Here is a 115,007-nt window from a genome sequence, read left to right as displayed (position 1 = left end):
ATTTCTGAAAAGCTGAAAGTATTTCGCTTGAAGGGGTGCCGGGATATGCGTATGCGCTTTTGACTCCCGAATTAACAGCGGCGAGAGCGATAAGCTCGTTGCCGAGAAAAAAACCGTTTACCATCTGAATCACCGTAAAATTAATGACAGATTGAGATACTACACCAATGATATGAGAATTTAAAGAAAAAATGGAGCTTTTATTGAGATCGCCGCGTCGCTCATGCTCCTCACGAAGACGTATGGAACTCTCTGCGAGGAAGCCGTTAACGGCTGACGCGGCAGTCTCAGTTAATTACATATCTTCCAGAACAAACTGACCGTTCTTTATTCTGACCATGACCAGCGACGACATATCCAGTCCGCAGTGGTCTGTTTTTGTGATGTTGTAAACGCCTGTTGCTCCGGCAAAATTCTTTGTGGTCTCAAGCGCCTGAATAACGCTTATTTTTTCGTTTTTCGCGCGTTTCAGGGCGTTCAGCATAAGGTTAACGCCGTCGTAGGCATAGATTGCGTGGACGGATGTTTCGTTGATGAGTTTGCCGTAGCGTTTGTTGAAAAGATCAATCGCCTTTTTCTGGGGGTCTGTCGCGGGGAGCTGCTTTGCGACAACTATTTTAAGTGCCGGCATTATAGATCCTTCCGCAGCGGTACCTGCCAGATTCGTATAGGCGAAGTCTGCAATTCCGTGGGACTGGATGAGCGGAATATTTTTGTCCAGAGAACGGAGGCTCTTGGCGGCTACTGCACCCGCCTTGCCGACTGTCCACACAACCACAGCCTGCGGCTTGGTATTCAGGATCTTTTTCATTTGTGTTGTCATATCGGTGTCGGTCATGTTGAATTTCTCAACACCTGTGATGGTGAATCCCGATGCGTATTTGTTTATCTGATCCAGACCGTCCTGACCGAATCCGGTGGCGTCAACAACAACGCCTATCCTTGTCCATCCCTTTTTTTTCAGGTAGCCGAAAGTTTTTTCAACTGCGGTGGATGTTTTCTGGGGTGATTTGAACATGTACTGACGGACAGGCTCAACAGGGGGGGTGCCGCCTACAAAGCCCATGGTGGGGGTCTGCGCCTCCATTATGGATCCGATGACAGACATTGCCTCGCCTGTGGATGTGGGACCCACTATGACGTCAACTTTGTCCTTGTTAATGAGCTTTTTGGCGTACATCATTGTTTTGTCGGGCATACCCTGTGTGTCGTATGTGACAAGGGTGATGGGTTCGCCCATGAAATTTGCCTTGTTTGCATCGGCTATCACTCCTTCAAGAATTTCCTGAGAGGGCTTGCCGATGTTGGAAATGGGACCTGTAAGCGCAAGCAGCGCACCTATCTTCACCTCTGCATATGCAGATATGCTGAGAAGAAGCACAGATGCGGCTATTAAAACTTTCTTCATACCTTCCTCCGAAATAAAGGTTACGGCGGGAAGCCGTAACCTTTTATAATATGTTAAGTAATGTTATTCCAGTTAAATTACATCTCTTCCAGAACGAATTTGCCGTCCTTAACTCTTACAATCACCATTGAAGAGAGGTCAAGACCGCAGTGGTCGGTTTTGCTCATGTTGTAAACGCCTGTAACGCCGACAAATCTGGTTATCTTTTCCATTGCCTGCTGAAGGGGTATCTTTTCAGCTTTGGATTTTTTCAGCGCGGCGAGAACTATGTTTATGCCGTCATAGGCATAGCTTGCGTGGACTGAAGTTTCGTCAATAAGTTTACCGTATTTTTTAACGAACAGGTCTATTGCTTTTTTCTGCGGATCTTTCGCGGGGATGCTTGATGCCACTGTCAGCTTTACTGATGGCATGATAGTGTTTTCTGCGGCGGGACCTGCCAGTTTAAGGTATGAATTGTCGGCTATACCGTGCGACTGTACCATAAGTATGTTGGGGTCGAGTGCGCGGAGGCTTTTTGCCGCGATTGCTCCGGCTCTGCCCACTGTCCATATTACAACTGCCTGAGGCTTCGCTGTGAGCAGTTTGGACATCTGTGTGGTGACGTCGTTGTCTGTCGCGTTGAATTTCTCTATACCTGTAATAGTAAAACCTTTGGAGAATTTGTTAATCTGGTCGAGACCGTCCTGACCGAAACCTGTTGCGTCAGCAGCTACGGCAATTTTGGTTATTCCTTTTTTCCTGAGATAATTGAATGCTTTTTCTATAGCTGTTGTTGTTGTCTGGGGTGATTTGAAAACGAAGGGGCGGACGGGTGTAACGACTGAGGTTCCTCCGGCGAATGCCATCATCGGCGTTTTGGAGGACATCGCCTCGCCTATGACAGACAGTGCTTCGCCGGTTCCGTTTGGACCGACTATGACGTCAACCCTGTCCTTGGCGATGAGCTTTTTCGCATAGGTCTGCGCTCTGTCGGGCATGGACTGGGTGTCGTATGATACGACAGTTATCTTGTCGCCCAGCATGTTTGCTTTGTTTGCCTCGGCTACAACACTGTCGATGATCTCCTGACCCGGCTTGCCAAGGTTCGATATGGGACCTGAAAGCGCCAGCAGTGCACCGATCTTTATCTCGGCGTAGGCGCATACCGAGACAAGAAGCATGAGAACCGTAATTACCGTTTTCTTCATCGTAAAATACCTCCGATATATGTTTCCGAACTGATTTAGAGCCAAAAAAAAGGGCCGTGAGTTCGTCCTCACAGCCCTTTATAAGCCTGTCGTGCAGAACTCCACGGTTTACTCAGAGGCTGAGCACCAAAAGAAACCAAAAAAGAAAAAAGAGGTTTCTGCGGAAGTTCTGTTTGTTTTCATGGATAGATTATTTCGTAAATTAATTTTGGTGTCAATATAAATAATGTTTCATGAACTAACTATTGTGTGTTTAAGTTTAGAAATAGTTGGAATGAATGAATATTTTTATTTCAGAAAAATATCATTAAATTTAAAATGATTGTTGGAAGCGCATAATAAGCTGGTAATACAGTCTATTTAATCAATATAGTATTTTGTTGCATAAAGGTTAATAGTATCATTAACCGGTTTTTTGTCTGTTTATTACCTCCATACGTTCATGTGTGAGTAATAAATGGTGAACAATAATGCCTCTTTTCATCGTGAAAAGTCAGCCGGCTTATGTTATTTGGTTTTTAAGTAATCATAAATAGTAATCTGTTATAAACAATAAATGTGTTGTATAACCGCTTAAAATATAGCATTTATAGTGAAGAACTGAGCATGCCTGTCATTATAAAATTAATATAAAAGAAACAAAGTTTGGTATTTTTTTATTAATAGCTTTATACGGTATGATGTGCCGCTCATTTCATATGAATTAATGCTGAAACAGCTTTCTGTCAGTGTCGCGTTCGTGTCTATTAACCATTAGTGTTTACAGATTTATTATATGCGTAAAATACCTTTAATATAGGGTGTAGATAACAAATTTTGTCAGCAGTAGGCTAAAATTGTTCATCAAGCATAAAAAAATTAAAATAGAACACAATGTAATTTTAATAGGATATTTCCGGTTCATAAAAGATGAATGTATGCTGAACAATATATTAAATGACCTATATAAATTATATTAGAGCATATGATAATATAATATAACTATGTTCTTAAATGATGTGGAATTAATTAACCTTGTTTACATAGGATAAATTCTTATTGCATTGTTATAAAAGCATTTGTATATAGAAATCAGCAAAGGTTGATAAACTGGAAGATATACGAGTTTATTGATGATTCGGTCATTATAACTTTGGAGGTAGAATATGAGCAACAAAGTTGAAGCTGTGAATACTGACGCAGCTCTCGGACAGATTGCGGAAACAGTTCTCGCAGATACAACCGCAAATCCTGCTCCTCTCGGACTTATGGGATTCGGTCTTACAACCATTCTTCTTAACCTGCACAACATCGGTCTTTTTGCGCTGGACAGCGGTATCCTTGCAATGGGCATCTTCTACGGCGGTCTCGGGCAGATCATAGTGGGCATGATGGAGTGGAAAAAGAAAAACACATTCGGCACAGTTGCCTTTACATCATACGGACTTTTCTGGCTTACTCTCGTGGGCATAATCGTCCTGCCCAAGATGGGATTTGAAAAACCCGACACAGTGGCTATGTCTGCATACCTTTTCCTGTGGGGATTTTTCTCTCTTATTCTCTTCATCGGTACATTCAAGCTGAACAAAGGTCTTCAGGTTGTTTTCTTCCTGCTTGTAATCCTTTTCATGCTGCTTGCCATCGGCGATATGTTTGAAAGTGCATCCATTAAGAAATTTGCCGGATTTGAAGGCGTTCTCTGCGGTCTGTCTGCAATGTATGTGGGCGCTGCACAGGTTCTCAACGAAGTATACAAAAAAACAGTTCTGCCCATCGGGTAAGAATTTTGCAAAGGTGTTAAAGCAAAGCGGTAATGGCGGTCTTTGTGACCGCCGTTTCTGTTTATTGCACGGAGCTGACGGATGGATTTTTCAAATTTGGAAACTGGCGACATTGAATTTGCGGGCTGGAAAGTGCGCATCACAGGCGGAAGAGGCATCGTTAAGGATGCGGAAGGCTCCGTTGTTGCCGAATTCACCGTGAACAGCATGGAGCAGATAACGCTGACCAGCGGCGACGGAAAATTTGCCGACCTTGCCCTCATCGCTCTCAGAAGCTACGTCCGCTACGGACTTTCCTGTCAGGCTTAATCTTTTACACTTATCTGACATTTATACGCACCCATGTCCTTGTGAAACGCGTTCCCCTCTGGTATCCTTGTATTATTAAGATAATGCGGGGCTTCATATGATAGTTTATCTGATACGCCACGGACACGCGGAGGAGAGAGAGGCTTTCAAAGGCAGAGACCTCGACCGTCCGCTCACGGAAAAAGGAAAGGTAAGGGCAAAACGCGCTTTTACCCGTTTCTTTAATATATACGATAAGCCTGCGGCTGTGATAACCTCTGCCGCTGTGCGCTCAGTGGAGACGGCATCCATAGTTTCCGAGATATGCGGGGTGAAATATGACATCCGGGAACGGCTTAACCCCGGTGCTAAGATTAAGGACTATCTGGAAACCATATCCGACTGGCGACACGCCTCGCCCCTTGCCGTTGTCGGGCACGAGCCGGATCTTTCCGAGGTAATTTCATTCATAACAGGCGGAAAGGCTCTCCGGCTTGAGCTTAAAAAAGGTTCCATAGCTCACATAGACGACAGCGTTCTAGTTAACCTCATACAGCAGAAGGCTCTGCTTTAATCATGCCTTATTATACCTCTGATGTTAAACCTGCCTCTGACAGAAAATACAGACTCAGATACAGAAAAAATAAAGAGCTGACAGTCAATGTGTACGATACTTTCGAATGGCTTCTGGTGCGCGGCGGACGGGTGCTTTATGACTGCGGCGGCGGAACAGTATTCTTCGACGGAAGCTCTGATGTGTCCGGAGACAGCGGGGAATATCGGGAAAAGCGCAGACTGTTCGAAAAAATGTCGCTGTCTGTTCCTGTTCACTCGTTCGATGCCGACGGCATAAAGGGACACATATACGCGCTGCCTGATTCATATATTATACACACAGACGAACCGCAGGACGATTTCGTGTTTCATTTCTGTATGGATGAACTGAAAAGTTTCGGCGAGGGGCTGATGTCTTATGCCAAACGCCTTGGCGACCCGATGATAAACTACACCACGCGGGTACAGTGTCCGGCTGACGGCAGTGCGGTGCTTTTTGATTCCATGGGCACTGTTTACGGCGAGCTGATAAAAATCATGCGGCTGAACACCGACGGCATAATAAACGGATATGATGCTGAGTTCCTTCACGATTTCCGCGTTTCCGTGCGCAGAACCCGTTCGGCGATGTCCATGCTGAAAGGCGTGTATGAGGATACGGAAGAGGCGAAGTGCAAAAACTTTTTCCGCACACTCGGCGGCTACACCGGAAGGGCGAGGGATATGGACGTGTATCTTGAAGAGCTTGAGGGTTACGGTGAGATACTGCCCGAAGAAATGAAGAGCTCGCTTAATCCTGTTATGGAGCATTTCAGACGGGAGCGGGACGAAAGCTATGAAAAACTTAGGAACTTTCTGACATCTGAGGAGTATGCTGAAGGGCTTTCCGTCTGGGAAAGGCTGATAAACTCCCGCGCACACATCGGGCGCAGGGGTTTTGTGAATACAAAACGGGCTGGCAAAAGGGCGCTTACGAAGATATTCTGTCTTGCGGACGGAATAACGGAAGGAGTGGACGCGGAAACTTCCGATGAAAAGATACATGCGGTGAGGATAGCTTTTAAAAAGCTGCGCTACTGTATAGAGTTCTTTTCGTTGTTTATAAAAGAGGATAATACGGCGGACGTTCTGACACGTTTGCGTGCGCTTCAGGACAGTCTTGGCAGATACAACGACCTTTCCGTGCAGTGCGCTCACATGCAGGAGCGGCTGAACACCGAAGAGGATGCAAAGGTGCTCACCGCCTGCGGATATATCCTTGCCGTGCTGACGCTTAAAAAGGCGCAGGAACGGGAGACCGCAGCGGAACTTATCAGAATATTCCGCAAAGACAGGAAACGGGTTAAAAAATCCCTCGGAATTTGATATACTTGTAATAAAATGCGGGATCGCTTCGGGCATATGCTCGCGAAGACGAAACCCATATCGGTCTCTGCGCGGGCATATGCCCGAAGCAGTCTTACCTAGGAGCACTGATGGCATCAAATGACAGCGTAAGGGTGGCTGTTGCCGATATAGGCAGCAACTCGCTCCGCCTCCAGATTTCTGAGGTAAAGGACAAAAGCTACCGAGTCCTTGAAGATTACAAAGAGATGATACGCCTCGGCGACGCCATCTATACACTTGGCTATTTCCCGAAAGAAACCATAGAAACCCTTGTGGATACACTGAATAATGTGAGGCGTCTTGCCGAGAGCAAAGGGTGCAGAACCATCCGCGCCATCGCCACGGCGGCATTCCGCGAGGCGGATAATCTGGGGGAGACACTTAACATTATAGAGCAGGAGTGCGGCATCAAAATAGAGGTTATCAGCGGGCAGGAGGAAGCGCGGCTGACATATCTCGCAGCGAGTGCCAACTTTGAGCTGAAGGACCGCCATGCCCTCATAACGGACATCGGCGGCGGAAGCGCTGAATATACAGTGGTGAAGAACGGTAGCGTTGAAAAAGCGAAAAGTCTTCCTTTGGGGTGCAACAGGCTTACCCGCGAGTTTCTTGAGGGCGACCCGCCGACTTCGGCGCAGATACTCGCCATGAAGGCGCACATTGCGGACTATATTGATAAAATGAAGCTGGGCAAAGGACTTGAGATGGTCATATGCACCGGCGGTTCAATGAACAACGTAGGTTACATCTGTCATTATAAGGATAAAACCCTGCGCGACAGCTTTGTAAAATACGTAGAGCGGAAATATCTGAAAAAATTTATCAGCGACATACGTGTTAAGACCACGGAGGAGCGCATAAAGATTGAGGGCATGGAGGAGAAAAGGGCGGATATTATCCTTGCCGCAGCGGTTCAGACGGACATGATACTTGAGGAGACGGGGATAGACGGATTTTACACCCTGACGGGCGGATTGCGCGCGGGGCTTACGATAGATACCATAAACAAAATGGGCATAGAACTTCCTTTCCAGAACAGCATGGACGGGGTGCGGTATTCGCGGCTCATTGAGATAGGCAACAAGTTCGATTTTGACGAGGCGGGCGCCTTTCAGGTTGAAAAGCTGGCGAAAATGCTTTTTGAGGGACTGAAAGACCGTATGGGTCTTGCCGAGCGTGACTGGGCGCTCCTTGAGGCGGCGGCTCTGCTGCGGGATATAGGCAAGCATATAGCCTATTCGAAACATCATAAGCACTCTTACTATATGATAAAGCATTCGGAACTTGTGGGGTACACCCACGACGAGATAGAAGCTATCGCCAGTATAGCCAGATACCACAGAAAGAGTATGCCGAAAACAGCCCATGACGAGTTCATCTTCCTTTCGCCTGAGATGCAGCTCAGGGTTGAAAAACTTGCGGCACTGCTCAGACTTGCCATCGCACTGGACAGAACCCATAAAGGTCTTATAGACAGGATAGAAGTGACAGTTACGGCTGCATCTATAGACATAAAACCGATATCCGACAAGGATATAACGCTTGAGATAAAAGACTTTGAACGAAACCGGGATATGCTTGTTAAGCTGCTTAAACTCCCCGTAAGGCTGGTATGAAGAACGGAATCTTTGCTGCCATCAACATAGGCGCCAGCGCCTTTCGAATGCACATTAGCGAATATCTGAACGGCGAGGAACGGACTCTGGAATACCTGATAAAACCGTTCAGGCTGGGACGCGACACCTTTACAAAAGGCTATATATCGCTGGAAAGCGTGTATGCAGCCACGGACATACTGAAAAAGTTCAAAACCAAGATGGACGAATACGGCGTTAAGAAGAACTACGTTGCCGTGTGCACCAGCGGCGTGCGGGAGGCGGGCAATCAGGCGTTCTTCATAAACCACATACGGCAGGAGACCGGGCTTGAGCTTGAGGTTATACAGCCTTCTGACGAAATATATATAAAATTTGTAAGCGTTAAAAATGACATAGAAGATTTTGACGACTATGAGAAGGCGGGTGTTCTGCTGGCAAACATATCCAGCGGAAACATTGCCATGGCTATTCTGAAAGACGAGCAGAACGTTTATTCAGGTGCTCTGCCCTACGGTTCGCTGAGACTGCGCCGAATCTTCGGCGACATTCCCGCCCGTATAAGGTACAAGGCGTATGAGCAGTACGTTGAAAAAATGTGCTATTCAATGAAGAGCGCCCTGCCTGCCGGCTGCAAACTGAAATATTTTGTCAGTGCCGGTTCGTCGCTCAACGTTCTTCTGAACATATTTCATCCGAAAAGAAACATGCTTTCCAGAAAACAGCTTGAGGAGCTTTACGACCGTGTCAAACAGCTTCCGCGTGACAACATACAGTCCGTGATGAACATCCGAAAAGACGAAGCGAGTGTGCTTGTGCCAACCCTCGTGACCTATCTGAAACTGATGGACTTCATCGGGACAGACCATGTGCGGTTTTCAAGGCTGTCGTTCCCTCACATGCTAAGTCTTTTCTATACCAAGACAGTGCGCGACAGGGGATTTTTCAACCGTGTTCGCAACACCGTGTATGCTCTGGGCGAGCGGTTCAATATGGACAGGGATCATGCAGACACCACTGTCCGGTTCTCAATGAAACTGTTTGATGCGCTGAAACCTCTGCACTCGCTGGGCAGGACGGAGAAATTTATCCTTGAGGCGGCTGCGGTGCTTTCCGACGTGGGGTATTACATCGATTCGGTGAAGCATAATCAGCACTCATACTATCTGGTGCAGTCGCTGCAGATACCGGGGCTTCCACGGGACAGGGTAAAGCTGGTTTCCTACCTTGTGCTGATGCACAACGGCGACGTGGATAAATGGTTCGAGCAGAAATATCACTATTTTCCCATAGAAAAACAGCTCCTCATAAAGAAACTGGTGAGCATCCTCAGAATAGCCGATTCAATGGACGCGTCCCACATGAACATTGTTCAGGATTTCGATGTGGACATCCAGACAGGGAAGGTTGTTATAAAGGCGAAATGCAGAAGCATGGCATTCCTTGAGAAACATGCGTTCAGCGAAAAGAGCAAAATATTCACCGACACGTTCGGTATACCCATAGAACTTGAAACAAGAATACTTTACGAATAGATAAGGTGTAAAATGAGTGTCAGTCCGTATATAAACAGAGAACTTAGCTGGCTTGAATTTAACAGGCGGGTGATGATGGAGGCGGTGGACTCGTCCGTTCCGCTTCTGGAAAGGCTTAAATTTCTTGCCATTTTCTCATCCAACCTCGACGAATTTTTCATGATACGCGTGGGAGGTCTGCGCGACCAGATAGAGGCGGGCTATACAAAGCTGGATGCGTCCGGCAGCACACCGGAAGAACAGCTTGAACACATCAGCGCGAAGGCGCACGAACTGACCAGTCTGCGGCAGGAGATATTCGGCGGGCTGAAAAAAGACCTCGAAAAAGAGGGCATTATGATTGCCCCCACCCTTACGGCAAACCTGGACGATATCACTGAGGCGATATTCAACGAGGAGATTTATCCCGTTATCTCCCCAGTTACCCTTTCTTCGAATAATCCCATGCCGTTCATACATAACCTGCGCCTGTGTCTTTATGTGCTTATCAAAAAGGAAGGCGTTGTGCACCACTCCATAATAATTCTGCCGGAAAACCTGCGCAGGATATTCCGCGTCAAGCTGGATAAGACCTATTTTCTTTTTACGGAAGATATACTTACGAAATATCTAAATATCGTTTACCCCGACTATGAGGTGCTGGACAGCTACCTTCTGCGGGTGACAAGGAATGCCGACCTCACTCTGGACGAAGAGGAATCGGACGACCTGCTCATCTCAATTCAGAACTTTCTGAAATCGAGAAAAAAAGGCGGTATCTGCCGCGTGGAGACGGACAGCCGTCTGCCGCAGGAGATACTTGACCACATGGCGGCGCATCTGCACTTTTCACATAACGACGTATATATCATTGACGAAATAATAGATATGACCTCCCTGTTTTCTGTAACAGGGGAGCGCCCGGATCTGTGCTATCCGCCGTTCAAGCCTGTTCTGCCGGAGCACATCGACGGCACGGCAAACATTTTCGAGCAGATAAAGAAGCAGGATATCATAATGTACCGCCCGTTTCATGATTTTGGTCTGGTGTCCCGTATGGTTGCCGCCGCCGCTGCCGATCCGGATGTAATGGCTATAAAAATGACCCTCTACAGGGCGAACAAAAACTCGACTATCCTTGAAAGCCTGATAAAAGCTGTCAAGAACGGAAAACACGTCAGTGTGGTTATAGAGCTGAAGGCGCGCTTTGATGAGGAGCGGAACGTTGACTGGGCGAATATGCTGGAAGAGGCTGGCTGCATCGTCACATACGGCATAGCCGGGCTGAAAATACATGCGAAAAACCTTATGATAGTGCGCAGGGAGAGCGGGCACGTTGTGCGCTATTCCCACATGTCAACCGGCAACTTCAACGAGTTCACTGCGGGCATCTATACCGATATCGACTATATCACCGCGGATGACGACGTGGGCAAAGACAGCGCGGCAATGTTTAATTTCCTTATGGGTTACACTGACATAGGCACATGGAACAGATTTTATCTCGCGCCGAAATACATAAAACCCAAGGTTATGGAACTTATCGACGAAGAGATTGCTTTTGCCAAAGCGGGCAAAGAGGCAAGGATGATAGTAAAGGTCAATGCCATCATCGACAGAACTCTCATGGATAAGCTGATAGAGGCCTCGTGCGCAGGTGTTAAGATAGAACTTATCGTACGGGGTATCTGCGGCATAATGGCGGGCATAAAGGGCGTTACGGAGAATATCAGGGTTCGCAGCATTGTAGGCAGGTTTCTTGAACACCCCAGAATAATTTATTTCCATGCCGGCGGAAAAAAGAGGGTGTTTTTCAGCACTGCGGACTGGATGGAACGCAACATGGACAGACGGGTTGAGCTGTTTTTCGAGGTTACAAAGAAAGAGGGCAGGAATTTTCTGTTCAATATCCTTGACCTTAACATGCGTGACAACCAGAAGGTCTGGATGCAGAAAGGTTCTGAGTATGTAAAAGTGAAAGGAACTAAAGACAAACTGAACTATCAGGACTATCTTATAGAAAATAACGACAAACTTTATTCCCTGAAGGCGAAGCTATGAGCAAAAAATGCGGCGAGAAGCCGAAAAAAGATAAAGACAAAGACTTTGAATGTTCAAAATGCGGTGCGCAGTCCAATAAAAAAGAGAAGCTCTGCAAACCGAAAAAAACTGATAAGTAACGAGACTGCTTCACCCTTAAAGGGTTCGCAGAGACGTAATCTTTCTCCGTCTTCGCGAGGGCTAACTAGCCGAAGGCTGTATGAGTCCATATTCAATTTAGTTGTCGAATAATGCCCGAAGCGATCTCATACTCTTTAAACTACGTCATTAATTTCGTTAAGTGCTCTAAAATATTACGGCGTATTTTCCCTCCACCTGACGGATGCTTATATCTGTTCTGTATGCCTCGGTGAGAGCCTCGTCTGTAAGCCCGTCCCTGCACCCGTGGTAGATTATCTTTCCGTCGTTCATCAGCATCACAGTGTCGGCATACCGCATGGCAAGATTCAGGTCGTGCATCACAACCAGCGTCGCGAGCCTTCCGCGTTTTGTTATCTCTGAAACCGTATCCATGATATCCAACTGATTTTTGACATCAAGATGGTTGATAGGTTCGTCCAGCATAAGTATCTCCGCCTGCTGAACCAGAGCGCGGGCAATGAGCGTTTTCTGAAACTCGCCGCCCGAAAGTTCCGTAACACATTTTTCACGCATACAGGCGATACCCATATCCTCCATGACGCTGTCGGTTATATCCCTGTCGTGCTGTGCGGGGTGCCAGCTTATGTGGGGCTTGCGACCAAGAAGCACTGAATCATACACACTGCAAGGCACCGCGTGGGTGAACTGCGGGAGGTAGGCTATGTGTCTCGCTATTTCAGGACGTTTCATGCCGGATATCTTTTTGTTTCTGACCGTTACCTCTCCCGCTGTGGGTTTGTGTATGCCGCAGGTTATCTTCATCAGTGTGGATTTACCTGCGCCGTTGGGACCTATTACAGCGCAGAGTTCCCCTGCGCCAAGGGTGAATGACACCTCTTCAAGTATCTTTCTGCCGTTTTTAAGTTGAAACGTAAGATTTTCAGCGGTTAGCATGTTTCATAGACCTCCTGAGAAGCAGAAAAAGGAACATCGGCACACCTGCAAAGGCGGTTATGACGCCGACGGGGAGCGATACGGGATAGAACATGAGCTGACCCATGAGGTCTGCGCCCAAAAGGAATACTCCGCCCAGAACTGCGGAAGCCGGAATCAGAAACCCGTGCCCTGAATGGCGGAAGATGAGCCGCACCATGTGGGGTGCGATGAGTCCGACGAAACCTATCACCCCGTAATATGCAGTTGCGAACGCCGCCATTACGGATGTTGCCGCAAGGGAGGCTATGCGTATCTTTTTCACCTCTACACCCAGCCCCGATGCGGAGAGTTCGCCCCATTGTATAGCGTTATAGCTCCAGCTAAGCCTAAGAGAGAACAGCAATCCGGCGACGGTGACACATATCACGGTTATCGCTTCGCTCCAGCCGCCCTTTCCTAGGTCGCCGAACGTCCAGAATACTGCCGCCGCAAGCTGTGTGTCGGTGGAAAAGAACTGCATCAGCATCGTGCAGGCACTGAAAAACGCGGACATAGCCACGCCCGCAAGGATAAGCCCCTGCGGCGTCATACCGCGCACGAAAGAGAAGAGCAGGATAATAAGTGCGGAAATAACAGAGCCTGCGAACGCGCCGAGGGCAACGCTGCCCAGCCCTGTAAATATGGTGGAACCAGCACCCAGCATTATGATTGAAAAGGTTGCACCGAACGCAGCACCCTGCGAAAGTCCAAGGGTGAAGGAGGACGCGAGGGGGTTATTCAGTATGTTCTGCAAAATCACGCCGCTGACGGACAGAGCGCCGCCCACAGCCAGCGCGGCGGCTATGCGGGGCAGGCGCAGATGCCATATGAAATATTTAAGGTCTTCGTCGTTCCCGCCGCCGAAAAGAGCAGAGGCGGTCTCAGCCCATGTGTGCTCGACCGCTCCGTGTTTGAGTCCCGAAAGTGTAAAAATAACGAGCAGAGCACAGAGCACCGTCCAGAAAATAAGCCGGCTTACCATTTTATATCCTCAGTTCGGAATCCGTCAGGCGCAAGTGAGATGCGCTTGTATCCGCCGGAATCCTTTTTTATCACATCGAAAACGTTCTGCCCTGTGAACGCCTTAACTATCTCGCCCGCCTTTTTTTCCGGGTCGAGGGTTTTATAGCGTTCAGGATATGCGGTTTTCGCCATGAAGAAGGCATTGGACAGCATCAGATCTATGTTTATATAATAGAATGTATTTGCAGGAATAAGGTACGCGTTTCCGGTTTTAAACGCGGAGAGGCGCTTATAAAGCTCAGGATTTTTTGCCGCCTGCTGTGAAGCCGTTGCAAATCCCGCGCTGTCTATGAACACCAGCGGCGGATTGAGCATCACGACGAATTCCTTTTCAAGAAACAGGTGTCCCTTGCGTCCTGCGGCATCCGCGGAGTTTGCTATGCCAGCCAGACGGAACGGAAGAAAGTTAGCCTCCGTACTGTCTATGCCGCGTATGCCTTTATAGGAAACTGCACCTATGTATGCCTTGGCGGGCTTTTCCGGTCTGTAGGACAGCTCTTTTTTCAGTCCTTCAACATAAGAAATGAGCTGCTGTGCGCGATCGGTCTTTCCGAGTATCTGTCCTGTGAGGCGCAGAGATTTGTAAACGGTCTCAAGCTCAACTCCGGTGTAGCCGTAGCTGAGAACCACCACCGGCACGCGCAGTTTGCGCTGGAGCAGGTCGGCTTCGGAGGCGTCCGCTGTGATGGTGAAGACGATGTCCGGTTTCAGGGCTATCATCGCTTCCATGTTAGGTCTGCGCGCCGCGCCGCCTTCGCCTATGACGGGGAGCTTATCGGTCACAGGCTTATTGACATAGACGTAGGTGCGTTTGACGTGGTTCATCCTGTCGGTTTTTTCAACGCCGACGACAAGGTTCTGCGCATTGAGAAACGAAACGAAGCTCATACTGCTGGCGAGGGGTATGATGCGTTCAATTTTTTTGGCAGGAAGTTTTACCTTCCTGCCTATCATGTCGGTTATGGTCACGTCCGCGTGCGCAGTTGCGAAACACACGGACAGGGCAAGTATAGTCAGCAGCCTTACCATATTATTATCTCCATTCTGACGTGCATCCTGTCGGTTATTCTGCCGTCTTCGTCCGCTATGCTGTCAAGCAGTTTCGAGACGGCGTTTATGCAGGTCTGAGAGGGTTCACCGTGGAATATCTCCATGCAGAGCGCTTCCGCGCGCCCTCTTGGATAGGTACGGATCCACGTCTCCTCAACGGGGATAACCTTATATGCGATGCCCTCTCCTTCAAGCCACTCTTTCAGCACGGGAACGTCGTTGAACTCTTTCGGGGTGGAACCACATTCCCTGTGCAGGGCATAAAGCATTTCCGATTCCTTTCTGCCCGCCCAGCCTATGTACACCACTCTGTCCGCAATATCCGTAACTTTTCTGAAATGTTCTTCAGTGCGAACTGCGGGCGTCACGGATGCGAAAGCGATATCAAACCTTTCACCCGTATCGGGGAACTCGTCGAAGGTGCATTTGAGAGAGCGGAGATTATCCGCCCCCTCTTTTTCGGCGTCTTCATGGAGAATACGGAGCATTTGGGAGGAAATGTCTGTTCCTAAAACCGACGCCGCTTTTTTAGCGGTTACGAGTGTGAATTTGCCGCTTCCGCATCCGATATCGAGCACTCTTTTTCCTGTGAAATCCACACCCTCCTTTTCGAGGGTGCGGATTGTTCTTGCTTCGAAAGTATCTTCCGAAGGGTTATATCTGGGGTATGTGAGAGCCTTTTTGTCCCACTGCTGTTCGGAATTTTGCATATTTTTCATCAGAACACCAGCTTTACGCTTGCGCCGAGTATAAGTCCGGCGGTGGGGTAGCCGTACTGTTCTTCAATGGTTCTGTTCAGCAGGTTTTCCGCGTAAACTTCAAGTGTTGCGTGTTCGTTCATTGCGTATGAAAGTCCCGCGTCAACTGTTGTGTAGGGGTCAAGCTCGCGGGATTTCCCGTAATAGAAATACGAGCGCTCTCCGACATAGTTCAGAGAAGCATCCAGCGTGAATTTATCGGAAAATTTCCAGCTTGCACCTGCAACGCCTTTCCAGTCGGGGATATAGTCAACTTTGTCGTCGGAATAGTCTGCGTATTCGCCCGAAACAGGGTCGCCCTCTTTTTCAGTCTTCTGCCATGCGAGTCCTGCGTTGAGGCTGAGTTTTGAGGTGATATCGTATCTTCCGTCGGTGCTGACGCCTGTGAATTTGGCGTTGTCGATGTTGTAGGCTATGCGTCCGCTTGTGCCGTCCGGTTTGCTGCCGAAGAGGATGTAGTCGTCTATGTCATAGTAGAATGCGGACACTCTGGCAAAACCCTTTGAACCGATGGCGTGTTTGTACACAAGGTCTATTGCGTTGGCTGTTTCAGCCTTGAGGTCTTTGTCCGCGAGTACGGAATAGCTGAGCCCGTCGATATAGTGGTTCATCTCGTTTGCAACAGGTGTTCTGTAGCTTTGGTAAACGTACATCGCAACCTTGTCGGACTGAGTGACCGCATAGGTTGCGCCCAGCTTTGGCGTGAGTTTGCTGTCGTCGTATTTGACTCTGCTTCCGCTTTTCATCTGGCTTGCTTCATAGTCGTCGAAGCGCATACCTATGTCGAATGTCAGCCTGTCGCTGAATTTCCACGAATCTGACAGGAAAACGCCCGTGTTGTCTATTTTATGGTCGGAATCGGAGCTTGCTATGCTGCCTTTCCAGCTTGCGGCAACGTATTTAACGTCTATCTCGCCGCCGCGCAGGTTCTTCTGTTCCGCGCCGAATATGAGGGTGTGGTCGCCGAACTCAGCGTCCATTTTCGCTTTATAGCCGTAGCTTCTGTCAACCTCGACCTCTCTGTCCAGAACAACTTCCCCCTTTGCCACGCCGCCTGTGCCGTCGGAGTAGTTGGTGTCCAATCTGTCCTCGTGGTTTTTATAAGCGGACAGTTCAAACATCATACTGTTGCCTATCGGCTGGGTATACGAAGCGCTGTAGAGTTTTTTCTCAACGTTATAGTGCGCGCCTTCGCCTATGTTTGACATGGCTTTGCCGCCCGCGCCGCCTGAGAATACCTCGCCGAGTGAGAGGGGTGCGTCGGGATTAATTGTCTGGTTCCATCCGTCTGAATCGGGATCCTGCGAAACGCGGTTGTTTTTTATAAGACCTCTGCGCGTCTTGGTGTAGTCGTATCCGGCGATAAGTTCACCCTTCCACGGAGTTGTAAGGTAAATTTTCGGCGCGACGTGGGTTGAGCGATAGTCACTGTTCCAGAGGTATTCGTCAGCTTCCTGACGGCTCACTCCGAGGCTGATACCAAGATTGCCGAATTTCTGGGAATAGCTGCCTCTGATGTTCATGAAATCGTCATTGGCGTTCCATCCGCCCATTGTGCCGTAAAAGGAGAGTGAGGGGTCGGCTGAGGGGCGTTTTGTGTAGGCGTTTATGACGCCGCCGATGGCATTGTTACCGTATTCGGCGCTGCTCCCGCCTTTGATTATCTCAATCTTTTCGATGTTGTCCAGCGGGATGGTGTTAAAATCGATAAAGTTTCCGCCGTTAACCCCGGTGGAGTTGAGGTTACGACCGTCAAGGTTAAGCATTATACGCTGACCGCTCTGCCCCCTGATGGTGAGGATATCACCGCTGTCGCCGAACGCGGTTCTCCTTTTAAGGCTTATCTCAGGATCCTTTGCGATGAAATCCGCAACGTTGTTGCTTTTCCGCTTCTCCTGAACCGTTGCGCTTGAGGTTTTCATATTCTGTCCCTCTGAAACGGCGCTGTCCGTCACCTTAACAGTGTCGAAATAGATAGTGTCCTGCATCATGCTGTCCTTGTCAGCGGATGCCGTTGATGCCATTAGCAGCACCATTGCCGCCGGCAGCAGTCTCTTCATCATGACCTCCATAATCATACTTATTAGTATGTTTTATATTGACAAAAAATCGGGTTTAGTTGATATTGATTTTTAGTATCATTTAATGAGGTGGGATTCATTGACAGGTGTTAAGATTTCCGGAAAAAAAGATGCGGTTGACGATTTTGTGAAGCTCCGGTTCAGGAAATATTCAAAATCACTTGCAGACGCTGTCATGGGCGGCAGCAGTCTTGTGCGCTGCGGCAGGCAGGAGGTGCTTTTTGCTCAGGGGGAACCTTCGGCGCACTGCTGTTATCTCGTGAGCGGGCTTGTTCGTCTGAACAGGGTGCGCGAGGACGGCAAGGAGATAACCATTAAATATATATTCCCCGGCGAACTTACCGATTCTGCCGTGGTGGTGACAAAAAGCCTGTTCGGTGCTATGACGCTGGAACGCTCGGAGCTTCTTGTTGTGGAACGCGAGTGCATAAAGCGGCTGATTATGGCTGACAGCGAGCTTCTGGAAACACAGTTGCAGAGGTGCGCAACGGATATGATTCACCTCGTGGGGCTGATAGAATCCCATGCCCTCAACGGCACGCGGGAGAGGCTTTGCGCGTACCTGGAGCAGTATGCGGGAAGAGAGCACAGAAAAAATTTCAGACTGCCTGTGCCAAGGTGTGAGCTGGCGGTGCTTCTCGGCAGTACGCCGGAGAACCTTTCACGGGTCATAAAGCAGATGACGAAGGAGGGGTGTCTCACTATAAAGGGGCGCGAGGTTCAGCTTTTTTATTAAAGTGAGCCGCCGGAAAGTTGCTGCCGTCCGGCGGCGCTGTGGGTATTATTTGGGTGCGGAAAGATTCAGAAATGGCATTGCCCCGCCTGTGTATGTGGGGAGCTGACCGTTCCACTTTTCAATAGCCTTGGTTTGCATCTCAATCTCTCTCAGCTTGATAAGCTCCTGAGTGACGTTTGTCTTCTGAAGTCTCAGTGATTCAGCTTCAGCCTGCGCCTGAGCTATCTTCTGCTCAGCTTCAATCTTAATTCTTTCAAGATCTCTTTGAGCTTTTATGGCGAGCTGTTCTGCTGTCTGTTTCGCTTCGATGGCATCTGTGAAGCCTTTTGAGAAGCTGAAATTTACTATCGAGAAATCATCCAGAATCACGTTAAAAGCAATCAGACGTTCCCTAAGCTGGGCTTTGATGTTGTTTTTGACATCCTCTCGCTGGGTAATGAGTTCGCCTGCTGTGTAACGTGCGATGACGGCTTTCATGACCTCGCGGACAGAAGGGTCAATAACTCTCGATGCGTAGTCAAGCCCGATAGTCTGGTAGAGCGTATTAACGCGTTCCGGATCTGCATGAAAGTTGACCGCGATGGTTGCCGTGACATCCTGAAGGTCTTTTGATGCCGCTCCGGTGTCTATTTCGCCTTTTTTGATTTTGGTGTCGATTTTCACGATTGTCTGTACCATGGGTATCTTAAAGTGAATACCTTCTCCTAAAACTTTATCGGAAGGCTTGCCGAATGTGAGCAGTACACCCCTTGAGCCCGCGCTTATGGTTGTGAAAGATGTGAAAGCCAGGAAAACTATCACCACAACCGCCACCACAGTCACCGCTCCGAATGCACCCGAATCGATTTTTTTCTGGAAATCTGCCATTCATATTCTCCTTGAAACATAATAATGATGCAACTATATCATATAACGGGATCAATCAATATGGATATTGTCGTTAAGTGAAAATTCATTGCATGTAATACATAGAAAGACTAAACCCCTTGACCGTTCACTTTAATTAGTACATTATTTTTTCATCTACTAATCAGTAAAGGTACATCATGCTCGCAAAACGCATAATCCCCTGTCTGGACGTTAAGGACGGACGGGTTGTTAAGGGTACGAATTTCGTTAATTTAAGAGACGCCGGCGACCCTGTTGAGGTTGCTGAAATATATGACGCACAGGGTGCAGATGAACTGACATTTCTTGATATTACAGCCAGTTCTGACAACAGAGGCATAATTCTTGACGTTGTCGCGCGCACAGCGGAGCGGGTATTTATGCCTGTAACGGTGGGCGGCGGCGTGCGCGAGATAAAGGATATCAGAAATCTGCTGAACTCAGGTGCGGACAAGGTTTCTATAAATACTGCGGCAGTGCACCGTCCAGAATTTGTTCAGGAGGCAGCGCTCCGGTTCGGTTCCCAGTGCATCGTAGTGGCGATAGATGCGAAGCGCAGGAAGGATGGCGCAGGTTGGGAGGTTTACACCCACGGCGGACGCAACGCAACGGGGATAGACGTTCTGGAGTGGGCGGCGAAGATGGAGAGTTTCGGTTCCGGCGAGATACTGCTCACCAGCATGGACTGCGACGGGACAAAGGACGGATACGACAACGGGCTTAACCGTGCGGTGGCAGAGGCGGTGGGTATCCCCGTCATAGCCAGCGGCGGCGTGGGAAACCCGCAGCATATATACGACGGACTGACGGAAGGGAAAGCTGATGCGGCTCTTGCGGCGAGCATCTTTCACTTTCGGGAATATTCCGTCGGTGAAGTGAAGAAGTTTTTGGCGGAACGCAACGTTCCCGTAAGGATAACTGAATAAATTAAGAATGAGATTGCCGCGCTGGCGCTCGCAATGACAGAAAACGGTCACTGCGAGGAACAGCGTGACGACGCAGTCTTTTTCCAGAGGAATAAATGGACGTATCAATAATCGGAAAACTGGTTGATGTTGTAAGGGAGCGCAAAGCGAACCCTTCGGATGCATCGTACACCTGCAAACTTTTACAGGGCGGTACGAACAAGATAATAAAAAAACTGGGCGAAGAGAACGCGGAACTCATAAAAGCTATCCTTGTCGAAACCGACAGAGACGTTGCCGGAGAAGCTGCGGACTATTTATATCATATGATAGTAGCTCTTGAAATGCGAGGAGTGGCTTTCGAGGAAGTAACTGCGGTGCTTACTGAACGTTTCGGACATTCCGGCATCCGTAAATAAAGGTTGTCATAAAAAAACTTGACTTTCGGGATTTGTATGACTAGTATTGTTGCTCTTTGACCCTTAAACGGTCAGAGTGTCAGGAGTTGATATCGTGAAGCTGTCTTTTGAAGAACTTCTTGCGGAAGGCGGACATTTCGAAGGAGACTTCGCCTTCACAGAAGAAGATATGAAGGTTAACGTGGAGAGCTTCTCCGCGGATTTCATCCCCACCGACTCAGGACTGTTTCTGGACGTTGAGTTCAGCTACAGCTTTGAGGCTCCCTGCGCCAGATGTCTTGAACCCACAAAAGGGTTCGGAAGGCAGACGGCGGGTATACAGCTTATGAGCCAGAGTCTTGAGGATGTCAAAGAGGAAGCCGAGCTGACTGACGACGATATGGGCGTCTGCTGGGTTGAGGACGACGAGATTGATCTGCACGAGATAGTGCGGCAGGAGGTCGTTTTCCATCTCCCCGTTCGGATGCTTTGCGGCGACGACTGCAAAGGACTCTGCCCCATGTGCGGAGAGAACCTTAATCTCGGCAAGTGTAAATGCAAAGAGACTGGCGACCCCAGGTGGTCGGGACTGGATAAATTAAAAAATAACTGAGGCTGCGCACAGGATGCAGCTACTCTGATACAGGAGTATTGAAATGGGTGTACCTAAGGGTAAAACTTCCAGAATGAAAAAGGGCAACAGAAGAAGCCACCATCATGCAGCAACACTGGCTTACAGCAAGTGCTCAAACTGCGGTGAGCTGAAACTTAACCACAGAGTGTGCCCTTCTTGCGGGTATTACAACAAGAAACAGGTAGTGGCGAAAGAAGAGATATAACATGAAAGTCGTCGTTGATGCCATGGGGGGAGACTACGCCCCGCATGAGATTGTCAAGGGTGCCGTTATAGCTGTTCAGGAGTTCGGGACTGAGCTTATCCTCGTAGGGGATGAAAAACAGGTGAAAGCAGAGCTTGATGCCTGCGGTCCGAAAGCCTCGAAAAATATCGAAATTGTTCACGCCGAACAGGTTGTCACAATGGACGACCTCCCTTCACAGATTATCAGGGCAAAGAGGAACTCCTCTATCCATGAAGGTCTGCGTCTTGTCAAAGACGGGAGCGGAGCCGCATTTTACAGTGCCGGAAACACGGGCGCTGTAATGGCTGTCGCCAAGATGATACTGAAAACCCTGCCGGGAATAGACCGTCCCGCCATAGCTGCCGTTATGCCCACTGTCAAGGGGCACACGGTTATGTGCGACGTGGGTGCGAACGTTGACTGTAAGGTTGAGAATTACATTCAGTTCGCTATCATGGCGAGCGCTTACGCGTCTATCGTCATGAGCAAAGAGAAACCCTCTGTGGGTCTTATGTCTGTCGGCGAAGAGGACGTTAAAGGTAACGAAACCACAAAGACCGTGTTCAAGCAGCTTTCCGAACTGGGGAACAGAGGCGTTATCAACTTCTACGGCAACGTTGAGGGAAAGGATCTTTTCAGGGGCACGTCCGACGTTATCGTTGTTGACGGCTTTGCAGGAAATGTTGCGCTCAAGGTTTCCGAATCAGCGGGCTGGTATATTTCCAAAATGCTAAAGGATGAGATACGCTCTTCCACACTTTCAAAAATAGGCGCGCTTTTCATGATACCTGCGCTGAAAAGAATCAAAAAGAAAGCCGACCATTCGTCATACGGCGGCGCACCTCTTCTGGGTGTCAACGGCGTATGCATCATCGGTCATGGCAGTTCAAATTCCACCGCTGTGAAATACAGTATCAAAATGGCGCATGAACTTGCGAAGCAAAAACTCAATGACCAGATAGAGAAAGCCGTTCCCAGAGCTGATGCGGGTATTACAAGTTGACAAAAATGTTCGTTTCTGGAACAATGTTCCCGAAAAGTTCGACTTGGTAACTAATTAATTTTTGCTGAACTTTCAGGTGGCGCATGAGTATATATTCAAGATTCACAGGAACAGGTTCCTATTTCCCTCCTAAAATAATGACCAATGACGATATCGCAAAATTTCTTGACACTTCAGATGAATGGATAGTGACCCGCACGGGAATCAAACAGAGACACGTTGCGGAGGACGAATCGTGCAGCGATATGGCGGCTGAGGCAGGCAAAAAGGCACTTGAGATGGCAGGGCTTCAGTCAAACCAGCTGGACGCTATTATAGTTGCTACGCTTTCGCCGGATACTATAATGCCATCAACGGCTTGCCGTGTTCAATATAAGCTGGGCGCAAAGACTTGCATGGCTTTTGACATTGCCGCGGCATGTTCAGGCTTCCTTTACGGTGTGCGTGTTGCCGACGGAATGATACGTTCCGGCAGCGCGAAGAATATACTTGTTATCGGTGCGGAACACCTTACCGCATGTGTTGACTGGCGTGACAGATCAACCTGCATCCTCTTCGGCGACGGAGCGGGTGCGGCTGTTGTTTCAGCGGATACAGCGCCCGGCATCAAAAGCATATTCAATTATGCCGACGGGGAATACGGTGAGTTGCTGAAGCAGGATAATCTGGGCTCTCAATACCTTAAAAAGATGATAAACGAACCCGCAGTTGACCACATGATACAGATGAAGGGCAACGACGTGTTTAAAATAGCTGTGCGCGCCATGGCGGACGCAGCACAGGAAGCGGCAGACGCTGCCGGATTTTCATCCGACCAGATAGACTGGATGATTCCCCATCAGGCGAACCTGCGCATTATAGACGCAGCTGCAAAAAGACTGGGACTTGACAAAGAGAAGGTAATAATTAACCTTACAAACTACGGTAATACTTCGGCTGCCACGATTCCCACCGCCCTTGATCAGGCTGTGCGCGACGGACGCATACAGCGCGGGCACAACGTTGTTTCCGCGGCTTTCGGCGGCGGACTTACATGGGGAAGCATGGCGTTTACGTTCTGATTTTTCCCTCCCTTCTTTGACAAAGGAGGGTCGGGGTGGATTTTCTTAATTTAAATCCCCCTTAGTCCCCCTTTTATAAAGGGGGAGACAAAAGGAGACATATACGATGGGCAAGACAGCGGTTGTTTTCCCCGGACAGGGGTCACAATTTGTCGGCATGGGAAAAGATTTTTACGACACCATGCCGGAAGTTAAAGCGATTTTCGACAAGGCTGATTCGGCTCTGGGCTACAGCCTGACAAAAATAATGTTCGAAGGCTCCGAAGAGGAGCTTAAAACCACATACAACACCCAGCCCGCGCTGCTCACCATGAGCGTCGGTATCTGGGAAGTGCTTAAAAACAGAGTGAAGGCGGACTGTTTCGCAGGACACTCCCTCGGTGAATATTCAGCAGTGGTTGCCGCAGGCGGTTTCACATTTGAAGAGGGCGTTCTTGCCGTGCATAACCGCGGAAAGTTTATGCAGGATGCGGTTCCTGTCGGTGTTGGCGCCATGGCGGCTGTCATGGGCATCGACGACGAGGCTGTTGTTGAAACATGCAGAGAGGTTTCCGGCGTGAAGGTCGTTGAACCCGCAAATTTCAACTGCCCCGGACAGATAGTTGTCGCCGGACACAAAGAGGCTGTTGAGGAATTTTCCGAGAAGATTAAGGCGAAAGGGGCAAAAAGAGCACTTCTGCTCCCCGTTTCCGCACCCTTCCACTGTTCGCTTATGAAACCTGCCAGAGAGAAAATGGCGGATTACCTCAAAAATAACATAGTCATTAAAGACCTCAGCACTCCTGTATTCAATAACGTTGATGCAAAAGAGGAAACCTCTGCCGCCGACGTTTACGATGCGCTGTGCAGACAGGTTGACGGTGCAGTTTTATGGACAACCCTGATAAAAAATATGGTAAACTCAGGGGTGGACAGATTCATAGAGGTGGGCGCAGGACAGGTTCTTGCCGGACTCATCAAAAAAATAGACAAAAACGTGACCGTTGAAAACGTTTCAAAGGTTGCGGATTTACCGGAGTAAACATGACACTTGAAGGAAAAGTGGCGCTGGTTACAGGCGCTTCCAGCGGCATTGGCCGTATCATCGCTCTTAAAATGGCAGCAGAGGGCGCCAAAGTTGCGGTGAACTATATAGATATCGCGAACATCAAAGCTGATGCCGAAGCTGTCGTTAAAGAGATAACAGACAAGGGCGGCGTTGCCGCGGCTGTTGCTGCCGACGTGTCCAGAGAGGACAGCGTTGAGGCTATGATGAAAGAGATCGAGGAGAAGCTCGGCACTGTTGATATCCTTGTGAACAATGCAGGGATAACACAGGACGGACTCATCATGCGTATGAAGGTTGAGCAGTGGGAAAAGGTTCTGGACGTTAACCTTAAAGGTGCGTTCATCTGCACCAAAGCTGCTCTTAAAGGCATGATGAAGAAGAGATACGGAAAAATTGTCAACATCGCTTCCGTTGTCGGTTTTTCAGGAAACGCAGGACAGGCGAACTATTCCGCAAGCAAGGCGGGTCTGGTTGGTCTCACAAAGACTTCCGCACAGGAACTTGCAAGCCGCGGCATCAGAGTTAACGCAGTTGCCCCCGGTTTCATCCGCACCGCTATGACGGATGTTCTGCCCAAAGAGGTTGTGGACGCGATGCTCGCCAAGATATCACTCGGCGAACTGGGCGAGGCTGAGGACGTTGCAAACGCAGTAATGTTTCTTGCTTCATCCGCATCCGACTATATCACAGGTCAGACAATCCACGTCAACGGCGGAATGTATATGTGATAAAGCCTCGTAAGAGGTTTATGTATAAAGATTTTATTAAAAACAGTGGATTTCTGCCGCAATTTTTAGTAAATAACACATGCAATGTGACGAGAAGAAGATAATTCTTTAAAGAGATTATAGGAGGACAGAAAATGTCAGATATCGCAGCAAAAGTAAAAGAGATCATAGTTGAGCAGCTTAATGTTGATGCAGACGCAGTTACTGAGGACGCATCTTTCATAGACGACCTTGACGCAGACTCTCTTGACACAGTTGAGCTTATCATGGCTTTCGAGGAAGAGTTTGACCTTGAGATTCCGGACGAGGAAGCTGAAAAGATCAAAACTGTCGGCGATGCCATTTCTCACATCGAAAAAGCAAAAGCTTAATTTTTATCATAATTCGAAACGAGGGGGGATTTCCGTTCAGGTTGTCCCCCCGACCTTTTCTAAATGGAGGATCTTGTGAAGAGAAGAGTAGTTGTAACAGGCTACGGGCTTATAACTCCCCTCGGCTGCGGAAACGAAAAGAACTGGGAAGCTCTTATGAACGGCAAGAGCGGAATCAAATATATTCCTGCGGAAAGACTGAACACAGAGGAACTGCCTGTTAAGTTTGCCGGTATAGTTGACGATTTCGATGCCGCTGAATATGTAAGAGACCCGAAAGCTGTCAAAAGACACGAACAGTTCGTTATTTTTTCCATAGCCGCTTCCGCCATAGCTGTAAAAATGGCGAACTTCGATTTGGAAAAGGCCGACCTCAGCAGATGCGGAACACACATCGGTTCGGGTATCGGCGGTTTCAAAGCCATTGAAGACACCACAAGGGATTTCGACGCAAAGGGCGTTAAAAAGATTTCACCCTTCTTCATCCCCACCTCAATTATAAATATGGCGAGCGGTGCGGTTTCAATTGAGTTCGGTTTCAAAGGACCAAACTACAGTCTCGTCACTGCATGTACAACCGGAACGCACTCTGTAGGTGAAGCTGCAAGGCTCATTCAGCACGGGTATGCCGATGTTATGCTTGCGGGAGGCACAGAGAGTGCCGTCACATCACTTTCCATCGGCGGTTTTGCGAATATGAAGGCTCTTTCACGCAGAAATGACGATCCTGAAAAGGCTTCACGTCCCTTCGATGCCGACCGCGACGGGTTTGTTATGGGCGAGGGATGCGGGATCATGCTCCTTGAATCATACGAGCACGCAGTTGCCAGAGGTGCGAAAATTTACGCTGAATTTGCGGGCTACGGAGCTTCAGCGGACGCATATCACATGACGGCACCGGACGAAACAGGCGACGGCGCTATGAGATGTATGCAGGCGGCGCTTGCGGATGCAGGTCTTAAACCTGAAGACATCGGCTATGTCAATGCACACGGAACATCAACGCCTTTCAACGATAAGATTGAAACACTTGCCATTAAAAAAGTTTTCGGCGACTATGCAAAGCAGCTTAAAATCAGCTCAACAAAATCCATGACCGGTCACCTTCTCGGTGCGGCAGGTTCCGTTGAGGCTATTTACTGTGCGATGGCGCTTGAAAAGGGCATACTGCCCCCCACAATAAACTATACCACCCCCGACCCCGACTGCGACCTTTACTACGTTCCCAACAAGCCTGAGAAATGCGATTTCAAATACGCGCTCAGCAACTCTTTCGGTTTCGGCGGAACAAACGGGACACTGATATTTAAGAAGTATGAATAAAAAGCTGAGTTCGGATATCGAGACTCTCGAACATAAGCTAGGTTACAGCTTTGGCGACAGATCTGTGGTGTTGGAAGCTCTGACCCACAGATCCTACGCCCATGAGAAGAAGAACAACAAAAACTATGAACGGCTCGAATTTTTGGGCGATGCAGTTCTTCAGCTTATAGTCACGGAGTATCTGCTGGACAGATACAAAGACTATGACGAGGGACTTCTTTCAAAACTTCGGGGCTTTTTCGTCAGCGAAGGCTTCCTCAGCAAAGTTGCCACAGAGATGGAACTTGGGGAACATATCCTCCTTGGCAAAGGTGAAAAAGCGTCCGGCGGCAAATATAAGGAATCACTCCTCTGCGACATATTTGAATCCGTTGTGGCAGCTATCTATCTGGACGGCGGCTATGACGAGGCGCGGAAGATAATTATTGACCATTTCGGTTCAAAGATCGACGAAGATATCTCCAACAGCACCTTCATTGATTCGAAAAGCGAACTCCAGAAAATAACACAGCGGCAGTTCGGCACTTTGCCGGAATATATAGTTCTTGAGGAATCAGGACCCGAACACGACAAGATATTCCGGGTGCGGGTGCACGTTGAGGGACTTGTTACGGAAGAAGGCTCCGGCAAGACGAAAAAAAGCGCTGAAAAGGCGGCCGCAGCGAAGGCGCTAAAGAAACTGGGTAATGAAAAATAGGATACTGCCCGTATTCATTCCATTCGCAGGATGCAGACAAAGATGCGTCTATTGCAGTCAGAACTCAATCACAGGTCATACCTCCACGGAAATAGTTTCATCGGCTGAACGACAGATAAAAGATTATTTGGGCATATCGTCTAACTGGGACGAGCTTGCCTATTACGGCGGCAGTTTTACATGTCTGCCGGGAGCTCTGCGCCTGAAACTTTATTCTCTGGCGCACAGGTATGGTTTCAGAAAACTGCGGTTTTCCACCAGCCCCGACTGCGTTACCCATGAGAACATGGCAGAGGCGGCGGAAAACGGCGTTGATACTGTCGAGATAGGCGTGCAGAGCCTCGACGGCGAGGTGCTTCGGCTGAATAAGCGTCCGTGCGGTGCAGAGGAAACCATTGAAGCCATGAAAACCGTGAAAAAACATGTGGGGAAGCTGTCGGCACAGATTATGACCGGCATGTACGGCGAAAATTTTCACAGCTTCGATGCCACAGTTAATGCTTTGCTTGATGTGAAACCAGACTATGTACGCATTTATCCGTGTGTGGTGCTTAAAGATACGGAGCTTTATTCCCTGTGGCTTTCAGGCGACCATATTCCTTTGCCGCTGACGGAGACTCTGGCAAGATGCGCCTATGCGTTCATCCTTTTTGAGGCGGCAGGCATAGAGGTCATACGCATCGGTCTTCAGGACGCGGAAAGTATGAAAGAGCAGATAGCAGCAGGAGAATATCACCCCGCCACAGGGGATATTGTGAAAACAATAGCCGTTGCCATCTATCTGGGTTTGGGGCATAATCCTGTTCTGGATAAAAAATATATAAACACTGCATACGGTTATAATGGATATAACAGAAGTGCCTGCGAAGGCAGGTTAGAGATGAAGGACGGTGTAAAGCCGGATCTAAGAACGGTATGCAAGAGGATAACGGAAGTTGAGAGTTATAAGCGGTATATACAAAGGCAGGCAGCTTTTCACGCCCAAAGACTTGTCGGTGCGTCCGACAACGGATAAGGTGCGCAATGCGGTTTTTTCCGTGCTTTTCGACGCTGTTGACGGCGCAAATGTGCTGGATCTTTTTTGCGGCACAGGTTCATACGGTATAGAGGCGATAAGCCGTGGTGCGGGCAAAGCCGTGTTTGTTGATACTGATGTGACATTTGTAAAAAAGAATCTGAAAGATATGGAAGATTTTACAGAGACCATAAAGGGCGACGTTACGAAGATACTGCCAGTGCTGACAGGTAAGTTCGATATAATTTTTATTGATCCGCCATATGGGGAATATCCGCCTGAAAAACTGCTTAATATCATTTCGTCCGGCGAACTGCTGGCTGTTGACGGAACCATAGTTTTCGAAGAGAGCTTTCGCTCACCATTTGATATTGCAAATACAGACTTTTTTATAGAAAATGAAAAAAAATACGGCGACACGAAGATATTCTTCATAAAAGCCGGCGGCGGTGACAAATGATTGCAGTCTATCCCGGAACATTCGACCCTATGACAAACGGACATATGGATATTGTGGAGCGGGCGGTTAAGCTGTTCGGAAACGTTATCCTCGCAGTGTCCGAAAACAGCAAGAAGGGAACCGCGTTCACTCTTGACGAAAGGGTTGAGATGGCGAAAGAGGCGACAGCAAAGATGCAGGGCGTTAATGTTGTACCTTTCACCTGTCTGCTGGTGAATTTCCTGAAAAAGAACAAGGCTAACGTCGTTGTGCGGGGACTGCGGGCGGTGAGCGATTTCGAGTTCGAATTCCAGCTTGCGCTGATGAACAGAAACATGGATCCCGATTGTGAAAGCGTCTTTCTTATGCCCACCGAAAAACACATCTTTTTAAGCTCCAGTACAATACGCGAAGTTGCTATGCACGCGGGCGACGTTGCCCAGTTTGTTCCCGAATGTGTGAACAGAAGGATTGTGGAGCGCTTCGGCAAGCCGGAGATGGAGTGCAGATAAGCCTTAATCCGTTGATTAATCAGCATTATGATGGTAATATGATTTGTCAGGTTTTCTGAAGCGGTGAATTGTGAATCAACAGGTCAGGGGTGTTTTATGAAAAAACGGATAATGCTTATAGACGACAGCGTCACCATCCACAGGGTAATAGACCTGTGCATTGACAAAGAAAAATACGACGTCGTCAAAGTATTCACTAAAGAAGAGGCGCTTAGCCACATAAAAACAGAAAAACCCGACCTTATACTTCTGGACAATAAACTCGGAGACGTTCAGTCTCAGGAAATGATACAGACCATAAGAAACGCTGCCGGAAAAGTTGTCATAATCCTTCTGGCAGGCGCTTTTGACCAGTTCGACAGCAATCTCTGCATGATTCTGGGTGCAGACGATTTCATCTACAAACCTTTCGATGCCAAGACACTTGATGAAAAAATAGTGAACGGTCTCAGCGGCGCTGTGCATAAAGAAACCATCGATCCTTCGGAGACTCCTACTGACGAAGAACTTGCTGCGGCAATGACCGATGTTCCGCAGGAGATGGAGATGATGCTCACGGAGGAGAAACCGGAGCCGGATGAACTTCCCGCCGCTGTTGAGGATGTCAGCCTGCCCGAAGATTTTTCCGAAGAGGAATCCGTTCAGGAGGAACCCTCGGTACAGGAGATTATCGTCGCAGATGAACCCGCTGCCGTGTATGAGCCTGTGACAGAAGAGGATCCTGCCGTTGCTCCGGAGAACTTTTTGAAAGCAGAACCTGTACAGGCACATCCTGTCACAGAGATAAATATCCCCTCCGTTGCGGAGGACGCTTTTGCGGACTTTACAGACGCTGCGTCACCTTCCGTCGGAGCTTTCGACGGTTTGATAGAGATTGACGAAGAACAGCTTATGGCTGAAGAGGAGCGCAGGAAAGACGAAGCGCGCCTTGCCGCGGAGCTTGCCGCTGCAATTCCCGAACATGAACCAGTGACCGAACCTGAGCCGGAACAGCCTGTCGCTGCTGCGGATGATTCATTTGACGGGCTGGTAGAGGTTGACGAGGAACAGCTTCAAAACAGAGAGGCGGAAGCCGAAAAACCTGTGAAAGTTACACTTGAGCAGGAAGATGAACTTAGTGAGGATGAACAGAATAACCTGTTCAGTGAGCTTGGGGAAGCGGAAGGGGACGAGCTTGACAATATACTTGATGATATAAACGGGGAGCATGTTGCAGAGGACGTGACCCATGCCGACGAAACCCTTAACAACGCGGAAGAGGCGCTGGATGAAACCGTTGAAACGGTGCTGACCGATATTCAGGCTGATCTTTCGCTCAGCGACGTTATGGAAGAGCAGATGGCGGAATCTTTAACGGATGAACCGGAGGAGGACGTTCTGCCGGAACCGGAAGATTATGTCCCGCATGAGCCGGAGGAAAGAAAGACGCCTGACGTTAAGGATATAGACCCTGAACCACTTGTGCGCATCAGCGAGGAGAAACTTGTTGAGGCGGTATACGAAGCCATCGACGAAGATACGCTGAAGTTTGCCATTAAAGAGGTTCTGACGGATAAGATAACCCGTATTCTGGAGGAGGAGCTTCCCGTTCTTGTGGAACGCGCCATCAGAAAAGAGATAGAAAGACTTGTAAAAGGAAAATAGGGGGAGATTGTGTCTCTGGATTACAAATCAAGCGGAGTGGACATCGACGAAGGGAACCGTTTTGTATCGGTTATAAAAAAGACCGTGGAATCCACATACAATAAAAACGTGCTGGGAAGCATCGGCGGGTTCGCCGGATTTTTTGACGTGTCTGCCATGAAGGGGATGGAGCATCCCGTTCTGGTTTCAGGCACGGACGGTGTCGGCACGAAACTGAAAGTTGCGATAGATACGAATATTCTGGACACTGTGGGCGTTGACCTTGTGGCGATGTGTGTTAACGATATCATTGTAACAGGTGCTAAACCTCTGTTCTTTCTGGACTATATGGCGACAGGAAAACTCTCTGCGGAGAAGATGGCGGAAGTGGTTAAAGGCATAGCCGAGGGCTGCCGCATCTCCGACTGTCCTCTGGTCGGCGGTGAAACTGCTGAGATGCCGGGCATGTACGCAGGAGAGGATTTTGACCTTGCAGGCTTTGCCGTGGGCATACTGGACAAACCGAAAGCAATTACTGGCGAACGTATCAAAGCGGGCGACGTGCTGGTGGGTATATCATCCAGCGGCCTGCACAGCAATGGTTTCTCTCTGGCGCGCAAGCTGTTCTTCGACAGTCTGGGCATGAAGCCGGACGACGTGGTCTACGGCGACACGAAACTTAAAAATGCACTCCTCGTCCCCACAAAGATATACGTTCCCCATATCATGAAACTCCTCGCCGAAGGCATCGATATCAAAGGCATGGTGCACATCACGGGGGGCGGCTTCTACGACAACATACCAAGAGTTCTTCCCGAAGGAACGGGGTGCAAAATTGATCCTAAGAGTTTCAAACTGCCTGAAATATATAGATTTATCCTCGACAAATCCGGTGTGGCGCCCAAAGAGCTTTACAGGGTTTTCAACATGGGCGTGGGTTTTATTATCGCCGTTGAAAAGGAAGAGGCGGACAAAATTATAAAACTTCTGGACGATGCGGTTGTCATAGGTTCTGTAACATCCACCGGAGAAGTGGAAATTGAGGGTGTGAATTGAAAAAAATAGCGGTGCTTCTGTCCGGTCGCGGCAGTAACTTTATATCAATCAAAAAGAAAATAGACGAAGGCGGAATAAACGGCGAGATAGCCGTGGTCATAAGCAACAAGGCGGACGCAAAAGGGCTTGAGTTCGCGCGGGAACAGGGATTGAACACTGTGTTCGTCAACCCCAAAGAGTTCGACGGGCGCGAGGCTTATGACAGGGAACTTGTCCGCATACTCAGAGAGAACGGTGTCGAACTGGTCTGTCTGGCGGGTTTCATGCGCATAATCTCTCCCTATTTCGTAAGCGAGTTCCGCAACAGGATACTTAATATACATCCGTCCCTTCTGCCCTCTTTCAAAGGGCTTGATGCTCAGAAGCAGGCGTTCGAATACGGCGTGAAATTCGCCGGCTGCACAGTACATTTCGTTGATGAGGAGATGGATCACGGTAGCATAATTCTTCAGGCTGTGGTGCCTGTTATGCAGGACGACGACGACCATTCGCTTTCCGAGCGTATTCTTAAAGAGGAACACAGAATATATCCTGAGGCCGTTGCGCTGTTCTGCGGGGACAGGCTGAAGGTTGAAGGACGCAAGGTTTTTGTGATATGAAATTCTTTCTGATTTGTCTGCTTACAGTATTCAGTTCGCTGTATGTTTTTGCCGGAGGAAAACCTGTTATGGAAAACGGTGTTAAAGTTATTGAAATAAACCGCCCCTATACGAACACAATGTCCATCGTGTTTTTTGTTAAAGGCGGAACCATACGGGAGACCGAAAAAAACAACGGCATAGGTGAGCTGTTCACCGCTTCGTGGGTTAAGAGCAGCGAGCTTCTGAAACAGGTTGAGTTTTACGGCGGAGGCATATCCGCATCCGTCAGCTCCGATTTTATGGAAGTTTCGTTCTCTATACCGTCGGACAAATTCGATAAACTGATAGGTTTTTATTCGTTGATGCTTACGAACCCTGCCGTTGACGCAGAGGTTTTCAAACGGGAAAAGAATCTGCTGAAAGAGGCTATAATATCCACCGAGGACAACCCTTCGTCAAAAGCGTTTAAAAATTTTTCAAAGGCTACCTACGGTGCGCACCCTTACGGACTGCCTGCGGAAGGTTCGCTTGAAAGTGTGGAATCCCTCACCGAAGGGGATATGAAGAGCTATGCAAAAGAGATGCTGACAGGCAGGAACATCACTCTGGCGGTGGCGGGCAATTTCACTGAGGATCAGATGGGACGCATCCGCGCCATCTTCGCGGCACTTCCTGCCGGAAAGGCATACGTACCATCGTGCGAGGGAAGCGGCATCGGGAAGGACTCGCGCATCGAAGAGAAGGATAAGAACGCCGAACAGGCGAAACTTTATATAGGATACACGGCACCGGATGCGGCGGACAAGGACTATCCGGCACTGAAAGTAGTTACAGACATCCTTGGCGGCGGCATGAGCAGCAGATATTTCAACGAACTGCGCAAAGACAAAGGCTATGCCTATTCAGTGGGTTCCGCGTATGCTTCAAAGCTGTGCAAATCCAGATTTATGTCCTTCATAGGGCTTAACGGAGAGAACGTGCCGGATGCAATAGACTCAATAGACAGGATCAACAGAACATTCACCGAAACCCTCACGGACGAAGAGCTTGAGGCGGTGAAAAACTATATGCTGGGCAAGATACTCTCTGAATCCCAGACCAACTCCAAACAGGCGTGGTATGCCTGTTTCTTCGAAAACGTAGGACTTTCCAGCTCTTATTTCGAAAATTACATCGACGTTCTCAGGCATATTACAAAAGATGATGTGAAGAGAGCTGCGAAGATTTTTGAAGGACCAAAGACCGTCTATATTCTGAACTGACAAATTCACTTCGGTAAGAGTATACATTTTAGCGCGGTTCTGATATAATATTTTTTCATTCAATTTTTTTTCAGGGTAAGTATGGACGAAAGCGGAATCTGGGAAGAGGTGCTGAAATACCTGCGTAAGGAAATATCCGAGCAGGAGGTCAAGGTGTGGCTGGAGCCTATGTCTGTGGCGGAGCTGCGCGGCGACCTTATAACACTGTCTGCACCGAACAAATTTTATAAAAAATGGGCGGAAGACAGGTATCTTCCTCAGATAAAGAAGGTTTTTAAAGAGAATCTCGCCGTTGAGGCGGACGTTTCAATCACTGTGGGTGCGGAAAAACGTCAGACGCAGACGGAGAGCAACAGCGTTCCGTCCGGAACCGTTGTTCAGCAGCCGAAAAACGGTAACAACCTCAACAGGGAATATATCTTTGAAAACTTTGTCGCCGGAAGCTCCAACGAGTTTGCTTACAGCGCATGTCAGGCTGTTTCCGAAGGGCAGTTCATGCAGTATAATCCGCTTTTCATATACGGCGGGGTTGGTCTCGGAAAAACCCACATGATGCAGGCTGTCGGGAACCGTATCCTTGAAAAATTCCCTAAGATGAAAGTGCTTTACTGCACCAGTGAGACTTTTACAAACGAAATGATAAACGCCATCCGAATGAAAAAGATGGATGAGTTTCAGAATAAATACCGCAATATAGACCTTATCCTTTTCGACGACGTTCAGTTCCTTTCCGGCAAACAGCGCAGCACAGAGGAGTTTTTCAACACCTTCAACGCGCTTTATGACAACCAGAAACAGATAATCATCACCAGCGATAAGACACCCGCAGAGATACCCGAAATGGAGGACAGGCTCAAGAGCCGTTTCTCCTGGGGACTGATAGCAGACATCCAGCCTCCCAGCGTTGAGGAGAAGACCGCAATTCTCATCAAACGTGCGGAGTTCATGGGGCTTCCCATGCCTCAGGAGGTAGCGTTCTTTATGGCGGAAAACCTCGTTACTGAGAATATCCGTGAGCTTATCGGCGCTCTGGTGCGCCTCAGCGCGTTTTCCAGCTTCCATAAGCGCAAAGTGACCATAGACCTCGCCCGTCAGGCGCTGGAAAAATTCCTTGTGAAAAAGGACAGGGTGGTGACGTCTGAAAACATTATCGATGCGGTCTGTTCTTATTTCAACGTTAAACTCACTGATATGAAGTCCAAAAAGCGCACAAAAAGTATCTCCATGCCCCGTCAGGTGGCGATGTATCTTCTGCGGGAGAAGCTGAATCTCTCATTGCAGGAGGTCGGCTCGATGTTCGGCGGAAGAGACCACTCCACTGTGCTCCACGCGGTTAACTCAGTCGCAGATAAGTATAAAGAGAGCCGCGAGGTTCAGCTTATCATCACAACCATCGAGCGCGAACTCTATTCCTGATACCCCCCGTTAGCGTAGGTTGATTTTGCAGTTCTTTTGTGGATATAATTTCATACGAGGTTATGCCATGAAAATGCCGCTGTATTTCATCCTTATTCTTATTTCCTTATTGTCGGTCTCTTGCGGAGGCGGGACAACCGTTTCCAAATCGAAAAACTCGGTGTCTATCAAAATGGATTTCGAAAGCAGCAGCAAGGGAAGAGACAGCGATGGCGGTTTTATGGTCGGCAGTGAGTACATTTCAGGTGTAAAGATATCATACGGAACGGAAGGCTCTGAATATCAGGAACTGGACGTAACGTCCGCCGCAAGGGATTCTTCCGAGGTAATAATTCCGGATCTTCTGGCAGGCGAAACCTATACTTTCAATATTTCGGCGGAGGGTGAGGACGAAACCATTGTCTGCTCAGGAAGTACGGAAGTGGAGATAGTGCCGAACGACACAACCGAAGCGGAGCTTGAATGTCGGTTCAGCGGGGTGCAGTCCCTTGAGCTTGCCGTGCTCAACCTTATAAAGACCTCCTTTCAGGAAAACGCCTCATACGAAAAACTTTCAGATTATGTTGCATCGGATTTCGGCGTTATGAACGGTATGAACAGGGAGCAGTTCATAACTTCTCTGACCGATGATGCTGACGAATACCTTTTTGACGACAATATAAAACCCGTTAATGTGGTTATTTCTGAAACAGGATTGACAGGAAAGACTTCCGATATTGAAGATAATGTTTACGATATAAAGATAATCTATTCGGACGGGTCATATGAATATGTCTCGGCGGGATTTGCAGAAGAGGACGGTGAATGGAAAATAAAAGGGAACGGGCTGGCGCACGACATGGAGATAAGACACGCCGCAGCCAGATACAACTCTTCTATGCAGGAGATGGACGGGCTGATGATTACCGGCGTGGATGTCAGAATGAGCGCAGTTTCGGAGTCCGACACTGTAACGGATTTCACTCTGTCCGGAAATGGCATAGCCGATACAGGATTCACAAAATTCTCCGGCGGCAGTTTCGGTCTGACATCGCCAAACCTGTATTCCGAAATGAACAATATGAGCATCCTTTTGCCTTCATGGAAGATGGCTTACGAAATCGTACCTGTACAGGGGTCGGGTATGGGCGTGGACACAGTGCTGACTGCTGAATATTCCGACAGCACTGAAGAGCAGTATACTGTCCGCGGCGGCGGGCTTGAAATCGAACAGACAGTTTATAATTTCCCCTTCGTATGGATGGAGGCGTCCGGAAGCGAAAACTATAATTTTAATATAGCGCTTCCTTCGGTTTTCGCCGTGAGCGGCGTCAAAATGACCATAGACGCGTCGTGGGACGGGGGAAGCTATCACACGGAATCGAAGCTGTCGCTTGCGGCTCCGTCTTTTACAATATCGGGGCTTAACGATATTCTCGCCAACAACCCGACATCATTCATCATAGGGGTCACCGCTGTAGACGGGGACATGAGGGAGTTCACCTCCTACTACACTTTTGATGATCTCGAAGATCAGGCGGAGTGCGGTTTGAACGGGTATATTCCGTTCGAAGGAACCTTCAAAGGTATTGGAAACGGCGGTTTTATAGCATATCCTGAGATTCTGTTGGGGTTTGACACAAATAAATTCAATACATCTATCTATACGACTGCCGGTGCGGTATCCGGTCAGTCGCTCTTCAGCGTGAACACAGTGTACAGCTTCGGGAGACACTCCGCTGATGGCAGTAATAATTTTTTTAATATAAATATGATGCGTCAGGGAGAAAATCTGTATGCCTCCTCGCTTACATATTCAGGTTACGAGTCGTATGTGGAAATGCAGAATATCAGCATGTTTCTGAAAGGAACGGACGGCTCCGCATATATTATATCGAGTCTTGACGGAATAACTCCGGAAAATCCGGGCATAATCACGGTTTTGAAGCTCAGTTCCGATATGGATCAGGTGCATTGGATGAAAGATTATCATCTGGAATTCATCTATCCAAGATCCATGCTCGGCGGGGCTGTCATAGTTAACAATGCCGGAACGGACGAGCTTATACTGGTTCTCAGAAGCGATGAGTATATCAACACCATAATGCGGTTAAACACAGCCTCAGGCAGCGTTGCGGAGTCCAGAAATCTGTATCTTCCGGATTCCGGTTCCTCCAATATGCTTTTCGCACCGCGTATCCTTTACATTCCGCAAGTAGGAAAATTTGTACTGGTCGGAAATCTGCAGGAGCCTGAGAGTGGCAGTTACCGTAACAGGATATGCCTGATAACGCTCAATTCAGATTTTACTTTCCATTCTTCGGCGTTTACTGAACCCCTGACTGCATTTCCTCAGATAAATTCTATTGCGTCCGACAGCAGCGGAAACATATATGTGGAAAGCAGCTTTTCTGGTGTGGAAAAACTTTTCAGATTCAACGCGGCGGCGGATACAGGAGCACAGACGTATTCCATAACCTCAGTGTCGGTTCAGAACTTATCTTTTGATGCGGCGTCGTTTCCGGATGAACCTTCAGTAAGCGGCAGTGTTGCTGTTTCTCAGGATAAGGCATACGTTCTTTACAGAATCAGCGAATACAAAAGTGTGATGAACACATACAAGGTGTCCAATGTGCTGTTAAAGCTGGACGACGATTTCACTATGGAATCGGCAGTTGTCCTTCCAAGTGTCTCATATATACAGGTCATGATTGAAGGCGCCAACGGTTCGGTCGTTCTTATGGGGAAAACCGTAATAGATGTCATGCCGGATATGACCGTGGGCGGAAGGTCGCTCACGTCAGCGGGATCAAAAGTGACGATGGCTCAGGGGAGCGTATCTCTTGACACGTCATTTTACAGTCCGTCGTCATTTTACACCTCGGAGGCGGCTCCGATAGTCACTGCTCATCCGGCAACTGATGCTGTGCTTTCTGCGGTGGTTGCGAACCTTTACAATCTTGTTGCCGACTGATTGAGGTAAAAAGACAGACATCTGTTTATAAGTTTTATTGTTCGACATAACGTTGATTTTGTAAAAATCATATGTATATACTGTGTGAGCAAGGAGTGAACCATGAGAATGATTCAATATCTTGCCGCAGTGATTTTATCTTTTATTCTGGTATCCTGCGGTGGGGGCACAACAACATCAAAATCTAAGAATTCGGTTCTTTTGAAAATGGATTTTGAAAATTCCGGTAAGAGCGGAAGAAACGGCGATTCCGGCTTTATGGTTGGCAACACGCTGGTAACCGCTGTCAGCATTTCGTACAGCACGGCGGGTGGCGGCACAGAAGAGGTGGACGCAACTGAAGCCGCAAAAAACGGTACCTCTGTTGAGATCGGAGACCTGATAGCAGGAAATACCTATAGCTTTATCATCTCGGCGAACGGCGAAAACGACGAAGTTGTCTGTACAGGCAGCACCGACATTGAGATAGTTCCCAACAGCGCAACGGAGGCGGAGCTTGCCTGCACGTTCGGAGGCGTGGCTTCCATGGAGCTTGCGGCACTGCATATGCTTGAAACGGCATATGCCGGAGGTGCCTCATACGACGATATAGAGAAATATGTCGCTGATGATTTCGGTGTTATGGATGGCATGGGCAGAGACGAATTTATCAACCATGTTATGACCCAGACTGCCGGATTTCTTTTCAATAACGACGTGGTGCTTTCGGGAGTTGTGCTCACCGATGTCAGTGAAAGGGAGAAGAAAGATTCTCAGGAGGGCGGACTTTTTGACATTAAGCTCTCATATTCCGATGGCTCTTTCGAATATTCCACAGTGGGCTTTGCAAACGAGAACGGCGAATGGAAGATAAAGGGGAACGGGCTCAGTCACGACCTTGAGCTTCGCAACACATCTGTCAGGATGTACCAGTACCCGGGGCAGACTGTGCCTTATGTCCTGTCGGGTCTGAATGTGAACTATAATATAAACGGTTCCGCAGGTTTTAATAATTTCACAGTAACTGCACAGGGGGTATCCTCCGCGGCATTCAGTCTGAGCATGGCAGCTACTACATGGTACGGTTTAACAACCGCTAACAATAAGATGGCTCTGGAATACGGCAGTCTGCCGTATTATTTCAGCCAGCCGTCATACAACATAGTGCCTTATAACGGATCGCCGATGGACATGTATGAAACTGTTAACGTTGAGTACGGCAATTCCACGGAAGAGTCGTACACCGTGCGTGGGGGCAATCTCAGCACAGAACAGTACGCGGATATGTTTCCTTCCCTCACTATGAGAATCAGAGAGGATGTCAACGGACCCTATTTTGAGTTCAATGTAAGCGGACCCGCAGGTTACACTCCGTCCGGTCTGCGGATTGCTATCGATGCAAATAACGGAATTACCGGATATCATATAGAATCGAAACTTTCAAAAGAGTACCCCTCCTTCAGATATGACGATGCGATGGATCTGATGGACTATTCGGGGAACTATTTTGTGGTGGCGCTTACAGCAACAGACAGCAACATGCGCGACTATACCGTTTACTACACTTTTGATTATCTTATGTCACTGGATAACGACGGCATGGTATATTCCGAAGCCGAGGAGGGATCGTTTAAAGGCTTTGCCGATGGCGGATTCTACTCATTCTTAGAATATGCTTTCGGAGTGGACAACAACGAATACGGCACCTATGTCGAAACTCTTTCGGGGCTTGTGAACGGCGACAGCCTGTACACGCTCGCTTATTATTCCGGCGCCGGTAAAATAACATACGGCAGTCTGCCAGGAACTCCGATAGTCACCAGACTGACCGAAGACTCCGCTCCGGTCACGAAAAAACTGACCTTCACAAACTTTTCCGACGGAGCCATACCATCGTTCAGCAAGATTATAAAGGATTCCTCAGGAAACATATATCTGATAGCGGATTACACTGCGGGAAGCTCTTTTGTCACCGTTATGAAGGTTAAAAACGATCTGAGCGCCATAGAGTGGTTCAAGAAATACACTCTGAACTCTGGTTCGCCCACGGAGACAGTCGGCGGTGTTGTTATTAACCAGAGCGGAACGGACTATCTTGTTCTGACACTGAAAGATTTCAGCAACGGGAGCTGGTCGCTGGCGAAACTAAGCGCGGTATCGGGTGCGGCTGTCTCCAGTAAGCAGCTTGTTTTTCTGGATGATTTGAACAACCAGATGCCTATGACGCCATACGGTATAGTCAACATCCCTTCGGCAAACAGAATAGCACTTGTGGGAACATCAAGCGGCTCAACTTTCTATTACGGAGCCATTGTTTATGACTATGACATGAACTTTGACAAAGGATTTTTCAGAACGGACAGCAACGTGGATATCCTGCCCCTTGAGGATATACAGACAGACAGCGGCGGTAATATATACTTTAAGTACAAGCTGTATGACAGCTCGCAGGGCTGGTACGCCGTGCGTGTAATGAAGCTGAATGGTTCTGTCACGGGTGCCGGTTATTCCATAGGAAGCTGTTCCTTTGTGCAGATAAACGCTGTGCCTGAGTTCGATACGCCCATGGGCTTCGACTATGACAGTTCCCTTGCGGTGGATACCGACGGCAGCGTATACGTTCTGCTGGGTATGAAAAAATATCTTAGTTACGATGTTTTCGCACAACAGGGCGACTTTATGATGTTTAAACTGAACAGCGACCTTTTACAGACAGGGGCGGTGAGGCTTCCGGCTTTCAACGGAACAAACGTCATCGCAGCCTCAGGTTATGGTCCGGCAATCGCTGGCAACAGGATAGCAGCCATGACCTCCGACCTTGAAATGAGCGGGGTTGTGATAGATGAAAACGTTTCCGGTGCCGGGGCAACAGCAGCGGAAACAAATTCTATGTCGGCGAGGACAACTTTTTCTTCCTTCACTCCGTCTGTTTCGCCGGACATCACCGATATCAGGGAATACACCGGAGCGGCTCTTGTGCCTGTCGGCGTTAAGATGTTCAACTACTGACAAATACTTGGGACCCCGCTTAACGGCGGGGTCTTTTTGTTAGCTCGTGAACGATTTCTCTTTATTTATTCATAGACAGACATTAGTATAAAACAAGCGATTAAAAACAATTTATTGAGGGTACACTCTTGAGCGGATTTCCCAGAGAGACATCATTTTCCAAAGGCGTATCGCATTTTGATTCTTCATCCGGCGAAGACTCTATTGAATGGGACTGGTCGGCAAAACTTGTACGCTCAGTTATGAAGCAGGCGGTGAAATATTATCTGCGGTTCAACGATGGAACTGAGATAACCTCTCTGCCGGAACCTATAGCGGGCAGATCCTACATGCTTTATGTCCACATCCCGTTCTGTATTACCCTCTGTCCCTATTGCTCGTTCCACAGATTCAAATTTCATCAGGAAACAGCGGCAAACTATTTCCGTTTTCTCCGCGAAGAGATGCGTATGACGGCGGCGCTGGGCTATAGATTTGATTCCGTATGTTTCGGCGGCGGAACGACAACCGTCATCCCGCAGGAACTGGCGAAAACCATAGATCTTGCAAAAGAACTTTTCGATGTGAAGGACGTGTCCATTGAGACAGACCCGAACCATATAGATCCTGAAAATCTTGAATACACAGTCGGGCGTGTGGACAGACTTTCCGTGGGCATACAGACCTTTAACGACAAATATCTGGAGCGTATCGGGCGCAAGCTGAAATTCGGCAGCGGCGAGGAACAGTACCGCAAGGTTGAGGAGATTCTGAAACTGTTCCCGGTGGTTAACGTTGACATGATGTATAATTTTCCGGAACAGACCGCACAGGAACTGGGCGAGGACATCTTTACGGTTCTTAAACTGAATCCCCAGCAGGTCACTTTTTATCCGCTTATGTATGCTCCCTTTGCCGGACATAAATTCGGCAAAAGACTTGGCAGAGCAGGGTATGAGAGCGAGGCGGGGCACTATAAGCTCATAACGCAGATGATGGGTGACCCGTATATCCAGCGTACTTCATGGGCATACGCACACAAGGCAGGTACGAATATTGACGAATACGTCGTGGAACATCAGGAATACGTCGGGCTTGGTTCCGGTGCGTTCAGCTTTCTGGACGGTACTCTGTATGCGAACTCTTTCTCTCTCAAAACCTACGCTGACAGGATTTCTGCCGGACAGACCTCTGCCACAAAGAGCGTAACCTTCGCTCCGTCCGCAATCAACCGCTACCGCATGATGGTTGAAATGTTCGGTTTACAGGGTAATCCTGCTCATAAACCGTTTATAGAATATAATGCTCTCAGACTGCTGGGGGCTGTCAAAGGGAGCGGCAAAAACGCGGTTATTACCCCAAAGGGGATGTTTCTGCTGTCAGTTATGCTGAAATGTTTTTACAACGGAATGGATTATATCCGCGAGAGTATGCGCAGGAACCTCACTGCCGCAGACGAGCGGATAATGAACATATCATCTCTGCCCTCTGACTGACGACGGGGTGAACCCGAAACGGCTGCGGAAACGCGCCGTAAAGCGTGAAACGCAGTCGTATCCTGCTTCGGATGCGATGCGTGTAACGGTCATGTCGGTGGATTGCAGAAGCGCGAGAGCATATGACATCCGCACGTCGGTGATAAGCTCCCCGACGTTTATGTTTTCTTCAGCGAGTCTGCGTCTAATGGTCGATTCGCTCATTCCCACAGCTCTTGTCATGTCGGCTATGCGCCACTTTCGGGACGGGTCGCTGTTGAGCATTTTGCGCAGCCTCCATGAAAGTGGGACATCCGCGCCGGGCGGGGAGAATGAACCATTCGCGTCCAGAACCATCAGAAGCTCAAGCATCCGGTGGGCGGCAATATCAGCAGGAACTGTTTCGTCTGATATTCCCTCCGAAGCCCTTGCGAATGCCTCTTTCAGCATCCTGTCCGTTTTCGGGATATGCACCACATCCCTTCTGCTGTCGTTTTTCTTCGCTGCCTGAAGGAGGACGTACTTAGAGATTATTTCCCTGTCCCACGCTATCCATGCTGCCTGATAAAACCCGGCATCCGCTTTAAGGTTGGTCACGTCTATGTATACGGTGTTCCAGATGGCGAGCGCCTGTGACGAACGGATTTCAAAACCGCTTTCGCGGGCTGTCATCTTTTTTGTGCCAAGCTCAACCATTATCACGCATGGGTCGGCTATGGCGAGGTTGTAAAGTGTTTCCTCGCACGCCTGAACTATCGTGCCCACTGCGCCTATGCCCTGTCTGGAACGAATCTCTCTGCTCATTAATCACCTATTCAAAAAAGTATAATACGGGTGCAGATTTCCCGCACCCTGAAATTTATCTGCCGTAACGGACTATGGTGCTCGCTTTGCCTATGGCGTTCATGTTTATCATAAATCCGGCGAGTGCTCCCGATGCGGAGGGGGTTATGCCAAGTTTTTCGGTTTTGAGCGCGGTCACGGTGAAGACGTATCTGTGGTTTGTGCCTTGAGGCGGACAGGGACCGCCGTAACCGGGTTGCCCGTAATCCGTTGCGGATTGAACGGCACCGACGGGCACTTTGCCCTTTTCAATTTTGCGAACGTCTGAGGGGATGTCGGTTATCACCCAGTGCCACCAGCCGGAGCCTGTTGGTGCATCGGGGTCGTACACGGTCAGGGCAAAGCTCTTTGTGCCTTTCGGCGGGTTTTTCCATGCTATCTCAGGTGAAACGTTGCCTCCGGTGCATCCGAATCCGTTGAGTACCTGCTCCTGTTCAAACACACGATTTTTCGCAGATGGTACGCTGATGCTGAAATCCGCCGCATAAGCGGAAAATGTGAACAAAGCCATTAATATAATGGTGATATGTTTCATTTGCGCCTCCTTTTAAAGCATAATAGCACGCATGAAGGCGGTGAAAAGTACGCTCCGGTTCAGAAACTGTGCCGAATCGGTCAGATATCAGGGAGCGACGTAACTTTTGATGGGATATTCGCTTTCAGGCAGTTTTTTCAGGGTTCTGTGGCGCTCAATAAATTCTATGAAGGTTTCCGCATAGCCGAGTCCGGTGTCGGTGCCCGCGCCGCGTTCAGCTATTATACGGGGAAATAACATATATCCGTCCTTGCCTTTGGCAAGAAATGAGTTTGTGGCTGCGACATAGAGTTTGTCCGGCTGAACCGGCATCCACCTGCCTGTGGTTTTGTCTTTTATCTCAATGTCTGATACCCTTTCACCATATGCGTTTTTAGCGTTGATTGAATATTTCAGGGCATATGAATAGGGGAACCCGCCTCTGGGTCCTTTGTTTATAAGGGACTGCATCTGGTCTTCCAGAAGGGTTTTTATTTCAGTGCCGAATAGTTCTATCTCATAGATGGTGTTGGAGAATGGAAGCATTGTATATACGTCGTTGACTGTAATGCCCCCTTTTCTGATGTCGCTACGGACACCGCCAGCGTTCTGTATGCTGAAATCAGCCCTTCTGCTGGCTTCATAGAACGCCTGCGCCACAATGGGCACCACGTCCGAGCCTGAATCAGCACCTGTTCCGCCTGGTTTGCGTCTGTGGATAAGCTCTTCCGCAGCCTCACCTATAACTTTGTTTTTAAGCTCTGACAACTGAGATGTGTAGCCCGCGATTATCTTCGCGGTCTCAATGTCGTCGGCACCAGTGGTCAGATAAGGTTTTCCGCCGCAGAATGCTATCCTGTCCCCGTCGAAATCAGCAAGGAGCAGTCCGACTATCTTTCCGTGTTCCCATGCCTGAACGATGCAGACCTTTTCGCCGCTTCCGTTTTCGGCAACTGTCGGGTATGCGCCTGCCGCCCCGCCGAAATTGCCCAGAAGGGTGTGTGAATCCCCGCCGACAATGATATCAACTCCGGTGAGCTTTCTTGCCATCTCAATATCATTTTCATATCCGAAATGGCTAAGCACGATTATCTTTTTTATACCGAGAGCTTCCAACTCGTTTATATATTTCTGGACACTCTCCGCCTCTTCGCTGAAAACCGTTCCTGCGTCGGGGCTGGAAGAATGGAGGGTCTTTCTGGCTGCGGTTACGCCTATGATGCCGATACCGTTCTTAATTATGTATGGTCTGAATTTCCCTTCAAGCGCGCTGCCTTCGGGCGGTATGACGTTTGAGCTTAAAGCCGGAAACCGGAGCATATTAATAAAATCCGCAAGATGCGCATTTCCGTCGTCAAATTCGTGGTTTCCCATGACCATGGCATCAAAACCGAGCGGGTTCAGAACGTCGGCATCCGCCCGTCCTTTGAACAGATTGTAGTATATGGTGCCCTGCACTGCGTCACCGCCGTGGAGCAGAAACGCATCCGGATTTTCGCTTTTGAGCGTTTTAATTACTGCCGCCGCTTTCGCCATTCCGCCTGTGGGCCCGTTATTTGTCACCGTGCTTTCAAGGTGGGAGTGGGAATCGTTTATGTGGATAATTTTGACCGTTTCGGCGTGAGCTGATAATGTTAAAAGAACTAAGGCATGGATAATAATAAACTTTTTCATAAATGAGTTTAGCTTTTTTTATGCGGGAATCAAGTGAAAAAAGACCCCGCTTTGCGGGCGGGGTCTTTTGGGCTGTTAAAGTTTGTCGTCTTCGGCAGGTGTGGATATGTAGCTTTTTATGGGATGGTCGGAAGCGGGCAGTTTTTCCACGCTCATATTTGCGGCAGTCAGTGCCTCGACATAGCGTATGAAAGACAGGGTGTACTGAAGGTAGGTGTTAACCCCCATTCCCCTCTCTTCCTGCACGGTTCCGAAGGTTGTATATCCGTCTTTGCCCATGCCTGTGTATGAGTTTGTGACTACTACATACATCTTAGCGTTGTCTATAGCAGACCATGTGCCTGTGGTTCTGTTTTTCACTTCAAGATTGCTTACACGGCTTCCGAAAGCCTTTGTCGCGTCAACATCATACCTCAGTGCATAAGCATACGGGAAGCCGCCGTCTGAGCCGCCCTGTGCGATTCCCTCTATTGCGTCTTCAAGCACCTGTTTTATTTCTGAACCGTACATCTCTATCTCATAAAGGGTGTTGTCGAATGGCAGCAGAGTGTATGCGGTATCCATGGTGATGTTGCCCGCCGGTACGCTGATCCTTACACCGCCTGCGTTCTGGATGCACACATCGGCTCTGTTGCTGAGGTCATAGAAAGATTTTGCAACTATGGGTGCAATGTCCGAACCGAGGGAAAGTGTTACGCCGCTGTATGCGTGTGCTGGTACTCTGTTGTGCTGGATGTCTGTGGCAGCGGTGCCGATGACAGTCTGTTTCATGACTGTCACCTGTTCGGTGTATCCCTGCATTATAGCCGCCGTAGTGGTCTCGTTTGCGGGGAAGCTGATGTTGTTGCCATGCGCTGCTATTGCCGCCATTATGGCTTCTTTCTCGTTTGAAGGCAGAGCGTCTTTGGCTGTGGTTTTTCTTGCCAGTGACGTTTCATCAAGCAGAAGGTGAGGCGTACCGGAGCATGAGACGATCCTGTCACCTTTAAAAGTCACGTCAAGCTCTCCCACAACCTTGCTGTGCTCCCATGCCTGAACTATGCACACAGGGTCGCCGTCTTTGTTAACTTTTCTTGTTGGGTACTCGCCGGAGCTTTCAAGCCCCGCGTATGCGAAGTCTCCAAGCAGGGTATGGGTGTCGCCGCCGACGATAACGTCGATGTCAGTGACCTTGCCGGCAAGGGCTATGTCGTTTTCATAACCGTAGTGGCTGAGCACTATTATCTTTTTTACACCCTGATCTTTCAGCGCGTTAACGTATTTCTGAACGCTCTCCGTTTCATCATTGAAAGTTATCTCGTCGCTGGGGTTGGAGGATTCTTTTGTTTTCTTTGCTACAGTGAGACCTATGATGCCTACCTTTGTCCCGTTTACTGACTTGATAATATATGGTTTTATCTTGCCGTAAAGCGTATTTCCCTCTGCGGGAACAACGTTGGCGCTGAGCACCGGGAAGCCGAGTTTGTCTATGAAACCGGACAGGAAGCTGTCGCCGTCGTCAAACTCGTGATTACCGACCGCCATGGCATCGAAACCGATGTTGTTGAGAACGTCGGCGTCCGCCTGCCCTTTGAACAGGTTGTAATATACCGTACCCTGCACTGCGTCGCCGGCATGAAGTGTCAGCGCGTAGGGGTCTGCGGTTTTAAGCTGGTTTATAACTGTTGCAACTTTTGCCATGCTCCCCGCAGTGGCTGTGAAAGCGGCAACACCTTCAAACTCAAGGCTGACGGACTGACCGTCCAGATAGGAGTGTGTGTCGTTGATGTGTACAATTTTGATCTTCGATTCCGTGTCAGAGGCGGAATCGCCGTTGCATCCGGTCATTGCAAAAGCAAGAACAGACAGAAGCAGAGCCGCAAAAATCGCTCTAAAAGTTTTTTTCATGGTTTCTCTCCATAATAATGATTTAAACAGATACCATGAACATATGAAAATTATATTATGCCAAAGTCAGTGATGGTTAAGATAATTGTGATGGAAATATGAAATAAAGCCCTGTGAAAACAGGGCTTTATCAGTGTGTTACCTGAAATTATTATCAGAATATGTATTTTTCTGTCGCGAGTCTTTCGTCGATGACCTTTGCTATGCGCTCTTCGGCTTCCACAGTAGGTGCGTCGAAGGTTACTGAGAAACGCAGGAAGTTGCCTGCATCGTCCCACGGAACGGAGGAGATGAGTTTCTCTCTGATGAGGAAGTCACAGAACTGTTCCGCGTTCTCGAACTTGCGTCCGGAAACTGTCGCTTTGGGGATGCCGAAATAGAGGTAGAAAGAACCTTTAGGCTCGTTAACGGTGAAGCCGTGAGTGCGGAGCACTTTTGCCAGCATGTTCAGTCTTCTTGCGTATTTTGCCTTAGTGTGTTCGATGAGTTTCGGGTTGTCGAGGCAGTAGCAGCCCGCTTTCTGTATCGGGATAAACTGACCTGAGTCATTGTTGTCCTTAACAGTTGCAAACGCTTTTACAAGGTGTTCGTTTCCGCATACGAAGCCCAGCCTCCAGCCTGTCATGTTGTATGACTTGGAGAGTGAGTGGATTTCTATGCCGACTTCCATAGCACCGTCGATGCTGAGGAATGAGAGGGGTTCTTCGCCGTATGTCAGCTCTATATAAGCCGCATCGGAGATGACAGCTATGTCGTTCGCTTTTGCGAATTTGACCACTTTTTCATAAAATTCCTTAGTGGCGATGGCTCCCGTAGGGTTGTTGGGGTAGTTAAGGTAAAGGAATTTTGCTCTTTTAAGGATGTCCGCGGGGATATCCTCAAGTATGGGGAGGAAGTTATTTTCGTGGAGCAGTGGGAGGTTATATACCTCGCCGCCGAGATATTTTGTTGTCGTGCCTGAAACCGGATAACCGGGAACTGTCATAAGTGCGACGTCTCCGGGGTTGATAAGCGCGATGGGAATAAGCGCGAGCGCGGGTTTTGAACCGATGCAGTGGTTAACCTGAGTCGCAAAGTCAAGGTCAACGCCGAAACGCTTTTTCATATAGTTTGCTGCGGACTGTTTGAACTCGTCTATACCGTTGTCGGAATAGAATCTGTTCTCCTTTTTTGTCGCCTCAAGCTGAAGAACTTTGACAACTTCGTCGTGCGCCATTGCGTCCGGTTCGCCAACGCCCATGTCGATAAGCTCGACACCGGGGTTGTCTTTCATGGCGGCTCTTTTTGCGCGTTTGATCTTCTCGAACTTGTAGATGGTGGTGTCTTTGCCGAACATCTTACCGCCGAGTCTGTCGGAAATTAAGTTTTCCATGAATAAGCTCATTTAGTTACTCCCTGAGTTCTTATTTTTATCCTGTTCCTGTTCGCCGCAGACACAGCATGTGTCGCAGTGCTCCGGGTCGCAGGGTTCTATATATATGTTCACGTCGGCACCATGGATGCCTTTTCTGATACGCTTTTCAATATCAGTGCGGATGTCGTTTCCGTCCTGAAGGCTCAGCCCGTGGTAAAGCACAAGGTGCATATCGATAAACTTCTGGTTGCCGGCACTTCTGGTGCGCAGCTTGTGCACATCAACTATTTCACATTTATGCCTGTCCAGAATCTCCTGAACGGTTTTCATATCCTCTTCCGGCAGGGTTTCATCTAAGAGTTCCCTTGTCACCTGAAAGTTCAGCCGGAGAGCGGAAACGATAATATACACTGCAATGACGGCACTGACAATAGAGTCTATTACATGCAGACCCGTAAATTTAATTGCAACCAGCGCGATAAGGACTCCGGTACCGCTGAGAAGATCTGTGCGGTAATGGAGGCTGTCGGCATAAAGCACTGAAGACTTTAGCTTATTAGCGGCATATTTAAGAAAATATACCAGCGCGCCTGTGATGGCGATACTCACCGTCATAACGGCAATGTTAACGCCAACCGCCTTTATCTGTACCTCGGAATGAAAATTTGCGTATGCCTTGTAAAGGATGTAAGCTCCTGAAAATAATATTATAAATGACTGAATCTGTGCCGCCAGAGGTTCGAATTTCGCATGACCGTATGGGTGGTTCTTGTCCGGCGGTGTCATTGATACCCTGATGGCATAAAAATTCACTGTGGAGGATATCACATCCAGCATGGAGTCGAAAGCGGATGAAAGCACGGCCAGCGAACCCGACCATATTCCAACTGCCGCTTTGAAAACAGAAAGAAAAACCGCAGTACCGATGGATACCTTGGTGGCATTCAGCTTTGTCAGTCTGATGGCGTCTGCTCCCGGTCATTCTCCTGCCTGCCGTACAGGTTGAACCATACGCTGAACAGTCCCAGCAGGGCTATGAAGATTATAAACGGGGGTTCGGAAAAGATAAAGATGAAAATTATCGCCTTGATAACGGGAATGAATTTTAACCTCGTCATCCAGTAGGAAACTATATCGAAACCCTGAAAAGCGTACAGGGTCATCATTATCAGAATTATGTTCAGTCCGGCGTGCTTTGCCATAGTCTGTTTCACAAACACAAGGGCGAAGCCGAGGATAAGCGCCCAAACAAGGTTGTCGGGCAGTCTGAATTTTTTAATCTCAATGCGTTTCAGCTTGGTATAAAGGCTGAAGGCTATGTGTGTGCAGAAAGCGGTCATTATGTAGTTTACCGCAGGGAAGATAAGCACCACCGACTGTGCGGCGAGCCTGCTGTGTTTTTCAATATTCAGGAAATACGGGTCGTCCGCCATGGGGTTCTTAGAGGTTCTGACAGCCTCTATGAATGTCTTTATTCCCTGTTCCGCAACGTCTGTCAGGGTATTGCGGTAATCGGGTATACCGTATATCACCGCCGCCATGACTATGAAAACCAACAGCGGCGCAACGGTTACCGGAAACCATATGTCTCTGTGTCCCTTTTGTAAAAATCTGTAGATGAAGATTGCCGTAAAAGCGACAGAAATGACATAAAGACCTGTGGTTATAATGCTTATGCCGGCGGTGAGCGCTATTACGGAACCGAGCATAAGGTCGGAGTATCTGTTTCTTTTTTCCGCGCCCAGATATACCAGCAGCAGAAGAGGGCTGAAAATAGCGCCGACTATCGCGTACTGGGGATAGTATGCAAGGAGTGCGTAAAAAAGAACTGAAGCTATAGGGTATAAAATTGCCTGTGTCATGAAAAAACGGGGAGGCTTTTGACCTCCCCTTTCCTTATTATCTGTTGAGGCTGAAAGGCAGCAGAGCGATTACTCTTGCAGTCTTAACAGCGGTTGAGAGTGCTCTCTGGTGTTTTGCACATGTGCCTGTAAGTCTGCGGGGCATTATTTTGCCTCTTTCTGTGACATACTGGCGAAGCAGTTTAACATCTTTGTAGTCTATATCTATAGCTTCTGTGCAGAATTTGCATACTTTTCTGCGCTGAAATTTGCGTCTTACAACAGCCATTTCTTTTCCTCCTTAAAATGGGATATCGTCTTCGTCCATGGAGCCGGGCATGGGTTCTTCGAAAGCATTTGAACCGGAATATTCACCTTTCTCTCTTCTGGAGACAAACTGAATATTCTCTGCAACCACCTCGTGCTTCGAACGTTTTTGTCCGTCGGCTTCCCATGTGCTGTAGTTGAGCCTGCCCTCGATAAGCAGCGGCATACCTTTTGTGACGTATTCGCCGCACATTTCGGCGGTTTTGCCGAATGTAACGATATCGATGAAACAGGTCTCTTCTCTGTCTTTTGTTTTCCTTGTGACTGCCAGACCGAATTTGGCGACAGGCAGGTCACGCCCAGGGATGAACCGAACTTCGGGGTTGCGTGTAACATTGCCGAGAAGCATGACTTTATTAAGGAAACCCATAGTATTCTCCTGCTGGCTTATTCAGCCGCTGAGTCTTCTGTTGTTGCTGCTGATTCTTCGCTCTCTTCTGTCTCAGTCTGAGCGAATTCCTCACCCTCTTCGCCTTCACGGGGTTTTCTCGCGCCGGGCTTTTTCACATAGCGCTTTGCGCCTGTGTCTTTTCTGGGGTTGAGTTTGAACTTTTTATCATCGATCGCCACGATGACGAATCTGAGTACGTTTTCGTTGTAGCGGAAACGTTTTGTAAGTTCGTCGGGATAGTTGATGTCAGCTTCAAACTGGATAAGGAAGTAGTAGCCTTCAGCGTAGTTTTCGATGGCGTATGCCATTGTAACTCTGCCCCATGGCTCAACTTTGATGATTTTGCCGCCGTTCTGCTCGATGTTCCCTTTAAAGAACTCAAGCTCTTTTTCGATCTCGTCCTGCTGGAGATCGGGGCGGACGATGAATACGGTTTCGTAAGTGTTCATGTGTCCTCCTTCGTGGATTAAATAGTCACGCACTTATAGTATGCGCAACAAAGGTGGTTGAAACTTATATCCGTTCAGGTAATATAAGTCAAGAAATAGTTTGAATACAAGGAAAGCAGATCGCTGCGTCGCCTGCGCTCCTCGCGAAGACGACTGCCGTCTCTGCGGGGGCACTTGCCCGAAGCAGTCTCATTTAAGGAAAATGGAAAATAAAAGAACAATAGCCCTGACAGCTTCGGAAAGCTCCGTCAGGCTGGACACATACATATCTTCAAACACGGATATCTCGCGTTCCCATGCGGAAAAACTCATAGAGCAGGGAGACGTCACGGTGAACGGCTCCCTGCGCGAAAAGAAATATAAGGTTAAGGCAGGAGATAATATAATAGTCGTTATACCGCCGGAAAAAGTGCCTGATCTCACTCCCGTTGAGATGGATCTGAAAATTGTATATGAATGTGAAAATTATGCGGTTATCGATAAACCGGCCGGAGTCACTGTGCACCCCGCGCACGGCACAGGAACCGACACGATAGTAAACGGTCTGCTGCATATGTTTGATATAAAGGACGATAATGATGTGCGTCCCGGTATAGTGCACCGTCTGGACAAGGACACTTCCGGACTGCTTATCGTTGCAAAAAACAGAGAGGCGAGAGAGAAACTGTCAAAGATGTTTGCGGATAGAACAGTGGATAAAAAATACTTAGCCGTTTGCGCGGGCAACCCGAAAACTGAAAAATTTATCGCAGAATTCCCCATTGCAAGAAGCAGAAAAGACCGTAAAAAGATGGCTGTAGACGAAACAGGCAAATACGCTAAAAGTGAAATCACTGTTCTAAAACGGTTAAGGGGGGCGTTTCTGGCAGAGGTAAAAATATACACCGGAAGAACACATCAGATACGTGTGCACATGGCGCATCTGGGGTTTCCTCTGGCAGGGGACGCCGTATACGGAAACAGGATTTCCGCTGCGATGCCCATTGGAAGGCAGGCTCTGCATTCGTGGCATCTGTCCTTTATAGATCCTTTCGATAACACCCAGAAGTCTTTTCAATCGCCAGTTCCCGCAGATATGGAAGAGCTTGTAAAAAGACTTAATTTATAGTATTATTCTGAACTCCCGCTACAATGGCGCAGACGCGCAAACCCCCGTCCCGCGCGGGGATTCTTTTAGTCCTAAAACGATGTTTCTTGTTGACACCTTTACAGCTTCATGATAGATACTGCATACTGTATACAAAATACAGAGGTGAGGTATGAGTGGATATTTGCCTATAGTGCTTTTCCTTATCGTGGCCGGAGGCCTCGGCGTTGTTGTAATGTTCGTCGGCGCCATTGTCCGTCCCGCGAAATATGAAAAGGTCAAATTCAGCGTATATGAGTGCGGTATGCCCTCGCTGGATGAAAACAGAAAGCGTCTGAACCTGAGGTTCTACATAATCGCTATGCTGTTCGTTATTTTTGATGTGGAGACAGTGTTTCTGTACCCATGGGCCGTCAGCTTCGACATGATCGGGCTTTTCGGTCTCATCGAGATGATTCTGTTTATCGTAATTCTTGTTTTCGGCTACTTTTACGCATGGCAGAAAGGAGCGTTAGAATGGGCTTAATTGACAGAAAATTACCCGACAACGTGCTCACAACCACAGTTGACAGTGTGATCAACTATTGCCGAAAAGGCTCAATCTGGCCTGTGACGTTCGGTCTCGCCTGCTGCGCGATCGAAATGATGGCCTGCGGTGCCGCGAAGTATGACCTCGACAGAATGGGGATCATCTTCCGCGCCACACCCCGTCAGTCCGACCTGATGCTGGTTGCCGGAACTGTTACAAGAAAAATGGCACCCGTTGTCAGAAAGGTCTACCTCCAGATGCCTGAACCCAAATGGGTCATTGCAATCGGAAGCTGCGCAACAAGCGGCGGAATCTATAACACCTATTCTACAGTACAAGGTGTTGACGAGGTTATTCCGGTTGACTTCTATGTTCCCGGCTGCCCCCCCAGACCTGAAGCGTTCTTTGATGCCATTACAGCTCTGCAGAAGAAGATCATGACTGAAAAAGTCGTGAGAAAGTGAGGAGGAAAAGATGACATTTGAACAGCTTACAGCCAAACTGGAAGCGCTTTTCCCCGAAAAGCTGAACTGCTATACGGAGTTTAAGTGCAACTTCATAAAAGTGAAGGACGCGGCCGCTTATAAAGCGGTTTTAACTGCTTTAAGGGACGAGGCTTCCTTCAAGTACATCGTGGACGTTGTTGCCGTACACTGGCCCAAAAAACGCGAAAAGTTCGAACTGACAATTAATCTTTTTTCAATTCAGAACAAAATGCGCGTTTTTGTCAAGGTTGCGGGTGAGGACAATAAGTTCCCCACCATAACCGACATCTGGGCGGGCGCAAACCTGATGGAAAGGGAACAGTATGACCTTATGGGCATAGTCTTTGAAGGTCACCCGAACCTGAAAAGGGTTCTGCTGCCCGAATTTTTCGAGGGACACCCCCTTAGAAAAGACTTCCCGCTTAAAGAGAGATCATGGTTCAACAATGCAGATGAGCAAGGTCTCGGCCTGAAGTTTTCAAGGTAGGAACTGATATGATTAACAATAACATTTCAGAAGTAATTACCGTCAACATGGGACCCCAGCACCCCTCAACACACGGGGTTCTGAGACTTGTGGTAGACATCGACGGCGAGACCATCGTCAATGTGGAACCCGATGTGGGCTTCCTCCACAGAGGCACAGAGAAACTTGCCGAGAACAGGACATACCACCAGGTTATCCCGCTCACAGACAGACTGGACTACCTTTCACCTCTTTCAAATAACCTTGCCTACTGCCTTGCAGTAGAGAAGTTTTTCGACGTTAAAATTCCCGAAAGGGCTGAATATCTCCGCGTTATACTCGCAGAGATGGCAAGAGTGGCCTCTCACCTTGTGTGGGTTGCGACTCACGCCCTTGACATAGGCGCCATGACCGTTTTCCTCTACGCTTTCCGTGAGCGCGAGGAAATACTTGATATGTTTGAAGTGGGCACAGGTCAGCGTATGACAAGCTCATGGATCCGTATCGGCGGTATCCGCGCTGATATGCCCGAAGATTTCTTCGTAAGACTGAAATCTTTCACAGACAAGTTCGACAGCTGTGTCGATCTTTATGAAAACCTGCTTACAAACAACAGAATCTGGAAAATGAGAACCATCGGCATCGGTCATCTTTCCGATGAAGACGTCCAGGCATACGGTACTTCCGGTCCTCTTATGAGAGGTTCGGGTATCGATTTCGACCTGCGCCGCGATGAGCCGTACGGTATCTATGACAGATTCAAATGGGAAATCCCGGTTGAAGAGGCAGGCGACACATACGCACGTTACAAAGTCAGAATGAAAGAGATGCGCGAAGCAAATAAAATTCTTCAGCAGGCTCTTGAGCAGATCCCCGCAACAGGCGAAGTTATGACTGACGACCCCAGAGTTGCTCTGCCCGCGCATGAAGACGTTTACGAGCGTATGGAAGCACTTATCAGAAGATTTTACATCGTTTCCAAAGGTTTCAAAGCTCCCAAAGGCGAAACATATCAGGGTATCGAGGCTCCCAAAGGCGAGCTCGGTTTCTATCTTGTTTCCGAAGGAGAGGAGAGACCCTACAGAATGAAGATAAGAGCCCCCTCCTATGTTAACCTCGGCGCACTGAACAAGATGGCTCAAGGACATATGCTGGCCGATCTTGTTGCGATTGTCGGAACCAACGACGTGGTTCTCGGCGAAATCGACAGGTAAGGGGTGACAGAAATGGCAACAGAAGTAAAAGAGACAGAATCAGCAGGCAAAGAGATAGATTTTACCGCTTGCGACGAAATCTGCGAAAAGTACAAAGACTGGAAAGGTGCGACCATTCCCGTTCTTCAGCAGGTTCAGGACGCATACGGCTATCTTTTCAGCGAAATTGTTGAGAGGATTGCGGACAACTTAAACATGTCTGCACATCAGATTTACGGCGTGATTACCTTCTATGCACAGTTTTATACACAGCCCAGAGGCAAGTATATAATCAGGGTTTGCAGAGGGACAGCCTGCCACGTGCAGGGTTCGGGACGTATTTCTGAAATTGTTAATGAAGAGTTCGGTATCAGAAACGGCGAGACAAGCGCAGACCTCAAGTTCACTCTTGAGGAAGTATCGTGCATCGGTGCATGTGGAATGGCTCCCGTTATCATGATCAACAACAAAACATACGGCAACCTGAAACCTGAAGATGCAAGAAAAATCTTCAGGGAATATGCACAGCTTCAGGGGTAGGATATGAGTTATACAACAGACCACGTTGAAGTACACGTCTGTATGGGTACTGCGGGTGTTGCTTCCGGCGGACAAGAGGTCATGGATGCTCTGGATGCAGAGTTTACCAAAAGAGGTCTCAAAAACGCCGAATCGAAGGAACGCAACTGTGCTGCGAAACAGACCGGATGCAGAGGACTCTGCGCCCGTGACGTGCTTATAGACGTTTATATCCCCGGCAAAGACCCGATCACTTACGAACACGTTTCAGCCGAAATGGTTCCCACTATTGTTGAGGAACACATCGTCGGAGGAAACATTGTTGAGAAGTGGGCGGCAAAGGCCGACTATTTTCAGTTTTATGATAAACAGAAACGTTACGTTCTCGCCGACTGCGGACGTGTAGATCCCGAAAGCCTCGAGGACTACATCAAACTCGGCGGATACGAAGCGATCAAAAAAGCGCTTACCATGACCCCTGAGCAGGTAATTGACGAAGTCAAGAAAGCCGGACTCAGAGGCAGGGGGGGCGGCGGTTTCCCCACAGGTCTTAAATGGACATTCTGCCGCAACAGCCCCGGCGACCACAAATACCTCATCTGCAACGCGGACGAGGGTGACCCCGGTGCGTTCATGGATCGCTCCATCATCGAAGGCAACCCCCACGCGGTTATCGAGGGTATGCTTATCGCGGGCTATGCAATAGGCTGCGACGAAGGCTACATCTACTGCCGTGCGGAGTATCCCCTTGCAATCGTAAGGGTTATCAAGGCTATTAAAGACGCTGAAGCAGCAGGAATACTGGGCGACAAAGTGCTGGGCACAAACTTCCACTTCAAACTGAAGCTGAAAGAGGGTGCGGGCGCTTTCGTCTGCGGCGAGGAAACAGCTCTTATCGCTTCCATCGAAGGCGAAAGAGGTATGCCCCGTCCCAGACCTCCGTTCCCCGCTGTTAAGGGTCTCTGGGAAAAACCTTCAAACGTTAACAACGTTGAAACACTTGCAAACCTGCCCTCCATCATACTGAAAGGCGGAGAATGGTATGCAGGCATCGGAACTGAGAAATCCAAAGGAACTAAAATCTTCGCCCTTTCAGGCAAGGTTAAATCGACAGGACTTGTTGAAGTTCCCATGGGTATCACCGTTCGCGAGCTTATTTTCGACGTCGGCGGCGGTATCCCTAAAAAGAGAAAGTTCAAGGCGGTTCAGCTGGGAGGTCCGTCAGGCGGATGTCTCACACCCGATCACCTTGAAACACCGATAGACTATGACTCGCTCATCGCCGCAGGTGCGATGATGGGTTCAGGCGGTGTCGTCGTTATGGACGAAACCAACTGTATGGTGAACGTTGCACAGTTCTTCCTTACGTTCACACAGAGAGAGTCATGCGGTAAGTGTATCCCCTGCCGTATCGGAACAAAAACGATGCTGGACATCCTTAACAGGATTACCACCGGACAGGGAAGGGAAGAGGACATTGAGCTTCTTCTGGAACTTGGTAACGACATCAAGACTGCGTCACTCTGCGGTCTGGGTCAGACAGCACCCAACCCCGTACTTACGACTGTTAAATATTTCAGACACGAGTACGAGGCGCACATCAGGGACAAAAAATGCCCCGCAAGAGAGTGTGCGGAACTCATCGAGTTCGTTGTTGTTGACGACAGATGCAAAAAATGCGGTATCTGCAAAAAAGCATGCCCCGTGGACGCTATCACGTGGGAAAAAGGAACAGTTGCATACATCGACAGAGAAAAATGCGTCAAATGTCGTGAGTGCATCGTCAACTGTCCTTTCAATGCAATAGATTAAGGCAGAGGAGAGACTCAGTATGGTTACTGTAAAAATTGACGGAAAAGAGGTACAGGTAGCTCCTAATACGCTCATCCTCGACGCCGCTAAGGAGGCGGGTGTCACTATCCCGACACTTTGCCATGACTCTCGTCTTAATCCTTTCGGTGCTTGCAGGGTCTGCCTTGTGGAGCAGGTGAACAACCCCAAACTTCAGGCCGCCTGTACAACACCCGTAACGGACAAAATGGAAATCATCACCCGTTCGGAGAAACTTTCCAGAGTGCGCAAGACAGCCATCGAGCTGCTTCTTATCAATCACCCTCTGGACTGTCCCGTCTGCGACAAGGGCGGTGAGTGTACTCTGCAGGACCTTACCTATGAAGTGGGAGTGACGAAGGTTCGTTTCGACGCGAAACCCAACGACACACCCGTTGACCATACAAACCCCTTTATCGAAAGGGACATCGACAGATGCGTTCTCTGCGGACGCTGCGTGCGTATCTGCGACGAAGTTGTCAACATTCAGGCTATCAGCTTCCTGAACAGAGGTACTGATACGATAATAGGTACATCCTTTGAACAGCCGTGGAACTGTGAATACTGCGGACAGTGCATCAGCGTATGCCCCGTGGGTTCACTTAACAACAGAATCTACCTGTTCAAAAACAGACCGTGGAACCTTGAGCGTGTCAAATCAGTCTGCGGACTCTGCTCCTGCGGCTGTACAGTTGACATCGACTACGAAGGCAACGAGGTCTTCCGTATGAAAGAAAGCCCCGCAGAGGGCATCAACCATGGTTATATGTGCGCTAAAGGACGTTTCGGCTTCGAATTTATCAACAGCATCAAGCGTCAGTCTGAAGCTGTTGTTAAAGCGGGCGGAGAATCCAAAAAGGTGTCGTTTAACGAAGCGGTTGAAGTTGCTGTGGAAAAACTCAGAAAGGTCAAAGATACGGCAGGCGCTGACGCAATAGCCGTTGTTGTCTCCCCCAGACTGACCAACGAAGAGGCTTTCCTTGCGGGCAAACTCGCAAAAGACGTTCTGGGAACATCAAACCTGTTCTCCACAGAGTCTGAAGAGGTTTATCCCGAAGCGACACTTGAGGAAGTTGAGAACAGCGACTGCGTTACTGTTCTTAACATAGACGTGACTGAATCAAACCCGATTCTCGGTCTGGCTGTAAGACATGCGGCAAGAATGGGCTCAGCTCCCCTTGCAGTGTTCTACCCCGGATACACAGCTCTTAAAAGAGTTGCCAAAAAATTCGTGACAGGCAATCCCGATGAGGTTAGAGCCTCTATGGAAAGCTACGCTGCTGCGGTTGCCGGAGCTTCCAACGAATATTCCGAATGGGCTGCAAAACTTACAAAAGCCGAAAGACCCGTGGTTGTGTTTGATCCCTATAACAAAGCGGACGTTAAAATTGCTCAGGACATCAAAAAAGCCTGTGCGAAAGTTAAAGTTGTTCCCGCGAAATCCAAAAACAACTCAGTGGGTATCGTTGACATGGGCTTCGGAGCCAAATGCGCGACAGAATTTGCAAAAGGACTTGAGTCCGGCAAGTTCAAAGCCGTTGTGGTTCTGGGTGAAAACCTGTCTGCGAGATCCGTTTGGACAAAATCGGCTTCCAAGGCGGCAGGGCTTGAGCTTCTGCTGGTTACAGACCCCTTCATGAGCGAAACTGCGGCAATGTCTAACGTTTACATTCCCGTTGCAACCTTCGCAGAGAAGAGCGGTTCATTCACAAACCTTGAGGGACGCGTCCAGTCCATCGAAAAAGCGGTTGATAAAGGTGTCAACACTGACGCCTGTGTCGTTTCCGCCATTGCGAAAGGACTCGGAGCACAGCTTCCCGCCGATGCAAATGCCGTAAGAGGCATGATAGAGAAGGAAGTTCCGCTTTACTCAGGTATCAACTGGGACGGCGGCGTGGTTTCCTACCCTTATGTCTTTGCGGGTGAAGTCGCTGCAACAGACGGCAAGGCGAAAGGTAAAGGCAGATTCTTCCTTTATCCCGCCAGCCTCAGACTCCACTCAGGCTCTTTCACAAGATGGTCTCCCGACCTCGCGAAGGTCTACGGCGAACCGATGCTTGAAATCGGCGTTGAAGACGCGAAAGAACTTGGCATCAAGTCTAAGGACAGGGTGAAAGTTAAAGGCGAGGGATTTGAAGGTGAGTTTCTTGTCGAAATAGAAAAGAAAGTATCCAAAGGCTGCATAGCGCTGCCGGAGGACTTTGTTGCAACAGCCGGCATCTTCTGTAACGGAAAGAGCCTCAGGGCTGATATTGTAAAGTAATGAAAGTTATAGATAAGAGGTAGGGAATGGTACTCGCGATTGTATTTACACTAATCAAGATACTGATTATCGTTGTATGCGTGCTTACCGGCGTTGCCTACATGACCTATGCCGAACGTAAGGTTATCGGTCACATGCAGGTGAGGCTTGGTCCCGTGCACACAGGTCCCATGGGACTTCTGCAACCCCTGGCTGACGGTCTGAAACTGATGTCGAAAGAGGATATGACTCCGGATATGGTTGACAAACCAGTCTTTTATGTAGCTCCTTTTCTCGGCATGGTTCCCGGAATCGCAGCCTTTGCGGTTATACCTTTTGCGCCCAACATTGTCGTAGCAGACATTAACGTGGGAGTGCTTTATGTTCTGGCACTGTCATCAGTCGGCGTATACGGTATCATTATGTCAGGCTGGGCATCGAACTCAAAGTATGCAACTCTCGGTTCTCTGCGTTCATCCGCGCAGATAATCAGCTATGAAACAGCAATGGGTTTGTCAATACTCGGTCCTGTTCTTCTGGCAGGTTCACTGAACCTTAAAGAGATTACTGAGGCACAAAGAGGTCTCTGGTTCTTCATTCCGCAGTTCGTGGCTTTTGTCATCTATTCTATTTCTGCGGTTGCCGAGACAAACAGAGCGCCCTTTGACCTTCCGGAGGCGGAAACAGAACTGGTTGCCGGTTTCCACGTTGAATACTCAGGTATGAGATTCGCAATGTTCTTCCTTGGCGAATATGCAAACATGTACGTCGTATCCAGCATGTGTGCGATTCTGTTCCTCGGAGGCTACACCGGACCGCTTCTTCCCCCGCTGGTATGGTTCCTCATCAAGATGCTGGCATTCATGTTCTTCTTCCTGTGGCTGAGAGCAACTCTCCCCAGATTAAGATTCGACCAGCTCATGAATCTCGGCTGGAAAGTACTCATTCCGATCGCACTCGCCAACCTGCTGATCACCAGCATCGTTGTGTATGCGATCAGGAACTAGAGGTGAATCATGAAGAACGTATTTGAAACAATCTTTTTCACGGAGATTCTTCAGGGTCTCGGAATAACTCTGAGCCACATGTTCAAGAAACCCGTGACATACAGATACCCCTTCGAGGCGACACCCATTCAGGATCGTTTCAGAGGTATACAGTATATTAAGACACACGCCGACGGACGCACAAAATGCGTCGGCTGCTACCTGTGCCAGAAAGTGTGCCCTTCCGAGTGCATACACATTGAAACAGACTGCGGACCTAACGGCGAAAGGCTTATAAGAAAATATGAGCTTGATCTTTCCAGATGTATCTACTGCGGATACTGCGAAGAGGTCTGCCCCGTTGACGCCATCCACATGGGCTGGGAGTGGAACACGGTTGCTTCCGACAGAAGCGGCTATGTTATAAACATGAAAACCCTTTCCATGAACTACAAGGACAATTTGGAAGGCAACTGGAAAAACAAGCATCTTAAAAAGAAACTTGTGGAAGGAGTACAGCAATGAACGAAATCTTCATGAATGTAGGATTTTGGGTGCTGGGCATCACTGCCGTGGTCGCCTCCCTTTTCATGGTGACCAGAGAGAACCCTGTCCACTCCGCACTTTGGATGCTTCTGACCTTTTTTGCGGTGGCCGGCATATTTATTCAGCTTGATGCTGAATATATCGCTGCCATTCAGGTTATGGTATACGCGGGAGCGATTCTGGTTCTTTATATGTTTGTTGTGATGCTGCTCAACCCGAAATCAACAGGGTTTATCAAGGTGCCTGCAAAGGTTATCCTCGGCTCTGTGGTTGCTCTGGTTCTTTTCCTGCAGTTCGTCATGACTCTCATGGGAACAGGCGTTATCAAATCGGCTCAGATGAGCGGAATGAACCTTCCGGAAGGTCTTTCAAACGTGAAAGCCTTCGGAGCGGTCATGTTTACACAATATATCGTACCCTTTGAAGTGGCTTCAATCCTTCTGTTGGTTGCCATGATAGGCGCGATAGTAATAGCGAAAAAGGATTAAGGGGGTTAAGGATGCTGACTTTGGCACATTATCTTGTCCTTAGCGCAATAATCTTCAGCATCGGCGTTGCGGGTGTTCTGATACGCAGAAACCTCATCGTTATGTTTATGTCGCTGGAGCTTATGCTTAACGCGGTTAACATCAACCTCGCAGCCTTTTCAAGCTATCTTCAGCAGATGACAGGACAGATTTTCATCGTCTTCGTCATGGCTGTTGCCGCTGCGGAAGCCGCTGTCGGTCTGGCTCTGTTCATTTCACTGTTCAGAAACAAACAGACCATCAACGCTGATGAAATTAATACTATGAGAGGATAGAGGTAGGTTATGATCTTTGCAGTATTAACACTACTTGGACCGTTGGTTGCCTTTCTGATTAACGGACTTTTCGGAAGACGTTATATCAAGAATGCGGCACCGGCGGTTGCCATAGCGGGTGTTGGTGTGTCCTTCGTCTGCGCTCTTATACTGTTCTACCTTGTATCCACACAAGGTTTAACGGTAGACGGAACACTCTACACCTGGGTAATTGCGGGCAAACTCGAAGTTCCCTTCGGGATACTTGTAGACCCGCTGTCGTCCATAATGCTTATAGTTGTTACAACAATATCTCTGATGGTGCACATCTACTCCATGGGATACATGCACGGTGACAAAGGCTACTGGAGATTTTTCACATATCTTTCAGTATTCACCCTTTCAATGCTTGTGCTGGTGCTTGGAAACAACTTCATGATGCTCTTTGTGGGCTGGGAACTTGTGGGTCTGTCTTCATACCTGCTTATCGGTTTCTGGTTCTTCAAGAAGAGCGCTGCTGACGCTTGTAAGAAAGCCTTCGTAATGAACAGAATCGGCGACTTCGGTTTCTATGTGGGACTCCTTCTGGTTATCTTCACATTCAGAAGCCTTAACTACTCCGACGCTTTCAACGCTGAGGCTATCCACCATATCAAAGAGGTGACCTATACCGTATTCGGTATGGAGTTCTCCCTTATCGACCTTATGACCTTCGGACTGTTCTGCGGCGCGATGGGTAAATCTGCTCAGTTCCCGCTGCACACATGGCTGCCCGATGCGATGGAAGGTCCTACTCCCGTTTCAGCACTTATCCACGCGGCAACAATGGTTACCGCAGGGGTATATATGGTTGCACGCTGTAACGCTCTTTTTGCCGAAGCGCACATGACAAGCAGCTTTGTCATCTTCGCAGGTACAATGACAGCATTCCTCGGCGCATCCATCGGTCTTACACAGTACGACCTTAAAAGAATACTCGCTTACTCAACAGTGTCTCAGCTCGGTTACATGATCATGGCAACCGGTGTAGGCGCATATGTTTCAGCGATTTTCCACCTTTTCACACACGCGATGTTCAAAGGTCTGCTCTTCCTTTGCTCCGGTTCTGTTATGCACGCTATGCACGACAACCTCGACGTAAGGGTTATGGGCGGTCTTAAAAAGAAAATGCCGGTTACGCGCTGGACATACCTCATCGGTTGTATCGCAATCGCAGGTATTCCTCCGCTGGCAGGTTTCTGGTCAAAAGATGAGATCCTTGCATTCACTTTTGCAGGCGGTCACACAATATCATGGGGAATCGCAACTGCTGTTGCGGGTATGACAGCTTTCTACATGTTCAGAAGCTACTTCCTTGTGTTTGAAGGTGAACCCAGAGACCATCACCTGCACGACCATGCACACGAGTCACCCTGGACAATGGCAGGTCCCCTTGTGTTCCTCGCCATCCTTTCAGTGCTTGTCGGTATGGTATTCGGCTATCCCCTTGAGGCAGGTTACATCCATAAGTTCCTCGGACCGGTTCTGACTCCTGCACATGCTCACGAGCATCACATGAGCCACGCGACCGCACAGGCGCTTATGATACTTTCAATCGTTATCGCGGTTGCGGGTATTACAGTTGCATACCTGTTCTATGTGAAGTTCTATCCGGTACTTCCGGAGAAGACAGTGAAAACGTTCAAACCCGTTCACAAGTTCCTGCTTAACAAGTGGTACTTCGACGAGCTGTACGATTTCCTGTTCGTTCATCCCATAGTAATGCTTTCCAACGTTGTACTCTGGAGAGCTATAGACGTTAACGTCATAGACTTCATCGTAAACGCATTCGGACGTGTTCCGATGTGGTTCGGCGGAGTAATAAGATATGTGCAGACAGGACGCATCCAGACTTACATATTGACAATGGTTGTCGGTGTGATAGCGCTGGTGGCACTGTTCTACACTGTGTAAGGGGGACGGAAATATCATGCAACACATACTCAGCTTACTGATTTTCTTCCCGCTTGCGGCAGCACTGTTCATCCTGATTTTCTTCAGGAAGGGCAAAAGCTCCATGTGGGCAGCATTTATAGCCAGCGTTATCGAGTTTATCATCTCGATTCCGCTTATGGCAAACTTCGACAAAAACGAAGCAGGTATGCAGTTTGTTGAAAAAGCATGGTGGATAAAGTCCATCGGCGTACAGTATTTCCTGGGCGTCGACGGTATATCCATACTTATGATTTTCCTGACAACACTGCTTACAATGATAGCAATTCTGGGTTCATTCACATACATCCAGAAGAGACAGAAAGAGTTCTACATAGCGATGCTTGTTCTTGAAACAGGTATGATAGGTACTTTCCTTGCGCTCGACTTCTTCCTGTTCTATATCTTCTGGGAAGCGATGCTGATACCCATGTATCTGATAATCGGTGTATGGGGCGGAAAGCGCAGAGTTTACGCTGCGGTGAAGTTCTTCATATACACACTTGCCGGTTCAGTTCTGATGATGCTTGCAATCATCGCACTGTACTACACACACGGTCAGATCACAGGCAACTACACATTCGACATCCTGAAAATCACCGAGCAGTACGGAATGTACGGCAAGGGATTCCAGATGATAGTATTCGCGGTGTTCTTCCTCGGCTTTGCAATCAAAGTCCCGATGTTCCCCGTGCATACATGGCTTCCCGATGCACACGTTGAGGCACCTACAGCCGGTTCAGTTATTCTGGCGGGCGTACTGCTGAAAATGGGTACATACGGTATGCTCCGTTTCTGTCTGCCTATGACTCCTTACGCGGCAATCAAGCTGATGCCTGCTGTTGCGGTTCTTTCCGTAATTGCTATCATCTACGGTGCGCTTGTTGCGATGGTTCAGAAAGACATCAAGAAACTGGTAGCTTACTCATCGGTTTCACACATGGGTTTTGTAACCCTTGGTATCTATGCTCTTAATCAGGCGGGTATCGAAGGCGGTATCCTTCAGATGTTCAACCACGGTATCATCACCGGCGCGCTGTTCCTTCTGATAGGTCTGATTTATGAAAGAACCCATACAAGGGAGATAGCGGACTACGGCGGTATCGCTGCCAGCGTTCCCGTATACGCTACAATTTTCCTTATCTTTACAATGGCTTCTATAGGTCTTCCCTCAATGGGAGCCTTCATCGGTGAATTCCTTGTTCTTGTGGGCGCGTTTGAAGCGTTCTCCGACTGGGCTATTCTTGCTGCAATCGGCGTGATTTTCTCCGCCGTGTACATGCTGTGGATGTTCCAGAGGGTTCTTTATCAGAGCCTTAACAAGAGATGGGAAAACCTCGCCGATATGAACCTGAGAGAAGTAATCTACATATTCCCGCTGCTTATAATAGTGTTCTGGGTCGGTATGTACCCTGAGACATTCCAGTCTTATATGCACGCAAGTGTCGCAAAACTTGTTGAGCATATGAACACCGTTGCAGTGGCAATGCAGTAGGGGGCGTGAAATGCAGAACTTTATGATGAACCTGCAATCAATTTTTCCCGAAGTGCTGATGACCATCTTCGGTCTGATTCTGGTCGTGCTCGACGTTATGACCAAAAAAGAGAAGAAGTCCATGGTCGGCTACTTCGGTATAGCCTTCCTGCTTATAACCGCTCTTCTGACCAACCCTCAGGTGGGCGGCAAGTACCTTGGTTTCAACAACATGCTTATGTGGGATAACTTCTCATATGTGTTCTTTGTGATCTTCGCTCTTGCGTACACACTGACCACACTCGGCTCTGTTGAGTACCTTAAAGACAAAGGGATTCTGAAAGGCGAATTTTATACAATCATGTTCTTCAGCATACTTGGTATGATGTTCATGGTTTCCGCGTTCGACCTTACGATTTTCTATGTCGGTCTTGAGACCATGGCAATCGCAATGTATGTACTTGCAGGATTCAACAAGAATGAGATGCGTTCATCCGAGGCGGGAGTTAAATACTTCATCATCGGTGCTTTCTCTTCCGCAATGCTCCTGTTCGGTATGACATATGTTTACGGTGCTACCGGCACGCTTAACTATCTTCAGATATCTGAAGTGCTGAAAAGCGGACTGGTTGCCGACAATATGACCGTTAAGATAGGTCTCATCCTTATGCTTACCGGTTTTGCGTTCAAAATTTCCGCTGTTCCCTTCCACATGTGGGCACCCGATGTTTATCAGGGCGCACCCACACCCGCTGCGGGCTTCATGACCGTAGCACCCAAAGCAGCGGCTTTTGCGGCGCTTATCAGATTCGTTTACATAGCTCTTGAACCCGCGGCAGGACTTTGGGTCCCCCTTTTCTCAATCCTCGCGGTTCTTACAATGACATACGGTAACCTTGTGGCGCTTGCTCAGACAAACGTTAAGAGAATGCTGGCTTATTCCGCAATCTCCCACGCAGGTTATATGATGATCGGTCTGGTTGCCATGAATCCCGAAGGCTACAGAGCAATCGCCCTTTACTCTCTTATCTATGTGTTCATGAACATCGGCGCGTTCACGCTGCTCGGTATTCTGAAAAACAAAGGTATGGTCGAGGACGAGCGTCTGGAGAGCTTCGCTGGACTTGCCAAAAAGAACCCTCTGTATGCCCTCGGTATGCTGATATTCATGTTCTCTCTGGCGGGAATTCCTCCCCTTGCGGGCTTCATCGGTAAGTTCCAGATTTTCATGGCTGCTATGAAAGCCGACATGATCTGGCTGGCTGTTATCGGTGCTCTTAACTCAGCTCTTGCTTGCTACTACTACATGAGAGTCACAATCTACATGTACTTCAACGAGCCTGAGTATGAAGTTGAGGCAACTGTCGGACGTTCCGCATTCATCACCAGCTTTATCGGAGTTGTAATGGTTCTGTTCGTGGGATTCTTCCCCACAGCGTTCATCAACTTCGTAAGACACCTGCTGGTGTAAGGAGTTAAGATGGAAGCTACGGTTATTGAGGCACTGAACGAGGCGGCAAGGAAAGAGCAGCTTACGCTGAACTTTTATGAAAAACTTCTGGATATCGTTGCGGAGCTTAGTTCCAAAGAGATAATCAAGGAACTCATTGAGACGAAAAAGAAGTTCAAAAGCGTCATAGAAGAGGCGATAAAGTGTGACTGCCTTGAAAATCTTGGGCGTGACTCAAGCTGCAAGCTGAGAGATCTGGGCATTGGCAGAACAGGGCACCCGGAGGTTGTTACAAACACTCTGAACGTTCAGGAACTGCTGCTCATCGCCATCCGTCACGAAGACGCCAGTATGAAGTATTACGAGTCCATGGCAGAGAAATTCAAAGGGACTGAAGCTGGTGAAGCGTTTATGCGCCTTGCCTACGACGTTGCCTGCCATAAAAAGGATATCCAGTATATCTACGACGACATCGTAAATCTGGAAAATTAAAATAATCTTCCATAATATGAAAAGCCCGCTTTCAAAGCGGGCTTTTTTGTTATAGTATCCCCAAAACAATACAGGGTGTTTTATGGCAACATATATTATAGGCGCGGGCGTATATGCAAAGGCTGTGTATGACGCGGCTGTACTTAACGGGATACAGATTGACGGGCTTGCGGTTTCCGACACAAGATGCGCAGGCTTTAACCATATAAAGGTTATCAGCGAAGAGGAGATAGTAACGGATGACAGGGTTATCCTTGCTATCACTGACAACAGAATAAGAACACTTCTTTTCAACGAACTTAAAATGATAAAGGCAAAGGTTCTGCCCATTGTGCATCCTGCGGCATGGATATCGGATAACGCATCAATAGGCGAGGGCAGTGTTATCCTTGCAGGAACTATGATAAATCACTCGGCAGTATGCGGAAAGGCGTGCATAATCGGTACGCGTGCGGTGATTGAAAGCGACTGTATACTTGAATACGGCGTGAACGTTGGCGCGGGTGCCGTACTTGCGACCGGAGTCACTGTCGGCAGTGAAACAACCATTGGAGCAGGCGCAGTGATAGCCTCAAACGTTCGTATAGGCAGGGGCTGTGTGGTAAAAACCGGAGAGATAGTTCTTTCAAACCTTGCCGACGGAACAGGCGCTTAAAACTATCTGCATACGTAGTTGTATTTGACCGACAGGGAAACCGTCTGATCTGTCTTGTCCGGCTCGCTGACCTGTACGGCGGCTTTGCTGGCTCTTACAGCGCTGTATTCTCTTGCGGCAGGTACAAAGTCGTTATATTCAAGATTTATGTCCTTGGCGGTGCAGCGAAGCCCTGAGACTCTGGAATACTCCCTTGCTGTTCTGAGCACAGTTCTTATGGCATCTATCTTCATCTGTGAGCGCAGAGCGTCAAGCACCTTGCGTGAGACCGACCAGCGGATCTGCTTTGACGTAAGCATGTAGGCGCTGTCTGCCTCTGCTATGGTGAAAACGTTATTTACTACCGCTTCGTAAACCGGTGCGGAGTTGAACTTACAGTCAAAATCAAGAAACCCCATATAGCCGTCGGGTATCTGCTTACCGTCTGTATACTGATATTCAGGGGATATTCTGTATCCTGCGAAGGTGCAGATATCATTAGATTTCTTTACCGCTCCGGATATCTTCTCCATTGCTGCGGAAACCTCAGCGTAGTCTATGGATTTATACTGTACTGTCATTCCCGATTCCATTATGTCAGGTTTGGCTGAAGATGTAACCGTAACAGAGTCAGTTATCACCATAGGATCTTTAACCTTAACACGGGCAAAGGCTGTAGCCGAAACGAGTATCAGAGCAAGAACAAACAGTTTTTTCATGTTAGAATCCTGATATATAAGTTTTTCCGTCGAAAAGAAGAGGCTTGCCGTCAACCATTATATTTTGCATCCCGTTGGATTTTTCCGGCAGAACCTTCACGTCAAAGTTGGCTGTGCGCTGTGACAGCTTCGTTGGAGTATATCCGCCGTAATTATCCCGCATCATGATATAGAGGGGATAAGTACCGTTTTCGTAATACCTGAAATGGATTATGGAGGCTATGAAATCCGGTTTGCCGTCTTCGTTAAGGTCGGTTTCATAGACAGCTATATCAGATGGCAGAGGTTGAAACGGCTCTGATGAGAAAATTATTTTCAACTGTTCCGCAGGAGTCTGGAAGACGAAGCGCCACATATATTCCTGCAGGATCATGTCGTTAGATGTAACCTTTGCAATGGCAACGGGCGATTTATCTGCACCGCCGCATGAAACAGCAAAAAGTGCTGTGAGGCACAATAAAAAATATCTCATAATTACCTACTGTACGGAAATGTCGCCTTTGTCCAGCTCATCAAAAGCATCACCGGCGCGCTTGTGTGTCAGTTCATACTTGATCTTTTCAGCTCTTTTTGTCTGGTAGTCAAGTATTATGTCCTTTTCTATACAGCCTTGTGCAAAAGCTGTGCGCTGTTTTTTGTTATATTCCAGATTGGGAAACTGAATGTTCTGATTTACGAAAATATCCGCTTCCGGGTCGTTCTTGAACATGTAGACAAACTGTTTCTCTTTCGGGTCTTTAAGGTTAGAGAACTCGGAATAGATAACTGTTTCGATTATTTTGGAAAGTTCAGCGCGCATCTTTGCCGCTGTTGAATCCTTAACAGCGTCAACAGATTCAAGCCCGCCCTGTTTGAAGTCGTAAACGCAGACGGAGGAGCTGACATTCTTCATATACCAGTATGGCGCTCCGTCTATTTTTACGTTATTTGTCATAAGGACGTAGGTTTTGAAAAGATAGGTCGCAAGTGTTTTTACAATAGCCAGTGCAACAGCCTCAACCATGACGGTACTCCTTTAATGATACAAAATTATAGCATTGTAACAAATAAAAGGAAGTTAACTTTTCACATCCTCAACAGTTCCATAGTCACCGTCTGCTATGCGCCGTTTAATATGCTTTTTTACTATGTCGCGCTTGTAAGGCGGTATTCTGTCTATGAAGAGCACTCCCTCAAGGTGGTCAAGCTCGTGCTGGACAGCCCTTGCCAGAAAACCCTCGGCATCGAACTCTATCTCCTCTCCGGCAGGGTTGAGCGCCTTGACAGTTACCTTGCTGTATCTGCGTACAGGTTCGTATTCACCGGGGATGCTGAGGCATCCTTCTTCACCTGTCTGATCGCCTTCCGCAGAAGTTATCTCAGGGTTTATAAGGTGCAGAAGCGTGTCCGGCTGTTCGCCGGAAGTTGTATCTATAACCACAACTCTAAGGCTTACACCGACCTGCGGAGCAGCGAGTCCCACTCCTTTCTGATTATACATCGTCTCTGTCATATCGTTAAGCAGTTCTGAAATCTCAACATCTATATTTTCAACAGGCTGAGCCTTTTTTCTTAAAACGTCATCCGGAAAAGTATGAATTTTTCTTATCATTGTTCCTCCTGTTTAAGAGAATAGGTGAATTACGTATAAAATCAATAATTATGTTTATCGTCAAGAGAATACACTGTGAAATAAGAATACATTGCGCGTCTGAACGCCTCGCGCAGCTCCTCTTTCTCAATACCGTCTGCAAGAGCGTCCGCATACTGTTTCTCCCTTGGGGACATCTCTTTCTTCGGGATATGTATGTATGCTTCCGGCGCGGGTTTCTGTTTATAAAAGAAGCGAATACTGTCTGTCTGGATTCCCTTTTCTCGGAGACGTTGGAGAAACTCACCTTTAAGGAAGTTAAGCTCCGTGACCCAGTTTGAATCGTGCACTGCGATCTCCAGTACGCCGGCTTTCAGTTTCTGCACAGTCGTCATGCGGGCGATGACCTCGCCGCAGGAAGTTTCCCACGCGCGGGCAACGCGGGCGTAGTCCCGCATCTCCCTGCTGACTGTTGCCGAAAGAATCTCAGAAAGTCTCTTCACTCTCCTGCTCCATTTCGCGGATTATTTTTTCAAGGTGGTCGGTAAGCTCTTTGGTGCCTTCCTGCGCCATTGAGGAGAAACGGAAATATACAGTGCCCGGCAGTTCAGTCTGAAGGAACGCTTCAAACTCTGCAAGGTTCTCTTCATTGGGGGAGTCCATTTTAGATGAGCCGATAACCTCAATCTTTTCCGCAATGTCGCCTTCATATTTTTCAAGCTCATTGCGCAGAATTTTGTATCTTTCAACCATGGATTCGTCGGCGGAAGCGTCTATAAGATGAAGCAGCACTTTTGTGCGCTCGATGTGTTTGAGAAACTGTATGCCAAGCCCGATGCCGTCTGCAGCGCCTTCGATGAGTCCGGGCATGTCCGCGAGCACAAACGAGTTGCCGTAGTGTCCTTTCACAACGCCCAGATGTGGAGTCAGTGTTGTGAACGGATAGTCCGCAACTTTAGGTTTAGCAGCTGATACCGTTGATATAAAAGTTGATTTTCCGGCGTTGGGAAAGCCTATTATGCCCACGTCGGCGATAAGTTTAAGCTCCAGCGCGAGTTTAACGCTCTCGCCTTCAAAGCCGGGTTCGTGGCGGGTAGGTGCTCTGTGTGTGGGCGACATAAAGTTTGCGTTTCCGCGTCCGCCTTTTCCGCCTTTGGCAACAACAACCTGCTGACCGTTTTCTGTGAGGTCTGCAAGAATTTCACCGGTTTCAGCGTTTTTAACGATGGTTCCTGCGGGCACCTTTATTATCTGGTCAACGCCCCTCCGCCCGTGCATACCTTTGCCTTTGCCGTGCACACCGCGTTCAGCTTTGTAGTGGTACTGCTGGCGGATATCCATAAGGGTATGCTTCGAGTTGTCAGCCTGAAGGATGACGTTTCCTCCGTCGCCGCCGTTACCGCCGTCCGGTCCGCCTCTGGGAACGAAAGCCTCTCTGCGGAAGCTCATGCAGCCGTTGCCGCCATTGCCTGCAATTGCCATAATCTCGCATGTATCGATAAATTTCATGAAAAGACCTCTGATGTGTTGAAACTATAGGATTTGCGCTGAAAACTCAAGAAAAAAGCCCGCTGTTGTCAGCGGGCTTTGTTGTTATGCTCTTTCGGAGAGAATGTTAACGAATTTACCCTTGCTGCCTCTGTCCTGAAACTTGACGAAGCCGTCAGTCAGAGCGAAGAGTGTGTCGTCTTTGCCTATGCCAACGCCGATGCCGGGTTTAAACTTGGTGCCGCGCTGTCTGACGATGATGTTTCCTGCGATAACCACTTCACCGTCATATTTTTTAACGCCGAGGCGTTTGGAATTGGAGTCCCTTCCGTTTCTGGTCGATCCGCCAGCTTTCTTGTGAGCCATCTTACGCCTCCTTAGCCGACTTTGATGTCGGAGATTTTAAGTACGGTCAGGTGAGATCTGTGACCGAATCTTGATTTGTAATCTTTACGTCTTCTTCTTTTGAAAACGAGGACTTTATCATCCTTAACCTGATCTACAACTTTCGCAGTAACAACAGCTTTGGCAACGAAGGGTTTACCGATGTTGAGCTGTCCGTTTTCGCTGACTGCGAGGACATCGCTTATCTGGATGTCAGAGTCTACTTCAGCGTTGATGCTGTCAACCTTCAGCAGGTCGCCGGGTTTGACAGTATATTGTTTGCCGCCGCTCTTTATAATTGCGAACATTTTTCACATACCTCCACGAATCCTGTCTAAACAGGGAAATCAGTTATACATGCCATGCAATATTGTGTCAAGAAAAAATATAATGAAAATTTGCGGTGTCTGCGCCTTTGCCGCCGGATATGCTTCATTTTTTATTTTATATGCGGTTGACAAACAAGGCTTCGGCAGATATAATCACAGGCTTACGTTTAAAAGTATGCTAATACCTTAGTCTTTAAAAATAGAAAGGAGAGTTTTTAAAATGGCACAGCTCACTATGAGAAAGCCCAGCAACCTGAAACGCAAACGCGCACAGGGATTCAGGGCAAGAATGAAAACCAAAGGCGGAAGAGCAGTCATCGCCAGAAGAAGGGCGAAAGGCCGCAAACGTCTCGCCGTTTAATGTCCGAACGCTTTCCTGGACAGGATCGCATAAGGGCAGCGCGGGATTTTGAAAGGGTCTTCAGACAGGGAAAAAAGAAACAGGGCAGATTCGTCTGTATCCACTATCTATATAATAAGGAAGACCGCACAAGGGTCGGTATCACCGTCAGCAAGAAAGTTGACAAGCGGGCGGTGGTCCGAAACCTGATCAAACGCCGACTGAGAGAGATTTTCCGCAAAAACCGACAGATATTTCCCTGCTGTCAAGACATAGTGCTGCGTGCATTGCCGGCATGTGCCAGCGCAGAATACGGTGAACTGAGAGATGAAGTTATCAGCCTTGCGGCAGATATTGGATTTAAGAAGACCGATAATATTTCTGATACGACTATATAAACTTTTCATCTCCCCCCTGCTCGGCAACAGATGCAGGTTCTACCCCTCCTGCTCGGACTATGCAGTGGAGGCGCTGCGTAAAAAAGGGCTTGTCAAGGGTACGCTCATGGCAGTGTGGCGTATCTTACGCTGTTCGCCCCTTTCAAAGGGCGGATACGACCCCGTTAAGTAAAAACAGGAAGACCCTCGGAGGATAATTCATAATGAATAAGAATTTAATTCTGGCTTTCGGTCTCAGCGCTCTGGTACTGATCGGTTTCCAGACCTTCTTCGCACCAAAAGCTCCCCCTGTGCAGAAAACAGAGCAGACCGAAAAAGCAAAAACACAGGAGCCTTCTGTCAAGCTCACTGTGGACAACACTCCGAAAGTTAAGGAAAAAGTTGTTACATTTGATGTTCAGACGCCAATCGCAAAATTCACCTTCAACCAGAACACAGGTAACATCAAAAGCGCTCAGGTGCTTGCCTATGAAGGCAAACCTCTTCAGGACATCATTTTCGACAGCAAAACAGACGACTCCCTATTCATAACCGTTCCCCTTGTAAACAGCTATAAACCCTCTAAAAAAGAGGATGCTGAAAACATCACCGTGACTTTTTCCGGTTCTCAGGGCGAAATGGTTGTGGACAAAACATATGTTATCAGCAAATCAAGCTATCTTGTCAGCGGCAGGGTTACTGTCAGCAACATCGGCGGAAAAACACTCGAAGTCCCCATCCGCATGGGTATGACAGGCGGTATCAATCAGGCTCTGCGCGAAGACAAATATACCTTCGGCGGACCGCTTATGTTCGACGGCAAGAAGCTGAGAACCGAAAAAGCAGAGAAACTGGACGAAACCGTCTCCTATGACAAACCCGTCTGGATAGGTTACACATCGAAATATTATCTGGCGGCTATAACAAACTCGTTCACAAAAGGCGAGATTGTCCCCAGAAACAAAACGGCTGATATCTACGGCGACACCTCGGTTCAGGTTAACCCCGCATCAAGACAGGTTGTGGATTTCAACATCTACGTCGGTCCGAAGGAATACGAACTGCTTAAAGCCTACCACCTTAAACTTGAAAAAAGCATCGACTTCGGCATATTCGCTTTCATTGCAATCCCCATGCTCTATTTCCTGAATCTTATTTTCGGATACGTCCACAACTACGGTATAGCTATCATACTGCTCACCATAGTCGTTAAAGTGCTCACTTTGCCGCTTACTCACAAAAGTATGGTCAGTATGAAAAAAATGGGTTCACTGGCTCCCAAGATGAACGAACTGAAAGAGAAATTCAGTGCGGACAAAGAGAAGCTAAATCAGGCTATGATGGAACTCTACAAAAAAGAAGGCGTCAGCCCGCTTGGCGGATGCCTCCCCATGATACTCCAGATACCGATATTCTTCGCTCTTTATAAAACCCTGCTGCTCGCCATCGAGCTTCAGGGCGCGCCCTTTTTCGGCTGGATAGTTGACCTTTCCATGAAAGACCCATACTACATAACACCCATCATAATGGGCGCAACAATGTTTCTACAGCAGAAAATGACACCCAGCAGTGTGCAGGATCCCATTCAGCAGAAAGTTTTTATGCTGATGCCGCTTATTTTTACCTTCATGTTCCTTACATTTCCGGCGGGTCTGGTGGTATACTGGCTTACAAACAACGTGCTTTCAATAGCACAGCAGTACTACATCAACAAAAAGGCTGCTTAAAACGGAGACTGAATCTTTATGAAATATTTTGAAATAGAAGGGAAAACCGCAGAGGAAGCTGTTGCGAATTTCCTTTCGGAAAACAATATACCCAAGGATTTCATAACATATGAAACACTTGAGGCGGGCAGCAAGGGTTTTTTAGGCTTCGGCGGAAAAAACGCACTGGTCAAAATAAAATTTAACGACGTGGAGTTCTTCAAACGCAAGGGCAGACTTGTTCTGTCCGAACTTCTGGAGAGGGCGGGTTTTCACGAGATTACAATCGAAACCAAGTTCAGGCATCCCGACGTTATTTACAATATTATCTCTCCTGATTCGAAACTGCTTATAGGCAAAAATGCTCAGATGCTTGATGCTATGCAGTTTCTCCTTAACCGCATGGTGGGCTGGGACGACAATGAGGGAACGTTCATCGTTGACGTTGAAGACTACCGCGACAGAGTGGTTGAACAGCTTAAAGACAAGGCTATCAAACTGGCAAAAACGGTACGCAGAACCGGAAAGCCAATAAAAATGGCTCCCATGGTGACTATGGTGCGCAAGGAAATACACATTGCGCTCAAACAGATAAAAGGAATCAGCACGGTGAGCAAAGGCGAGGGGCATCTTAAAGAGATACTCATCGTACCCGAACGCAAAGGCGGAGCACCCAGAGATGGCGGCAGACGTCCTTTCCGTCCCAGAAATGACAACCGTGACAACAATAATTCAACCCCGGAAGCTCCTAAAGAGGATGCAGAGGGAACACAGGAAGATTAACTATGGTTAAATTACTTCTATTCATTCTCATTGCGTTTGTAGCATTCAAACTTTTCCGTAAGCCGGAAGACCTGAAAAAGGTCAGGGAGGAGGCGGCGAAACCACTTGAAACGGCGGTGGATCCCATCACCGGAACCTATGTCAGCAAGGACACAGAGTTCAAGGTGAAGCTGTACGACAAGGTGTACTACTTCGACTCTAAAGATTCCATGGACAAGTTCATTGCCCAGAAAACCGGAGAAAACGATGAAACTGTTTCTTGATACTGCAAACGTTGACGAGATAAGAGAGGTTAAGGATCTCGGCATCCTTGACGGCGTTACCACAAACCCCTCTCTTATCGCGAAAGAGAAAAAAGACTTTAAAAAGACAGTGGCAGAGATATGCGACATAGTGTGCGGACCTGTCAGCGCAGAAGTTATTGCGCTGGACTGGGAAGGCATGGTGCGCGAAGGCAGGGAGCTTGCGGACATCAGCGAATATATCGTTGTAAAAGTTCCTTTCACAAAGGACGGTCTGAAAGCTACAAGTATCCTTTCGGGCGAAGGCATATCGGTTAACGTTACGCTGATATTCTCGGCAAATCAGGCTCTTCTGGCTTGCAAAGCGGGTGCAGCGTACATAAGCCCCTTTGCGGGTCGTCTGGATGACATAGGTCACGACGGTATCGACGTTGTGAGCCAGTGCCAGCAGCTTGTTGAGACCTACGGATTTGAAACAGAGGTTATCGCCGCAAGCATCAGAAGCACAGCGCATATGCTCCAGCTTCAGGAAGTGGGCGCGGATATCGCCACTATCCCTTATTCCGTTGTTATGCAGATGATGAAACATCCGCTGACAGACCTTGGGATAGAGAAGTTCCTTAAAGACTGGGAAAACGCAGTTAAATAGTATTGCCGCCTATATGCTTCGCATTACGGCGTCAGTTGCTTGGATTTAAGCATCAACAAGAGAATAGACCTTCCAAAGCCCTGCACATCCTGTGGGGCTTTTTTGTTGTCGTCATTGCGAGCGTTGCGAAGCAACCTGTGTTGTCGCCCTCCTTTGTCAAAACATTCGCCTTATTTTATGCGAATGTTTCTGTGCCGAGCTAGCTGAAAATGAGGGTTGGGGTGGATTTACATTTGAATTTTAGTATTGAAATTTCAAACAAGTGTAGTTACATTGTAATTACGGAGGATGAAATGGTAAAAAGCAGTACTGTGCAGGTTCGGATGCCTGAGGATTTGAAACATGAGGTAAATGAAATTCTCGATACTATCGGTATGACTCCAAGCGAGGCGGTCTTGATTTATTATAAACAAATTGCATTAAATCATGGATTGCCTTTTGAGGTTAAGATACCTAATGCCGAAACAGCAGAAGCCATAAGAGAGGCGAGAGAGGGCAAAGGGATTACAAGATATTCTTCTGTAGACGACATGTTTAAGGATTTGAATAGTTGAAGGCTGTAATTGTCTCAGGCAGATTTAAAAGAGATTATAAAGCCTTTAAAAACAATGTAATTGTTGAAACCGATTTACGCGAGGTTATCGCTTTTCTTCAAAATGGGGAGGAACTTCCGCATAAATTCAAAGATCATTCTCTCATAGGTGAATTTCTTGGATGCAGAGACTGTCATTTACTCAATGATATTGTTCTGATTTATGAATGCAAAGATGAAGAAATAAAGTTAATGAGAATTGGCAACCACTCAAATGTCTTTAAACGGTAAGAAAATGGGCTTTTGCCCGTCTCTGCGAGCCGATGTCCATCGGCGCGGCAGTCTGTGTTTTTATCTTCTCGTCCTTCGCTTCAAAGCGACAATCGTTTGATAAATAAAAATAGTATAAGCAATGTAAATAAGTAGCTTAGCCGTTTGATATGTTTTTTCAATGGACTCTTTTGAAAGGGATATTCATGCCAACGGCATCATTCATTACCTTTGGAAATGGGTGTGAAAAGTCAACTATTTGTTTGCATATCAGCCGCCGCCGACAAATCTGATAAGTTCTATCTTGTCGCCCTCTCTGGTGAATGTGTCGTCGTATGTCGCCTTGTCCGGCAGGTCGCCGTTCAGCTCAACAACAACAGTCTCTTTTTTCATGTCGTATTTTGTTATCAGCTCGCTGATAGTATATGCTTTTTCAAGCTCAACAGCGTCGCCGTTAAGTGTTATCTTCATAATCATGCCTCCGTTTCGCCCAGAATCAGTCGCACTGCAAGGTTCGCCTGAATACCCGCCGCAATGACAACCCGTGTTGCCATCAGACCTCTACCCACAGCCGCTTCGGACGTAAAATCTCCTACAATATGCACGTTTTTTCCGGCTTTTACCACACGAAATTCTTTATAGCTGCCAAGCCCTGCGACACCGGAGGCGCCTATGACATAGGCATCGGGATAACAGTTTGCCGCCGCAGGTATCAGCATCGCCTTGTTTGCGGGGCTGTCGAACGCTTCGATAATCACGTCGCACCCGTCGAAAAGACCAGGAACATTTTCTTTTGTGATGTATAAATCGCGCGCGTCATATTCGATATATGGGTTAACGCGTTTCAGGTTCGCGAGAGTCGCCTCTGTCTTTTTCATCCCCAACTGGTCAATGTAATACTGCTGTCGGTTCAGGTTTGAAGGTTCTACGACATCAAAATCTATCAGCAGCAGACTGCCCACGCCCATCCGTGCGAGGTTCAGCGCTATGTTCGACCCTAGCCCGCCCAGTCCGCATACTGCTATACGGCATTTTGCCATTTTGTCGGCAACGTGCGGGGTGTGGCGTGAATAGATGAGTGTTTTCATCTCCTCTTCCGTCGGCACCTCACCGCGCTTTATAAGCGAGAGGGTGTCGCCGTCGTGCAGAACGCTCTCTCTGCCTGCTATGAAGCCGTTATGGATTATTATATCCGCGTCTGGTTTAACTAAATCCGCTCCGTCCCCTGAAAGGGCGCCATCAGCCAGAAAAAATTCATTGCCGTTGATATGTATCTTCATTTAAAACTACGTCTCCGGATTTTTTCAGCAGAATCATATTTCTGCAATCTCTGTCGTTATTATATAGAATATGTAACCGTTTGTCATCATCGCAATCGTAAGTATTGCTTCTGGTGTGAAAAACCGCTTTACAGTCTGCCCGTGTCTCGTTAACGCATACGCCGCCGTAGTTCGCGCTTTCATTGGCAATTTTTATCAGATAATTCTCCCCGTTGTAGATAATTATAGTGCCCGTGTCCGCTTTCGAAATACCCATATCGGTGAGAAAAGGCACGAATTTATACTTGAAATCGCCATATGTGCCTTTGTAAAAGATATGTACCTTGCCATCGAGTATCAGAAACGCTTTGGAACGTTTATAACCCATGAAGTAAGCGCCTTTACGGACGTTCTTTTGAGTTTCCACCGCCTTTTCAGATTTTGAAACTGTGGTTTCAACAGCGCGGGGCGCATTTTCCGCAGGAAGATAGGGAAGCATAAGGAGCACTGCCGCAGCGAGTACTCTGCGTTTCACAAGGGTGTAAAGCAGGAAAAGAATCATAAACGCAATCACATATTTGTCCGGTTTATACACCTGATAGAAGAAATCTGAATGGTCAGAGAAAAATTTCACCACCAGCATGTGCACATCTTCAAGGAACAGCAGAGGAGCCAGAGAATGTTCGGGGAAGAAGCAGTACAGCCCGAAGACAGCCATTTGCAAAGCCACAACAGGTGACAGAACTATGGTTGATATCACGGACGACACGTTGAACATACCGAATACGGCGGCAGCGGCGGGCATAATGAATGCAGATGCCGCAAGTCCGACGGCGACTGATGCCAGAAGGTTATTACGGATATCGGGCAGATATACCAGCCCAAGAACTGCGGAGAACGAAAGTATGAACGAAATATCCCCAAGAAGCGAAGGTGTTAGGAGAACGAACATGCCAGCGGCGAACAGGAGAAGTTTGCCCGTGTCCGTGCGGTAATCCAGCAGTTTTGCAGTCATTATGAAGAATCCGAACAGAGCCGCACGGCACACTGTAACGGTGAATCCGGTGAGCGGCATGAGCAGCAGCATTGAGAGTATCATAGGAATGAGACGCAGTTTCGAGGGCAGAAACCCGAACAGAAAATAGAGCATCCCCGCCAGCACCGCAACGTGCATACCGGAAACGGAGAGCAGGTGCCCAAGTCCTGTGACAAGGAAAAGGTCGTTCATGGTCTGCGGAATGTACCGTCTGTCGCCAAGGGTGAGCGCCTGTGTCAGGGTCAGCCTGCCTCCTGTGGAGTAATAGAGGCTGTCCGACAGCTCTTCACGTTTGAGCAGAATTGACTTGATGAATGTTACAGAGGTCTTTTTGTCTATGTGTTCGGCGATATAGTATCCCGCTGAAAAGCGTCCCTCTTTCAGAAACGAGTATGTTTTTTTGCGGAACTCGCCTGAAAGTACGTCTCCGGGCTGTAAACCTGCAGGAGCCAGCAGGGAACCCCATGTGGTTTTATAAAGCCAATTATCACCTTCAGGTTTCTTTATTTCGGTGATCAGGAGATGCCCCGCCAGAAAATATGCTGAAACAGCGGTGAAAAGCCCTATGATAATTCCTGTTTTGCGCCCTATGAACACTGCGGGCAGAAGAAATGCAGAAATCAGCATCGCCTTTTCCGAAGGATAGAATATCACTGCGGAAAGCACCGAAAGAATGAAGAAACTCTCTGTTTTAAACTTAAATTGTTGCCATAACAGGATTATCTTTTTCAGCATCGTATATTTTAGCACAATTTACTGTTCACATCCCAGCACTGATTTGATACAATATTTTATTCATAAAATTTGATTCAGAGGTATCAATGTCCCAGAATAAAGAGTTTGTCCACCTCCACCTGCACACCCAGTATTCACTGCTGGACGGTGCCATAATCGTGGGCGACCTTATGAAGAAGATAAAGAGCAACGGAACGACACCCATTGTCGGCATTTCCGACCACGGAACCATGCACGGAATAGTGGATTTCTATAAACAGGCGCTTGCCAACGACATCAAACCAATCCTCGGCTGCGAGGTATACGTTGCTCCGGATAAACGTTCCAACACGTCATATGAAAAAGGGCAGGACAGGAACTATCACCTTGTTTTACAGGCAAAAAACAACAAGGGACTTTCAAACCTGCAAAAGCTGGTTTCCCTTGCACAATTTGAGGGCTTTCACTATAAACCGCGTATAGATAAAGAGATTCTTGCACAATATTCTGAAGGGCTGATTGGTCTTTCCGCATGTCTGGCGGGAGAGATACCCCGAAAGCTCATGCGCGACAGATATGACGAGGCGCTCGCTGCCGCAATGGAGTACAGGGATATCCTCGGTAAGGACGATTTTTTCCTTGAGATACAGGAGAACGGTATCGAGGAACAGCTCATGGTGAACCGCCAGATAATCAAGATGTCGCAGGAAACGGGCATTCCGCTGGTGGCGACCAACGACTGCCACTACCTTAACAAGGGAGACCACCTGAGCCATCAGGTACTAATCTGCATCCAGACACAGTCCACTCTGAACAGTCCCAACAGGTTTGAAATCCACTCCGACCAGCTCTGGGTGAAAAGCCCCGAAGAGATGTGGGAAGCATTCGGCGAGGTGCCTTCCGCTCTGACAAACACAATGGCGATCGCAGAGCGCTGCAACACGTCCATAGAGTTCGGACACCTCCACCTTCCTGAATATGAGGTACCGGAGGGTTTCAACACGATTGCGGACTATCTGACCCACCTTGCCCGCAACGGTCTGGTAAAAAAACTCGCTAAAATTCCTTCCGAAAAGCACGAGATGTATCATAAAAGGCTGAAAGACGAGCTTGAAGTCATTATCAGCAAGCACTTCGACGGCTATTTCCTCATAGTTTGGGACTTCATCAACCATGCCCACACCATCGGTGTTCCGGTTGGACCAGGAAGAGGTTCGGGTGCGGGTTCTCTTGTTGCATATTCACTGGGTATCACGGATATCGACCCTATCAGGTTCAATCTGCTTTTCGAGCGTTTCCTTAACCCCGAAAGAGCGTCCATGCCCGACTTTGATATCGATTTCTGCGTAAGAGGGCGTGAAGAGGTGATAAAGTACGTCCGCCGTAAATACGGCGACGACAGGGTTTCGCAGATAATAACATTCGGCAAGCTGCTCGGCAGAAGCACAATCCGCGACGTTGGGCGCGTGCTTGAGGTGCCGTTGAAAGACGTGGACAAGCTGGCAAAGGCGCTGCCTTCCGATCCGGGAATGACGTTGCGCAAGGCTCTGGAAAAAGACCCCAGCCTGAACGATAATTTCAAAGAGGTCGAGCACGGCGAGGATATTCTTCACCATGCCGTCAAACTGGAGGGGCTAGTCCGCAACACGGGTATGCACGCCGCCGGCGTCGTTATCTCCGACAAACCCCTGAACGAGTATGTTCCGCTCTGCAAAGGACAGAACGACGAGGTTATCACCCAGTTTGAAAAGGATACTCTGGAAGCTGTGGGGCTGGTTAAGTTCGACTTTCTCGGTCTTAATAACCTCACAATCATAGACGAAGCGCTCAAGCGCATTAAAGAGAACAGAGGCGAGGATCTGGACATATCCAGAATTCCGCTGGACGATAAAAAGGTATACGATCTGCTCTGCCGCGGCGACACCACTGGCGTTTTCCAGCTGGAAAGCTCCGGCATGAAAAACCTTCTGAAAAAGCTGAAACCGGAGGAGTTTGAGGACATCATAGCCCTTGTTGCTCTCTACCGTCCGGGTCCCATGGAATCGGGGATGCTTGATTCGTTCGTAAAACGAAAATGGGGCGAAGAGGAGATAGACTACATCTTCCCTGAGCTTACCGAGATATTAAAAGAAACCCGCGGAGTCGTTATCTATCAGGAACAGGTCATGCAGATAGCCCAGATTGTCGGAGGCTATTCGCTTGGTTCGGCGGACAACCTGCGCCGCGCCATGGGAAAAAAGAAGGCTTCGGAGATGGAGAAGCAGAAGGAGTTCTTCCTTCATGGCGATGGGAAAACAATTCCCGGCGCAAAAAAAATGGGCTTCGACATGGTTATGGCGGAAGATCTGTTCGACAAGCTGGCTAAATTCGCCGGATACGGCTTTAACAAGTCGCACTCTGCAGCATATGCACTGGTTTCTTATCAGACTGCTTATCTGAAAGCGAACTATCCTGTGGAATACATGGCGGCGATACTTTCGTGTGAGATAGACAAGGGCGAGAAGATAGTCACCTTTACGGAAGAGTGCAAAAGTATGGGTATTGAGGTACATCCGCCGGATATCAACAAATCCGGTGCATCGTTCGTCATCGACGGCAACACCATCCGTTTCGGACTGGGGGCTATCAAAAACGTCGGCATGAACGCCATTGAAGCGGCACTGAAAGTGCGTGAAGAGGGCGGCGAATTTAAAAATATATACGATTACTGTGCGCGGGTAGACCTGCGCCTGAGCAATAAGAAAGTGCTGGAATCCCTTGTTAAGGCTGGAGCATTCGACAGCACGGGTAAAAACCGCAGACAGAATCTGCAGGTGCTGGAAAAGGCTCTGGAAGAGGGACAGCGCAAACAGAAGATGGAGCAGCAGGGGATAATCTCTCTGGAAGCCTTCCTTGAGGATGAATCGGAGACCGGAGGAGAAAGCGATTATTTCCCCGATGTGACAGAGATGCCGGAGAACGAGCTTCTGAAAATGGAGAAGGAGGTTCTGGATTTCTATATATCAAATCACCCTCTCGCCGTTTACCATAATATACTCAAGACCTTCGCTGTTCCGCTGGCAGAGCTTAGAACCCCTGAAGCGTCGGGACAGTACGTCGTCGGAGGGCTTGTTAAAGCCATAAAGAATATCTTTACCAAAAAAGGTGACAAGATGGCTTTCGTAACTCTTGAAGACATGGACGGCGAGCTTGACGTAGTTGTGTTTCCGAGGGTTTATGAAGAGAGCATAAGGCATCTTGTGGCGGATAAGATAGTCATAGTGGCTGGCAACGTCAATCATAAGGATGAGGAGACCACCATCCTTGCGGATGCCATTATGGACGTTCCGGAGGCTGTGGAGAAGCTCACCGAGCGGGTTACTGTCAAACTGACCAGCCTGGGGATGACCACGGAGATAATAAGCAAGCTGAAAACCATCATCAGAACACATAAAGGCGATGTTCCGGTTTCATTCTATCTGGAGCGCCCGAAAACTTTCGGCGTTTTTATCAACGCGGGCGAGGATTTCAGGATAAAGCCTGATTTCGAGTTTTATAAAGAGATAGACGATCTCATCGGCAAAGGAAGATATGAGATAAAATCCAAGGCATACGAACACAAAGAAAAGAAGAACGGATTCTATAAAAAGCGGACTGGTGATTCATGAAAAAGGCACTGACAATTGCAGGTTCCGATTCCGGCGGCGGGGCGGGTATTCAGGCGGATATAAAGTCCATGAGTGCAAACGGCGTGTTTGCCATGAGCGTTATAACGGCTGTTACCGCGCAGAACACTCTGGGCGTTCAGGGATACGTCGATATCCCTATCGAATACATTGAGATGCAGATAGATTCCATATTCGCAGATCTTTTGCCGGATGCCGTTAAAACCGGAATGCTTTCCAATCCCGAAACAGTCGCTTTGGTCGCCTATAAACTGGCTCAGTACCATGTGGACAATCTTGTGGTCGATCCGGTTATGATTGCCAAGGGCGGTTCGCCCCTCCTGCGTCAGGAGGCGGTGGAGAATATGAAGAGTCTGCTGTTTCCGCAGGCGCTGATTCTGACCCCTAATATCCCCGAAGCAGAGTTTATAACGGGCAAAAAGATCGTCAGCGGAGCGGATATGAAAGAGGTCTGTCTTGAAATTGCGGATATGGGTGTTCGCAACGTGCTTCTGAAAGGCGGGCACATGGGCAGCGAGGAAGCCAGCGACCTGCTTTACGCCGGAGAGGAGTTCCATACTTTTACAACACCAAGGATAAACACGAAAAATACTCACGGAACGGGATGCACCATGGCAAGCGCCATTGCGGCAGGACTTGCGAAGGGGCTTTCAGTGTACGATGCTGTCAAATCCGCAAAATGCTATATACAAAAGGCGATTGAGCACGCGGACGAACTTAATGTCGGTTCAGGTCACGGTCCTGTTGATCATTTCTGGATGATGAAGTGATTATTTCTGAATGCGTTCCGCGCATTTGCGAAGTGTCAGCGTGAGGTCTTCTTTAACGACGGGTTTTTTCAGATACTCAAAGATACCTATTTCTGAAGCCTTGTCTATGTACGGTTTTTCATTGAACGCGGTGGTTATGACTATTACAGCATCCGGATTCAGCTCAAGAATTTTTTTCGCCATTTCTATCCCGTCCATAACGGGCATCTGGATGTCGGTTATGACGATATCGGGACGATGGGCTTTGTATGTTTCAAACCCTTCATGCCCGTCTTTCGCTGTGAATATGGTGTCGAACCTCCTTTTAAGAAAGCGCATCAGACTTTCACGCACGCTGGTGTCGTCTTCAACGTGCATAATGGAAAGATTTTTCAGAAGTTCAACATCTTTGATATATTCTTCGTTCATATTTCCTCTTGCTTCGTATATTTTATACCCACACACTGATTCCCGCAATTAAAAATAAATTGATTTATATCAGGAAATTCCAAAAACAAGTGGAAATTGCGTACAGAACTTTATATATTTCGGATTGATGCACACAAACGGAGGTCATACATGAGTGATTGCAATTCAGAGAGTTCCTGTTCTTCCTGCTCTTCTGCGGCGGGATGCAACACGGACGAGAAGAAACAGCACGCCAAGAAAAGACTTGACGAAAGACTGAGCAAAATCAAATACAAGATCATGGTTATGAGCGGCAAGGGCGGCGTGGGTAAATCCACGGTGAGCGTAAGCCTCGCATCCGCTCTGCACGCGCTGGGCTACAGCGTTGGCATACTGGATGCGGATATTCACGGACCAAACGTGCCGAAGATGTTCGGAATGACCCAGAAGGGTGTTGTTTCCGGTGAGAACGGACTTGTTCCTTTCGAAGCGGCGGACGGACTGAAAGTTATGTCCGTTGCGTTCCTGCTGGAAAACGACGATGACGCCATCATCTGGCGGGCACCTGTTAAGCACGGCATGATAGAGCAGTTTGTTTCCGACGTGGACTGGGGCGAGCTTGATTTTATTATTATCGACCTGCCCCCCGGCACAGGCGACGAACCACTCAGTGTTGCACATATCATCGGCGGCGTTGACGGCGCTGTGATCGTTACAACCCCGCAGGAGGTTGCGCTTCTGGATTCCAGAAAGTCAGTTACCTTTGCACGCAAGCTGAACATACCGATCCTCGGCATTGTGGAAAACATGAGCGGTATGGTATGCCCCCATTGCGGCGAGACTGTCGATCTGTTCAAATCCGGCGGCGGTGAAAAAGCTGCAAGCGAAATGGACGTGAATTTCCTAGGCAAAGTGCCGATAGACCCCATGGTCGTTGTTCAGGGCGACAGCGGCAAGCCGTATGTTCTTGAGGTGAAAGACACCCCCACGGCTCTGGCATTCCGGAAAATCGCGGAAAATGTTGCGAAACAGACCATAGCGAAATAGATTTTAGTGGCGGGGCAGAGCCCCGCCTGCTATAAAGATACATATGAAACTGTTCATCATTTTCGGATCTTTTCTGATGTTCGTCGTTGCGCTGGTGCATCTGTACTGGAGCCTTGGCGGTACAATGTTCATTGAAAGGGCGCTGCCGGAGAAACCTGACGGCAGAAAACTCTTTAAACCCACCCGCGCAGGTACGGCCATTGTGGGCATAGTGCTTATCATAGTGTCCATGGCGGCTACGTCACCTTTTTATATTCACGATATACGCCTGCTCTATATTTTCAGGATAATTCTGATGTTCTTCTGTGTGGTGTTTTTCGTGCGTTTAGTGGGAGATTTCCGATATGTCGGACTTTTCCGCAAGGTGAGAAATACAGGATTTGCAGAATACGATATTCTGGTCTATACGCCCCTCAGCCTCGTCTTTTCCGTAACATGCGGACTATCCGCATATTTCTTTAATTCACTTGCCTGATAGATTGTAAAATTATATCCTTATTCCACAGGTGAACTATGGGATATAAAACACTTAAACACTGTCTGACCGACCTCGAAAAGCATGGACAGCTCAAAAGAATAGACGCTGAGATTGACCCTTATCTTGAAATGGGAGTTATCCAGAGAAAAGTTTACGGGGCGGGCGGTCCCGCTTTGCTTTTTACTAACGTTAAAGGATGCAGATTCCCCATGGCAGGCAACATCTTCGGCACCATGGAGCGGACAAAGTTCATCTTCCGCGATACGCTGGCAGCCATCGAAGCTATGGTGAAGGCGAAGACAGACCCCGCATTGCTGCTCAGAAACCCTTCGAAACTGCTGAAACTCCCTATGGCGGCAATGAATATTCTGCCCAAAACCGTGCACGATGCACCTGTCATGAAAAACCGCATTGATCTTAAAGAGCTTCCGCAACTTGTGGGCTGGCAGAAGGACGGGGGGGCGTTCATAACATTGCCTCAAGTGTATTCCGAATCGCCTGAAAAGACGGGCTACAGAAACAGCAATCTCGGTATGTACCGCGTGCAGATTTCCGGCAACGACTATCAGACGGATGAGGCGGGACTGCACTATCAACTCCACAGAGGGCTGGGGATACATCATACACAGGCACTGGCGAAGGGCGAACGGCTGAACGTAAACGTTTTCATAGGCGGCGCGCCTTCAATGACGATAGCCGCCGTTATGCCGCTGCCGGAAGGGATGCCGGAAATATCTTTTGCCGGAGCGCTGGGCGGGCATCGTATGCCGTTTTACAGACCGGAAAACGGCGCACCGGTATATGCGGAGGCTGATTTCGTTATCTGCGGATATATCGACGGCACACTTAAACCCGAAGGACCATTCGGCGACCACGTTGGCTATTACAGCCTTAAACACGACTTCCCCGTGATGAAGGTTACTGGAGTTTTCCACCGCGACGGGGCAATATTTCCGTTCACCACTGTGGGCAGACCGCCGCAGGAGGACACCAGCTTCGGCAACTTTATACATGAACTCACGGGTGAGCTTATCCCCGACGTTCTGCCGGGGGTGAAAGCCGTCCATGCGGTTGACGCTGCTGGAGTGCATCCGCTGCTGTTTGCCATCGGTTCCGAGCGCTATACTCCGTATCAGAAGCAGGATGAACCGAAAGAGATACTGACTCAGGCGAACGCCATTCTGGGGCAGGGGCAGCTCTCCCTTGCGAAATACCTTTTTATAACAAATTTTTCAGACGACCCGGAACTTGATATACATAATCCTGAGGCTTTTTTCAGACATGTGCTGGAGCGCGTTGACTGGCGCAGGGATATGCACTTCCAGACGTCCGTTACAATAGATACGCTGGACTATACAGGGCACGGGCTTAACAGGGGTTCTAAGGTCACTGTTGCCGTCTGTGGGGATAAAAAACGGATGCTTGCGGCAAAACTGCCGGAGAATATCAATCTGCCGGACGGTTTTGATATGCCGCGGGTTGTAATGGAGGGTGTGCTTGCAGTGCGTGCACCAAAGCATACGGCACCGAGAGGCGAATATGACGCTGCACTGCTGCGTTTCTGCGGGTCTTTCGACGCTGACAACCCTATAAACGGTTTTCCGCTCATCGTTCTGGCGGATGACAGCGAATTTACTTCGGCTGATATGGCAAATTTCCTCTGGATAGCGTTCACGAGGTCAAACCCCGCCAACGATGTTTACGGCATCGGTGCGTTTGAGCATGTGAAACATTTTGGATGCACTGGCTCGCTGGTAATAGATGCGCGGGTGAAGGCTTATCACCCCGAAGCCATGGAGATGGATGCGGATGTGATTAAAAAGGTCGAGGCGATGGCAGCGAAAGGCGGCGCCCTTGAAGGACTGTTTTAAATAAAAAAAAGCATCCGCAGCGGGATGCTTTTTCTGTTTATGCCTGGGACGGGAATCGAACCCGTACAATCGTAAAGATCGAGGGATTTTAAATCCCTTGCGTCTACCAATTCCGCCACCCAGGCGTGTATGTAAAATAATCGTGTTGGCTGGTTATGTTTCCGGCGTCTGCGGTATATATCAGTTTTATCTCTTCAGGTCAAACAAATATCACGGATTTATCGGTTTTGTCAGACGATGTGCCGACTACTGCGGCATCGGGATAGCCCTCTGCCTGCAACGCCTGCACCATTCTGTCGGCATCCTTTTCAGAAACGCCTATCAGGAGCCCGCCTGATGTCTGCGGGTCAAAATAAAGCATATGAGAGTTGTCCGGTGTTGCCTGAAAACCGCAGATATCCTTAACGAAATCCATTGTTCCGTATGCTCCTGCCGGAATGATGAACTGCGAAGCATATTCCTTTGCACCGTCCTGAGATGTAAAACGCTTACTATCAAACGTGATGGTTTTACCGGAACCGTTTGCCATCTCATATCCGTGTCCGGCAATGCCGAAGCCAGTCACGTCCGTACAGGCCGAAACGTCGAAACTGCGCAGAAGTTTTGAGGCGCTGCCGTTTGAAAGCAGCATGGTGTCAGTGACGGATTTTATATGCTCCGCCGATGCCATGCCTGCCTTTAATGCCGTCGTCACAAGACCTATGCCAAGTTTTTTTGTGTAAATGAGAACGTCTCCCGTCCTCAGTCCGTAATTTCTGTAAAAGCGCTTGTCCTCTATCACCCCTGTGACAGAGAAGCCCAGTTTTATTTCATTATCCGCTATTGTGTGTCCGCCGCAAAGTGCCGCGCCAGCCTTCGCACATTCGTCCGCTGCGCCCTGCATCATAGCCTGAATCATTGTTTTTTCCATTGCGCAGTTCAGCATGAAAACACTTAAAGCCGTTACAGGACGCCCGCCCATAGCGTAAACGTCACTTATTGAATTATTTGCGGAAATCCGCCCGAAAAGATACGGATCGTCCACAACGGGCGTGATAAAGTCAACTGTCTGCACCAGATAGGTTCCGTTTCCGAGGTCGAACACAGCGGCATCGTCACCCGTTTCGAACCCCACAAGGAGGTTTTCAGGGCGATAAAGTTTTAAACCTGAAAGTACTTCTGCCAGATCCCCCGGACCCGTCTTGGCTGCTCAGCCTGCGGCTTTTGCGTATTCAGTCAGACGTTTAATGTCCATCCTGTCCTCCAAAAATTTCCCATCCGTATGGAAATTTTCGATGTCGCTCCATATGGGCAAAGCCCGTATTTTGCTCGCGTTCCGTTCGCAAATCCGCCTGATGACGTATTTGCTCTTTCCACGGACTTCATCCTGAAGTCTTAACCATCTTAAATAAAAAAAGGCACGCCAGATCATAAAGTCAGCGTGCCTTTAATGTTGTCAGATGAAAATTATTTATGAAGCTCTTTGCAAGCCTGATAAATATATTTGAACAGTTCGGGAGTGTCGCCTTCATCAAGGCAAGAGAACGCAAGACGAAGGTCTGTGCTGCTTGCGGAGATTGTGCCTATTCCGTACTGGTTCAGCAGATAAACGCGCAGTTCCTCTGCGTCCACGTTTTTCAGTTTCAGACACATAAAGTAGCCTGAGTTGAAAGGATAAGGTGTGAACTCATCGGAGTAGTCATTTTCTTTAAGTACCTTTTTGAAGCTGAGAGCACGTCCCTTCATTATTTTCAGTTTCTCTGCGCGCTGCGCATCGAAAGCGGGGTCGTTCAGAGCTTTCAGAACGATAGACTGCGAGGGGTGCGGACAGTTTGATATCGTGCCTCTGATGAGACCTGTCAGCTTCTTCTCAAGAGCCGCCATCATACCTGATTGGTCGCCGCCCGCTGTTGCACCGAATGTTACGAAGCCTACACGGAAGCCCCATACGAAGTGTTCTTTTGTTGCGCCGTCCAGTTTGATGGGGAGCAGGTTTTTGCTGCGACCCACAAGGAGGCTGAACACTGATTCGGGGTAGATGTCGTCTTCATAGAACAGACCGAAGTATGCGTCGTCAGTGATAACGACAACCTTTGAGCCTGATTCAGCGATAGCTGTAAGTCCGTCGGCGATTGCGTGCGCCTCAGTCACTGTGGGCGCGTAGCCTGAAGGGTTGTTGGGGAAGTTGAGGATAACAACCACTTTGCCTTTTATGCGTGCGGTTTCTTTGCATTTTTCAAGGAGTGCCTCAACGTTGAAGCCGCCTTTGTCGTTGAATGTTGCGAAAGTAGCAATCTCTGCGCCGCCGATGGTGACGAAAGTAAGGCGGTAGTTACCCCAGAATTTGTCGGGCAGAACGAGAGTGTCGCCTTTTTCAAGGAACATATCGCCCATAAGTTTCAGACCATGGGTCAGGGCATTTGTAACGACGGGACTGCTCATCTGTTTCCCTGCGAGGGAGGGGCTGTCTTTAAGGATTTTCTCCGCCCATCTTTTTCTCAGCTCAGGTTTACCGGATGAAGGGGCATATGTGAAAAGATCGGACGGCTTCATGTCGTTGAAAGACTTGTAGACGCTGTCCAGATACATAGGTCCTGTTTTGTCCGTTGCAATACCGATCGTTACGTTGAATTTGTGCGCTTTTTCCTTTGCCTCGGCGGATTGTGTGATGATGCCTTTGGGCATGAAAAGGTTTTTTCCGAGGTCGGAAAGCATCTCAAGAACGATGGGGCTGTCTTTTGCAATTTGTTCATTAAGCTCTTTGGCTAATGGATTCATGATGATTATACCTCCGTTAAAAAAGGCAAAAGTACCATATTATACTTACTTGACTTTATTTTTGGAAGGCAAATGTTGTAATATTATACAGAGCCAGAAAAAAAGCGGAGGTAATTATGAGCCAGTCTATGCAGAAAGCGTTGAAAACAGCCTATGAGGCGGAAAAAGAAGGTATGAGAAACTACCTGAAATTCGCGAAGGACACAAGTGTTGTCAGCGGAAAGAATATGTTCATTCAGCTTGCTCTGGACGAGATAGACCATATGGAGATGATTGAGAAGTTTATGGAAAAAGCGCTCGCCGGAGAGGTTCTCACTCCTGTGAACGTTCCACCAGCAAGAATTTCCAAGTTTATGCCAAAGGTTTCCGATGCCTCCAGAACAAAAACCGAAAAATCATCCGTCGGCGATGAATCGGCGCTTAAAATTGCTCTTGCTCACGAAGAGAAAGCCCGTGATTTCTATAAAAACGAAGCCGAAAAGGCACATGACACTGAACTGAAAGCATTTTTCCTTAAACTTTCCGATGTTGAACAGAAACACCACGACATAATTCAGGCGGAACTGGACTTCATGCAGCAGGACGGATTCTGGTTTGACGCCATGGAGTTTTCTCTGGAAAAATAATTTGAAAAAATCTTCTGATAAGTAGTTGACAAAGGGGCAGGATATTGATATATTCTCCCCCTCGACAATCCCCGATAGCTCAATCGGCAGAGCAATTGACTGTTAATCAATAGGTTACTGGTTCAAGTCCAGTTCGGGGAGTTTAAGAAGGCCTTCATAACGAAGGCCTTTTTTGTTGTCCATTTTTAATCGATTTTCTCAGAAATTTTTCATGTCAGCACTATGTGAGCACGGGATTCATTGCCTGATTTACTGCGAACGCAATGCCAGAAAACACATCAGTTGGCATTTCCTGAATAGCAGAGTCCCTCCTGATTTAATCGTCTGAATTTTGCCGTCGCATTTCCAGTTGTAGAGGGTTTGAGGGGCTTTCCCAATTTGGGTTGCTGCGTCACTGAGTTTCAGACAAATTTCATCATATTTTTTGTATGGGCACTCATACTCTTCAGATTTATATCGGCACACAGTACAGTGGTGTTCAACGATTGCATTTTGATTAGACATCATAATCTCCAACATATCAGATAATTAGAGGGTTGTGACATCTCTGAGAAATTGATTAATTATCGTGTTGTATGAATTTGATTAGAAATTGTGTATTGGAACAAGGCTAGAAAAAGGGACAGAATAAAATTATCTATATGTTTGATGTGTATTATAATTTTGCGTGGTGATATTGTCTGATATTTTTTGTTTGCGCAAATCATGGTTGTACGCTGACAATACAAAATGATTCGCATTAAAGAACACCACCGAAACTGGGGTGCTTTGTTCGCTGTTAGGCGATTCCCCGCCGGAGCGGAGTTATATATTGAACATAGAGAGATACTCAGTGTCGGTGACGAACTGAGCATAAAAACATGCTCGGGAATATTATTGTAGTTCTATTATGTAATGTCAACAGTATTTTACCGATTTTTACTCGTTTAAACAAAAACAGAATTAACAGGTGTTAATTATTGTTGTTTAGAGTCGCAAGAAAATTGAAATGTTGCCTTGAAAATATGATTAACAAACTTTAATAATCTGATTAACGAGATTTAATTAAAAAATTAACGCTGTTAGCCACTATTATATACTTCGTATGTTTTCGCAGAATAGAGCGTAGCTCATCTTAAAAAATACAACAGTACAACCAGAAAAATAAGATATCGTCTGTGTCTGGTGATTTGTTCTCGTCTTCAATATCCTAATCACTGGATCTGAAATTTAAATATTAAAAACTGTGTAGTTCTGGCGTTGACCAATTCTGAGATTATCATTAATGCAACACAGTGTTATTAATTTAGTCTGCTTGCCCGACACTGACATTGTTTAAACGGGTGTATTCTGGCATATTGCTGTACTGTTCTGCATTATCCTGTTTTTTGACATGATTTGAATATGTTGAACCGTTGTAAATCAGGGTCATGCTTCCGCTACCATCTTTCATGGTCAGAGTTTTTACTTTCGTACCGTTTTCGTTTCTTGATTCAGTTATATCGTATTCATCTTCTGATATGCCGTTGAGTTCGATAATGGTGTCTTCTGTCACGCCTTCAACGATGTCGTTTCCGTCGCCTTTACTGTATTTAATAACGTCCTGAATCTTTTCATCTTTAAGGAAAATTGAGTGGTGAAGTTTGATATAGTCGTCACCTGTACCGCCTGATATTATACCTGAAGCTGTTATAGTATCGTTTCCTGCTCCGCCATCTACGATGACATTGCTGGAGTGCTCAACAGTTATGACATCATCTCCGTCTCCGCCATCTACAATAACATTACTGGAATGTTGAACATTGATGATGTCGTCACCTTTACCGCCGTCTATTATTAAGTTTTCAGACGAAATGGCAGATGTCGTATCGTTCCCATCTCCATTGTTTATATTTACTGAATCTGATGAGTATAAGGTGGTTTTATCATTTCCGTCACCGCTATCGATAATAATGCTATTGGAATTACCTACTGTGATGATGTCGTTACCTTTACCACTTTTTATAGCAACTCCGCTTGATCCCGATGAAAAAACACGGTCATCTCCATTACCTGAATTAATAAGGACATTTTTAGACCTGATAACTCCGATACCGTCGTTGCCTCCGCCGCTATTGATAATGACATTGCTTGAATTATTTGCAAAAAGGCGGTCGCTGCCCTCTCCTGTGTTTGAGACAACGTTTTTACTGCCAAATATGTTAATCTCTTTTTTGCCTTTCGTCGCATTCAAAACAACATTGTCGCTATTAGAAACTGATATGCTCTGTTCCTTACCTTCATAGTAAACGTTTTCTGCATCACGTATTGATACGTGCTTGCCATCAGGGCTAATACTCAGCCATTCTCCTTTTTTCTTGAACTCGTCTGATATTTTTGCAGCCTGAGTGAGTGTTTCGGAGGATAAAGCCTGATTTTCAACATTATCGAATACAGTGCGAATAGCGCTCATGAAGCTGTTTTCGTTTGTAAATGAATCGAATATGCTCTTCTGGATATTGCCGAACATGTTGTATGTGGCTGACGTGCTTGATGTTGTGGGGACATATTTGTCGGTAGTTAATGCTTCAGGCGTTTTTTGATTGCCGGACTGGTTTACATTAAAGAAGCTGTAATTCTGGCTGTTGTTCACGCCTGAGATTATCATGCCACACCTCGATAAAGAACATACGTAAAATTAACCTGATATCCTTATCGTCCAATTGTGAAATTGCTTAACATAAATTATGAAGAAAATAAGGATAAGGCTTTTTCAAGCCTTATCCTTGGATCTGATATTTGTTTAGCCCAAAGAAACAGAGCTATAAACAAATGATTGGTTCTGAACTGTATTGTACGCCATGTTGTATTGATATGATGCGTTGCTGAGAGCATTTTCTCCAGATAAACCTACAAGCCCTTCAACTGCATCTATGAGATAATTCATATTTGCAACTTTAATTTCAAGGCTTGATGCAGGGTTTGATTCGTTATACCAAAACACTCTGTCTACCTGAGTATAGTTAAACTCAACATAGCCTGGGTTGTTATTATAGCTTGAACCACCGAAAGAAATAAACATGGTGTTTGTGGTGTTGTCATTTGCAAAAACCATATACCCGGCTTTTGATGCGTCCAGGCCTCTTATGAAAAGATAGTCTGCCGTGCCGCCAGTATCCGTAATTACATCGTTTCCGCTTGAAACCAATGCAAAATACTGATCATTGGCCGTGCCACCGTTGGCGGTATCATTTCCGGTATTTAGTACATAGGTGTTTGCTTCGTTGCCACCTGTAAGGATATCATCGCCGCCCTGTCCATCGAGATAGTCATTTCCGGCTCCACCTATGAGTACGTCATTTCCATCTCCACCATAAAGGGTATCGTTATCGTCTTTTCCGTAGAGTGTGTCGCTTCCGGCAGTGCAGTTGAAACCGGCGACGGTGACTCCACTGTCGTGAACTCAGGAACAATAGATGCGGGCAGTGAGGATAATGTTGCGATAGCTTTCGGCAATGGAGAGAACAGGCTTGTGATAGAGGGAAACTCTGTCATCATCGGCACTGTGACCGGAGGCACAGGCACGGATACTCTTGAACTGACAGGTTCTGGAACAGGGACTCTGGACACTGAACTGATAAGCGATACCGGAAAATATCAGAGTATTGAAACAGTGGAAAAGACCGGAGACGGGGTCTGGGAGATAACCGGAAATTCAGAGAACGTCAACTGGAGCGTATACGAAGGTTCTCTTTCAATCAACGGTTCGGTGAAAAACGTCGATGTTTTCGGCGGTACGCTCAGCGGTTCAGGTAATTACGGAGCTATAGTTGTAGATTCCGGAGGCGTGCTTGCCCCGGGCAATTCCATAGGAACAATGAACGTAACAGATGTGACATTTTCGTCAGGTTCTACTTTTGAAGTAGAGATAGATCCCGATGGAACAAACGACAAAGTGAATGCTACAGGAAGTGTGACTATAAACAGCGGATCCACAATCAACATTATTCCTGAAAACGGAACAAGTGATGGTTCCGATTACAATCCTTACACAAAATATACGATAATCAGTGCCGAGGGCGGTGTGAGCGGAACGTTTGATACTGTGACTGACGGTTTTGCGTTTCTCGACGTCTATCTGAAATACGAAACAGACAGCGTATATATGGAGCTTATGCGCAATAATATGGATTTTGTGAGTTATGCAAAAACAGTTAACCAGACAGGTGTTGCAAAAGCTGTGGAGTCGCTCGGCATAGACAGCCCTCTTTACAAGGCTGTTCTGCCACTGAGCGAGTCCGGAGTCAGTGATGCTTTTTCAATGCTTTCAGGTGAAGTTTACGCTTCCGCTCAGACAATGTTGCTCGAGGACAGCCGATTTGTAAGGGATGCGGTCTTGTCGCGCTCCCCTATACAGACGCAAAACTATATGTTCTGGTTCAATGTATTTGGTGCAGATGCGGACTGGGACGGCAACGACGGAACTTCAACACTCAGCCGCACGGTCGGCGGTCTGATGATCGGTGCTGAGAGAGAGATAACAGGTACTCTGAGTGCCGGTATTGTATTCGGTGCGAGCAACACAGACTATGACGTTGATTCGCTCTCTTCCTCCGGTTCAGTGAAAAGCTACTATCTTGGTTTTTATGGAGAAAAGCTGATAAGCGATATTTCACTCACCTTCGGTGCTGCATACGGATGGCATAGCATAGATACTGACAGAACAGTAAATTTCGGCAGTTTCAGTGAATATCAGGATTCTGATTATGATGCCGGCAGCTATCAGTTCTTCGGCGAGATAAGCTACGATATCAAAGATGGCAAGAGCAAAGTCACTCCGTTCCTCAACGCGGCATATGTTAATCTTGATGCTGACGGTTTCAGCGAAAACGGCGGCAGTTCCGCTCTCAGCGGAGATTCGTCTGATATGGATACCGTTTTTGCTACGGCGGGTCTTCGTTTGGAAACACAGGTTCCGGCTGGCAGTGTTAAACTGAAACCCAACGGCTCCGTGGGGCTTAAACACACTTTCGGAGACAGAACGCCTGAAACAAGTGTTGCCCTTGCCGGAGCGGATGCTTTTACAGCGGAGGGTACACCAGTTGCGCGCGATACTGTTGTTTTTGAACTTGGTCTGGACGGCAGTGTTTCAGACAGAACATCAGTGGGTGTGGCGTATAAGGGTAATTTTGCGGGGGAATCGACTGATCAGAGCATAAATGCGGATATTACAATAAGATTCTGATAAATATGGGGCGGCGAATCAACCGCCCCTGTTTTTCATATTAAAAGTTATTTGCCTATTTCCCTTTTTTCTGTATAAGGCGTTTGTTGAGAGCCTGTCTGGTGATGCCCAGCATGGCGGCGGCTTTGCTCTGGTTGCCCTTAACCCTTGCTATTGCCTGATCAATAAGAAGCGTTTCCATCTCTTTGAGCGACGGGAAGTAGCCGTCGTAGCTGAAAGAATTGTCGTATTTTGACCTGTCGGCAACAGGCATGATATTGTGTCTGTTCAGAAATCTGTTGATGCTCTGTTTATTTGTCTCTCTGTCGCGAAACATAAAAACGTAGTCCTGCACCAGCGCCTGAAGTTCACGCACGTTTCCGGGAAACCGATGATGTTTCAGAGAATTCATCAGGTGGTGGGGTACGTCGGGACCTTCACAGCCCATTTTTTCCAGCAGGGACCGGTAAAAATAATTGAAAAGCAGATCTATATCGTTCTTTCTTTCTCTCAGCGGCGGAATCTCTATGACGTGTGCCGAAAGCCTGTAAAAGAGGTCTTCGCGGAACGCTCCGGTCTCCACTTTTTTCCTCAGATTCGCGTTTGTAGCGGCGATAATTCTGGCTTCCGTTTTAAGAGGCGTATCGGAACCCAAAGGAGTGTATTCTCTGTTCTGCAATACCCGAAGCAGTTTTATCTGCGCCGATTCCGGCAGATCGCCTATTTCGTCCAGAAAAACAATTCCTTTGCCTGCGCTGCCAAGAAGTCCGGTTCTGTCCTTATTCGCTCCGGTAAAGGCTCCTTTGACGTGTCCGAATACCGCATCGTTGAACATGTTCTCGTCGTATGCCGATATGTTGACAGGTATGAAGCCTTCCTGATTTTTGCTGAAATTATAAAGGGTTTCTGCAACAAGTTCTTTTCCTGTACCCGTTTCTCCGGTTATAAGTACCGGAAAATCGCTTTCCGCAATGGAGAGGACGTACCGAATAACATCTTCCATAGCAGGAGACTGCGTGATTATCTTTGATTTGCACAGGTTGTTTTTTAAGCTGAGTTTCTCCAGTTCCTCTCTGGTTTTATTCAGCTCTTTTTTTATTCTGAATATATCGCTGCCTGTGGCAATACTGGCGAGGAACCTGTTCTTGTCTATTGGTTTGACGATATAGTCCTGTGCTCCGCTTTGTATGCAGCGCACGGCGGTATCTATGTCCTGCGTGGCGGAGATTATGAACACGGCAGTATCCTGATATTTTTTCCGTATCTCTTTAAGCACCTCTTCACCGTCATAATCCGGCATCCTGATGTCCAGAAATGCTACTGACGGTTCGAAGGTTGTCAGTTCGCTTATAAATTTTGCGGAGGAAGAGAAGAGCTTATAGTTCTTTATTTTATTCAGTTTAAAGAACAGTTCATAATACTGGAGCATCTCTTTTTCGTCGTCAACTATGACGATGGGGCATTTCTCAGGCATGGGCATACTTCGGGAATTTTATAGTTACAGTTGTGCCGATTGAAACCCGCGAACGTATGTTCAGGAATCCGCGATGTTCTTTTATAATGCTGTTGGCAATATAAAGCCCCAATCCGGTTCCTCCGTTCTGAAATTTTGTTGAAAAGAACGGATCCAGCAGTTTGCCAAGGTTTTCTTCGGCAATACCGACTCCTTCGTCTATTATCTCTATTATCTGATAGTTGGCATCATTATAACATTTGACTTCGAGCAGACAGTCAGTTGATTTTATCGCTTCGATGGAATTCATAAGGATATTCATGAAGACCTGTTCAAGTTTCTGCTGATTTCCGTAGATAAAGAAACTGTCGTCCGGAAAAGTGGCTTTAAAGCGCTTTGTGGCTTTGCGTATCTTGTGGCTGAGCAGCCTTACGGAGGTTTCCGCCGCCTCTTTCAGGCATATTTTCTGAAAGATGCTCACCCGTCCTGTGCGGGCATAACTTTTCAGGTCGTCCACAATGAGTTTTATCCTTTCCGCACCTTTCGCAATCCCGTCCACCAGTTCTCTCAGGTCGGTCTGAATTTCTTCTGCGCTCATGGGTTCTTCGCCGTCGTCCTCTTTTCTTCCCGTGAGGATATCAATATAGTCTGAAACAAGCGACGTGTTGAACATTATAAAGTTATTCGGATTATTTATCTCATGCGCCATGCAGGAAACCAGCGTGCCCAGAGCGGTGAGTTTGTTCGCGTGCATGAGGTGCTGCTGGAACATTTTTTTGGCTTCTTCCGCCTTGACCTGTTCCGTGACATCTCTTATCTCCATAAAGAAGTAGTCAGTATTGTCGAACGAGATTTTTTTGCCTTTAAAGTTGACGATGAAGGTGTCTCCTGCGAAGCTCTGCTGCTGTATCCTGCTGAGGCTGAAGCTGTCTTTGCCGTGGGCGCGCAGTTTCAGGATGTTTGAAACTTCGGTGCCTATGTATGTCACCAGAGTGCTTCCGGTACAGTTTTTCATATCCACCTTATATTTTTCCGCAAAAGCCCTGTTTGCCGCATAAATTTCGCATGTGGAGCACTTTACAATGACTCCGGGGTCGGATCTTTCGCTGAAGACCTTTGCAAAGCGCATTTCCGATTCCTCAAGAGAGTGTTGGGCTTTATAAAGGTTTGTCATATCGGATATAAACATCATTACGAGTTCGTTGTTGTACCATTTGCATTTTTCAGCGGAGACATGGAGAAATTTCTTTACACCCTTTAAATTCAGTTTAACGATATCGTGTTTCTCTCCTGCAAGGAGTTCCCCGATCATTTTGTTATTTATGCTGCCGCCGGAGATTTTCTCTATGCTGTCAAGGTTCGGCTCGGCTTTAAATATGTCAAAAAAAAGGTTGTTGTGTTTAACGATTCGTCCTGTCCTGTCGAGAAAAATGATTCCCATGGAACTGCTTTCCATGAGAATATTCATCATATTTGACTGGGCGGCTGTCTTTTCCACAAGGTTTATCTTGCTGTAGGCTCTGTCCAGAGCGGCGCTCAGCTCCTCTTTTGTGCAGTTATAGGAGACGTAGCCGAAGGACTGCTGGTCGAGTGTCTTGTCGAGAATCTGTTTAACGGATTCGTCCGTGACGTAAATCACGGGAATATTGTTATAGCTGTAAACCTGTTCGAGTATAAGCGATTCTCCGGTTTCCATGAGAAAGTCAATATCCAGAATAACTACGTCTGGTGCAATCTGCCGCATGGAGAGGACTGCGTCGGCTGGAGTGTGAACTATTTTAATTATATAATAGCCGTCTGAATATATCTTTTGTACAAAGTCGTAGGTGAGCGTATGTTCGCTCCTGGCAATCATCAGAATCTTCATTTTTAAGCACCGGACTGGGATTTCGTAAGAAATTAATCATATAAATTATATACTTAATTTTAGTGACACACATGTAAATGTCAACCAAATTTTCTCTTTTTTAAAAAAGTTTATTAACCGCAAATAATAAGAATGTTACAAACCGTCAAAAAACGATAGTTAGGTTGACAATTATCGTCTTGCGCTGACCATAATAAATTATTGGTAAATAAGCAAGGATAATGTGGCATACCTATTGCTTTTGATAGCTCCATGAAAGGTAAAAGAATACTTTTGATTGAAGATGAAGCGCTCTTTAGAACTGCGGTGCGCATAGTGATGACAAGGCGCGGATATGACGTGGTTGAGGCGGGCGACGGTGACGAGGGGATGCAGTGTATCATCAGCAGCATCCTTGAGGAAAACCCGTACAGCCTGATATTGCTCGACCTTATCATGCCCAAGGTTTCGGGGATAGACGTTATCGAATACCTCGTTGAGGAGAAGATCGAAACGCCTGTGCTGGTCATAACGAGTATGCTCGATTTCGACATCGAGTTTTTCTGCTCAAGGCTGAAAAATATTGCTGTCTTGCAGAAACCGTTCTCTTCCAAAGAGTTTTTCAGAAAATTGAGCGAAATGCTCGGGACTTTGAACGAGAGCGGAGGAAGACATGAACAGCAGAATATTTAAAGCTGCGGCGGCGCTGCTTGTGGTTGTACAGACGGTTGTCTGTTTTGCGGACGGCACAATTTTTCGTGCCGGCATTTGCGCAGTGTGCGGCATCATTATTCTTGTTCTGTTCCTTTCCGGTGCAAAAGCCGAAGCGGAAGAGGCGAGGAAGCAGGAACATGCTAATCATGAGGACTGCGCGGCAAAGCTGAAAGGTTCGTTCGTGCCTCTTACAAAAGCTCTGGATATAAGGGCGGAGCTTATAACCGTTCTTAAAAACCAGCTTCTGCGGGCAAACAGCGACAGCGAATCCGCACACAACGACATTGCGGGCAAATTCAATATGATAGTCTCCATGGCGGAGGAACAATCCAGCAGTGCCTCAAAAGCTATCGACAGCCTTACCGGTACAGGAAGCAGGGACGAGAATTTCATCGATAACAGCAAGGCTATCCTGTCCAAGGTTCTGAGCGAAATATCGGTCATCTACAGATATATAGATGAAACAAACAAAGAACTGGCGGTAGTTATAGAGGATATCGGGAATATAAGGGACACTGTGGAGAACGTTGAATACATCGCCGATCAGACAAACCTGCTCGCTCTGAACGCCGCCATAGAAGCGGCGAGGGCGGGGGACGCCGGGCGGGGTTTTGCCGTTGTTGCCGACGAAGTGCGCAAACTTGCGGAAAAATCAAACCAGTTCTCTCTGGAGATACGCAATATCATAGACGAGGTTTCCGGCAAGGTCGGAGACATCCGCGAGAAAACCGTTGAAAATGTCAGAAATATCAAAGAAATACACGACAGATCCGATTCGGAGATAACAAAGACGCTGAAGGTGCTTGATCAGTCGATGAGCAATTCAAGCCGGATAGTTGAACAGCTTACCTATACTTCGGCGGAGCTTGCAAACGAGATAGGCGGAATGGTAGTCGCCATGCAGTATCAGGATATAAACCGACAGCGGATAGAACACGTTATAGAGCCTCTGGATATGATAAGGGCGGATATGGAGAGCATCCGTTCCGCGCTGAACACTTTCAGGGGAGACGAATTACGGGTTGATGTCAGCAATATAGAGCACTACATCAAAGAACTTTACACAATGGAATCGGAACGGGAGGTTCACTCATCAAAGAAACCCGGCAGAACCGGGAATTTACATAGCGATGACAACGTGGAGTTGTTTTAGCGAGGTTTATTATGATTGAAATGCGAATGGAGAAGCAGGCGGACGGAAAAACGATACTTCACCTCAGCGGCGAACTGACAATATCCAACGTCAGACCGCTTTACGAGAGAGTATGTGAGGGACTCAAAGCACCGGAGGAACTTACTGTACATATCGGCAATGTGGACGCGATTGACTGCACATTTCTGCAGGTTCTTTGTACCGCCCACAGAGCCTATACGGCGAAAGGAAAGAGTTTTTGTGTGAAACTCGATGATTGCGGGATCATCGGGAAAGCAGGCTGGTCCGGCATAGCTCCCGGAAAAAAATGCGCGAAAGGGCTTTTCGGGACATGTTTTCTGATACAGGAGGGTGAGTAAGATGGCAAAGACTATTTTGACTGTGGACGATTCCGCAAGCATAAGACAAATGGTCAGATTTACGCTTGTTAAAGAGGGGTACGAGGTCATCGAGGCGTGCGACGGAAAGGACGCCCTCAGCAAACTTCAGTCGGGCGCGGCAAACATGGTCGTCACCGACCTTAACATGCCCAACATGGACGGCATAACGCTTATTAAGGAACTGCGGGCGAAGCCCCAGTATAAGTTTGTGCCCATCATAATGCTGACCACAGAGTCTCAGGATTCCAAAAAGGCGGAGGGCAAAGCGGCGGGCGCAACCGGATGGATAGTTAAGCCGTTTAAACCGGAACAGCTCGTTACCGTTGTTAAAAAGGTACTGGGGTAAAAGGCGATGTCAGCGGACATACACAGCGAGGCGTTCATTCAGGAGGCGCAGGAGCTTTTGCAGGAGCTGGAGGCTTCCCTGCTGGAGCTTGAGGACGATTCTGAAAACACCGAGCTGATAGCAAGGATATTCCGTGCCATGCACACCATAAAGGGTTCCGGCGCAATGTTCGGCTTCGAGAATATCGCTCATTTTGTCCACGATATAGAGACGGCATACGACATGGTGCGAAACGGCGAACTGCGCGTTTCAAAGCCCATGCTGGATTACTCGTTCAAATCGTGCGACGTGATAAAGCAGATGCTCGACGACAGCAGCGTAAGAGCCGAAAGCGGTGAAGCGCTTGAAATAATCACCTTTTTCAGGGGCTGCCGTAAAGACACGGGCGATGCGCAGAACACCGTCCCGGAGCATCAGGATGAGCCTGAACAGGGACCGGAGAGAACATACCGCATCAGGTTCGAGCCTTCGGAGAATATCTTTCTGACAGGGACAAACCCCGCGATGCTCCTTGAGGAGCTTCAAGCGATGGGAGAGAGCGAGATAATCACCCATATAACCAGAATACCCGAAATCGAAGAGCTCGACCCGGAGTGCTGTTATACCTTCTGGGACGTGATACTCACCACTTCCAAAACCGAGAACGATATCAGGGACGTTTTTATGTTTGTCGAGGATGAAAGCGTTCTTAAAATCGACGTTATCTATGAAAGCGGTCTGGATGAGGAAAATTACAGAAAACTGGGCGAAATTCTCGTTGAAAAGGGCGAAGTTTCTGCTGAAGACCTCGCCGCAATAATAAAAGAGAAGAAAATGATAGGCGAAATGCTCATTGAGAAGGGTCTGGTTGAACAGGACGCCGTTGTTTCCGCTCTTGAGGAACAGAAATACATAAAAAATCTGAAAGCGAAAAAAGCGGCGGCAGAGAACAACACCTCTCTGCGGGTGCCGTCTGAAAAGCTGGATTCGCTGGTTGACCTTGTGGGCGAACTGGTGACGGTTCAGGCAAGACTTAACCAGACGGCGGCATCCATGGGCGATTCAGGGCTTTCAAAGATAGCGGAGGATGTGGAACGTCTTGTCTGGGAGCTTCGCGACAACACAATGAGCATCAGGATGCTCCAGATAGGCACCACGTTCAGCAAATACAAAAGACTTGTCAGGGACCTTGCGAAGGATCTGGGCAAGGATATAGAGCTTGTCACAAAAGGCGAGGAGACCGAGCTTGACAAAACAGTCATTGAAAAGCTGGGCGACCCGCTGGTTCACCTTGTCCGCAACTCTGTTGACCACGGTATAGAACTTCCCGCAGACAGAATTGCCGCAGGAAAAAGCCCCAGAGGGAAGATTACCCTTTCGGCGGAACATTCAGGCGATTCGGTTCTTATCCGTATTACGGACGACGGCAAGGGACTGGACAAAAAAGTTCTCATGAAAAAGGCGGCTGAAAAAGGATTGATATCCGAAAACGCTGAACTCTCCTCAAAGGAGGCGTTCGAGCTTATCTTTCTTCCCGGATTTTCCACAGCTGCTGCGGTTTCAAACATTTCCGGCAGAGGCGTCGGCATGGACGTTGTTAAACGGAACATCGAGGCGCTCAGAGGCACCATCGAGATAGACAGCTCCATCGGCAAAGGAACGGAGATAACCCTGAAACTGCCGCTGACACTGGCTATTATAGACGGGCTTCTGGTTCGCATCGGCGAGCAGTTTTTCATAATCCCTCTGTCGATGGTCAACGAATGTATCGAGTTTAAGGAGTCTCTGCACAGAACGGAATCGGGCAGATGTATATTGAAAGTGCGCGATGACCTTATCCCGTATCTTAAACTCAGGAGCATTTTCTTCATCCCGGAGGAGGAACCTGAGATTCAGCAGATCGTTATCCTTGATATCGAAAACAACAGGATAGGTTTTGTTGTGGACAGCGTCATCGGCGACCACCAGACAGTGATAAAGTCGCTGGGTAAATCATTTAAAAAGGTTGAATGTATTTCCGGAGCGTCTGTCCTTGGCGACGGATCCATCGCTCTGATAATCGACGTCATGAAAATTTATAATAGTGTTGGATAATAAAGGTTTATTGGAGGTTACGATGTTTAAGAATCTTAAAGTCGGCACACAGATAGGACTTGGTTTTGCAATCGTTATGTTCATTTTGTTCATCGTCGCACTTGTTTCGTTTATCGGAATAAGCACCGCGGCCAGCGGCTTCAGCGAATACAGGCACGTCGCCAGAAGCTCCAATCTGGTGAGCAGTTTACAATCGAATATGTTCATGGTGCGCATGAACGTCAAGGATTTCATTGTCGGCGGAAAAAAGGAATCGGCTGACGGTTTTTACAAATATTCCGCAAACGTTGACGAATACCTTAAACAGAGCAAAGAGGAGATAACCGAATCCGGACCTGCTGAACTTATTTCAAGCATAGACGAGAATTTCGGTAAATATAAAGACGGTTTTTCAAAAATTGAGCAGGCGACAAACGCAAGACAGGTGAGTGTCAACAACATGGTGCAGCTCGGCAGCGATATGCGCCACCTGCTCACGGAAATGATGACCGCCGCGTATCAGTCAGGAGATGCCGAAACGGCTTATTATGCAGGAAGGATACAGGAGAACATCATGCTCGGCAGATACCGTGCGCTCGGTTTCATAAACGGCGCAACGAAAGAGGTTGAGCAGGATATCAGAACCTATTTTGAGACAAATATACCGTCTCTTATGAAATCAATGGACAGAAGCATAAAAAGCGCCGCACTCCGGTCTGAATATAACAACCTGTCCACTATGCTTGATAAATACAGAGAAAACTTCAACAAAGTTTCAGACTACAGCTTTGAAAAGGTCAGGCTGGAAAATGAAGTGCTCGCAGTTGTGGGCGCGCAGGTGATAAAAGATACAGACGCTGTGACGGCGCTTGCAGTTGAAAGACAGAACGCACTCGGCGCTGACATACAGAGCAGCAACACCAGAACCATCGTGCTCGTTTCCATAGTTGCGGTTATCGGTCTGGGTGTGGGTATAGTCTTCGCCCTTATCATTACAAAACTTGTCAAAGCGCCCCTTGGCGGCGAACCCAGAGATATGGCGGAGATAACCAAGCGCATCGCGCAGGGCGATCTGGACGTGACTTTTGAAGTGCAGAAGGGGCAGGCGCTCACAGGTCTTTACGGCGATCTGAAAAACATGGTTGATCAGCTCAGAACCATAGTTGCGGATGTTAAAAGTGCGTCCGACAACGTTGCGGCTGGCAGCAACGAACTCAGCTCCGCAGCGCAGGATATGTCACAGGGTGCAACGGAACAGGCGGCAAGTGCGGAAGAGGCTTCATCATCCATGGAGGAGATGGCTTCAAATATAAACCAGAACGCGGACAACGCCCTTCAGACAGAGAAGATAGCTCTTAAAGCATCTGCTGATGCGAAAGACGGCGGCGAGGCTGTGGAATCAACCGTAAAAGCCATGAAAGAGATAGCAGGCAAAATATCCATTATAGAAGAGATAGCGAGACAGACCAACCTTCTGGCGCTTAACGCTGCAATTGAGGCGGCGAGAGCCGGGGAACACGGAAAAGGTTTCGCTGTTGTTGCGTCCGAAGTGCGCAAACTTGCAGAGCGCAGTCAGGAAGCCGCAGGCGAGATAAGCGAGCTTTCATCCAGCAGCGTGAGCATAGCGGAGCGCGCCGGAGTTCTCCTTGCGCAGATACTCCCCGACATCCAGAAAACGGCTGAACTTGTTCAGGAGATAACAGCGGCAAGCAGCGAGATGCGCACCGGTTCCGACCAGATAAACACTGCAATCCAGCAGCTTGATCAGGTGATCCAGCGAAACGCAGGCGTTGCGGAAGAGATGGCAGCCACATCGGAAGAGCTTTCCGGTCAGGCGCTGTCTCTTCAACAGACAATGTCGTTCTTTAAAATGAATACCAACGGCGGCAGAAGACAGACCTCTGTCAGGTCACTGCCTTCGGCTTCACACATGCAGCCTAAACAGGCTCCGAAAGCCGGTACGGCTCCTACAGTTGTTTCCAGATTTAAAAAGGGCAGCGGCAAGCCAGCGCAAAACGAGGGAATAGTACTCGATATGACTGAGGATTCCGCCAAAGGCGACAAATACGACAGCGATTTCGAGAGCTATTAAGGAGCGGAACATGGCTGAAAATACTGCTGTTACATATGAAAACTGTCAGGTGCTGACATTCATTCTGGCAGATGAGGTATACGGAGTGGACATTATGTCCGTTCGCGAGGTGATGGACTACACCAACGTGACGAAAGTTCCCCAGACACCGGACTATATGGTCGGCGTAATAAACCTCAGAGGAAACGTCGTTCCTGTACTGGATTTAAGATGTAAATTCGGTATGGGAAAAACCGTTAAAACGGTTAACACATGCGTGATTATTGTCGAGGTGAGCATAGAGGATGAAACAACCATTCTCGGTGCACTTGCTGATTCGGTGCAGGAGGTTGTGGATTTTGAGGGTGCGAACATCGAAAGCGCCCCCAAGATGGGCACGCAGCTTAACACCGCATTCATAAAAGGAATGGCGAAAAAGGGCGACGGATTCGTCATTATCCTGAATATTGACGAAGTCTTCGCAACTGAGGACGTCGCCGGACTTACCGGGCAGAAGTCCGCCGAGAAGGAAAAACCTACGTTCTGATTTTAATTTCCGCCCTGCCTTCTGCAGGCGGGGCGGTTTTCGTTTCCATGCAGGGGTGGTTTTATGACATCGAATATTTTTTCTAAGAAACTGGAAGAGAAGGATTTTAACAGGCTTAAAACGTTCATAGAGAGTTCGTGCGGAATAAAACTTTCGGAGAATAAGAAAAGCATGGTGGAGGGCAGGCTCAGAAAGCGCATAAAGGCGCTGGGAATGGATGGCTACTCCGAATATGTGGATTTTGTTTTTGACGGCGGAAGAGACAGCATCGAACAGACGTACCTTATAGACGTCATAACTACCAATAAGACGGATTTTTTCAGAGAAAACAACCATTTCGAGATGATGAGCTCGAAGATTCTGCCCATGCTTTCAGAAAAAGGAGGGCTGGGACATCACAGACCTCTGCGTGTGTGGAGCTGCGCAAGCTCCACAGGAGAGGAGCCCTATACAATCGCTATGGTGCTGGCGGAATATTTCGGTGTTAACGGTAAATTCAGCATATTTGCCACCGACATAAACACCAGCGTGCTGAGTACGGCAAAACGGGCGATATACACAGAGGACAGAGCAAGGGACATCCCTTATGAGCTGAAAAAGAAATATCTTCTGCGCTCAAAAAATCCTGACGACAGACTCGTCAGATTCCGTCCGGAGATACGCAGCAAGGTAAAATTTGCACGGCTGAACCTGAAATCCTCCCACTACATGCTGCCGGAATCGGTAGATATCGTATTCTGCAGAAACGTGTTAATATACTTTGACATAAAGACTCAGGAAGAGATGCTGAACCGGATATGTTCGCACATGAACCCAGGCGGTTTCCTCTTCATGGGACATTCAGAGTCCATCCACGGGCTGCGGCTTCCTGTTAAAAGCTACGCCCCGACCATATATATAAGAGACTGAAAATGATTGACGATGCTTCCTGTAAATATCTGTTGCCGGGTGATTTGTTTTATTTTGACACTCCTGTTATGATCAACACGGTGCTTGGTTCCTGCGTGTCTGTAACCATGTTCGCAAGGTGCCAGATGCTTGGAATAATCTCCCACAGTATGCTCCCCGGACCCGACGTGCATCCGGGGGGCATTGCAAATTTCAAGTATACCGACAGTTCCCTGCTGCATATGGCGGATATCCTTAAAGAGAGGGGGATATATCCGGAAGAGGTAGAGGTGAAGGTGTTCGGCGGTTCGGACATGTTCTCAGTCACGAACGCATCTTTCAGTGTCGGACAGAAAAATATTGCCGCTGCTGTGTCTCTGCTGGAAAAGATGAGATTTAAGATAGTGGCGCAGGATACAGGCGGGCAGTTCACCAGAAAGCTGTATTTCTCTACGGAGACAGGAATAGTGTACGTCAGGAAAATATCTAAATTGCAGGTACTTTGATGGATAAAATAAACGTTATGGTGGTGGACGATTCGGCAGTTGTGAGGCAGGCGATGCAGGAGATACTGACCGGAGACCCGCATATCGGCGAGGTTGTCTGCTGTTCAGACCCGTTTGCCGCTGCCGCAAAACTTCAGACTTTTGTGCCCGATGTGATCATCCTTGACATCGAGATGCCCAGAATGGACGGTCTCTCTTTTCTGAAAAAGATAATGAGTCAGCACCCGATACCCGTTGTGATGTGCTCCAGCCTTGCCGAAAGCAATTCCGAAACGGGGCTGAAGGCTATGGAATACGGAGCGGTGGAGATAATCTGCAAACCCAGAATGGGAACGAAGGCATTCATAGAGGAATCACGCATACTCATTACCGATACGGTGAAGGCGGCGGCGAATGTGCAGGTTGGCAGGATAAGCCCGAAGAGGTTCGACGTTCAGCCGAAACTGAGCGCTGACGTGATGCTATCAGTGCCTAAAGACCACTCAATGATAAAGACCACGGAAAAGGTGATTCTGATAGGTGCGTCCACAGGCGGAACAGAGGCGCTTGCCGGTCTTTTGCAGGGGTTTGCGCCGGACTGCCCCGGAATAGTCATTGTTCAGCACATGCCGGAGAATTTCACGAAATCATTTGCAAACAGACTGGACTCCATATGCGCGGTTTCCGTTAAACAGGCGGACAACGGAGACACGGTTCTGCCGGGCAGGGTTCTTCTTGCGCCGGGGAACAAACACATGATGATAAAGCGGAGCGGTGCCCGATATTATGTCGAGATAAAGGACGGACCCCTCGTCAGCAGGCACAGACCGTCCGTTGATGTTCTTTTCCGCAGCGGTGCGCGCTATGTCGGCAAGAACGCTGTGGGCGTTATACTGACCGGAATGGGCGACGACGGCGCCAAAGGGATGCGGGAGCTGAAAGAGGCGGGAGCATATAATATTGCGCAGGACGAAAAGACCAGCGTGGTTTTCGGTATGCCAAAGGTCGCTATAGAAATGGGCGGTGTTGACAGCGTGCTTCCGCTTAAAGATATCGCCGCAGACGTTATCATCCACTGCCGTCGGCACAGTTAAGGTTCTTTTACCCAAACGGGTTTCATCCGGTTTTTTTTGTGTTAAGATACGGAAAGATAAAAACCGGAGACTCTTCATGCCCGCAGAAATCAGCGAATTTAAAAAACTCGACAAAGGCGACCTTGTGAAATGCCTCTTCACAATTAACAGGTGTCACAAGGTGAACGATGTAGAGAGTTTCCATGAACTGATAATGGATTTCGCATCATATATCGGTTTCAGATACGTTCTTTACTGCTATTCCATATCGACTTACGACAGCGGATACAAAATTAATATGGTAAACCTGTCAAATCCTGTGAAATGGATGCAGGAATACGACGAACAGGATTTCCTTGAGTGCGATCCTGTCCGCAGTGAGATGGAACGCAGGCTGAAAAACGGTGCCCGTCTGTCTTTCATCCGGTGGGACGCTTATGATGAAAAAGTGCCGCTTCAGGAGCAGAATGTTATTGACAGGAGAAAGCATTACGGGCTGGAATACGGCTGTTCTGTCTATGACGATTCAGAGAACAGGGATTTTGCATTTCTGATCTCTTTTGCCGATAAAAAACGCAAACCGGATGACAGAACGGAGATGATGTGCCGCCTGGTCGTGACACATCTCATGACGACTCGGAAAAGACTTGATATGCTGGTGCTTTTCAACAGTCTTACAAAAAAGGAGACTGCCATAGCCGAATGGCTTATGAAGGGCAAGACCAACTGGGAGATCGCGAAGATTCTCGGTATAAGCGAAAATACCGTCAAATTTCATATGAAGAACATTTTTGTGAAGCTCTGTGTTACCAACCGTCAGCAGGCGGTTAATGTTATACTTATTGCAAGATATCTCAGCAACTGAAGGGAGGTTGTTTATGTCGAAATTAAGGCTGGCAGCAGCGGTATGTCTGTCGTTTCTGCTGTTTTCGTGCGGCGGAGGTTACGGCGGCGGTTCATCCGACGATGAACTGCACATAGATTATTACCCGACAGAATGCAGCGAGGCGGCACAGACGGAATTCGTATATAACGCCATGCGCGACGTATATTTCTGGGCGGATGAGACGCCTGTTCTGGATTATACGGCTTTTTCGTCACAGTACGATCTGATGAATGCCATGAAATCCTCCAAAGACAGATTCAGCACCATATATAACCAGCAGGAGCTTGAGGACTACTACGCAGGTTCCGGTGTCGGGCTTGGGTTCAACGGAATAACTGATTCGACAGACCTTTATGTGAGAGCTGTTTATCCTGATTCGCCTGCGGATAAAGCCGGAATCAAGCGAGGCGACAGAATAGTAACCATGAACGGGTACACAGGATATCAGATAATCAACGACGATGCGGCGTATGACGCAGTGTACGGCAATGCCACTGTGGGAACTCAGGTAGAGGTTGTTTTTGAAGATGCGGCACATATTCAACACACCGCCACACTGGTTATGGCGGATTATTATGCCGATTCCGTGCTCGGTTATTCTGTCCTGACAAATAATTCGAGCGGCAAAAAGGTCGGATATATCATGTATAACTCTTTCAATGAGAATATATCCGATACAAACGAGGCGTTCACCGCATTTCAGAACGCAGGCGTGGATGAACTGGTGGTGGATCTGCGCTATAACGGCGGCGGACTTGTAAGCGCCGCACAGTATATCTCAAGTGTCATAGGGGGCAACAGCCTCAGCGGTGACGTGCTTCTGCAGATGGCTTACAACAGTATGCATCAGGACGCGAACAAGACATATAATTTTACCAGAACAAAATATGACCTTGACCCGGCAAAGATAGTTTTTCTGGTGACAGGTAACACAGCCTCCGCAAGCGAGCTTATGATAAACGGTCTCCTGCCTTTCAGAGACGTCTATATCATAGGCGACACCACCTACGGAAAGCCTGTGGGCAACAACTATATTCCCTATTGCGACAAATACCTTGCCGCGGTGACGTTTGAAAACCGGAACGCCCTGGGGACAGGTGATTATTACGACGGGATGGAGCCGGACTGTGTTAAGATTGAGGATCTCACCAGCCTTGGTACTTTCGGCGACAGAAACGAGAAATATCTTGCGGCGGCGATGAACTATCTTGAAACCGGAACATGCGTTTCCGAGCGTGGCGGAAAAGGTGAGATTCCGGTGCGCGATCTTGAAGTTCAGGCACCATGGGACAAAAAAATAATTAAATAAGGTTTTCAGAGCAAATTTCCTGTATTCAAAAGGCATTTTTTGCAGTATGTAGTAATTGTAAGTTTTATTACAATTACTACATATATAAAAGGAGATGCCTATGAAAGGTCCGTCACCAAAAATTGAAAAGATTTATCAGCAGGTTGTGGACAGAAACCCCGGCGAGACGGAGTTTCATCAGGCTGTCTGCGAGGTTCTGGACAGTCTTGGTCAGGTTATCCAGAAATATCCTAAATATGCCGACCACAAAATCATCGAGCGTATCTGCGAACCCGAACGCCAGATAATCTTCCGCGTTCCGTGGACAGACGACAAGGGAAACATCCATATCAACAGAGGTTTCAGAGTCGAGTTCAACTCTGCTCTCGGACCCTATAAGGGCGGTCTGCGCTTTCATGAGTCCGTTTATCTCGGCATCATAAAATTCCTCGGATTTGAACAGATATTCAAAAACGCCCTCACAGGTATGCCCATAGGCGGCGGCAAGGGCGGTTCCGATTTTAACCCCAAAGGCAGAACCGACTCTGAGATAATGAGATTCTGCCAGAGCTTCATGACTGAACTTTACAGACACCTCGGCGAATACACAGACGTTCCCGCAGGGGACATCGGCGTGGGCGGACGCGAGATAGGCTATATGTTCGGACAGTATAAAAGGATAACCAACCGCTACGAAGCGGGTGTGCTGACCGGAAAAGGGCTTTCATGGGGCGGTTCGCTTGTGCGCACTGAGGCGACAGGATATGGTGCCGTCTATTTTGTAAACGAAATGCTCAAAATGAAGAAACAGAGCTTCGAAGGTAAAACCTGCGTTGTTTCAGGTTCAGGCAACGTTGCCATCTATACAGTTGAAAAGATAAACCAACTCGGCGGTAAGGTTGTGGCTATGTCCGATTCAAACGGATATATTTTCGACAAACGCGGAATAGACCTCAACCTTGTAAAACAGCTTAAAGAGGTTGAGCGCCGCAGGATCAAGGACTACTGCGAATATCACAAAGGCGCATCATACATCGACGGCGGAAACATCTGGGAAGTTCCCTGTCAGGTTGCCATGCCGTCCGCAACACAGAACGAACTGGATGCCAAGGACGCGGAGATGCTTGTTAAAAACGGATGTATCGCTGTGGGCGAGGGCGCTAACATGCCCACAACACCCGAAGGCACAAAAGTGTTTCTCAGCGGCGGAGTCCTCTTCGGACCCGGAAAGGCTGCGAATGCAGGCGGTGTTGCGACATCCGCACTTGAGATGCAGCAGAACGCCAGCCGTGATTCGTGGAGCTTCGAGCATACCGAAAAACGTCTGCACGATATCATGGTGGGAATACACAAGGCATGTTACGAGCAGTCTGAAGAGTTCGGACAGCCCGGTAACTATATAATGGGAGCCAACATCGCTTCTTTCCGCAAGGTAGCGGATGCGATGATTTCTCTGGGACTCGTATAATAAAATAAAAAGGGCGGTCAACCGACCGCCCTCAGCTTGTTGACAAACCCCATGTAATTGCAAATACATGGGGTTTTTGTTATTGTATATAATGCTTAAAGAAACAGAAGACCAATTTGAAACGGAACTTTACCTGAATATTGATGATCTTGTCCCTCATGATCATCTT

General features: G+C 47.9%; 114 protein-coding genes, 2 tRNA genes and 1 pseudogene (1 of these 117 running past the window's edge). 78 read left to right on the top strand and 39 right to left on the bottom strand.

From position 1 onward, the window contains the following. The 3 genes from Q7P67_RS00575 to Q7P67_RS00565 form a co-directional block, all read right to left on the bottom strand. Positions 1–124, bottom strand: the 5' portion of a protein-coding gene (locus Q7P67_RS00575) for a thiamine pyrophosphate-dependent enzyme (protein WP_303849652.1). Its footprint begins 1,634 nt before the window's first position; only the first 124 of its 1,758 coding nucleotides appear in the window; the start codon lies at positions 122–124; its stop codon lies beyond the left edge, outside the window. Positions 125–295: 171 nt separating this feature from the next. Further along, positions 296–1,408, bottom strand: coding sequence for an ABC transporter substrate-binding protein (locus Q7P67_RS00570; protein ID WP_303849650.1), 1,113 nt, complete (start codon positions 1,406–1,408; stop codon positions 296–298). A 77-nt stretch (positions 1,409–1,485) separates the two neighbouring features. Further along, positions 1,486–2,598 carry an ABC transporter substrate-binding protein gene (locus tag Q7P67_RS00565; protein WP_303849648.1) on the bottom strand — a complete coding sequence of 371 codons (1,113 nt, stop codon included), beginning with the start codon at positions 2,596–2,598 and terminating at the stop codon, positions 1,486–1,488. Between the two features lie 1,145 nt (positions 2,599–3,743). On the opposite strand from Q7P67_RS00565, the gene Q7P67_RS00560 reads away from it, so the two are divergent. From Q7P67_RS00560 to Q7P67_RS00525, 8 genes are all read left to right on the top strand, one after another. Then, positions 3,744–4,358, top strand: a complete 615-nt coding sequence (locus Q7P67_RS00560; protein ID WP_303849647.1) for an acetate uptake transporter — start codon at positions 3,744–3,746, stop codon at positions 4,356–4,358. A gap of 81 nt (positions 4,359–4,439) precedes the next feature. Then, positions 4,440–4,667 (top strand): hypothetical protein, encoded by a 228-nt coding sequence (locus Q7P67_RS00555; protein WP_303849645.1) that lies wholly within the window; start codon positions 4,440–4,442, stop codon positions 4,665–4,667. Positions 4,668–4,764: 97 nt separating this feature from the next. Further along, the gene (locus tag Q7P67_RS00550; RefSeq protein WP_303849643.1) at positions 4,765–5,220 is read left to right on the top strand and encodes a histidine phosphatase family protein; all 456 of its coding nucleotides are present in this window, start codon (positions 4,765–4,767) and stop codon (positions 5,218–5,220) included. Positions 5,221–5,222: 2 nt separating this feature from the next. Next, entirely contained in the window at positions 5,223–6,566 is a 1,344-nt protein-coding gene (locus tag Q7P67_RS00545; protein ID WP_303849641.1) for a CHAD domain-containing protein, read from the top strand. A gap of 110 nt (positions 6,567–6,676) precedes the next feature. After that, positions 6,677–8,203 carry a Ppx/GppA phosphatase family protein gene (locus Q7P67_RS00540; RefSeq protein ID WP_303849639.1) on the top strand — a complete coding sequence of 509 codons (1,527 nt, stop codon included), beginning with the start codon at positions 6,677–6,679 and terminating at the stop codon, positions 8,201–8,203. Further along, on the top strand, positions 8,200–9,717 hold the full coding sequence (locus Q7P67_RS00535; protein ID WP_303849636.1) for a hypothetical protein: 1,518 nt from the start codon (positions 8,200–8,202) through the stop codon (positions 9,715–9,717). Before Q7P67_RS00540 ends, Q7P67_RS00535 begins: the two co-directional genes overlap by 4 nt. Positions 9,718–9,729: 12 nt before the next feature. After that, complete coding sequence (gene ppk1 / locus Q7P67_RS00530) at positions 9,730–11,757, top strand: polyphosphate kinase 1 (RefSeq protein WP_303849634.1); 2,028 nt, start codon at positions 9,730–9,732, stop codon at positions 11,755–11,757. Beyond that, positions 11,754–11,876, top strand: coding sequence for a hypothetical protein (locus Q7P67_RS00525; protein ID WP_303849632.1), 123 nt, complete (start codon positions 11,754–11,756; stop codon positions 11,874–11,876). The genes ppk1 and Q7P67_RS00525 overlap by 4 nt, the downstream gene beginning before the upstream one ends. 166 nt (positions 11,877–12,042) lie before the next feature. Here Q7P67_RS00525 and Q7P67_RS00520 read toward each other — a convergent pair whose 3' ends face one another. The 5 genes from Q7P67_RS00520 to Q7P67_RS00500 are packed head-to-tail and all read right to left on the bottom strand — an operon-like array spanning position 12,043 to position 17,704. Further along, complete coding sequence (locus Q7P67_RS00520) at positions 12,043–12,792, bottom strand: ABC transporter ATP-binding protein (RefSeq protein ID WP_303849631.1); 750 nt, start codon at positions 12,790–12,792, stop codon at positions 12,043–12,045. After that, the gene (locus tag Q7P67_RS00515) at positions 12,779–13,795 is read right to left on the bottom strand and encodes an iron ABC transporter permease (RefSeq protein ID WP_303849629.1); all 1,017 of its coding nucleotides are present in this window, start codon (positions 13,793–13,795) and stop codon (positions 12,779–12,781) included. Before Q7P67_RS00515 ends, Q7P67_RS00520 begins: the two co-directional genes overlap by 14 nt. Next, the gene (locus Q7P67_RS00510) at positions 13,789–14,865 is read right to left on the bottom strand and encodes an ABC transporter substrate-binding protein (RefSeq protein ID WP_303849627.1); all 1,077 of its coding nucleotides are present in this window, start codon (positions 14,863–14,865) and stop codon (positions 13,789–13,791) included. Before Q7P67_RS00510 ends, Q7P67_RS00515 begins: the two co-directional genes overlap by 7 nt. Further along, positions 14,859–15,605 (bottom strand): bifunctional 2-polyprenyl-6-hydroxyphenol methylase/3-demethylubiquinol 3-O-methyltransferase UbiG, encoded by a 747-nt coding sequence (locus Q7P67_RS00505; protein WP_303849625.1) that lies wholly within the window; start codon positions 15,603–15,605, stop codon positions 14,859–14,861. The genes Q7P67_RS00510 and Q7P67_RS00505 overlap by 7 nt, the downstream gene beginning before the upstream one ends. Continuing rightward, positions 15,605–17,704, bottom strand: coding sequence for a TonB-dependent siderophore receptor (locus tag Q7P67_RS00500; RefSeq protein ID WP_303849623.1), 2,100 nt, complete (start codon positions 17,702–17,704; stop codon positions 15,605–15,607). Before Q7P67_RS00500 ends, Q7P67_RS00505 begins: the two co-directional genes overlap by 1 nt. A gap of 100 nt (positions 17,705–17,804) precedes the next feature. Between Q7P67_RS00500 and Q7P67_RS00495 the strand changes: the two genes are divergently transcribed. Continuing rightward, a complete protein-coding gene (locus tag Q7P67_RS00495) occupies positions 17,805–18,461 on the top strand; it encodes a Crp/Fnr family transcriptional regulator (protein ID WP_303849621.1) in 657 nt (218 codons plus the stop codon). 45 nt (positions 18,462–18,506) lie between these two features. Here the strand turns inward: Q7P67_RS00495 and Q7P67_RS00490 are convergent, their stop codons facing one another. Beyond that, entirely contained in the window at positions 18,507–19,328 is an 822-nt protein-coding gene (locus Q7P67_RS00490) for a prohibitin family protein (protein WP_303849619.1), read from the bottom strand. A gap of 179 nt (positions 19,329–19,507) precedes the next feature. Here Q7P67_RS00490 and hisF point away from each other — a divergent pair, with 179 nt between their 5' ends. From hisF to Q7P67_RS00380, 22 genes are all read left to right on the top strand, one after another. After that, positions 19,508–20,275, top strand: a complete 768-nt coding sequence (gene hisF / locus Q7P67_RS00485; RefSeq protein WP_303849617.1) for an imidazole glycerol phosphate synthase subunit HisF — start codon at positions 19,508–19,510, stop codon at positions 20,273–20,275. A 95-nt stretch (positions 20,276–20,370) separates the two neighbouring features. Continuing rightward, positions 20,371–20,673 carry a phosphoribosyl-ATP diphosphatase gene (gene hisE, locus Q7P67_RS00480; protein WP_303849615.1) on the top strand — a complete coding sequence of 101 codons (303 nt, stop codon included), beginning with the start codon at positions 20,371–20,373 and terminating at the stop codon, positions 20,671–20,673. Positions 20,674–20,767: 94 nt separating this feature from the next. Further along, on the top strand, positions 20,768–21,265 hold the full coding sequence (locus tag Q7P67_RS00475; RefSeq protein WP_303849613.1) for a DUF177 domain-containing protein: 498 nt from the start codon (positions 20,768–20,770) through the stop codon (positions 21,263–21,265). Between the two features lie 43 nt (positions 21,266–21,308). Further along, positions 21,309–21,491, top strand: a complete 183-nt coding sequence (gene rpmF, locus Q7P67_RS00470) for a 50S ribosomal protein L32 (RefSeq protein WP_303849611.1) — start codon at positions 21,309–21,311, stop codon at positions 21,489–21,491. Position 21,492: 1 nt separating this feature from the next. After that, complete coding sequence (plsX, locus tag Q7P67_RS00465; RefSeq protein WP_303849609.1) at positions 21,493–22,515, top strand: phosphate acyltransferase PlsX; 1,023 nt, start codon at positions 21,493–21,495, stop codon at positions 22,513–22,515. An 83-nt stretch (positions 22,516–22,598) separates the two neighbouring features. Further along, positions 22,599–23,576, top strand: a complete 978-nt coding sequence (locus tag Q7P67_RS00460) for a beta-ketoacyl-ACP synthase III (protein WP_303849607.1) — start codon at positions 22,599–22,601, stop codon at positions 23,574–23,576. A gap of 106 nt (positions 23,577–23,682) precedes the next feature. After that, positions 23,683–24,597, top strand: a complete 915-nt coding sequence (fabD, locus tag Q7P67_RS00455; RefSeq protein WP_303849605.1) for an ACP S-malonyltransferase — start codon at positions 23,683–23,685, stop codon at positions 24,595–24,597. Between the two features lie 2 nt (positions 24,598–24,599). After that, positions 24,600–25,352, top strand: a complete 753-nt coding sequence (fabG, locus tag Q7P67_RS00450; protein ID WP_303849603.1) for a 3-oxoacyl-[acyl-carrier-protein] reductase — start codon at positions 24,600–24,602, stop codon at positions 25,350–25,352. A gap of 134 nt (positions 25,353–25,486) precedes the next feature. Further along, entirely contained in the window at positions 25,487–25,723 is a 237-nt protein-coding gene (locus Q7P67_RS00445) for an acyl carrier protein (RefSeq protein WP_295221849.1), read from the top strand. 75 nt (positions 25,724–25,798) lie between these two features. Beyond that, positions 25,799–27,046 carry a beta-ketoacyl-ACP synthase II gene (gene fabF, locus Q7P67_RS00440; protein WP_303849600.1) on the top strand — a complete coding sequence of 416 codons (1,248 nt, stop codon included), beginning with the start codon at positions 25,799–25,801 and terminating at the stop codon, positions 27,044–27,046. Continuing rightward, positions 27,039–27,743 (top strand): ribonuclease III, encoded by a 705-nt coding sequence (rnc, locus tag Q7P67_RS00435; protein WP_303849598.1) that lies wholly within the window; start codon positions 27,039–27,041, stop codon positions 27,741–27,743. Before fabF ends, rnc begins: the two co-directional genes overlap by 8 nt. Then, a complete protein-coding gene (locus Q7P67_RS00430) occupies positions 27,733–28,758 on the top strand; it encodes a radical SAM protein (RefSeq protein ID WP_303849596.1) in 1,026 nt (341 codons plus the stop codon). Before rnc ends, Q7P67_RS00430 begins: the two co-directional genes overlap by 11 nt. Beyond that, on the top strand, positions 28,679–29,218 hold the full coding sequence (rsmD, locus tag Q7P67_RS00425) for a 16S rRNA (guanine(966)-N(2))-methyltransferase RsmD (protein ID WP_303849594.1): 540 nt from the start codon (positions 28,679–28,681) through the stop codon (positions 29,216–29,218). Before Q7P67_RS00430 ends, rsmD begins: the two co-directional genes overlap by 80 nt. After that, on the top strand, positions 29,215–29,709 hold the full coding sequence (gene coaD, locus Q7P67_RS00420; protein ID WP_303849592.1) for a pantetheine-phosphate adenylyltransferase: 495 nt from the start codon (positions 29,215–29,217) through the stop codon (positions 29,707–29,709). The genes rsmD and coaD overlap by 4 nt, the downstream gene beginning before the upstream one ends. A gap of 96 nt (positions 29,710–29,805) precedes the next feature. After that, a complete protein-coding gene (locus Q7P67_RS00415) occupies positions 29,806–31,353 on the top strand; it encodes a PleD family two-component system response regulator (RefSeq protein ID WP_303849590.1) in 1,548 nt (515 codons plus the stop codon). 6 nt (positions 31,354–31,359) lie between these two features. After that, positions 31,360–32,388, top strand: a complete 1,029-nt coding sequence (purM, locus tag Q7P67_RS00410) for a phosphoribosylformylglycinamidine cyclo-ligase (protein ID WP_369695982.1) — start codon at positions 31,360–31,362, stop codon at positions 32,386–32,388. Continuing rightward, entirely contained in the window at positions 32,385–32,987 is a 603-nt protein-coding gene (gene purN, locus Q7P67_RS00405) for a phosphoribosylglycinamide formyltransferase (RefSeq protein ID WP_303849586.1), read from the top strand. The genes purM and purN overlap by 4 nt, the downstream gene beginning before the upstream one ends. Next, positions 32,984–34,231 carry a pitrilysin family protein gene (locus tag Q7P67_RS00400; protein ID WP_303849583.1) on the top strand — a complete coding sequence of 416 codons (1,248 nt, stop codon included), beginning with the start codon at positions 32,984–32,986 and terminating at the stop codon, positions 34,229–34,231. The genes purN and Q7P67_RS00400 overlap by 4 nt, the downstream gene beginning before the upstream one ends. A gap of 81 nt (positions 34,232–34,312) precedes the next feature. Further along, positions 34,313–35,647, top strand: coding sequence for a chromosomal replication initiator protein DnaA (dnaA, locus tag Q7P67_RS00395; RefSeq protein WP_303849581.1), 1,335 nt, complete (start codon positions 34,313–34,315; stop codon positions 35,645–35,647). Positions 35,648–35,714: 67 nt separating this feature from the next. After that, a complete protein-coding gene (locus Q7P67_RS00390; protein WP_303849579.1) occupies positions 35,715–38,600 on the top strand; it encodes a hypothetical protein in 2,886 nt (961 codons plus the stop codon). A gap of 102 nt (positions 38,601–38,702) precedes the next feature. Then, the gene (locus tag Q7P67_RS00385; RefSeq protein ID WP_303849577.1) at positions 38,703–41,588 is read left to right on the top strand and encodes a hypothetical protein; all 2,886 of its coding nucleotides are present in this window, start codon (positions 38,703–38,705) and stop codon (positions 41,586–41,588) included. Between the two features lie 128 nt (positions 41,589–41,716). Beyond that, on the top strand, positions 41,717–43,063 hold the full coding sequence (locus Q7P67_RS00380; RefSeq protein ID WP_303849575.1) for a coproporphyrinogen III oxidase family protein: 1,347 nt from the start codon (positions 41,717–41,719) through the stop codon (positions 43,061–43,063). Here the strand turns inward: Q7P67_RS00380 and Q7P67_RS00375 are convergent. The 10 genes from Q7P67_RS00375 to rpsF form a co-directional block, all read right to left on the bottom strand. Then, positions 43,043–43,846, bottom strand: a complete 804-nt coding sequence (locus tag Q7P67_RS00375) for an AraC family transcriptional regulator (protein ID WP_303849573.1) — start codon at positions 43,844–43,846, stop codon at positions 43,043–43,045. The genes Q7P67_RS00380 and Q7P67_RS00375 overlap by 21 nt on opposite strands. Before the next feature lie 55 nt (positions 43,847–43,901). Beyond that, complete coding sequence (locus tag Q7P67_RS00370) at positions 43,902–44,420, bottom strand: YbhB/YbcL family Raf kinase inhibitor-like protein (protein ID WP_303849571.1); 519 nt, start codon at positions 44,418–44,420, stop codon at positions 43,902–43,904. An 87-nt stretch (positions 44,421–44,507) separates the two neighbouring features. Continuing rightward, complete coding sequence (locus Q7P67_RS00365; RefSeq protein ID WP_303849569.1) at positions 44,508–46,073, bottom strand: bifunctional UDP-sugar hydrolase/5'-nucleotidase; 1,566 nt, start codon at positions 46,071–46,073, stop codon at positions 44,508–44,510. A gap of 75 nt (positions 46,074–46,148) precedes the next feature. Further along, positions 46,149–47,960, bottom strand: coding sequence for an NAD nucleotidase (nadN, locus tag Q7P67_RS00360; protein WP_303849567.1), 1,812 nt, complete (start codon positions 47,958–47,960; stop codon positions 46,149–46,151). A 154-nt stretch (positions 47,961–48,114) separates the two neighbouring features. After that, entirely contained in the window at positions 48,115–49,344 is a 1,230-nt protein-coding gene (locus tag Q7P67_RS00355) for an LL-diaminopimelate aminotransferase (protein WP_369695981.1), read from the bottom strand. Beyond that, a complete protein-coding gene (locus Q7P67_RS00350) occupies positions 49,345–50,262 on the bottom strand; it encodes a cation diffusion facilitator family transporter (protein WP_303850317.1) in 918 nt (305 codons plus the stop codon). 5 nt (positions 50,263–50,267) lie between these two features. Further along, a complete protein-coding gene (locus tag Q7P67_RS00345; protein WP_303849563.1) occupies positions 50,268–51,176 on the bottom strand; it encodes a DUF2232 domain-containing protein in 909 nt (302 codons plus the stop codon). A 37-nt stretch (positions 51,177–51,213) separates the two neighbouring features. Beyond that, entirely contained in the window at positions 51,214–51,444 is a 231-nt protein-coding gene (gene rpsR / locus Q7P67_RS00340; RefSeq protein ID WP_295221814.1) for a 30S ribosomal protein S18, read from the bottom strand. Between the two features lie 12 nt (positions 51,445–51,456). Continuing rightward, entirely contained in the window at positions 51,457–51,852 is a 396-nt protein-coding gene (gene ssb / locus Q7P67_RS00335) for a single-stranded DNA-binding protein (protein ID WP_303849561.1), read from the bottom strand. Positions 51,853–51,869: 17 nt separating this feature from the next. Further along, positions 51,870–52,322, bottom strand: a complete 453-nt coding sequence (gene rpsF, locus Q7P67_RS00330) for a 30S ribosomal protein S6 (protein ID WP_303849559.1) — start codon at positions 52,320–52,322, stop codon at positions 51,870–51,872. A gap of 202 nt (positions 52,323–52,524) precedes the next feature. Between rpsF and Q7P67_RS00325 the strand changes: the two genes are divergently transcribed. The 17 genes from Q7P67_RS00325 to Q7P67_RS00245 all read left to right on the top strand — a co-directional run bounded on the left by Q7P67_RS00325 (position 52,525) and on the right by Q7P67_RS00245 (position 69,028). Next, complete coding sequence (locus tag Q7P67_RS00325) at positions 52,525–53,430, top strand: RluA family pseudouridine synthase (protein ID WP_303849558.1); 906 nt, start codon at positions 52,525–52,527, stop codon at positions 53,428–53,430. 151 nt (positions 53,431–53,581) lie between these two features. Next, a complete protein-coding gene (locus tag Q7P67_RS00320) occupies positions 53,582–53,935 on the top strand; it encodes an NADH-quinone oxidoreductase subunit A (RefSeq protein WP_303849557.1) in 354 nt (117 codons plus the stop codon). Then, entirely contained in the window at positions 53,926–54,402 is a 477-nt protein-coding gene (locus tag Q7P67_RS00315; protein ID WP_295221803.1) for an NADH-quinone oxidoreductase subunit B family protein, read from the top strand. The genes Q7P67_RS00320 and Q7P67_RS00315 overlap by 10 nt, the downstream gene beginning before the upstream one ends. A 10-nt stretch (positions 54,403–54,412) precedes the next feature. Beyond that, positions 54,413–54,910, top strand: coding sequence for an NADH-quinone oxidoreductase subunit C (locus Q7P67_RS00310; RefSeq protein ID WP_303849555.1), 498 nt, complete (start codon positions 54,413–54,415; stop codon positions 54,908–54,910). Positions 54,911–54,918: 8 nt separating this feature from the next. Beyond that, positions 54,919–56,103: an NADH dehydrogenase (quinone) subunit D gene (gene nuoD / locus Q7P67_RS00305; protein WP_303849553.1), complete on the top strand. Its 1,185-nt coding sequence runs from the start codon at positions 54,919–54,921 to the stop codon at positions 56,101–56,103. Between the two features lie 12 nt (positions 56,104–56,115). Beyond that, positions 56,116–56,622 carry an NADH-quinone oxidoreductase subunit NuoE gene (gene nuoE, locus Q7P67_RS00300; protein ID WP_303849551.1) on the top strand — a complete coding sequence of 169 codons (507 nt, stop codon included), beginning with the start codon at positions 56,116–56,118 and terminating at the stop codon, positions 56,620–56,622. 3 nt (positions 56,623–56,625) lie between these two features. Then, positions 56,626–58,413 carry an NADH-quinone oxidoreductase subunit NuoF gene (gene nuoF, locus Q7P67_RS00295; RefSeq protein WP_303849549.1) on the top strand — a complete coding sequence of 596 codons (1,788 nt, stop codon included), beginning with the start codon at positions 56,626–56,628 and terminating at the stop codon, positions 58,411–58,413. A 19-nt stretch (positions 58,414–58,432) separates the two neighbouring features. After that, positions 58,433–60,694: a molybdopterin-dependent oxidoreductase gene (locus tag Q7P67_RS00290; RefSeq protein WP_303849548.1), complete on the top strand. Its 2,262-nt coding sequence runs from the start codon at positions 58,433–58,435 to the stop codon at positions 60,692–60,694. 26 nt (positions 60,695–60,720) lie between these two features. Next, a complete protein-coding gene (nuoH, locus tag Q7P67_RS00285) occupies positions 60,721–61,680 on the top strand; it encodes an NADH-quinone oxidoreductase subunit NuoH (protein WP_303849546.1) in 960 nt (319 codons plus the stop codon). Between the two features lie 9 nt (positions 61,681–61,689). Further along, positions 61,690–62,184 carry an NADH-quinone oxidoreductase subunit NuoI gene (gene nuoI / locus Q7P67_RS00280; RefSeq protein ID WP_303849544.1) on the top strand — a complete coding sequence of 165 codons (495 nt, stop codon included), beginning with the start codon at positions 61,690–61,692 and terminating at the stop codon, positions 62,182–62,184. Further along, the gene (locus Q7P67_RS00275; RefSeq protein ID WP_303849542.1) at positions 62,181–62,693 is read left to right on the top strand and encodes an NADH-quinone oxidoreductase subunit J; all 513 of its coding nucleotides are present in this window, start codon (positions 62,181–62,183) and stop codon (positions 62,691–62,693) included. The genes nuoI and Q7P67_RS00275 overlap by 4 nt, the downstream gene beginning before the upstream one ends. Before the next feature lie 11 nt (positions 62,694–62,704). Then, complete coding sequence (gene nuoK / locus Q7P67_RS00270; RefSeq protein WP_295221783.1) at positions 62,705–63,007, top strand: NADH-quinone oxidoreductase subunit NuoK; 303 nt, start codon at positions 62,705–62,707, stop codon at positions 63,005–63,007. Between the two features lie 9 nt (positions 63,008–63,016). Then, entirely contained in the window at positions 63,017–64,939 is a 1,923-nt protein-coding gene (nuoL, locus tag Q7P67_RS00265; protein ID WP_303849539.1) for an NADH-quinone oxidoreductase subunit L, read from the top strand. A gap of 16 nt (positions 64,940–64,955) precedes the next feature. Continuing rightward, complete coding sequence (locus Q7P67_RS00260; protein WP_303849537.1) at positions 64,956–66,452, top strand: NADH-quinone oxidoreductase subunit M; 1,497 nt, start codon at positions 64,956–64,958, stop codon at positions 66,450–66,452. 10 nt (positions 66,453–66,462) lie between these two features. Next, complete coding sequence (locus Q7P67_RS00255; RefSeq protein WP_303849535.1) at positions 66,463–67,902, top strand: NADH-quinone oxidoreductase subunit N; 1,440 nt, start codon at positions 66,463–66,465, stop codon at positions 67,900–67,902. A gap of 9 nt (positions 67,903–67,911) precedes the next feature. Beyond that, a complete protein-coding gene (locus Q7P67_RS00250; protein WP_303849533.1) occupies positions 67,912–68,373 on the top strand; it encodes a rubrerythrin in 462 nt (153 codons plus the stop codon). A gap of 82 nt (positions 68,374–68,455) precedes the next feature. After that, positions 68,456–69,028: a hypothetical protein gene (locus tag Q7P67_RS00245; protein ID WP_303849530.1), complete on the top strand. Its 573-nt coding sequence runs from the start codon at positions 68,456–68,458 to the stop codon at positions 69,026–69,028. Between the two features lie 2 nt (positions 69,029–69,030). Here the strand turns inward: Q7P67_RS00245 and Q7P67_RS00240 are convergent, their stop codons facing one another. The 8 genes from Q7P67_RS00240 to rplU all read right to left on the bottom strand — a co-directional run bounded on the left by Q7P67_RS00240 (position 69,031) and on the right by rplU (position 73,476). Beyond that, positions 69,031–69,726 carry an SIMPL domain-containing protein gene (locus Q7P67_RS00240; protein WP_303849528.1) on the bottom strand — a complete coding sequence of 232 codons (696 nt, stop codon included), beginning with the start codon at positions 69,724–69,726 and terminating at the stop codon, positions 69,031–69,033. Position 69,727: 1 nt separating this feature from the next. Next, entirely contained in the window at positions 69,728–70,198 is a 471-nt protein-coding gene (locus Q7P67_RS00235) for a hypothetical protein (RefSeq protein WP_303849526.1), read from the bottom strand. Positions 70,199–70,204: 6 nt separating this feature from the next. Next, positions 70,205–70,729 carry a hypothetical protein gene (locus Q7P67_RS00230; protein ID WP_303849524.1) on the bottom strand — a complete coding sequence of 175 codons (525 nt, stop codon included), beginning with the start codon at positions 70,727–70,729 and terminating at the stop codon, positions 70,205–70,207. A gap of 54 nt (positions 70,730–70,783) precedes the next feature. After that, entirely contained in the window at positions 70,784–71,317 is a 534-nt protein-coding gene (gene def, locus Q7P67_RS00225) for a peptide deformylase (protein ID WP_303849522.1), read from the bottom strand. A 41-nt stretch (positions 71,318–71,358) separates the two neighbouring features. Beyond that, complete coding sequence (locus Q7P67_RS00220; protein ID WP_303849520.1) at positions 71,359–71,799, bottom strand: DUF721 domain-containing protein; 441 nt, start codon at positions 71,797–71,799, stop codon at positions 71,359–71,361. After that, a complete protein-coding gene (gene obgE / locus Q7P67_RS00215; RefSeq protein WP_303849518.1) occupies positions 71,783–72,805 on the bottom strand; it encodes a GTPase ObgE in 1,023 nt (340 codons plus the stop codon). The genes Q7P67_RS00220 and obgE overlap by 17 nt, the downstream gene beginning before the upstream one ends. An 84-nt stretch (positions 72,806–72,889) precedes the next feature. Next, positions 72,890–73,150, bottom strand: coding sequence for a 50S ribosomal protein L27 (gene rpmA / locus Q7P67_RS00210; RefSeq protein WP_303849515.1), 261 nt, complete (start codon positions 73,148–73,150; stop codon positions 72,890–72,892). 11 nt (positions 73,151–73,161) lie between these two features. Beyond that, positions 73,162–73,476 carry a 50S ribosomal protein L21 gene (gene rplU, locus Q7P67_RS00205; RefSeq protein WP_303849513.1) on the bottom strand — a complete coding sequence of 105 codons (315 nt, stop codon included), beginning with the start codon at positions 73,474–73,476 and terminating at the stop codon, positions 73,162–73,164. Between the two features lie 256 nt (positions 73,477–73,732). Here rplU and rpmH point away from each other — a divergent pair, with 256 nt between their 5' ends. The 9 genes from rpmH (at position 73,733) to Q7P67_RS00165 (ending at position 78,417) form a co-directional block, all read left to right on the top strand. Beyond that, positions 73,733–73,858, top strand: coding sequence for a 50S ribosomal protein L34 (gene rpmH / locus Q7P67_RS00200; RefSeq protein ID WP_132872944.1), 126 nt, complete (start codon positions 73,733–73,735; stop codon positions 73,856–73,858). Further along, positions 73,858–74,235: a ribonuclease P protein component gene (rnpA, locus tag Q7P67_RS13425; protein WP_369695980.1), complete on the top strand. Its 378-nt coding sequence runs from the start codon at positions 73,858–73,860 to the stop codon at positions 74,233–74,235. Before rpmH ends, rnpA begins: the two co-directional genes overlap by 1 nt. Further along, on the top strand, positions 74,165–74,407 hold the full coding sequence (gene yidD, locus Q7P67_RS00195; RefSeq protein WP_295221751.1) for a membrane protein insertion efficiency factor YidD: 243 nt from the start codon (positions 74,165–74,167) through the stop codon (positions 74,405–74,407). Before rnpA ends, yidD begins: the two co-directional genes overlap by 71 nt. Before the next feature lie 31 nt (positions 74,408–74,438). After that, positions 74,439–75,941: a membrane protein insertase YidC gene (gene yidC, locus Q7P67_RS00190; protein WP_303849511.1), complete on the top strand. Its 1,503-nt coding sequence runs from the start codon at positions 74,439–74,441 to the stop codon at positions 75,939–75,941. Positions 75,942–75,959: 18 nt separating this feature from the next. Next, positions 75,960–76,703, top strand: coding sequence for a Jag N-terminal domain-containing protein (locus Q7P67_RS00185; RefSeq protein WP_303849509.1), 744 nt, complete (start codon positions 75,960–75,962; stop codon positions 76,701–76,703). A 2-nt stretch (positions 76,704–76,705) separates the two neighbouring features. Beyond that, positions 76,706–76,966: a hypothetical protein gene (locus tag Q7P67_RS00180; protein ID WP_303849507.1), complete on the top strand. Its 261-nt coding sequence runs from the start codon at positions 76,706–76,708 to the stop codon at positions 76,964–76,966. Next, positions 76,950–77,594 (top strand): fructose-6-phosphate aldolase, encoded by a 645-nt coding sequence (gene fsa, locus Q7P67_RS00175; protein ID WP_303849506.1) that lies wholly within the window; start codon positions 76,950–76,952, stop codon positions 77,592–77,594. The genes Q7P67_RS00180 and fsa overlap by 17 nt, the downstream gene beginning before the upstream one ends. A 293-nt stretch (positions 77,595–77,887) precedes the next feature. Continuing rightward, positions 77,888–78,148 carry a type II toxin-antitoxin system RelB/DinJ family antitoxin gene (locus Q7P67_RS00170; RefSeq protein WP_303849504.1) on the top strand — a complete coding sequence of 87 codons (261 nt, stop codon included), beginning with the start codon at positions 77,888–77,890 and terminating at the stop codon, positions 78,146–78,148. Continuing rightward, positions 78,145–78,417, top strand: coding sequence for a type II toxin-antitoxin system YafQ family toxin (locus Q7P67_RS00165; protein ID WP_303849502.1), 273 nt, complete (start codon positions 78,145–78,147; stop codon positions 78,415–78,417). Before Q7P67_RS00170 ends, Q7P67_RS00165 begins: the two co-directional genes overlap by 4 nt. A 249-nt stretch (positions 78,418–78,666) precedes the next feature. Here the strand turns inward: Q7P67_RS00165 and thiS are convergent, their stop codons facing one another. From thiS to Q7P67_RS00150, 3 genes are read right to left on the bottom strand one after another with little or no spacing between them, the layout of a single operon-like run. Next, positions 78,667–78,867 carry a sulfur carrier protein ThiS gene (thiS, locus tag Q7P67_RS00160; RefSeq protein WP_303849500.1) on the bottom strand — a complete coding sequence of 67 codons (201 nt, stop codon included), beginning with the start codon at positions 78,865–78,867 and terminating at the stop codon, positions 78,667–78,669. A gap of 2 nt (positions 78,868–78,869) precedes the next feature. Further along, the gene (gene thiF, locus Q7P67_RS00155) at positions 78,870–79,676 is read right to left on the bottom strand and encodes a sulfur carrier protein ThiS adenylyltransferase ThiF (protein WP_303849498.1); all 807 of its coding nucleotides are present in this window, start codon (positions 79,674–79,676) and stop codon (positions 78,870–78,872) included. After that, positions 79,651–81,426 carry a ComEC/Rec2 family competence protein gene (locus Q7P67_RS00150; protein WP_303849496.1) on the bottom strand — a complete coding sequence of 592 codons (1,776 nt, stop codon included), beginning with the start codon at positions 81,424–81,426 and terminating at the stop codon, positions 79,651–79,653. Before Q7P67_RS00150 ends, thiF begins: the two co-directional genes overlap by 26 nt. 86 nt (positions 81,427–81,512) lie before the next feature. Between Q7P67_RS00150 and dnaE the strand changes: the two genes are divergently transcribed. Beyond that, positions 81,513–85,052, top strand: coding sequence for a DNA polymerase III subunit alpha (gene dnaE, locus Q7P67_RS00145; protein ID WP_303849494.1), 3,540 nt, complete (start codon positions 81,513–81,515; stop codon positions 85,050–85,052). Continuing rightward, a complete protein-coding gene (gene thiD, locus Q7P67_RS00140) occupies positions 85,049–85,840 on the top strand; it encodes a bifunctional hydroxymethylpyrimidine kinase/phosphomethylpyrimidine kinase (RefSeq protein ID WP_303849493.1) in 792 nt (263 codons plus the stop codon). Before dnaE ends, thiD begins: the two co-directional genes overlap by 4 nt. Here the strand turns inward: thiD and Q7P67_RS00135 are convergent, their stop codons facing one another. Continuing rightward, positions 85,841–86,248: a response regulator gene (locus Q7P67_RS00135; protein ID WP_303849491.1), complete on the bottom strand. Its 408-nt coding sequence runs from the start codon at positions 86,246–86,248 to the stop codon at positions 85,841–85,843. A 150-nt stretch (positions 86,249–86,398) separates the two neighbouring features. Between Q7P67_RS00135 and Q7P67_RS00130 the strand changes: the two genes are divergently transcribed. From Q7P67_RS00130 to Q7P67_RS00120, 3 genes are read left to right on the top strand one after another with little or no spacing between them, the layout of a single operon-like run. Beyond that, positions 86,399–87,274 (top strand): Mrp/NBP35 family ATP-binding protein, encoded by an 876-nt coding sequence (locus Q7P67_RS00130; protein ID WP_303849489.1) that lies wholly within the window; start codon positions 86,399–86,401, stop codon positions 87,272–87,274. A gap of 43 nt (positions 87,275–87,317) precedes the next feature. Beyond that, positions 87,318–87,749, top strand: coding sequence for a DUF3995 domain-containing protein (locus Q7P67_RS00125; protein WP_303849488.1), 432 nt, complete (start codon positions 87,318–87,320; stop codon positions 87,747–87,749). Between the two features lie 38 nt (positions 87,750–87,787). Beyond that, positions 87,788–89,623 (top strand): UbiD family decarboxylase, encoded by a 1,836-nt coding sequence (locus Q7P67_RS00120; RefSeq protein ID WP_303849487.1) that lies wholly within the window; start codon positions 87,788–87,790, stop codon positions 89,621–89,623. A gap of 40 nt (positions 89,624–89,663) precedes the next feature. On the opposite strand, the gene Q7P67_RS00115 is transcribed toward Q7P67_RS00120, so the two are convergent. The 3 genes from Q7P67_RS00115 to Q7P67_RS00105 form a co-directional block, all read right to left on the bottom strand. After that, positions 89,664–89,748: transfer RNA gene (locus Q7P67_RS00115), tRNA-Leu, on the bottom strand. A gap of 74 nt (positions 89,749–89,822) precedes the next feature. Beyond that, positions 89,823–90,851, bottom strand: a complete 1,029-nt coding sequence (gene selD, locus Q7P67_RS00110; RefSeq protein WP_303850316.1) for a selenide, water dikinase SelD — start codon at positions 90,849–90,851, stop codon at positions 89,823–89,825. A gap of 218 nt (positions 90,852–91,069) precedes the next feature. Then, complete coding sequence (locus Q7P67_RS00105) at positions 91,070–92,380, bottom strand: aminotransferase class I/II-fold pyridoxal phosphate-dependent enzyme (RefSeq protein WP_303849486.1); 1,311 nt, start codon at positions 92,378–92,380, stop codon at positions 91,070–91,072. A 116-nt stretch (positions 92,381–92,496) separates the two neighbouring features. Here Q7P67_RS00105 and Q7P67_RS00100 point away from each other — a divergent pair, with 116 nt between their 5' ends. After that, on the top strand, positions 92,497–93,006 hold the full coding sequence (locus Q7P67_RS00100; protein ID WP_303849485.1) for a ferritin family protein: 510 nt from the start codon (positions 92,497–92,499) through the stop codon (positions 93,004–93,006). 68 nt (positions 93,007–93,074) lie between these two features. After that, positions 93,075–93,147 (top strand) — tRNA-Asn (locus tag Q7P67_RS00095). A 1,144-nt stretch (positions 93,148–94,291) separates the two neighbouring features. Here Q7P67_RS00095 and Q7P67_RS00090 read toward each other — a convergent pair. The 3 genes and pseudogenes from Q7P67_RS00090 to Q7P67_RS13420 form a co-directional block, all read right to left on the bottom strand. Continuing rightward, positions 94,292–95,632, bottom strand: a complete 1,341-nt coding sequence (locus Q7P67_RS00090; protein ID WP_303849483.1) for a calcium-binding protein — start codon at positions 95,630–95,632, stop codon at positions 94,292–94,294. A gap of 135 nt (positions 95,633–95,767) precedes the next feature. After that, the gene (locus tag Q7P67_RS00085; protein ID WP_303849481.1) at positions 95,768–96,172 is read right to left on the bottom strand and encodes a hypothetical protein; all 405 of its coding nucleotides are present in this window, start codon (positions 96,170–96,172) and stop codon (positions 95,768–95,770) included. Between the two features lie 75 nt (positions 96,173–96,247). After that, positions 96,248–96,376, bottom strand: a pseudogene (locus Q7P67_RS13420) (calcium-binding protein); the annotation flags it as partial. Positions 96,377–96,421: 45 nt separating this feature from the next. On the opposite strand from Q7P67_RS13420, the gene Q7P67_RS00080 reads away from it, so the two are divergent. Further along, complete coding sequence (locus Q7P67_RS00080) at positions 96,422–98,209, top strand: autotransporter domain-containing protein (RefSeq protein ID WP_303849479.1); 1,788 nt, start codon at positions 96,422–96,424, stop codon at positions 98,207–98,209. A 55-nt stretch (positions 98,210–98,264) separates the two neighbouring features. Here the strand turns inward: Q7P67_RS00080 and Q7P67_RS00075 are convergent, their stop codons facing one another. Together Q7P67_RS00075 and Q7P67_RS00070 are read right to left on the bottom strand one after the other, a co-directional pair. Beyond that, a complete protein-coding gene (locus Q7P67_RS00075) occupies positions 98,265–99,662 on the bottom strand; it encodes a sigma-54 dependent transcriptional regulator (RefSeq protein WP_303849477.1) in 1,398 nt (465 codons plus the stop codon). Continuing rightward, on the bottom strand, positions 99,655–101,508 hold the full coding sequence (locus Q7P67_RS00070) for a hybrid sensor histidine kinase/response regulator (protein WP_303849475.1): 1,854 nt from the start codon (positions 101,506–101,508) through the stop codon (positions 99,655–99,657). The genes Q7P67_RS00075 and Q7P67_RS00070 overlap by 8 nt, the downstream gene beginning before the upstream one ends. A 252-nt stretch (positions 101,509–101,760) precedes the next feature. Here Q7P67_RS00070 and Q7P67_RS00065 point away from each other — a divergent pair, with 252 nt between their 5' ends. From Q7P67_RS00065 to gdhA, 13 genes are all read left to right on the top strand, one after another. Continuing rightward, positions 101,761–102,180: a response regulator gene (locus Q7P67_RS00065; protein ID WP_303849473.1), complete on the top strand. Its 420-nt coding sequence runs from the start codon at positions 101,761–101,763 to the stop codon at positions 102,178–102,180. Continuing rightward, a complete protein-coding gene (locus Q7P67_RS00060; RefSeq protein ID WP_303849472.1) occupies positions 102,161–103,354 on the top strand; it encodes a methyl-accepting chemotaxis protein in 1,194 nt (397 codons plus the stop codon). The genes Q7P67_RS00065 and Q7P67_RS00060 overlap by 20 nt, the downstream gene beginning before the upstream one ends. 11 nt (positions 103,355–103,365) lie before the next feature. Then, the gene (locus Q7P67_RS00055; RefSeq protein ID WP_303849470.1) at positions 103,366–103,713 is read left to right on the top strand and encodes an STAS domain-containing protein; all 348 of its coding nucleotides are present in this window, start codon (positions 103,366–103,368) and stop codon (positions 103,711–103,713) included. 1 nt (position 103,714) lies between these two features. Next, positions 103,715–104,080, top strand: coding sequence for a response regulator (locus tag Q7P67_RS00050; protein ID WP_303849467.1), 366 nt, complete (start codon positions 103,715–103,717; stop codon positions 104,078–104,080). A 6-nt stretch (positions 104,081–104,086) separates the two neighbouring features. Next, entirely contained in the window at positions 104,087–106,153 is a 2,067-nt protein-coding gene (locus Q7P67_RS00045) for a chemotaxis protein CheA (RefSeq protein ID WP_303849466.1), read from the top strand. Between the two features lie 22 nt (positions 106,154–106,175). Continuing rightward, on the top strand, positions 106,176–108,224 hold the full coding sequence (locus Q7P67_RS00040; protein ID WP_303849464.1) for a methyl-accepting chemotaxis protein: 2,049 nt from the start codon (positions 106,176–106,178) through the stop codon (positions 108,222–108,224). A gap of 10 nt (positions 108,225–108,234) precedes the next feature. Beyond that, a complete protein-coding gene (locus Q7P67_RS00035) occupies positions 108,235–108,750 on the top strand; it encodes a chemotaxis protein CheW (RefSeq protein ID WP_303849462.1) in 516 nt (171 codons plus the stop codon). 63 nt (positions 108,751–108,813) lie between these two features. Continuing rightward, a complete protein-coding gene (locus Q7P67_RS00030; protein ID WP_303849460.1) occupies positions 108,814–109,659 on the top strand; it encodes a protein-glutamate O-methyltransferase CheR in 846 nt (281 codons plus the stop codon). Between the two features lie 68 nt (positions 109,660–109,727). After that, a complete protein-coding gene (locus Q7P67_RS00025; protein WP_303849457.1) occupies positions 109,728–110,144 on the top strand; it encodes a chemotaxis protein CheD in 417 nt (138 codons plus the stop codon). Next, positions 110,144–111,217 (top strand): chemotaxis response regulator protein-glutamate methylesterase, encoded by a 1,074-nt coding sequence (locus Q7P67_RS00020; RefSeq protein ID WP_303849455.1) that lies wholly within the window; start codon positions 110,144–110,146, stop codon positions 111,215–111,217. The genes Q7P67_RS00025 and Q7P67_RS00020 overlap by 1 nt, the downstream gene beginning before the upstream one ends. Before the next feature lie 76 nt (positions 111,218–111,293). Continuing rightward, on the top strand, positions 111,294–112,061 hold the full coding sequence (locus tag Q7P67_RS00015; RefSeq protein ID WP_303849453.1) for a LuxR family transcriptional regulator: 768 nt from the start codon (positions 111,294–111,296) through the stop codon (positions 112,059–112,061). 13 nt (positions 112,062–112,074) lie between these two features. Beyond that, the gene (locus tag Q7P67_RS00010; RefSeq protein ID WP_303849451.1) at positions 112,075–113,391 is read left to right on the top strand and encodes a S41 family peptidase; all 1,317 of its coding nucleotides are present in this window, start codon (positions 112,075–112,077) and stop codon (positions 113,389–113,391) included. Between the two features lie 100 nt (positions 113,392–113,491). Then, positions 113,492–114,838, top strand: a complete 1,347-nt coding sequence (gdhA, locus tag Q7P67_RS00005; protein WP_303849449.1) for an NADP-specific glutamate dehydrogenase — start codon at positions 113,492–113,494, stop codon at positions 114,836–114,838. Positions 114,839–115,007 lie beyond the last annotated feature (169 nt).

The sequence above is a fragment of the Seleniivibrio woodruffii genome (genome assembly GCF_029267515.1).
Lineage (GTDB): Bacteria > Chrysiogenota > Deferribacteres > Deferribacterales > Geovibrionaceae > Seleniivibrio > Seleniivibrio woodruffii_A.
This window is presented reverse-complemented; position numbering and strand designations above follow the sequence as displayed.

What these genes read in the sequence shown, in the direction of transcription:
- Q7P67_RS00570 (WP_303849650.1), bottom strand. Translation starts at nt 1,408, where the DNA reads ATGAAGAAAGTTTTAATAGCCGCATCTGTGCTTCTTCTCAGCATATCT.
- Q7P67_RS00565 (WP_303849648.1), bottom strand. Translation starts at nt 2,598, where the DNA reads ATGAAGAAAACGGTAATTACGGTTCTCATGCTTCTTGTCTCGGTATGC.
- Q7P67_RS00560 (WP_303849647.1), top strand. Translation starts at nt 3,744, where the DNA reads ATGAGCAACAAAGTTGAAGCTGTGAATACTGACGCAGCTCTCGGACAG.
- Q7P67_RS00555 (WP_303849645.1), top strand. Translation starts at nt 4,440, where the DNA reads ATGGATTTTTCAAATTTGGAAACTGGCGACATTGAATTTGCGGGCTGG.
- Q7P67_RS00550 (WP_303849643.1), top strand. Translation starts at nt 4,765, where the DNA reads ATGATAGTTTATCTGATACGCCACGGACACGCGGAGGAGAGAGAGGCT.
- Q7P67_RS00545 (WP_303849641.1), top strand. Translation starts at nt 5,223, where the DNA reads ATGCCTTATTATACCTCTGATGTTAAACCTGCCTCTGACAGAAAATAC.
- Q7P67_RS00540 (WP_303849639.1), top strand. Translation starts at nt 6,677, where the DNA reads ATGGCATCAAATGACAGCGTAAGGGTGGCTGTTGCCGATATAGGCAGC.
- Q7P67_RS00535 (WP_303849636.1), top strand. Translation starts at nt 8,200, where the DNA reads ATGAAGAACGGAATCTTTGCTGCCATCAACATAGGCGCCAGCGCCTTT.
- ppk1 (WP_303849634.1), top strand. Translation starts at nt 9,730, where the DNA reads ATGAGTGTCAGTCCGTATATAAACAGAGAACTTAGCTGGCTTGAATTT.
- Q7P67_RS00525 (WP_303849632.1), top strand. Translation starts at nt 11,754, where the DNA reads ATGAGCAAAAAATGCGGCGAGAAGCCGAAAAAAGATAAAGACAAAGAC.
- Q7P67_RS00520 (WP_303849631.1), bottom strand. Translation starts at nt 12,792, where the DNA reads ATGCTAACCGCTGAAAATCTTACGTTTCAACTTAAAAACGGCAGAAAG.
- Q7P67_RS00515 (WP_303849629.1), bottom strand. Translation starts at nt 13,795, where the DNA reads ATGGTAAGCCGGCTTATTTTCTGGACGGTGCTCTGTGCTCTGCTCGTT.
- Q7P67_RS00510 (WP_303849627.1), bottom strand. Translation starts at nt 14,865, where the DNA reads ATGGTAAGGCTGCTGACTATACTTGCCCTGTCCGTGTGTTTCGCAACT.
- Q7P67_RS00505 (WP_303849625.1), bottom strand. Translation starts at nt 15,605, where the DNA reads ATGAAAAATATGCAAAATTCCGAACAGCAGTGGGACAAAAAGGCTCTC.
- Q7P67_RS00500 (WP_303849623.1), bottom strand. Translation starts at nt 17,704, where the DNA reads ATGAAGAGACTGCTGCCGGCGGCAATGGTGCTGCTAATGGCATCAACG.
- Q7P67_RS00490 (WP_303849619.1), bottom strand. Translation starts at nt 19,328, where the DNA reads ATGGCAGATTTCCAGAAAAAAATCGATTCGGGTGCATTCGGAGCGGTG.
- hisF (WP_303849617.1), top strand. Translation starts at nt 19,508, where the DNA reads ATGCTCGCAAAACGCATAATCCCCTGTCTGGACGTTAAGGACGGACGG.
- hisE (WP_303849615.1), top strand. Translation starts at nt 20,371, where the DNA reads ATGGACGTATCAATAATCGGAAAACTGGTTGATGTTGTAAGGGAGCGC.
- rpmF (WP_303849611.1), top strand. Translation starts at nt 21,309, where the DNA reads ATGGGTGTACCTAAGGGTAAAACTTCCAGAATGAAAAAGGGCAACAGA.
- plsX (WP_303849609.1), top strand. Translation starts at nt 21,493, where the DNA reads ATGAAAGTCGTCGTTGATGCCATGGGGGGAGACTACGCCCCGCATGAG.
- Q7P67_RS00460 (WP_303849607.1), top strand. Translation starts at nt 22,599, where the DNA reads ATGAGTATATATTCAAGATTCACAGGAACAGGTTCCTATTTCCCTCCT.
- fabD (WP_303849605.1), top strand. Translation starts at nt 23,683, where the DNA reads ATGGGCAAGACAGCGGTTGTTTTCCCCGGACAGGGGTCACAATTTGTC.
- fabG (WP_303849603.1), top strand. Translation starts at nt 24,600, where the DNA reads ATGACACTTGAAGGAAAAGTGGCGCTGGTTACAGGCGCTTCCAGCGGC.
- Q7P67_RS00445 (WP_295221849.1), top strand. Translation starts at nt 25,487, where the DNA reads ATGTCAGATATCGCAGCAAAAGTAAAAGAGATCATAGTTGAGCAGCTT.
- rnc (WP_303849598.1), top strand. Translation starts at nt 27,039, where the DNA reads ATGAATAAAAAGCTGAGTTCGGATATCGAGACTCTCGAACATAAGCTA.
- Q7P67_RS00430 (WP_303849596.1), top strand. Translation starts at nt 27,733, where the DNA reads ATGAAAAATAGGATACTGCCCGTATTCATTCCATTCGCAGGATGCAGA.
- coaD (WP_303849592.1), top strand. Translation starts at nt 29,215, where the DNA reads ATGATTGCAGTCTATCCCGGAACATTCGACCCTATGACAAACGGACAT.
- Q7P67_RS00415 (WP_303849590.1), top strand. Translation starts at nt 29,806, where the DNA reads ATGAAAAAACGGATAATGCTTATAGACGACAGCGTCACCATCCACAGG.
- Q7P67_RS00400 (WP_303849583.1), top strand. Translation starts at nt 32,984, where the DNA reads ATGAAATTCTTTCTGATTTGTCTGCTTACAGTATTCAGTTCGCTGTAT.
- dnaA (WP_303849581.1), top strand. Translation starts at nt 34,313, where the DNA reads ATGGACGAAAGCGGAATCTGGGAAGAGGTGCTGAAATACCTGCGTAAG.
- Q7P67_RS00390 (WP_303849579.1), top strand. Translation starts at nt 35,715, where the DNA reads ATGAAAATGCCGCTGTATTTCATCCTTATTCTTATTTCCTTATTGTCG.
- Q7P67_RS00385 (WP_303849577.1), top strand. Translation starts at nt 38,703, where the DNA reads ATGAGAATGATTCAATATCTTGCCGCAGTGATTTTATCTTTTATTCTG.
- Q7P67_RS00375 (WP_303849573.1), bottom strand. Translation starts at nt 43,846, where the DNA reads ATGAGCAGAGAGATTCGTTCCAGACAGGGCATAGGCGCAGTGGGCACG.
- Q7P67_RS00370 (WP_303849571.1), bottom strand. Translation starts at nt 44,420, where the DNA reads ATGAAACATATCACCATTATATTAATGGCTTTGTTCACATTTTCCGCT.
- Q7P67_RS00365 (WP_303849569.1), bottom strand. Translation starts at nt 46,073, where the DNA reads ATGAAAAAGTTTATTATTATCCATGCCTTAGTTCTTTTAACATTATCA.
- nadN (WP_303849567.1), bottom strand. Translation starts at nt 47,960, where the DNA reads ATGAAAAAAACTTTTAGAGCGATTTTTGCGGCTCTGCTTCTGTCTGTT.
- Q7P67_RS00355 (WP_369695981.1), bottom strand. Translation starts at nt 49,344, where the DNA reads ATGAGCTTATTCATGGAAAACTTAATTTCCGACAGACTCGGCGGTAAG.
- Q7P67_RS00345 (WP_303849563.1), bottom strand. Translation starts at nt 51,176, where the DNA reads ATGACACAGGCAATTTTATACCCTATAGCTTCAGTTCTTTTTTACGCA.
- rpsR (WP_295221814.1), bottom strand. Translation starts at nt 51,444, where the DNA reads ATGGCTGTTGTAAGACGCAAATTTCAGCGCAGAAAAGTATGCAAATTC.
- ssb (WP_303849561.1), bottom strand. Translation starts at nt 51,852, where the DNA reads ATGGGTTTCCTTAATAAAGTCATGCTTCTCGGCAATGTTACACGCAAC.
- rpsF (WP_303849559.1), bottom strand. Translation starts at nt 52,322, where the DNA reads ATGAACACTTACGAAACCGTATTCATCGTCCGCCCCGATCTCCAGCAG.
- Q7P67_RS00325 (WP_303849558.1), top strand. Translation starts at nt 52,525, where the DNA reads ATGGAAAATAAAAGAACAATAGCCCTGACAGCTTCGGAAAGCTCCGTC.
- Q7P67_RS00320 (WP_303849557.1), top strand. Translation starts at nt 53,582, where the DNA reads ATGAGTGGATATTTGCCTATAGTGCTTTTCCTTATCGTGGCCGGAGGC.
- Q7P67_RS00315 (WP_295221803.1), top strand. Translation starts at nt 53,926, where the DNA reads ATGGGCTTAATTGACAGAAAATTACCCGACAACGTGCTCACAACCACA.
- Q7P67_RS00310 (WP_303849555.1), top strand. Translation starts at nt 54,413, where the DNA reads ATGACATTTGAACAGCTTACAGCCAAACTGGAAGCGCTTTTCCCCGAA.
- nuoD (WP_303849553.1), top strand. Translation starts at nt 54,919, where the DNA reads ATGATTAACAATAACATTTCAGAAGTAATTACCGTCAACATGGGACCC.
- nuoE (WP_303849551.1), top strand. Translation starts at nt 56,116, where the DNA reads ATGGCAACAGAAGTAAAAGAGACAGAATCAGCAGGCAAAGAGATAGAT.
- nuoF (WP_303849549.1), top strand. Translation starts at nt 56,626, where the DNA reads ATGAGTTATACAACAGACCACGTTGAAGTACACGTCTGTATGGGTACT.
- Q7P67_RS00290 (WP_303849548.1), top strand. Translation starts at nt 58,433, where the DNA reads ATGGTTACTGTAAAAATTGACGGAAAAGAGGTACAGGTAGCTCCTAAT.
- nuoH (WP_303849546.1), top strand. Translation starts at nt 60,721, where the DNA reads ATGGTACTCGCGATTGTATTTACACTAATCAAGATACTGATTATCGTT.
- nuoI (WP_303849544.1), top strand. Translation starts at nt 61,690, where the DNA reads ATGAAGAACGTATTTGAAACAATCTTTTTCACGGAGATTCTTCAGGGT.
- Q7P67_RS00275 (WP_303849542.1), top strand. Translation starts at nt 62,181, where the DNA reads ATGAACGAAATCTTCATGAATGTAGGATTTTGGGTGCTGGGCATCACT.
- nuoK (WP_295221783.1), top strand. Translation starts at nt 62,705, where the DNA reads ATGCTGACTTTGGCACATTATCTTGTCCTTAGCGCAATAATCTTCAGC.
- nuoL (WP_303849539.1), top strand. Translation starts at nt 63,017, where the DNA reads ATGATCTTTGCAGTATTAACACTACTTGGACCGTTGGTTGCCTTTCTG.
- Q7P67_RS00260 (WP_303849537.1), top strand. Translation starts at nt 64,956, where the DNA reads ATGCAACACATACTCAGCTTACTGATTTTCTTCCCGCTTGCGGCAGCA.
- Q7P67_RS00255 (WP_303849535.1), top strand. Translation starts at nt 66,463, where the DNA reads ATGCAGAACTTTATGATGAACCTGCAATCAATTTTTCCCGAAGTGCTG.
- Q7P67_RS00250 (WP_303849533.1), top strand. Translation starts at nt 67,912, where the DNA reads ATGGAAGCTACGGTTATTGAGGCACTGAACGAGGCGGCAAGGAAAGAG.
- Q7P67_RS00245 (WP_303849530.1), top strand. Translation starts at nt 68,456, where the DNA reads ATGGCAACATATATTATAGGCGCGGGCGTATATGCAAAGGCTGTGTAT.
- Q7P67_RS00240 (WP_303849528.1), bottom strand. Translation starts at nt 69,726, where the DNA reads ATGAAAAAACTGTTTGTTCTTGCTCTGATACTCGTTTCGGCTACAGCC.
- Q7P67_RS00235 (WP_303849526.1), bottom strand. Translation starts at nt 70,198, where the DNA reads ATGAGATATTTTTTATTGTGCCTCACAGCACTTTTTGCTGTTTCATGC.
- Q7P67_RS00230 (WP_303849524.1), bottom strand. Translation starts at nt 70,729, where the DNA reads ATGGTTGAGGCTGTTGCACTGGCTATTGTAAAAACACTTGCGACCTAT.
- def (WP_303849522.1), bottom strand. Translation starts at nt 71,317, where the DNA reads ATGATAAGAAAAATTCATACTTTTCCGGATGACGTTTTAAGAAAAAAG.
- obgE (WP_303849518.1), bottom strand. Translation starts at nt 72,805, where the DNA reads ATGAAATTTATCGATACATGCGAGATTATGGCAATTGCAGGCAATGGC.
- rpmA (WP_303849515.1), bottom strand. Translation starts at nt 73,150, where the DNA reads ATGGCTCACAAGAAAGCTGGCGGATCGACCAGAAACGGAAGGGACTCC.
- rplU (WP_303849513.1), bottom strand. Translation starts at nt 73,476, where the DNA reads ATGTTCGCAATTATAAAGAGCGGCGGCAAACAATATACTGTCAAACCC.
- rpmH (WP_132872944.1), top strand. Translation starts at nt 73,733, where the DNA reads ATGAGAAAGCCCAGCAACCTGAAACGCAAACGCGCACAGGGATTCAGG.
- rnpA (WP_369695980.1), top strand. Translation starts at nt 73,858, where the DNA reads ATGTCCGAACGCTTTCCTGGACAGGATCGCATAAGGGCAGCGCGGGAT.
- yidD (WP_295221751.1), top strand. Translation starts at nt 74,165, where the DNA reads ATGAAGTTATCAGCCTTGCGGCAGATATTGGATTTAAGAAGACCGATA.
- yidC (WP_303849511.1), top strand. Translation starts at nt 74,439, where the DNA reads ATGAATAAGAATTTAATTCTGGCTTTCGGTCTCAGCGCTCTGGTACTG.
- Q7P67_RS00185 (WP_303849509.1), top strand. Translation starts at nt 75,960, where the DNA reads ATGAAATATTTTGAAATAGAAGGGAAAACCGCAGAGGAAGCTGTTGCG.
- Q7P67_RS00180 (WP_303849507.1), top strand. Translation starts at nt 76,706, where the DNA reads ATGGTTAAATTACTTCTATTCATTCTCATTGCGTTTGTAGCATTCAAA.
- fsa (WP_303849506.1), top strand. Translation starts at nt 76,950, where the DNA reads ATGAAACTGTTTCTTGATACTGCAAACGTTGACGAGATAAGAGAGGTT.
- Q7P67_RS00170 (WP_303849504.1), top strand. Translation starts at nt 77,888, where the DNA reads ATGGTAAAAAGCAGTACTGTGCAGGTTCGGATGCCTGAGGATTTGAAA.
- thiS (WP_303849500.1), bottom strand. Translation starts at nt 78,867, where the DNA reads ATGAAGATAACACTTAACGGCGACGCTGTTGAGCTTGAAAAAGCATAT.
- thiF (WP_303849498.1), bottom strand. Translation starts at nt 79,676, where the DNA reads ATGAAGATACATATCAACGGCAATGAATTTTTTCTGGCTGATGGCGCC.
- Q7P67_RS00150 (WP_303849496.1), bottom strand. Translation starts at nt 81,426, where the DNA reads ATGCTGAAAAAGATAATCCTGTTATGGCAACAATTTAAGTTTAAAACA.
- dnaE (WP_303849494.1), top strand. Translation starts at nt 81,513, where the DNA reads ATGTCCCAGAATAAAGAGTTTGTCCACCTCCACCTGCACACCCAGTAT.
- thiD (WP_303849493.1), top strand. Translation starts at nt 85,049, where the DNA reads ATGAAAAAGGCACTGACAATTGCAGGTTCCGATTCCGGCGGCGGGGCG.
- Q7P67_RS00135 (WP_303849491.1), bottom strand. Translation starts at nt 86,248, where the DNA reads ATGAACGAAGAATATATCAAAGATGTTGAACTTCTGAAAAATCTTTCC.
- Q7P67_RS00130 (WP_303849489.1), top strand. Translation starts at nt 86,399, where the DNA reads ATGAGTGATTGCAATTCAGAGAGTTCCTGTTCTTCCTGCTCTTCTGCG.
- Q7P67_RS00125 (WP_303849488.1), top strand. Translation starts at nt 87,318, where the DNA reads ATGAAACTGTTCATCATTTTCGGATCTTTTCTGATGTTCGTCGTTGCG.
- Q7P67_RS00120 (WP_303849487.1), top strand. Translation starts at nt 87,788, where the DNA reads ATGGGATATAAAACACTTAAACACTGTCTGACCGACCTCGAAAAGCAT.
- Q7P67_RS00105 (WP_303849486.1), bottom strand. Translation starts at nt 92,380, where the DNA reads ATGAATCCATTAGCCAAAGAGCTTAATGAACAAATTGCAAAAGACAGC.
- Q7P67_RS00100 (WP_303849485.1), top strand. Translation starts at nt 92,497, where the DNA reads ATGAGCCAGTCTATGCAGAAAGCGTTGAAAACAGCCTATGAGGCGGAA.
- Q7P67_RS00090 (WP_303849483.1), bottom strand. Translation starts at nt 95,632, where the DNA reads ATGATAATCTCAGGCGTGAACAACAGCCAGAATTACAGCTTCTTTAAT.
- Q7P67_RS00075 (WP_303849477.1), bottom strand. Translation starts at nt 99,662, where the DNA reads ATGCCTGAGAAATGCCCCATCGTCATAGTTGACGACGAAAAAGAGATG.
- Q7P67_RS00070 (WP_303849475.1), bottom strand. Translation starts at nt 101,508, where the DNA reads ATGAAGATTCTGATGATTGCCAGGAGCGAACATACGCTCACCTACGAC.
- Q7P67_RS00065 (WP_303849473.1), top strand. Translation starts at nt 101,761, where the DNA reads ATGAAAGGTAAAAGAATACTTTTGATTGAAGATGAAGCGCTCTTTAGA.
- Q7P67_RS00060 (WP_303849472.1), top strand. Translation starts at nt 102,161, where the DNA reads ATGAACAGCAGAATATTTAAAGCTGCGGCGGCGCTGCTTGTGGTTGTA.
- Q7P67_RS00055 (WP_303849470.1), top strand. Translation starts at nt 103,366, where the DNA reads ATGATTGAAATGCGAATGGAGAAGCAGGCGGACGGAAAAACGATACTT.
- Q7P67_RS00050 (WP_303849467.1), top strand. Translation starts at nt 103,715, where the DNA reads ATGGCAAAGACTATTTTGACTGTGGACGATTCCGCAAGCATAAGACAA.
- Q7P67_RS00045 (WP_303849466.1), top strand. Translation starts at nt 104,087, where the DNA reads ATGTCAGCGGACATACACAGCGAGGCGTTCATTCAGGAGGCGCAGGAG.
- Q7P67_RS00040 (WP_303849464.1), top strand. Translation starts at nt 106,176, where the DNA reads ATGTTTAAGAATCTTAAAGTCGGCACACAGATAGGACTTGGTTTTGCA.
- Q7P67_RS00035 (WP_303849462.1), top strand. Translation starts at nt 108,235, where the DNA reads ATGGCTGAAAATACTGCTGTTACATATGAAAACTGTCAGGTGCTGACA.
- Q7P67_RS00030 (WP_303849460.1), top strand. Translation starts at nt 108,814, where the DNA reads ATGACATCGAATATTTTTTCTAAGAAACTGGAAGAGAAGGATTTTAAC.
- Q7P67_RS00025 (WP_303849457.1), top strand. Translation starts at nt 109,728, where the DNA reads ATGATCAACACGGTGCTTGGTTCCTGCGTGTCTGTAACCATGTTCGCA.
- Q7P67_RS00020 (WP_303849455.1), top strand. Translation starts at nt 110,144, where the DNA reads ATGGATAAAATAAACGTTATGGTGGTGGACGATTCGGCAGTTGTGAGG.
- Q7P67_RS00015 (WP_303849453.1), top strand. Translation starts at nt 111,294, where the DNA reads ATGCCCGCAGAAATCAGCGAATTTAAAAAACTCGACAAAGGCGACCTT.
- Q7P67_RS00010 (WP_303849451.1), top strand. Translation starts at nt 112,075, where the DNA reads ATGTCGAAATTAAGGCTGGCAGCAGCGGTATGTCTGTCGTTTCTGCTG.
- gdhA (WP_303849449.1), top strand. Translation starts at nt 113,492, where the DNA reads ATGAAAGGTCCGTCACCAAAAATTGAAAAGATTTATCAGCAGGTTGTG.